Annotated in this window: 95 protein-coding genes and 1 other RNA gene (1 of these 96 running past the window's edge); 45 read left to right on the top strand and 51 right to left on the bottom strand. The window is 68.0% G+C overall.

Annotated elements, in window-relative coordinates; genetic code table 11:
- Nucleotides 1-154: 154 nt before the first annotated feature.
- The 3 genes from AC3WOH_RS15955 to AC3WOH_RS15945 form a co-directional block, all read right to left on the bottom strand.
- Nucleotides 155-1024: a YbgC/FadM family acyl-CoA thioesterase gene (locus tag AC3WOH_RS15955; RefSeq protein WP_492230255.1), complete on the bottom strand. Its 870-nt coding sequence runs from the start codon at nt 1022-1024 to the stop codon at nt 155-157.
- A 14-nt stretch (nt 1025-1038) separates the two neighbouring features.
- Nucleotides 1039-1959: an alpha/beta hydrolase gene (locus AC3WOH_RS15950; RefSeq protein ID WP_492230263.1), complete on the bottom strand. Its 921-nt coding sequence runs from the start codon at nt 1957-1959 to the stop codon at nt 1039-1041.
- 76 nt (nt 1960-2035) lie between these two features.
- Nucleotides 2036-2905, bottom strand: a complete 870-nt coding sequence (locus tag AC3WOH_RS15945; protein ID WP_492230254.1) for a 2-keto-4-pentenoate hydratase — start codon at nt 2903-2905, stop codon at nt 2036-2038.
- 65 nt (nt 2906-2970) lie between these two features.
- Between AC3WOH_RS15945 and gbd the strand changes: the two genes are divergently transcribed.
- Both gbd and AC3WOH_RS15935 read left to right on the top strand, forming a co-directional pair.
- The gene (gene gbd, locus AC3WOH_RS15940; protein WP_492230253.1) at nt 2971-4107 is read left to right on the top strand and encodes a 4-hydroxybutyrate dehydrogenase; all 1137 of its coding nucleotides are present in this window, start codon (nt 2971-2973) and stop codon (nt 4105-4107) included.
- A gap of 328 nt (nt 4108-4435) precedes the next feature.
- Entirely contained in the window at nt 4436-7264 is a 2829-nt protein-coding gene (locus AC3WOH_RS15935; protein ID WP_492230252.1) for a bifunctional diguanylate cyclase/phosphodiesterase, read from the top strand.
- Nucleotides 7265-7271: 7 nt separating this feature from the next.
- Here the strand turns inward: AC3WOH_RS15935 and AC3WOH_RS15930 are convergent, their stop codons facing one another.
- From AC3WOH_RS15930 to AC3WOH_RS15920, 3 genes are all read right to left on the bottom strand, one after another.
- Complete coding sequence (locus AC3WOH_RS15930) at nt 7272-8399, bottom strand: patatin-like phospholipase family protein (RefSeq protein ID WP_492230251.1); 1128 nt, start codon at nt 8397-8399, stop codon at nt 7272-7274.
- A gap of 32 nt (nt 8400-8431) precedes the next feature.
- Nucleotides 8432-9262: an HDOD domain-containing protein gene (locus AC3WOH_RS15925; RefSeq protein ID WP_492230250.1), complete on the bottom strand. Its 831-nt coding sequence runs from the start codon at nt 9260-9262 to the stop codon at nt 8432-8434.
- Nucleotides 9263-9400: 138 nt separating this feature from the next.
- On the bottom strand, nt 9401-11773 hold the full coding sequence (locus tag AC3WOH_RS15920; protein ID WP_492230249.1) for a Tex family protein: 2373 nt from the start codon (nt 11771-11773) through the stop codon (nt 9401-9403).
- A 125-nt stretch (nt 11774-11898) separates the two neighbouring features.
- On the opposite strand from AC3WOH_RS15920, the gene AC3WOH_RS15915 reads away from it, so the two are divergent.
- From AC3WOH_RS15915 to AC3WOH_RS15900, 4 genes are all read left to right on the top strand, one after another.
- Entirely contained in the window at nt 11899-12222 is a 324-nt protein-coding gene (locus AC3WOH_RS15915) for a hypothetical protein (RefSeq protein WP_492230248.1), read from the top strand.
- A 69-nt stretch (nt 12223-12291) separates the two neighbouring features.
- Nucleotides 12292-12696, top strand: a complete 405-nt coding sequence (locus AC3WOH_RS15910) for a hypothetical protein (protein ID WP_492230247.1) — start codon at nt 12292-12294, stop codon at nt 12694-12696.
- An 89-nt stretch (nt 12697-12785) separates the two neighbouring features.
- A complete protein-coding gene (locus AC3WOH_RS15905; RefSeq protein ID WP_492230246.1) occupies nt 12786-14633 on the top strand; it encodes a monovalent cation:proton antiporter-2 (CPA2) family protein in 1848 nt (615 codons plus the stop codon).
- Nucleotides 14634-14641: 8 nt separating this feature from the next.
- On the top strand, nt 14642-15724 hold the full coding sequence (locus AC3WOH_RS15900) for a DUF72 domain-containing protein (protein WP_492230262.1): 1083 nt from the start codon (nt 14642-14644) through the stop codon (nt 15722-15724).
- Here the strand turns inward: AC3WOH_RS15900 and AC3WOH_RS15895 are convergent, their stop codons facing one another.
- On the bottom strand, nt 15725-16936 hold the full coding sequence (locus AC3WOH_RS15895) for a multidrug effflux MFS transporter (RefSeq protein WP_492230245.1): 1212 nt from the start codon (nt 16934-16936) through the stop codon (nt 15725-15727).
- A 77-nt stretch (nt 16937-17013) separates the two neighbouring features.
- Nucleotides 17014-18045: a diguanylate cyclase domain-containing protein gene (locus AC3WOH_RS15890; protein ID WP_492230244.1), complete on the bottom strand. Its 1032-nt coding sequence runs from the start codon at nt 18043-18045 to the stop codon at nt 17014-17016.
- Nucleotides 18046-18189: 144 nt separating this feature from the next.
- Between AC3WOH_RS15890 and AC3WOH_RS15885 the strand changes: the two genes are divergently transcribed.
- From AC3WOH_RS15885 to kdpE, 8 genes are all read left to right on the top strand, one after another.
- On the top strand, nt 18190-18795 hold the full coding sequence (locus AC3WOH_RS15885; protein ID WP_492230243.1) for an Lcl C-terminal domain-containing protein: 606 nt from the start codon (nt 18190-18192) through the stop codon (nt 18793-18795).
- 215 nt (nt 18796-19010) lie between these two features.
- A complete protein-coding gene (gene kdpF, locus AC3WOH_RS15880; RefSeq protein ID WP_492230242.1) occupies nt 19011-19109 on the top strand; it encodes a K(+)-transporting ATPase subunit F in 99 nt (32 codons plus the stop codon).
- A gap of 5 nt (nt 19110-19114) precedes the next feature.
- Nucleotides 19115-20914: a potassium-transporting ATPase subunit KdpA gene (kdpA, locus tag AC3WOH_RS15875; protein WP_492230261.1), complete on the top strand. Its 1800-nt coding sequence runs from the start codon at nt 19115-19117 to the stop codon at nt 20912-20914.
- 77 nt (nt 20915-20991) lie between these two features.
- Nucleotides 20992-23031 (top strand): potassium-transporting ATPase subunit KdpB, encoded by a 2040-nt coding sequence (gene kdpB, locus AC3WOH_RS15870; protein WP_492230260.1) that lies wholly within the window; start codon nt 20992-20994, stop codon nt 23029-23031.
- Nucleotides 23032-23043: 12 nt separating this feature from the next.
- Nucleotides 23044-23619 (top strand): potassium-transporting ATPase subunit KdpC, encoded by a 576-nt coding sequence (kdpC, locus tag AC3WOH_RS15865; protein WP_492230241.1) that lies wholly within the window; start codon nt 23044-23046, stop codon nt 23617-23619.
- A 3-nt stretch (nt 23620-23622) separates the two neighbouring features.
- Nucleotides 23623-23751: a hypothetical protein gene (locus tag AC3WOH_RS15860; protein ID WP_492230240.1), complete on the top strand. Its 129-nt coding sequence runs from the start codon at nt 23623-23625 to the stop codon at nt 23749-23751.
- Nucleotides 23751-26462 carry a DUF4118 domain-containing protein gene (locus AC3WOH_RS15855; RefSeq protein ID WP_492230239.1) on the top strand — a complete coding sequence of 904 codons (2712 nt, stop codon included), beginning with the start codon at nt 23751-23753 and terminating at the stop codon, nt 26460-26462. The genes AC3WOH_RS15860 and AC3WOH_RS15855 overlap by 1 nt, the downstream gene beginning before the upstream one ends.
- The gene (gene kdpE / locus AC3WOH_RS15850) at nt 26450-27148 is read left to right on the top strand and encodes a two-component system response regulator KdpE (protein ID WP_492230238.1); all 699 of its coding nucleotides are present in this window, start codon (nt 26450-26452) and stop codon (nt 27146-27148) included. Before AC3WOH_RS15855 ends, kdpE begins: the two co-directional genes overlap by 13 nt.
- A gap of 160 nt (nt 27149-27308) precedes the next feature.
- Here the strand turns inward: kdpE and AC3WOH_RS15845 are convergent, their stop codons facing one another.
- Genes AC3WOH_RS15845 through AC3WOH_RS15830 form a run of 4 tightly spaced genes read right to left on the bottom strand, consistent with a single transcriptional unit; the run spans nt 27309 to nt 30659 of the window.
- A complete protein-coding gene (locus AC3WOH_RS15845; protein WP_492230237.1) occupies nt 27309-28589 on the bottom strand; it encodes a TRAP transporter large permease in 1281 nt (426 codons plus the stop codon).
- Nucleotides 28586-29164 (bottom strand): TRAP transporter small permease, encoded by a 579-nt coding sequence (locus AC3WOH_RS15840; protein ID WP_492230236.1) that lies wholly within the window; start codon nt 29162-29164, stop codon nt 28586-28588. The genes AC3WOH_RS15845 and AC3WOH_RS15840 overlap by 4 nt, the downstream gene beginning before the upstream one ends.
- 30 nt (nt 29165-29194) lie before the next feature.
- The gene (locus tag AC3WOH_RS15835) at nt 29195-29635 is read right to left on the bottom strand and encodes a type II 3-dehydroquinate dehydratase (RefSeq protein ID WP_492230235.1); all 441 of its coding nucleotides are present in this window, start codon (nt 29633-29635) and stop codon (nt 29195-29197) included.
- Nucleotides 29636-29654: 19 nt separating this feature from the next.
- Nucleotides 29655-30659 (bottom strand): TRAP transporter substrate-binding protein, encoded by a 1005-nt coding sequence (locus AC3WOH_RS15830; RefSeq protein ID WP_492230234.1) that lies wholly within the window; start codon nt 30657-30659, stop codon nt 29655-29657.
- A 157-nt stretch (nt 30660-30816) separates the two neighbouring features.
- On the opposite strand from AC3WOH_RS15830, the gene AC3WOH_RS15825 reads away from it, so the two are divergent.
- Nucleotides 30817-31599 carry an IclR family transcriptional regulator gene (locus AC3WOH_RS15825; RefSeq protein WP_492230233.1) on the top strand — a complete coding sequence of 261 codons (783 nt, stop codon included), beginning with the start codon at nt 30817-30819 and terminating at the stop codon, nt 31597-31599.
- On the opposite strand, the gene AC3WOH_RS15820 is transcribed toward AC3WOH_RS15825, so the two are convergent.
- From AC3WOH_RS15820 to AC3WOH_RS15730, 19 genes are all read right to left on the bottom strand, one after another.
- A complete protein-coding gene (locus AC3WOH_RS15820; RefSeq protein WP_492230232.1) occupies nt 31596-32174 on the bottom strand; it encodes a methylated-DNA--[protein]-cysteine S-methyltransferase in 579 nt (192 codons plus the stop codon). The genes AC3WOH_RS15825 and AC3WOH_RS15820 overlap by 4 nt on opposite strands.
- A complete protein-coding gene (locus AC3WOH_RS15815; RefSeq protein WP_492230231.1) occupies nt 32164-33069 on the bottom strand; it encodes an SDR family oxidoreductase in 906 nt (301 codons plus the stop codon). Before AC3WOH_RS15815 ends, AC3WOH_RS15820 begins: the two co-directional genes overlap by 11 nt.
- The gene (locus AC3WOH_RS15810) at nt 33066-34010 is read right to left on the bottom strand and encodes a glutathione S-transferase family protein (protein ID WP_492230230.1); all 945 of its coding nucleotides are present in this window, start codon (nt 34008-34010) and stop codon (nt 33066-33068) included. Before AC3WOH_RS15810 ends, AC3WOH_RS15815 begins: the two co-directional genes overlap by 4 nt.
- 34 nt (nt 34011-34044) lie before the next feature.
- Nucleotides 34045-35730 carry an isovaleryl-CoA dehydrogenase gene (locus AC3WOH_RS15805; RefSeq protein ID WP_492230229.1) on the bottom strand — a complete coding sequence of 562 codons (1686 nt, stop codon included), beginning with the start codon at nt 35728-35730 and terminating at the stop codon, nt 34045-34047.
- Nucleotides 35727-36191 (bottom strand): GNAT family N-acetyltransferase, encoded by a 465-nt coding sequence (locus AC3WOH_RS15800; RefSeq protein ID WP_492230228.1) that lies wholly within the window; start codon nt 36189-36191, stop codon nt 35727-35729. Before AC3WOH_RS15800 ends, AC3WOH_RS15805 begins: the two co-directional genes overlap by 4 nt.
- Nucleotides 36192-36207: 16 nt before the next feature.
- Entirely contained in the window at nt 36208-37224 is a 1017-nt protein-coding gene (locus tag AC3WOH_RS15795; protein WP_492230227.1) for an NADP-dependent oxidoreductase, read from the bottom strand.
- 61 nt (nt 37225-37285) lie between these two features.
- The gene (locus AC3WOH_RS15790; RefSeq protein ID WP_492230226.1) at nt 37286-37714 is read right to left on the bottom strand and encodes a PaaI family thioesterase; all 429 of its coding nucleotides are present in this window, start codon (nt 37712-37714) and stop codon (nt 37286-37288) included.
- Between the two features lie 102 nt (nt 37715-37816).
- Nucleotides 37817-38611 (bottom strand): SDR family oxidoreductase, encoded by a 795-nt coding sequence (locus AC3WOH_RS15785; RefSeq protein WP_492230225.1) that lies wholly within the window; start codon nt 38609-38611, stop codon nt 37817-37819.
- A 124-nt stretch (nt 38612-38735) separates the two neighbouring features.
- Complete coding sequence (locus tag AC3WOH_RS15780; RefSeq protein WP_492230224.1) at nt 38736-38939, bottom strand: hypothetical protein; 204 nt, start codon at nt 38937-38939, stop codon at nt 38736-38738.
- Nucleotides 38939-40801: an acyl-CoA dehydrogenase family protein gene (locus AC3WOH_RS15775; protein WP_492230223.1), complete on the bottom strand. Its 1863-nt coding sequence runs from the start codon at nt 40799-40801 to the stop codon at nt 38939-38941. The genes AC3WOH_RS15780 and AC3WOH_RS15775 overlap by 1 nt, the downstream gene beginning before the upstream one ends.
- A 100-nt stretch (nt 40802-40901) precedes the next feature.
- Nucleotides 40902-41381, bottom strand: coding sequence for a hypothetical protein (locus AC3WOH_RS15770; protein WP_492230222.1), 480 nt, complete (start codon nt 41379-41381; stop codon nt 40902-40904).
- Nucleotides 41382-41556: 175 nt separating this feature from the next.
- Nucleotides 41557-42732 (bottom strand): acetyl-CoA C-acyltransferase, encoded by a 1176-nt coding sequence (locus AC3WOH_RS15765; RefSeq protein WP_184862791.1) that lies wholly within the window; start codon nt 42730-42732, stop codon nt 41557-41559.
- A 96-nt stretch (nt 42733-42828) separates the two neighbouring features.
- Nucleotides 42829-44928, bottom strand: coding sequence for a 3-hydroxyacyl-CoA dehydrogenase NAD-binding domain-containing protein (locus AC3WOH_RS15760; protein ID WP_492230221.1), 2100 nt, complete (start codon nt 44926-44928; stop codon nt 42829-42831).
- A 189-nt stretch (nt 44929-45117) separates the two neighbouring features.
- Nucleotides 45118-45813 carry an ABC transporter ATP-binding protein gene (locus tag AC3WOH_RS15755; protein ID WP_492230220.1) on the bottom strand — a complete coding sequence of 232 codons (696 nt, stop codon included), beginning with the start codon at nt 45811-45813 and terminating at the stop codon, nt 45118-45120.
- Nucleotides 45814-45816: 3 nt separating this feature from the next.
- Nucleotides 45817-46602: an ABC transporter ATP-binding protein gene (locus tag AC3WOH_RS15750; protein ID WP_184862884.1), complete on the bottom strand. Its 786-nt coding sequence runs from the start codon at nt 46600-46602 to the stop codon at nt 45817-45819.
- Between the two features lie 11 nt (nt 46603-46613).
- A complete protein-coding gene (locus AC3WOH_RS15745) occupies nt 46614-47972 on the bottom strand; it encodes a branched-chain amino acid ABC transporter permease (protein WP_492230219.1) in 1359 nt (452 codons plus the stop codon).
- Between the two features lie 4 nt (nt 47973-47976).
- Nucleotides 47977-48930 (bottom strand): branched-chain amino acid ABC transporter permease, encoded by a 954-nt coding sequence (locus AC3WOH_RS15740; RefSeq protein ID WP_492230218.1) that lies wholly within the window; start codon nt 48928-48930, stop codon nt 47977-47979.
- A gap of 74 nt (nt 48931-49004) precedes the next feature.
- On the bottom strand, nt 49005-50237 hold the full coding sequence (locus AC3WOH_RS15735) for a branched-chain amino acid ABC transporter substrate-binding protein (RefSeq protein ID WP_492230217.1): 1233 nt from the start codon (nt 50235-50237) through the stop codon (nt 49005-49007).
- A 131-nt stretch (nt 50238-50368) separates the two neighbouring features.
- Nucleotides 50369-52012, bottom strand: a complete 1644-nt coding sequence (locus AC3WOH_RS15730) for a 3-(methylthio)propionyl-CoA ligase (RefSeq protein WP_492230216.1) — start codon at nt 52010-52012, stop codon at nt 50369-50371.
- Nucleotides 52013-52251: 239 nt separating this feature from the next.
- Here AC3WOH_RS15730 and AC3WOH_RS15725 point away from each other — a divergent pair, with 239 nt between their 5' ends.
- On the top strand, nt 52252-52938 hold the full coding sequence (locus AC3WOH_RS15725) for a Crp/Fnr family transcriptional regulator (protein ID WP_492230215.1): 687 nt from the start codon (nt 52252-52254) through the stop codon (nt 52936-52938).
- A gap of 34 nt (nt 52939-52972) precedes the next feature.
- On the opposite strand, the gene AC3WOH_RS15720 is transcribed toward AC3WOH_RS15725, so the two are convergent.
- On the bottom strand, nt 52973-54682 hold the full coding sequence (locus AC3WOH_RS15720) for a carboxylesterase/lipase family protein (protein ID WP_492230214.1): 1710 nt from the start codon (nt 54680-54682) through the stop codon (nt 52973-52975).
- A 176-nt stretch (nt 54683-54858) separates the two neighbouring features.
- Between AC3WOH_RS15720 and AC3WOH_RS15715 the strand changes: the two genes are divergently transcribed.
- Nucleotides 54859-55899 carry an AraC family transcriptional regulator gene (locus AC3WOH_RS15715; protein ID WP_492230213.1) on the top strand — a complete coding sequence of 347 codons (1041 nt, stop codon included), beginning with the start codon at nt 54859-54861 and terminating at the stop codon, nt 55897-55899.
- Between the two features lie 8 nt (nt 55900-55907).
- On the opposite strand, the gene AC3WOH_RS15710 is transcribed toward AC3WOH_RS15715, so the two are convergent.
- From AC3WOH_RS15710 to AC3WOH_RS15685, 6 genes are all read right to left on the bottom strand, one after another.
- Nucleotides 55908-56201, bottom strand: a complete 294-nt coding sequence (locus AC3WOH_RS15710; protein ID WP_492230212.1) for a hypothetical protein — start codon at nt 56199-56201, stop codon at nt 55908-55910.
- 11 nt (nt 56202-56212) lie between these two features.
- Complete coding sequence (locus AC3WOH_RS15705; protein ID WP_492230211.1) at nt 56213-56521, bottom strand: hypothetical protein; 309 nt, start codon at nt 56519-56521, stop codon at nt 56213-56215.
- Between the two features lie 99 nt (nt 56522-56620).
- Nucleotides 56621-57343, bottom strand: coding sequence for a GGDEF domain-containing protein (locus AC3WOH_RS15700; protein ID WP_492230210.1), 723 nt, complete (start codon nt 57341-57343; stop codon nt 56621-56623).
- A 9-nt stretch (nt 57344-57352) separates the two neighbouring features.
- Nucleotides 57353-57742, bottom strand: a complete 390-nt coding sequence (locus tag AC3WOH_RS15695; protein ID WP_184862766.1) for a DUF1987 domain-containing protein — start codon at nt 57740-57742, stop codon at nt 57353-57355.
- A gap of 38 nt (nt 57743-57780) precedes the next feature.
- Nucleotides 57781-59013 carry a SpoIIE family protein phosphatase gene (locus AC3WOH_RS15690; protein WP_492230209.1) on the bottom strand — a complete coding sequence of 411 codons (1233 nt, stop codon included), beginning with the start codon at nt 59011-59013 and terminating at the stop codon, nt 57781-57783.
- 92 nt (nt 59014-59105) lie between these two features.
- On the bottom strand, nt 59106-61427 hold the full coding sequence (locus AC3WOH_RS15685) for an EAL domain-containing protein (protein WP_492230208.1): 2322 nt from the start codon (nt 61425-61427) through the stop codon (nt 59106-59108).
- Between the two features lie 152 nt (nt 61428-61579).
- Between AC3WOH_RS15685 and AC3WOH_RS15680 the strand changes: the two genes are divergently transcribed.
- The 6 genes from AC3WOH_RS15680 to AC3WOH_RS15655 all read left to right on the top strand — a co-directional run bounded on the left by AC3WOH_RS15680 (nt 61580) and on the right by AC3WOH_RS15655 (nt 69644).
- A complete protein-coding gene (locus AC3WOH_RS15680) occupies nt 61580-63697 on the top strand; it encodes a TonB-dependent receptor family protein (RefSeq protein WP_492230207.1) in 2118 nt (705 codons plus the stop codon).
- 238 nt (nt 63698-63935) lie between these two features.
- The gene (locus AC3WOH_RS15675; RefSeq protein WP_492230206.1) at nt 63936-64712 is read left to right on the top strand and encodes a DUF3348 family protein; all 777 of its coding nucleotides are present in this window, start codon (nt 63936-63938) and stop codon (nt 64710-64712) included.
- On the top strand, nt 64709-67882 hold the full coding sequence (locus AC3WOH_RS15670) for a DUF802 domain-containing protein (RefSeq protein WP_492230205.1): 3174 nt from the start codon (nt 64709-64711) through the stop codon (nt 67880-67882). Before AC3WOH_RS15675 ends, AC3WOH_RS15670 begins: the two co-directional genes overlap by 4 nt.
- On the top strand, nt 67879-68538 hold the full coding sequence (locus AC3WOH_RS15665; RefSeq protein ID WP_492230204.1) for an OmpA family protein: 660 nt from the start codon (nt 67879-67881) through the stop codon (nt 68536-68538). The genes AC3WOH_RS15670 and AC3WOH_RS15665 overlap by 4 nt, the downstream gene beginning before the upstream one ends.
- A complete protein-coding gene (locus AC3WOH_RS15660) occupies nt 68535-69143 on the top strand; it encodes a DUF2894 domain-containing protein (protein WP_492230203.1) in 609 nt (202 codons plus the stop codon). The genes AC3WOH_RS15665 and AC3WOH_RS15660 overlap by 4 nt, the downstream gene beginning before the upstream one ends.
- Before the next feature lie 30 nt (nt 69144-69173).
- The gene (locus AC3WOH_RS15655) at nt 69174-69644 is read left to right on the top strand and encodes a DUF2127 domain-containing protein (protein ID WP_492230202.1); all 471 of its coding nucleotides are present in this window, start codon (nt 69174-69176) and stop codon (nt 69642-69644) included.
- 15 nt (nt 69645-69659) lie between these two features.
- On the opposite strand, the gene AC3WOH_RS15650 is transcribed toward AC3WOH_RS15655, so the two are convergent.
- From AC3WOH_RS15650 to ompA, 5 genes are all read right to left on the bottom strand, one after another.
- Nucleotides 69660-70082 (bottom strand): hypothetical protein, encoded by a 423-nt coding sequence (locus AC3WOH_RS15650; RefSeq protein WP_492230201.1) that lies wholly within the window; start codon nt 70080-70082, stop codon nt 69660-69662.
- 150 nt (nt 70083-70232) lie between these two features.
- Nucleotides 70233-70619: a transfer-messenger RNA gene (gene ssrA, locus AC3WOH_RS15645) on the bottom strand.
- 13 nt (nt 70620-70632) lie between these two features.
- The gene (gph, locus tag AC3WOH_RS15640; RefSeq protein ID WP_492230259.1) at nt 70633-71298 is read right to left on the bottom strand and encodes a phosphoglycolate phosphatase; all 666 of its coding nucleotides are present in this window, start codon (nt 71296-71298) and stop codon (nt 70633-70635) included.
- A 38-nt stretch (nt 71299-71336) separates the two neighbouring features.
- Complete coding sequence (gene ubiG, locus AC3WOH_RS15635) at nt 71337-72062, bottom strand: bifunctional 2-polyprenyl-6-hydroxyphenol methylase/3-demethylubiquinol 3-O-methyltransferase UbiG (protein WP_492230200.1); 726 nt, start codon at nt 72060-72062, stop codon at nt 71337-71339.
- 206 nt (nt 72063-72268) lie between these two features.
- Nucleotides 72269-72916, bottom strand: coding sequence for an outer membrane protein OmpA (gene ompA, locus AC3WOH_RS15630; protein ID WP_471639192.1), 648 nt, complete (start codon nt 72914-72916; stop codon nt 72269-72271).
- Between the two features lie 221 nt (nt 72917-73137).
- On the opposite strand from ompA, the gene gyrA reads away from it, so the two are divergent.
- The 16 genes from gyrA to mnhG all read left to right on the top strand — a co-directional run bounded on the left by gyrA (nt 73138) and on the right by mnhG (nt 91864).
- On the top strand, nt 73138-75798 hold the full coding sequence (gene gyrA / locus AC3WOH_RS15625) for a DNA gyrase subunit A (protein WP_492230199.1): 2661 nt from the start codon (nt 73138-73140) through the stop codon (nt 75796-75798).
- Between the two features lie 137 nt (nt 75799-75935).
- Nucleotides 75936-77045 (top strand): 3-phosphoserine/phosphohydroxythreonine transaminase, encoded by a 1110-nt coding sequence (gene serC / locus AC3WOH_RS15620; protein ID WP_492230198.1) that lies wholly within the window; start codon nt 75936-75938, stop codon nt 77043-77045.
- Nucleotides 77046-77099: 54 nt separating this feature from the next.
- The gene (gene pheA, locus AC3WOH_RS15615) at nt 77100-78197 is read left to right on the top strand and encodes a prephenate dehydratase (RefSeq protein WP_492230197.1); all 1098 of its coding nucleotides are present in this window, start codon (nt 77100-77102) and stop codon (nt 78195-78197) included.
- 72 nt (nt 78198-78269) lie between these two features.
- Nucleotides 78270-79154 carry a prephenate dehydrogenase gene (locus AC3WOH_RS15610; protein WP_492230196.1) on the top strand — a complete coding sequence of 295 codons (885 nt, stop codon included), beginning with the start codon at nt 78270-78272 and terminating at the stop codon, nt 79152-79154.
- Nucleotides 79154-81208: a bifunctional 3-phosphoshikimate 1-carboxyvinyltransferase/cytidylate kinase gene (locus AC3WOH_RS15605; protein WP_492230195.1), complete on the top strand. Its 2055-nt coding sequence runs from the start codon at nt 79154-79156 to the stop codon at nt 81206-81208. The genes AC3WOH_RS15610 and AC3WOH_RS15605 overlap by 1 nt, the downstream gene beginning before the upstream one ends.
- A gap of 171 nt (nt 81209-81379) precedes the next feature.
- Nucleotides 81380-83065: a 30S ribosomal protein S1 gene (gene rpsA, locus AC3WOH_RS15600; protein WP_007852596.1), complete on the top strand. Its 1686-nt coding sequence runs from the start codon at nt 81380-81382 to the stop codon at nt 83063-83065.
- Nucleotides 83066-83142: 77 nt separating this feature from the next.
- Nucleotides 83143-83496, top strand: a complete 354-nt coding sequence (locus AC3WOH_RS15595) for an integration host factor subunit beta (protein WP_184862728.1) — start codon at nt 83143-83145, stop codon at nt 83494-83496.
- 46 nt (nt 83497-83542) lie between these two features.
- Nucleotides 83543-83866, top strand: coding sequence for a LapA family protein (locus AC3WOH_RS15590; RefSeq protein WP_492230194.1), 324 nt, complete (start codon nt 83543-83545; stop codon nt 83864-83866).
- Nucleotides 83856-85010 carry a lipopolysaccharide assembly protein LapB gene (lapB, locus tag AC3WOH_RS15585; RefSeq protein ID WP_492230193.1) on the top strand — a complete coding sequence of 385 codons (1155 nt, stop codon included), beginning with the start codon at nt 83856-83858 and terminating at the stop codon, nt 85008-85010. Before AC3WOH_RS15590 ends, lapB begins: the two co-directional genes overlap by 11 nt.
- Before the next feature lie 68 nt (nt 85011-85078).
- Nucleotides 85079-85513 carry a ComEA family DNA-binding protein gene (locus tag AC3WOH_RS15580; protein ID WP_492230192.1) on the top strand — a complete coding sequence of 145 codons (435 nt, stop codon included), beginning with the start codon at nt 85079-85081 and terminating at the stop codon, nt 85511-85513.
- 143 nt (nt 85514-85656) lie between these two features.
- Nucleotides 85657-88635 (top strand): monovalent cation/H+ antiporter subunit A, encoded by a 2979-nt coding sequence (locus AC3WOH_RS15575; RefSeq protein ID WP_492230191.1) that lies wholly within the window; start codon nt 85657-85659, stop codon nt 88633-88635.
- Nucleotides 88635-89000, top strand: coding sequence for a Na+/H+ antiporter subunit C (locus tag AC3WOH_RS15570; RefSeq protein ID WP_492230190.1), 366 nt, complete (start codon nt 88635-88637; stop codon nt 88998-89000). Before AC3WOH_RS15575 ends, AC3WOH_RS15570 begins: the two co-directional genes overlap by 1 nt.
- The gene (locus tag AC3WOH_RS15565; protein WP_492230189.1) at nt 88997-90718 is read left to right on the top strand and encodes a monovalent cation/H+ antiporter subunit D; all 1722 of its coding nucleotides are present in this window, start codon (nt 88997-88999) and stop codon (nt 90716-90718) included. Before AC3WOH_RS15570 ends, AC3WOH_RS15565 begins: the two co-directional genes overlap by 4 nt.
- Entirely contained in the window at nt 90718-91212 is a 495-nt protein-coding gene (locus AC3WOH_RS15560) for a Na+/H+ antiporter subunit E (RefSeq protein ID WP_492230188.1), read from the top strand. The genes AC3WOH_RS15565 and AC3WOH_RS15560 overlap by 1 nt, the downstream gene beginning before the upstream one ends.
- Nucleotides 91209-91487 carry a K+/H+ antiporter subunit F gene (locus AC3WOH_RS15555; RefSeq protein WP_184862713.1) on the top strand — a complete coding sequence of 93 codons (279 nt, stop codon included), beginning with the start codon at nt 91209-91211 and terminating at the stop codon, nt 91485-91487. The genes AC3WOH_RS15560 and AC3WOH_RS15555 overlap by 4 nt, the downstream gene beginning before the upstream one ends.
- Complete coding sequence (gene mnhG / locus AC3WOH_RS15550; protein ID WP_492230187.1) at nt 91484-91864, top strand: monovalent cation/H(+) antiporter subunit G; 381 nt, start codon at nt 91484-91486, stop codon at nt 91862-91864. The genes AC3WOH_RS15555 and mnhG overlap by 4 nt, the downstream gene beginning before the upstream one ends.
- A 36-nt stretch (nt 91865-91900) precedes the next feature.
- On the opposite strand, the gene AC3WOH_RS15545 is transcribed toward mnhG, so the two are convergent.
- Both AC3WOH_RS15545 and AC3WOH_RS15540 read right to left on the bottom strand, forming a co-directional pair.
- Nucleotides 91901-95545 (bottom strand): hydantoinase B/oxoprolinase family protein, encoded by a 3645-nt coding sequence (locus AC3WOH_RS15545; RefSeq protein WP_492230258.1) that lies wholly within the window; start codon nt 95543-95545, stop codon nt 91901-91903.
- A 55-nt stretch (nt 95546-95600) separates the two neighbouring features.
- On the bottom strand, nt 95601-96131 hold the full coding sequence (locus AC3WOH_RS15540) for a winged helix DNA-binding protein (protein WP_492230186.1): 531 nt from the start codon (nt 96129-96131) through the stop codon (nt 95601-95603).
- Between the two features lie 184 nt (nt 96132-96315).
- Between AC3WOH_RS15540 and AC3WOH_RS15535 the strand changes: the two genes are divergently transcribed.
- From AC3WOH_RS15535 to AC3WOH_RS15510, 6 genes are all read left to right on the top strand, one after another.
- Entirely contained in the window at nt 96316-97326 is a 1011-nt protein-coding gene (locus tag AC3WOH_RS15535) for a TRAP transporter substrate-binding protein (RefSeq protein WP_184862707.1), read from the top strand.
- A gap of 2 nt (nt 97327-97328) precedes the next feature.
- Nucleotides 97329-97865: a TRAP transporter small permease gene (locus tag AC3WOH_RS15530; protein ID WP_184862706.1), complete on the top strand. Its 537-nt coding sequence runs from the start codon at nt 97329-97331 to the stop codon at nt 97863-97865.
- A gap of 61 nt (nt 97866-97926) precedes the next feature.
- A complete protein-coding gene (locus AC3WOH_RS15525) occupies nt 97927-99237 on the top strand; it encodes a TRAP transporter large permease (RefSeq protein ID WP_492230185.1) in 1311 nt (436 codons plus the stop codon).
- Between the two features lie 256 nt (nt 99238-99493).
- Nucleotides 99494-99883 (top strand): fluoride efflux transporter CrcB, encoded by a 390-nt coding sequence (gene crcB / locus AC3WOH_RS15520; RefSeq protein ID WP_492230184.1) that lies wholly within the window; start codon nt 99494-99496, stop codon nt 99881-99883.
- Between the two features lie 163 nt (nt 99884-100046).
- The gene (locus AC3WOH_RS15515; RefSeq protein WP_184862699.1) at nt 100047-100874 is read left to right on the top strand and encodes a flagellin N-terminal helical domain-containing protein; all 828 of its coding nucleotides are present in this window, start codon (nt 100047-100049) and stop codon (nt 100872-100874) included.
- Between the two features lie 105 nt (nt 100875-100979).
- Nucleotides 100980-102017 carry a hypothetical protein gene (locus AC3WOH_RS15510; RefSeq protein ID WP_492230183.1) on the top strand — a complete coding sequence of 346 codons (1038 nt, stop codon included), beginning with the start codon at nt 100980-100982 and terminating at the stop codon, nt 102015-102017.
- On the opposite strand, the gene AC3WOH_RS15505 is transcribed toward AC3WOH_RS15510, so the two are convergent.
- From AC3WOH_RS15505 to AC3WOH_RS15480, 6 genes are all read right to left on the bottom strand, one after another.
- On the bottom strand, nt 101998-104097 hold the full coding sequence (locus AC3WOH_RS15505) for a flagellar biosynthesis protein FlhA (protein ID WP_492230182.1): 2100 nt from the start codon (nt 104095-104097) through the stop codon (nt 101998-102000). The two genes, AC3WOH_RS15510 and AC3WOH_RS15505, sit on opposite strands and share 20 nt — an antisense overlap.
- A complete protein-coding gene (gene flhB / locus AC3WOH_RS15500) occupies nt 104094-105233 on the bottom strand; it encodes a flagellar type III secretion system protein FlhB (RefSeq protein WP_492230181.1) in 1140 nt (379 codons plus the stop codon). Before flhB ends, AC3WOH_RS15505 begins: the two co-directional genes overlap by 4 nt.
- Complete coding sequence (fliR, locus tag AC3WOH_RS15495) at nt 105233-106009, bottom strand: flagellar biosynthetic protein FliR (RefSeq protein WP_184862691.1); 777 nt, start codon at nt 106007-106009, stop codon at nt 105233-105235. The genes flhB and fliR overlap by 1 nt, the downstream gene beginning before the upstream one ends.
- Before the next feature lie 15 nt (nt 106010-106024).
- Nucleotides 106025-106297 (bottom strand): flagellar biosynthesis protein FliQ, encoded by a 273-nt coding sequence (fliQ, locus tag AC3WOH_RS15490; protein WP_311773861.1) that lies wholly within the window; start codon nt 106295-106297, stop codon nt 106025-106027.
- A 151-nt stretch (nt 106298-106448) separates the two neighbouring features.
- Nucleotides 106449-107210 (bottom strand): flagellar type III secretion system pore protein FliP, encoded by a 762-nt coding sequence (gene fliP, locus AC3WOH_RS15485; protein ID WP_492230180.1) that lies wholly within the window; start codon nt 107208-107210, stop codon nt 106449-106451.
- A 16-nt stretch (nt 107211-107226) separates the two neighbouring features.
- Nucleotides 107227-107279 carry the end of a FliM/FliN family flagellar motor switch protein gene (locus AC3WOH_RS15480; protein WP_492230179.1) on the bottom strand. The gene runs 325 nt beyond the window's last position, so only the last 53 of its 378 coding nucleotides appear in the window; its start codon lies off the right edge, out of view; it ends in the stop codon at nt 107227-107229.

The following is a 107279-nucleotide window of genomic DNA, read 5'->3' as shown; positions in this document are numbered from 1 at the left end:
CAGCGAAGCGAAGGGTCGCAGACAGCGGGGCGCTGTTTCTTTGCCTACTTTCTTTTTGCGCAAAAAGAAAGTAGGTGTGCCGCCGGGCGCACATCCCGGCCTCCGCCCTGAAAACAAGCACACCCCATCAGAGCGAAGCGGCAACTCAAAAAAGTCAAAACCGACGCGTCATAACGATATGCGCAATCCCCGCCTCCTCATAAGGCTCCCCGACCACAGCAAACCCAGCCCGCCGATAAAACCCCTCCGCGCTGCTCTGCGCATGCAACTGCACCTCCCGATCCCCCCGCACCCGTGCGGCCTCGACCAGCGCATCGAGCACCATGCGCCCCCAACGCGTGCCCCGCACCGACCGGTCCACCGCCAGCCGCCCAATGCGCCCCACACCCGGTGCCTCCTGCAGCAACCGGCCCGTGGCAATCGCCTGGCCCAGGCGGTTGTAGACCACCGCGTGGCGTGCCGTGGCATCAAGCGCATCGGCCTCGATCTCGGCCGGGATGCCCTGCTCGGTCACAAACACCGCCGTGCGCAAGCGGCCCGCGTCGCGGCCCAGCGCGTTCCAATCGCCGGTCTTGACCTCGACCAAGTCCTCGCCGGCCTCGAAGCCCGTGATGATCTGGCGCAGCACCTCGGGCACGGGGCGCGATTTCTGCGCCACCGGGTCGGCGAACACGTAGACCAGCTCGCCCGAGACCAGGAGGCGCTCGCCGCTGAAGATGCCAGCTTCGAACAGGCACGAGGAGTTGCCCACGCGCGCGCAGCGCATGCCCACATCCAGCGTGTCGTCCATGCGCGCCGAGGCGTGGTATTCGAGGCCCGCCTTCTTCACAAACATCTCGCCCTGCAGCGCATGCATGCTGGCGTCGTAGGGCAGGCCCAGGGCGCGCCAGTACTCCGACATGGCGTTGTCGATGTACATCAGGTAATGGCCGTTGAAAACGATCTTCTGCATGTCCACCTCGGCCCAACGCACGCGCAGGCGGTGGAAGCAGCGGAAATCACGGCGTTTGGGTTGTTGGGCCATAAGTAAAAAACGTCTCACTCCATGTGGAAAGCGGTACGCAGCGCGCGCGCCGCGTCGGCGTGGGCCTGGCGCGCCTCGGGGATCGCGCGGCCCATCTTGATGAATTCGTGCGTCACGCCACGGTAGATCTCCAGGTCCACCGCCACGCCCGCCGCACGCAGCTTGTCGGCATAGTCGACCCCCTCGTCCACCAGCGGATCGCACTCGGCCAGGCCGATCCAGGCGGGCGCGATGCCCTCCACATCGTCGGCATGCAAGGGCGCAAAGCGCCAGTCGTTGCGTTCTTCGCGGGTGGTCACATACTGGCCGAAGAACCAGGTGATGGCCGGCTCATCGAGCACCAGGCCGCTGGCAAACCGGCTGTGCGAAGGCGTGTCCTGGTGCGCCGCGCAGCCCGGGTAGATGAGCAGCTGCAGCGCCAGCGCCAGGCCCGCATCGCGCGCCAGGATGGCGCTCACCGTGGCCAGCGTGCCGCCTGCGCTGTCGCCGCCCACCGCCATGCGCGCAGGGTCAGCGCCCAGGCGGGCGGCATTGGCGTGCAGCCAGGCCAGCGCATCCCAGGCGTCGTTGCTGGCCGTGGGAAAGCGGTGCTCGGGCGCCAGCCGGTAGTCGAGCGAGACCACCATGCAGCCCGCCAGCCGCGCGAGCTCGCGACACAGGATGTCGTGCGTGGCGATGCTGCCGATGGTGAAGCCGCCTCCATGCGTGTACAGCAGCACGGGCAAGGGTGTGCCGACCGAGGGCGCGTACAGGCGCACGGGCAGTGCATGGCCATCGCGCGCGGGGATAGTGAAGTCTTCCACCCGAGGCAGCACGGCTTTAGGAATCTCGAGCACGTCGGCACCGGCCGCATAGGCCTTGCGCGCATCCTGAGGGGTGCGGGTGTACAGCGGCGGGTGGCCCGCGCACGCCATGCGCTCGAGCACGCTGCGCATCTGGGGGGTCAGGCGGTTGGCGTGGATATGCAGATCGGTCAACGCGAGAACTTTCTCAAGGACAAAAAGGAAGGGCCTACTTGAAGGTCACGCGCACCGGCGCGGCACCCGGCAGGCCGTCGTAGGTGGCCGTGACCTCCAGGCCGGCCTTGGGCGGCAGCAGCGGCGAGAACGAGCCCAGGCTCACCAGGTCGCCTGGCTGCAGGCTGATGCCCTCTTTCTGCAGGGCGGCGGTCAGCCAGGTGACGGCGTTGAGCGGGTGCTCCAGGATATCGCTGCCCTTGCCACCACCCAGGCGGGCCCCGCTGCCATCCGTGAGCGATACATTCATGTCGGCCAGTGCCTTGAACAGGGCATGGCGTTCGGCCCGGTAGGGCGGCACCGGCAGCGGCGTGCCCGCAACACCCAGGCGTGCACCCACGTTGATGGCCGTGACACCCGCGCCATTGAGCTGGGGCGGCGCCTGCACCATCAGGTCGGGCAGCTCGATGAAGGGAATGACCTGGTCGATCGCATCGAGCACGTCCTCGGGCGTCTTGGCATGGTTGATGGCGGCGCTTTTCACGCGCACCAGCATGTCGGCCTCGTACAGCGCGCGGGCGCCAAACGCCGCTTCCACGCTGGCACCGCTTGGCAGCACCATGCCCTCGTAGAGCTTGCCCCACACGGGCTTGTCGGTGTTGAAGCGCTTTTGCACCGCCGGGTTGGTGAGCCCTGCCTTGTAGCCCACGACCTTGCCCATGCGCTGCGCCAGCAACTGGTTGAACTTGCCGCGTGTGCAAGCGCCATCGGCGTCCGAGAGGTTCACCGGGTTGGGCGCCGGCGTGCGCGCCACGTAGTGCGCAAGCAGCTCGGCGGCCTGCGCGTCGGTCAGGCAATCGGCCTGCACCGCTGTCACGCACGTGACGAACAAAGTGGCGGCCATGAGGGTTTGCTTCAGGGTCATCGGTGTCTCCCAGTTGTACATTGTTCAGAACCTGCCAGATATCGTAAACGCATCCTTACAAAGCCATGGCCTTCATCTACTACGTCACCCAGATCCAGTTCGAGTTCGGCGCCGTGAAGCTGCTGCAGCAGGAATGCGCGCGCGTGGGCATCACCCGCCCGCTGGTGGTGACGGACCCCGGGGTCAAGGCCGCGGGCGTGCTGCAGAAGGCACTCGATGCGCTCACGGGCCTGCCCGTGGCGGTGTTCGACCAGACCCCGGCCAACCCGACCGAGGCGGCCGTGCGCGCCGCCGTCGAGGTGTACCAGCGCGAGGGCTGCGACGGCCTGATCGCCGTGGGCGGCGGCTCGGCCATCGACTGCGCCAAGGGCATTGCGATTGCGGCCACGCACGAGGGCCCGCTCACGCACTACGCCACCATCGAAGGCGGCTCGCCGCGCATCACCGAGCGCGCCGCGCCGCTGATCGCCGTGCCCACCACCAGCGGCACCGGCAGCGAGGTGGCGCGCGGCGCCATCATCATCGTGGACGACCACCGCAAGCTGGGCTTTCACTCCTGGAACCTGGTGCCCAAGACGGCCATCTGTGACCCCGAACTCACGCTGGGCCTGCCGCCATCCCTCACGGCCGCCACAGGCATGGACGCCATCGCGCACTGCATGGAGACCTTCATGTCGGCCGCCTTCAACCCGCCGGCCGACGGCATTGCACTGGACGGCCTCACGCGCGGCTGGGCCCACATCGAGCCCGCCACGCGCAACGGCGGCGACCGCGATGCGCGCCTGCAGATGATGAGTGCCAGCATGCAGGGCGCCATGGCCTTCCAGAAGGGCCTGGGCGCCGTGCACTCGCTCAGCCACAGCCTGGGCGGCGTGAACCCGCGCCTGCACCACGGCACGCTCAACGCCATGTTCCTGCCCGCCGTGGTGCGTTTCAACGCCCAGGCCGAATCGGTGCAGAAGGACCGGCGCCTGGAGCGCATAGCCCATGCGATGGGCCTGGCCGGCGCGGACGACATCCCCGAGGCCATCCGCGACATGAACGCCCGCCTGGGCCTGCCCACGGGCCTGGCGGCCATGGGTGTGAACGAAGGCATGTTCGACGACATCATCAAGGGCGCCATGGCCGACCACTGCCACAAGACCAACCCACGCATCGCCACGCCCGAGGAATACCGGGACATGCTCGCACAATCGCTGTAGTGCCGGGCGGCCCGGCACGGGCCGCTGCGCCCTGCGCAAACGCGCCTCTCGCGCCCTCCCCCATCCGGGCGGGGTGCGGGCTGCGCCCGTGCGGCTAAACTGCTGCACTGTCAAACAATAATTAACAAAGTAATTAACGAGCCGGCGCGGCAAGGCGCCAGGCTCCGTTGCCACTGCTGAGCGAGGCGGCATGCATGGTGGGAGTGCATGGCTGGCGCGCAGGCCGGGCCTTTGGCGCGCCACCCGAAACGGGCTGGCGCCGGCCGATGGCGATGCTGCGCGCGCTCTTTCCTTCATCCATTCCATGAAATGACGGGCTGATCCATCCATGCGCGCAGAAAAATTCAGGGCCTGGCTGACGCAGGGAAGCACCCCCCGGCTGTACCTCGCGATCCTGGCGATCATCGTGGTCGTCGTGGCCGTGCGCTACCAGCAGCTGGTGTCCCTCGAAGAACAGGAAGCCCACGACCGTGCCGCTGCAGAGCTTGCGCGCGTGGGCGACGCCCTGCTACCCGCACTGGTGGCGCTGGACTCCATCCATGCGGAGGCCGCCGCCCGCGTGCTGCGCAGCGCGCCCGAGCGCTTCGGCCGCACCACCCTTCGGTCCCTGCAATGGCAGGTGCCGGGCCAGCCCCCCATCCAGTGGACCGCGCCTGCGATGGCCATGGAGGCCCCCGCCTGGTTCGCCCGCCTGCTGGACATCGCGCCCCCCGAACAACGCTTCGGCCAAGTGTTCACCGACGGGCGCACCGGCGTGCTCACCGTCACCGCCGACCCGGGCGTCCTGGTGGACCGGGTGTGGAAGACCGTGGTGGTGCAGGCGCGCATCTCGGCGCTGAACATCTTCACCATCCTGTTCCTGCTGACCCTGATCCTGCGCGCCAATGCCCGCATGCTGCGCCGCCTGACCGAGGCCACGGACCGCTTCCGCCAGGGCCACCTGGACACGCGCATGGAGGCCAAGGGCACCCTGGAATCGCGCGCCGTGGCGGGCACCTTCAACGACATGGCGGGCAAGGTGCAGTCGCTGGTGCACTCGCTGCGCGAGACACAGCAATTGCAAAGCGAGCAGCTGCACTTCACGCGCCAGCTCATCGACGCCCTGCCCCTGCCGGTGTTCGTGCGCGAGGCGGACGGCACCTTCGTCGACGCCAACCGCGCCTGGCAGCGCCTGTTCCAGACCGGCGACCCCGGCCTGCCGGGCCAGGGCCTGTTCCCCGGCCTCACGGCGCCGCACCTGCTCTCGCCCGCCCAGTCGCGCCAGCTGGCCATGTCGCAGGACAACGAGGTCCTGGTGCAGCCCCCGGGACACATGGCACGCACCATGGCCTACTATGAAGCGCCCTTCACCAGCACGAACGGCACCGTGGCCGGTACCGTGGGCACGCTGGTCGACATCACCGAGCGCAAGCGCGCCGAGCAGGCGCTGCGCAACGAGAAGGACCGCGCCCAGGTCACCCTCGCCTCCATTGGCGATGGCGTCATCACCACCGACCTGGCCGGCTGCATCGAGACCATCAACGAAGCCGCCCAGCTCATGACCGGCTATAGCGCCGAGCAGGCCATCGGGGCCCTGCTCGACGACGTCTTTCGGCTGTACGAGGAGCCGGCGAGCCAGGCGGCCACCCGGGCCACCGGCGATGCCTCCATGGCGGCATCCACCCGCCCGGCCATGCAGGAAGTGCTGCTGCACCGCTCGGGCGAGCGCTATGCCATCGAGTACACGGCCTCGGCCATTCGCCAGGGCAGCGGGCGTGCCTCGGGCTGCGTGCTGGTGTTCCGCGACGTGACCGAAGCCAGCCACCTGCGCCACCAGATCTCCTGGCATGCGCGGCACGACGGCCTGACGGGCCTGCTCAACCGCACCTCGCTGGCCGAGCGGCTCACGCATGCCCTGTTCGTGACGGGCCGCAGCCCCACGCTGCTGGCCGTGTGCATGCTCGATCTGGACCATTTCCAGGCCATCAACGACACCCACGGCCACCGCATGGGCGACCGCCTGCTCAAAGAGGTGGCCCAGCGCCTGAACAGCTTTGCCACCGGCAGCAGCGCTGCAGCGCGCCTGGGTGGCGACGAGTTCGTTCTGCTGCTCAACCACCAGACCGACGTGCCCGCGATCGAAGAGCAGGTGCGCCAGCTCATGCAGCAGCTGGCCGCACCCTATGCCATCGACGACCGCGTGCTGCACACCACGGCCAGCGTGGGCGTGGCCGTGTTCCCGCAGGACGACGTGAACCCCGACACCTTGCTGCGCCAGGCCGACCAGGCCATGTGCCAGGCCAAGCGCTCGGGCCGCAACCGCATGCACCTGTTCGACGTGCAGCTCGACCATGCGGTACAGACCCAGCACTCGCGCCAGACCCGCCTGGCCCAGGGCTTGCAGGCCGGCGAGATGCGCCTGTACTACCAGCCCAAGGTCAACCTGCGCACCGGCGAGGTGTTCGGCATGGAGGCCCTGCTGCGCTGGCAGCACCCCGAGCAGGGGCTGCTGGGCCCCCAGCATGTGCTGCCTCTGCTGGAGGACCCCGAGGTCGTGGCCGAACTGGGCGAGTGGGTGCTGCGCGAGGCCCTGTCCCAGATGCGGCAATGGAGCCTGGCCGGCCTGCAGTGGGAGGTCAGCGTGAACATCGCAGCCCAGCATTTCCAGCGCGCAGGTTTCGTGGACCGGCTCAAGGAGCTGCTGCTGACCTGCCCCGAGGTACCGCCCGCCCGGCTGGAGCTGGAGATCCTGGAGTCCGCCGCGCTGCAGGACATGCAGTACATGCGCAGCATGATGCACAGCTGCCAGGCGCTCGGCGTGCGCTTCGCGCTCGACGACTTCGGTACCGGCTTCTCATCGCTGTCCTACCTCAAGCGCCTGCCGGCCGAAACCATCAAGATCGACCAGTCCTTCGTGCATGGCATCCTGCACGACGAGGACGACCTGACCCTGGTCAACGCCATCGTCACGCTGGCCCGGGCCTTCAAGCGCCATGTGATTGCCGAGGGCGTGGAAACCCCGGCCCATGGCGCGAAGCTGCTCGCGCTGGGCTGCGAACGCGCCCAGGGCTTCGGCATCGCGCCCCCCATGCCTGCACACGAAGTGCCGGCTTGGACCCGGGCCTACGAGCAGGCTGCAGGCCTGCAGCGGACCGCGGCGCCAGCGCCCACGCGCTGAAAAGTCTTCAGAGGGGGCGCAATACGGCCATGTCGGGCCGGTGCAGCCATTCGGCGAACTCATCGGCCAGTTGGCGGCTGGCGGCCGTGGCCGCCAGCCAGGCCTTGGCCCGGGCGGCACTGTCAGTGCCGTAGTGCGTGAAGTCGTTGCGGTCGGGCAGCTTGCTGTTGGGCAGCGCACGCACCCAGTCGGGGTTGGGCGAGAGCACCACCATGGAGTCGAGCGCACCCGTGGAATGGTGGCGCCACTTGAGCCCCTTGTCCAGCCAGCCAGGCACCACCTGCTGCTGGAAATGCGGGTACAGCACCAGGCCGCCGCTGGCCCGGGCCGCGCCCTCCACCACCTGCGCCACGGGCGTCTGGTGGTAGCCCAGGTGCAGGTGGTAGTCGGTGATGCCGCCATCCCAGTAGGCACCGCGCGGCGCGCCCGGAATGTCGTGCACGGCCTGCAGCACGAAGGGGATGGAACAGCTGGCCTGCAGTGCTGGCATGAAATTGTGCGGGGTGAGCCCCACCTGGCGCGTGCGGAAGTCTGCCGTGCTGAAGGGCAAGGCCGCCCCGGTGGCGGCGCCGTCCTCGGGCGAGGAGAACACCACCCGCTCCAGCCAGGCACCCAGCGCCTTGCGGTGCAGCGTGTTGCTCACGAAGGCCCCCAGGTAGCCGAGCGGCGTGCCCACCCGGTGTTCGCGCGCCAGCACATGCCGCCCGCGCGAGGTGACGATGTGCAGGTGAAAGCGCGGGTGGCTCAGCACTTCCTCCACCCGCCCCCCATAGAAGGCCTGCAGGTTCTGGCCGAAGCGCTCGCTCACGTGCGAGGCCGCAGGGCGCTTCTTGCCCGGGGGCACTTCATAGCTCTGGTGGATGTAGTCGTGCTCCAGCCGCTCGAAGGCGGCCACCGACGACTGCAGGCAGGCCGTCGCCATGCGCCAGGCACCAATGGAGGCGCCCACCAGGTGCACCGGCTGGCTGGAACGGGGAAGCCATTCGCCAAAGACAAACCGGTCCAGCGGGCCGAGGATCAGGCCCTTGGGGCCGCCGGCCGCCGCAGGGATCACGCGCACATCGCCCGCTTGCAGGCCGTGCTGTTCAAGGTGCTGGCGGGCGCGCGGGCCCGCATGGATGCGCAGTGCTTTCATGCCCTGCATTGTCCCAGAGCCAGAACCCGGGCTCAGACCACGTAATCGGCGGCAGTCTCGGGGCGCACGTTCCAGTCGATGGGATCCTGCTGCAGCACCATGTCGATGTCCAGGCCCAGCACCAGCCCCACCTCGCCCGGGAAGGAGACGGCCAACTCGTTCTCGTTGAGCCCGGCCTCGCGCGCCCGGGCGCGCCACGAGGCCAGGTGGATCACACCGGCCAGCGGCTCATAGGCCTTGTTCTCGAACGGCGCATCCTGGTACTGCAGGGCGTCGACCACCACCTCGGGCAGTTGCCAGCGCCGCGCAAGGCCGGCCGACACCTTGCCATAGCAGTAGCCGAAGATGCGCTGCTCCACCTTGGCACGGCGCATGTCCAAGGGCGGCACCAGGCCGTTGACCGAATGGGCCTTCTCGGGATCGGCCAGGTGGATCACGAGCTCGCCCAGGCCGTGCAGCAGGCCGGCGGTGTAGGCTGCGATCTGGTCATGGTGCACCAGACCCGCGAGCGAGCGCGAGAGCTTGGCGGTATTGAGGCTGTAGCGCCAGAACTGCTGCATGTTGACCCCGGGCACGGAGCGCGAGGTGGTGCCCAGCGGCGCCGAGGTGACCAGACCACGCAACTGCGCCGTGCCCAGCAGGGCCAGGGCCTGGGGAATGCCGGCGATCTGGCGCGGCATCTGGAAGGCGGGGGAGTTGGCCAGCTCCAGCAGGCGCGCTGCCAGGGCCGGATCGGTGCCGAAGAGCTGGTTCATGCGCCGCAGGCTGGGCTCGGGCTGGGCCAGCTCGCTCATGAGCAGGGCCACCGTGCGCGGCAGGCTGGGCAGGGCTGCCGGCTGTGCCAGCAGTGCATTCAACTCCATGGGTGATCGGGCGTCTGGTGGGACAAGCGCCGATTATGGCGCTGCCCGCAGCCCTCGCCCATCACCCATTCTTGCCATGCAGTCTTACCTGCACGGGCGGTTCCTGTGGCCGTACCAACGGTCGGCCGCCGTGTGGCGTCAGCGGCCCTTGGGCTGTTGCAGCTTGGCGAAGGCCGAGGCCATGGCCGACTGCTGCGCCGGCTCGGGCGCACGGCGCCCGCCCTGCTGCTGGTGCCCGCGCCCCGCGCTCTCGAAGCGGTTGTCGCGGTAACCGCCGCGGTCGCCGCCCTGGCGCGGGGGTGCATCGCCGAGCTTCATCGACAGGCCGATGCGCTTGCGCTCCACGTCCACCTCCATGACCTTGACCTTGACGATGTCGCCGGTCTTGACCACCTCGCGCGCGTCGTTGACGAACTTGTGCGCCAGCTGGCTCACGTGCACCAGGCCGTCCTGGTGCACGCCCAGGTCCACGAAGGCGCCGAACTGGGCCACGTTGCTCACCGTGCCCTCCAGGATCATGCCTTCCTTGAGGTCCTTGATGTCTTCCACGCCGTCGTTGAAGCGCGCCACCTTGAAGTCCGGGCGCGGGTCGCGGCCCGGCTTCTCCAGCTCGCCCAGGATGTCCTTGACCGTGATCACACCGAACTTCTCGTTGGCGAAGAGCTCGGGCTTCAGGGTCTTGAGCATGTCGCTGCGGCCCATGATCTCGGCCACGGCCTTGCCGGTCTTCTCCAGGATTTGCTCGACCACGGGGTAGGTCTCGGGGTGCACGCCCGTCATGTCCAGCGGGTTCTCGCCGCCGCGGATGCGCAGAAAGCCCGCGCTCTGCTCGAAGGTCTTGGCGCCCAGGCCGGCCACGTCCATGAGCTGCTTGCGGCTCTTGAAGGCGCCGTTGGCTTCGCGCCAGCGCACCACGGCCTTGGCCACGCTGGCCGACAGGCCCGATACGCGGCTGAGCAAGGGCACGCTGGCCGTGTTCAGGTCCACCCCCACGGAGTTCACGCAGTCCTCGACCACGGTGCCCAGGGTGCGGGCCAGTTCGCTCTGGTTCACGTCGTGCTGGTACTGGCCCACGCCGATGCTCTTGGGGTCGATCTTGACCAGCTCGGCCAGCGGGTCCTGCAGCCGGCGCGCAATGCTGGCGGCACCGCGCAGGCTCACGTCCACGTCGGGCATTTCCTGCGAGGCGTATTCGCTGGCGGAGTAGACCGAAGCGCCGGCCTCGCTCACCACCACCTTCTCGATCACGCGCTCGGCCTTGGCGGCCAGCTTGATCAGGTCGGCCGCCAGCTTGTCGGTCTCGCGGCTGGCCGTGCCATTGCCGATGGCGATCAGGTTCACGCCATGCTTGTCGGCCAGCTTGGCCAGCGTGTGCAGCGAGCCCTCCCAGTCGCGGCGCGGCTCGTGCGGGTACACCGTGGCGGTTTCCACCAGCTTGCCCGTGGCGTCCACCACGGCCACCTTCACGCCGGTGCGGATGCCCGGGTCCAGCCCCATCACCACGCGCGGGCCGGCCGGCGCGGCCAGCAGCAGGTCGCGCAGGTTGTCGGCAAACACCTTGATGGCGACCTTCTCGGCCTCGTCGCGCAGGCGGGCGAACAGGTCGCGCTCGGTCGACAGGCTCAGCTTCACGCGCCAGGTCCAGGCCACGCACTTGCGCAGCAGGTCGTCGGCCGGGCGGCCGGCATGGCTCCACCCCAGGTGCAGGGCGATCTTGCCTTCGGCGATGCTGGGCTTGCCCGGCTCGGGCTCCACCGGCAGCACCAGCTTGCCTTCGAGGATCTCCAGCGCACGGCCGCGGAACACGGCCAGCGCACGGTGAGAGGGCACGCGGCCGATGGGCTCGTCGTACTCGAAATAGTCGCGGAACTTGGAGACCTCAGGATCGTTCTCGTTCTTGCCGTCGATCTTCTTGCTGCGCAGCAGGCCCTCGGCCCAGAGCCACTCGCGCAGCGACTGCACCAGCACGGCGTCTTCGGCCCAGCGCTCGGACAGGATGTCGCGCACGCCGTCGAGCACGGCCGGCACGGTGGAGAAATCGGCGCCGGTCTTGCCGTCGTCCAGCACCTCGGGGGGCTTGGTGAAGGCCGCGGCCTCTGCCGCAGGGTCCAGCGTGGGGTCGGCAAACAGCTTGTCGGCCAGCGGTTCGATGCCGAATTCGCGCGCCATCTGGCCCTTGGTGCGGCGCTTTTGCTTGAACGGCAGGTAGATGTCTTCGAGCTCCTGCTTGGTCGGCGCGGCGGCAATGGCGGCGCGCAGCGCGTCGGTCAGCTTGCCCTGCTCGTCGATGCTCTTGAGCACGGCCACGCGGCGGTCTTCAAGCTCGCGCAGGTAGGACAGGCGCGCCTCCAGCTCACGCAGCTGGATGTCGTCGAGCCCGCCCGTCACTTCCTTGCGGTAGCGGGCGATGAAGGGCACCGTGGCGCCCCCGTCGAGCAGTTCCACCGCTGCACGCACCTGGGATTCACTGACTTTGATTTCTGCGGCCAACTGCCGGACGATCTGCTGCATGGGGGCAAACTCTCTGAAACTCGAAAAAATACGCGAAGCGCGCGAGTTTGCCACAGGCACTTCTGGTAACAGGTACAGGGCCTCGTCCCCGGAGCGGAGCACAATCGCTTTTCCCGGGAGCATGCATGGACACCGTACCGCTGACAACACTGCAGGACATGGCGGCCTTCGCCCTCTCCTCACCCACGCTGGCCGCACAGGCACGCAGCTTGGCCGTGGGCGCCAGCCTGCACTTCACGCCCGATCAGATCGCGGACCGCAGCCCGGTGCAGCAGGCGCTTGCCGCGCACCTGTCCATGCCCTTTGTGGTGCGTCGCATCGCCCTGGCCGATATCCCCGCCGAGTATGGCCTGCAGGAAGGTGACTTGGCCCCGGGCACGCAGGCCTTCCTGGTGGCCCCGCAGGCCGAGCCCGGCAACGCCCAACTGGCCACCCTCGATCCGCAATAACCCCGCAGCGCCGCAGGCCGGGCCCATGCACAATGGGCCTTGCACCGACGACACGGCCCTTTGCCCCTGATGACGCCCCTTTCCTTTCCCATCCGCACGGAATGCCCGCCCGGCGCCTGTGTCTGCGAGCGGGACGCGCTGATGCAGGCCCCGGGAGGCGACACCCGCATCCTGCAGCTCACACAGGCAGAAGAGAAAAAACTAATCACCCGCCTCGAAAACATCACCAGCCTGGCCGACCTGCGCCGCATGCAGGAGCGCATGGAGCAACAGCTCGGCATCCGCATCACCGTCACCCCGAGCCCCAACGAAGTGCGCACCCTGCGCGGCATCGCCATCCTGGTGCACGAGCAGCGCGGCCTGTGCCGCAAGACGCGCCAGTCCATACCGGCCGCGATCAAGAAGGGCATGGACCAGCGCCCCGAGATTGCCTACGAGCTGCTCGACGAGGGCGGACTGTTCGCCAGTTCCTGACGCCCGGATCGGCAGTTGCGGCCCAGGATGGCGCTACCATCCTGCCATCCCCCGCCTCTTCTGTTCCCCCCGTTTGTCCCGGAGTCCCCATGGCCGCTGCTGAATCAGGCACCGAACTCGTCAAAGTCGTCGTGCTGCTGGCCGCTGGCGTCATCGCCGTCCCGCTGTTCAAGCGGCTGGGCCTGGGCTCGGTGCTGGGCTACCTGGCCGCCGGCCTGGCCATCGGCCCGTTCGGGCTGGGCTTCTTCAGCGAAGCGCAGACCATCCTGCACGTGGCAGAGCTCGGTGTGGTGATGTTCCTCTTCGTGATCGGGCTGGAGATGCAACCCACGCGGCTGTGGAACCTCCGGCGCCAGATCTTCGGCCTGGGCCTGGCCCAGGTCGTGGTCTGCATTGCGCTGCTCACCGCCACGGGCGTGCTCGCAGGCCTCGCAGCCCCGGTGGCCTTCATCGCGGCCTCGGGCTTTGTGCTCTCCTCCACCGCCATCGTGATGCAGTTGCTCGACGAGAGCGGCGACACTTCCACCCCGCGCGGCCAACGCATCGTCTCCATCTTGCTGCTCGAAGACCTGGCCATCGTGCCGCTCTTGGCCATCGTGGCGTTCCTGTCGCCCGCGCCGGCGGGCGAGGCGGTCTCGCGCTGGGTCACCGTGGGCGTGGCCCTGGCGGCCGTGGTGGGCCTGGTGGCGGTGAGCCGCTGGCTGCTCAACCCCTTGTTCAGCGTGCTGGCGCGCGCCAAGGCGCGCGAGGTCATGACCGCTGCCGCCCTGCTGGTGGTACTGGGCGCGGCGCTGGCCATGCAGTGGGGCGGCCTGTCCATGGCCATGGGGGCCTTCGCCGCCGGGGTGATGCTGTCCGAATCCACCTTCCGCCACCAGCTCGAGGCCGACGTGGAGCCCTTCCGCGGCATTTTGCTGGGCCTGTTCTTCATGGGCGTGGGCATGGCGCTCGACATCCCCCTGGTGCTGCAGAACTGGCCCCTGCTGCTCGGCGGCGTGCTGGTGTGCATGGCTGTCAAGGGCATCGGCGTGTACGCCGTGGCGCGTTTCACCAAGGCCGCGCATGGCGAGGCCCTGCAGCGCACCATGCTCATGGCCCAGGGCGGCGAGTTCGCCTTCGTGCTGTACTCGGCCGCCGCCACGGCCGGCATCGTGGAGGCGCGCATGAACGCCGTGCTCACGGCCGCCGTCATCCTCTCCATGGCGCTCACGCCGCTGGCCGTGCTCTCGCTGCGCTGGCTCATGCCGCCCGAGCCCGCGCAGAACATGGATGGCATCGAGGCCGCCGACGACTTGAAGGGCACGGTGCTCATCATCGGCTTCGGCCGCTTCGCACAGATCGCCAGCCAGTTGCTGCTGGCGCGCGGCGTGGACATCGCCATCATCGAGAACGACACCGACATGATCCGCGCGGCCTCGCACTTCGGCTTCAAGGTCTACTACGGCGATGGCACGCGCCTGGATGTGCTGCACGCCAGCGGCGCGCACCACGCCAAGTCCATCCTGGTGTGCACCGACGATGCCAAGACCACCACCCACATCGTGGAGCTGCTCAAGCACGAATGCCCGCTGGTTCCCGTGCTGGCGCGTGCCTTCGACCGGCAGCACGCCATCGAGTTGCTGCGCCTGGGCGTGGACTACCAGATGCGCGAGACCTTCGAGTCGGCCATGGGCTTCGGCATGCAGGCGCTCGCAACCCTGGGCGTGGACCCCGAGGAAGTGGCCGAGGTGGCCGACAGCATCCGCGCGCGCGACGCCGAACGCCTGCAATTGGAACTGGCCGGCGACAAGGACGGTGCACGCCAGTTCTTCCAGGGCAACAAGTGGATCCCCACGCCCCTCACCCAGCCCCAGCGCGAGGGCCGTGCCCTCAATGAGGAAGCGGCCGATGCCATCGAGGAGCCGCTGCAGCCTGCCGCAGCCACGCCGCTGGCATGAGCAACAGCATCCAGGACGACCTGTTCGGCGGCCCTCCTGCTCCGCCACCGCCCCCTCCTCCTGCGCCAGCACCCTCCGCTGAAGAGGCTGCTCCCAAGCGCAAGAAAGGCATCGGCGTCGCCGCCCAACCGCAGGACGAGGCCCTGCACGCACTGGCGAAGCAGTTGCCCACCAAGCTGCGCCTGGGCACCTCCACCTGGACCTACCCGGGCTGGAAGGGCCTGGTCTGGGAGGGCGAGCACTCCGAGGCCCAGCTCTCCAAGAACGGCCTGCCCCTCTATGCCCAGCACCCGCTCTTGCGCACGGTGAGCATCGACCGCAGCTTCTACCGCCCGCTCACCGTCAGCCAGTACGAGCACTTTGCCAGCCAGGTGCCCGACGACTTCCGCTTCGTGGTCAAGGCCCCGAGCCTGGTCACCGATGCCCTGGTGCGCAGCGAGGACGGCCGGGGCCGCGAGCCCAACCCCGCCTTCCTGAATGCCGACCTGGCGCGCACCGAGTTCGTCGAACCCGCGCTGCAGGGCCTGGGGCACAAGGTAGGGGCGCTGGTGTTCCAGCTCAGCCCCCTGCCCATGGACCAGCTCGACCGCCTGCCCGAGGTGCTGCAGCGCCTGCGCGCCCTGCTGCTGGCCCAGCCCAAGGTGGCCCCCATCGCGCCCGATGGCATTCTGGCCGTGGAGGTGCGCGACCCCGAATGGGTGCGCGAGCACTGGATCGGCCCCGACTTCGCCGCCGTACTGCGCGAGGCCGGCGCCACCTACTGCATCGACCTGCACCCCAAGATGCCGCCGCTGGCCGAGCAACTGCCCATGCTGCGCGCCCTGTGGCCCGGCCCCCTGGTCTGCCGCTGGATGCTCAACACTGTGCACGGCCCCTACGGCTATGAAGAGGCGGAAAAGCTCTACGAGCCCTTCGACCAGGTGCACCACCCCGACCCCGAGAACCACGCGGCGCTGGCGCGCCTCATCACCGGCGTGACCGGCGCGGGCCAGAATGCCTATGTGTGCATCAGCAACCATGCCGAGGGCTCGGCGCCCCGCACCATCCGCACGCTGGCCGAACGCGTGGCTGCCCAACCTCCAAAGGCCTGATCAGGCCTTGACAGCAACCGGCACCGGATCGCTATGCCCTGCCAGCGTGATCCAGGCTAGCGCCACACCCACCAGGGCGCCTGTGGCCATGCCCACCACCATGGGCAGGGGCTTGCCATTGGCGAACAGGCCCACGATGCCCATGGCGGCGGCACCGGTGAGCATCTGCAGCGTGCCCAGCAGCGCCGACGCCGTGCCCGCGATGGCGCCGTGCTTTTCCAGCGCCAGCACCGAAGTCGTGGGAATCACCAGCCCCATGAGCGCGCTGGCCACGAAGTACAGGCCGATCAGCACCGCCAATTGGTCGCCGCCGAGCAGGTAGTAGCCGAGCATGGCCACCATCACGGCGCCCGAGCCTGTGGCCGCCACCTTGACCAGGCGCACCAGGCCAAAACGTTCGCCCAGCGCAGCCGTGAACTGCGAGGTGCCGATGAAGGCCGCCGCGTTGACCGAGAACGCCAGGCTGTACTGCGTGGGCGTGAGTCCATAGTGGTTGATCAGCACGAAGGGCGAGCCCGCCAGGTAGACGAAGAAGCCCGCCATGGCGCAGCCGCCGATGAAGACCAGGCCCAGGTAGTGCCAGTCGCGCAGCAGCAGGCCGTAGGCGCGCAAGGCCCCGCCCAGGCTGCTTTCCACGCGCTCGGCCGCAGGCCGCGTCTCGCCCAGGCTGGCATAGACCAGCGCCAGACCGGCCACGGCGGCCAGCGCCACGGCCCAGAACACACCGCGCCAGCCGGCCAGCGCGATCACGCCGCTGCCCGCCAGCGGCGCCAGGATGGGCGAGACGCTGAACACCAGCATCAACAGCGACATCAGCCGCGCCGCATCGGTGCCCGTGTGCAGGTCGCGCACCACGGCACGCGGAATGGCCATGCCTGCCGCCGCGCCCAGGCCCTGCACGAAGCGCAAGGCCACCAGGGTTTCGATGTCGGTGGCCAGGGCGCAGCCCACGCTGGCCAGCGTGAACAGGGCCAGGCCAAAGTACAGCGGCGGCCTGCGGCCCACCATGTCCGACACCGGGCCGTAGAACAACTGGCCTGCGCCCAGCGAGAGGAAGAAGGCCGTGAGGCTCCACTGCACCGCGCCCACCGAAGCGCCCAGGCTGGCGCCGATCTCGGGCAGCGCAGGCAGGTACATGTCGATCGCGAACGGCCCGATGGCCGAGAGCAGGCCCAGGATCAGGGCCATCTTGAAGAAACCGGAAGATTGCATACCCGCCATTGTCGCGGCTGTTTGTAAAGACCCTTTACAACCTGCAAAACGGGTTTCAGGGTAGGCAGGTTCCTGAATCAGTCGGGTTGGGATTCCACCCGGTTGCCACCAAGCTGCCGCGCCCGTGCCAGGGCGGCACTGGCGGCACGCACCAATTCATCGTGGCGCTGGTCACGCACCGGAACCATCTGCGCCACCCCGCCGCCGATGCTGACACGGCCCATGGCAGTCCCTTCATGGGGCAGCGCCAGCGTGCGCACGGCGACCACGGCCGCCTCGGCCAGGCCCTGCGCCTCATCCAGGCCGGCGCCCGGCAGCAGCAGCGCGAAGGCATCGCCCGCAAAGCGCGTCACCAGGCTGCCCGGGCGCTCCTGCAGGAGCTGGGTGAAGGTAAGGGCCAGGGTCTTGAGGCAGGCATCGGCCGCCAGGTGGCCGTGGCGGTCCATGAAGTGGCGCAGCGCATCCACCTCCAGCAGCACCAGGGCCACGGGCGTAGCGGCGCGCTGGGCACGCTCCCAGGCCTGCTGCAGCACATGGTCGAACTGGCGCCGGTTGCCCAGGCCGGTAAGGCTGTCGGTGCGGTCCATGGCATCGATGCGCTGCTGCGCCTCGGCCAGCGCGCGGCTGCTCTCCTGCAACTGGGCCTGCAGCATGCGGTGTTCGGTCTGCAGGCGCGCCAGGGCCGAGGAACTGGCCTGGGCAGGCACGGGGCCCGAGGGCACCGAGGTACCGCTGTGCACGATCTTCCACTCCGCGCCTTCGAGGCGGAACACCAGCACCAGGCGCGCCAGCGGCACCTGGCCGGCCGGGGTGCCGCCTGCGTCCGGGCCACGCACATGCACCAGGGCCGTGGCCGAGACCACGTCTTCGGCCAGGTCCTGCAGGCACAGGTCCAGCACTTCGATGCGCATGTGCTGCGGCACCAGCGCAAAGTCCTGCAATATGGCGGCCACCCACTCGCTGCGCGTGTGCACCAGGCGGTCGCTGCGGCTCGCATAGCCGCTGAACTGGGTGCTCAGGCGCGCGATCAGTCGCTCGTCGCGCGTGGAATACAGCGCGATGTAGTCGTCGAACAGTTGGCGGATGAGGGTCTGGCGATCCGGTCGCATCGGTACGGTTTCCTCGTCAGGGCATCCTGGATGTTGAAAAATGAGAGCACCCGCAGCACAGACCGCAAGGGCGCGACGCACTGTAGCACCCCAACACCGGCACGGGGTGCACACTGCGCCCACTTCATGCGAACATCGGCCGGTATGACGCACCTTCCCTTTGGCCGCAGCACGGCCCTGGTCCTTGCCTGCCTCCTGGTCCCGTTCGCTGCCCAGGCGCAGGCCGCCGCCGATTCGGGCGTGGCCCTGGCGCTCTCGCCCGATGGCAGCCTGGTGGTGGACACCCGCGCCAAGCTGGCCTGGCCGCGTTGCGTGGAAGGCATGCAGTGGAACGGCAAGACCTGCACCGGCACGCCGCTGGAGCTCGACTATGCCCAGGCCCAGGCCCATGCCCAGGCACGCTGGAAGGCCGAGAACCAGCCCTGGCGCCTGCCGCGTGCGGCCGAGCTGCGGCGCCTGGTCGACAAGTCTGCGCGCACACCCGGGCTCGACACAAGGCTGTTCCCTGCCGCACCGTCGGGCTGGCACTGGGCCGCCAACACCAACGTCCAGGGCGGCCTGGCTGGCAACCAGTACAACTACGGCAACGTGGAGAAGGCCCAGCGACAGGGCCAGGGTGGTGAAAGCCTGGACTCCACGCGCGTGAACCAGCGCTATGCGGTGGACCTGGAGACCGGCGACATCCGCTCCGACGCCGCCAAGTACAGCAAGCTGCACTTCCGCCTCGTGCGCACTTACACCGCCGACTAAGGCCTCCGGCCCCATTTTTACGGCTTTTTTACGGCACGGACCGCAGTCTGTGCCCTGTTTTTACGCGCGCATCCCGAGACTTCTCCTATCGCTCAACTGGAGAAGCACACCATGGATTTCGTCTACATCGCGGCAGCCGCGGGCCTGTGGGGCCTGACCGCGTTGCTCGTGGCCGGCTGCCGCCGCCTGGCCCCTTCGTCGGCAGGAGAACGCACATGATCGCTGCCGAACTGCTCTACGGCCTCGGCGGCCTGATCGCCGTGCTGCTGCTCGCGTACCTGGTGTATGCACTGATCTGCGCGGAGCAATTCTGATGATCATGAGCACCGCCGCCTGGGCCCTGCTGGGCTCGTTCCTCGTTCTGCTGATGGCACTGGCCTGGCCCCTGGGCCGCTGGCTGGCTGTGCTGGCCACAGGCACACCGCCGGCATGGATGCACAAGGCCGAAGCCGGCCTGTACCGCCTGGCGGGCGTGGACCCGCAACACGGCATGGGCTGGTCGCACTATGCCATCTGCCTGCTGGCCTTCAACGGCGTGGGCGTGGTCTTCGTCTATGCCCTGCAGCGCCTGCAGGGCCTGCTGCCGCTCAACCCGCAGGGCATGCCTGCGGTGTCGGCGGACTCCTCGTTCAACACCGCCATCAGCTTCGTCGCCAACACCAACTGGCAGGGCTACGCGGGCGAGGCCACCATGAGCTACCTCACGCAGATGGTGGCGCTGGCGGGCCAGAACTTCCTCTCGGCTGCCACCGGCATCGCCGTGGTGTTCGCGCTGATCCGCGGTTTCACGGCCCGCTCCAGCGCCGCCCTGGGCAATTTCTGGGTGGACATCACGCGCATCACCGTGTGGCTGCTGCTCCCCCTGTCGCTGGTGCTGGCGCTGTTCCTGGCCGGCAATGGCGTGGTGCAGAACTTCAATCCCTACACCGAAGTCACCACGCTGGAGTCCACCAATTACCAGCAGCCCGCCGTCGACGACCAGGGCGCGCCACGCCTGGACGACAAGGGCCAGCCCGTGATGCAGGACCTGAGCACGCCCACCCAGACCCTGGCCATGGGCCCCGTGGCCTCGCAGGAGGCCATCAAGATGCTGGGCACCAACGGCGGTGGCTTCTTCAACGCCAACTCGGCCCACCCGTTCGAGAACCCCACGGCCTCAACCAACCTGGTGCAGATGCTGGCCATCTTCCTGATCCCGGCCGCACTGTGCTTTGCCTTCGGCCGCTGCGTGGGCGACCGGCGCCAGGGCCTGGCGGTACTGGCCGCCATGGTGGTGCTGTTCGTCGCGGCCGTGCTGGCCATCCTGCCTGCCGAGCAGGCCGGCAACCCCTTGTTCACGCCGCTGGGCGTGGACCAGGTGGCCAGTGCCGCCCAGGCCGGCGGCAACATGGAGGGCAAGGAGACGCGCTTCGGCATCACCGCCTCGGGCCTGTTCACCGTGGTCACCACGGCCGCATCGTGCGGGGCCGTGGCTGCCATGCACGACTCGCTCACGCCGCTGGGCGGCATGGTGCCCCTGGTGCTCATGCAACTGGGCGAGGTGGTCTTCGGCGGCGTGGGCTCGGGCCTGTACGGCATGCTGGTCTTTGCCATCCTGGCGGTGTTCATCGCCGGGCTGATGATCGGCCGCACGCCCGAGTACCTGGGCAAGAAGATCGAGGCGCACGAGATGAAGCTCGCCTCGCTCGCCATCCTGGCCACCCCGCTGCTGGTGCTGCTGGGCACGGCCCTCGCCGTGGCCACGGGCCCCGGCACCGCAGGCATGCTGCAGGCCGGCCCGCACGGCTTCAGCGAGGTGCTGTATGCCCTCAGCTCGGCCGCCAACAACAACGGCAGCGCCTTCGCCGGCCTGTCGGCCAACACGCCCTTCTACAACGTGTTGCTGGGCGTGGCCATGTGGCTGGGCCGCTTTGCCGTGATCGTGCCGGTGCTGGCGATTGCCGGTGCCCTGGCCGCCAAGAAGCGCCTGCCCGTGACGGCCGGCACCATGCCCACCCACGGCCCACTCTTCGTGGTGCTGCTGATCGGCACCGTGCTGCTCGTAGGCCTGCTCAACTATGTGCCGGCACTGGCCCTGGGGCCTGTGGTCGAGCACCTCATGCTGGGAGCCGCATCGTGAACCGCACCCAACCCCATACCGCACCTTCCCTTTCTGCAGGTACCCCTGTGACGCAACCCCAACCCGCCCAGGGCCTGATGGACAAGGCCTTGCTGCGCCCCGCCCTGCGCGCCGCCTTCACCAAGCTCGACCCGCGTGTGCAGTGGCGCAACCCCGTGATGTTCGTGGTCTACGTCGGCAGCCTGCTGACCACGCTGCTGTGGCTCAATGCCCTCGGGCAGCCGGACGCCGGCTTCGTGCTCGCCGTGGCCGTGTGGCTGTGGTTCACGGTGCTGTTCGCCAACTTCGCCGAGGCGCTGGCCGAGGGCCGCAGCAAGGCCCAGGCGGCCTCTCTGCGCACCCTCAAGAAGAGCAACTGGGCCAAGAAGCTCAAGGAGCCCCGCCACGGCGGCGCCTGGCTGCCCGAGCAGGCCGAAAACCTGCGCAAGGGCGACGTGGTGCTGGTGGAAGCCGGCGACATGGTGCCCATGGACGGCGAGGTCATCGAAGGCGTGGCCTCGGTGGACGAATCGGCCATCACCGGTGAATCGGCTCCCGTGGTGCGCGAATCGGGCGGTGACTTCTCCTCCGTCACCGGCGGCACGCGCGTACTGTCGGACTGGCTGGTGGTGCGCGTGGCCGTGAACCCCGGCGACTCGTTCCTCGACCGCATGATCAGCATGGTCGAGGGCGCCAAGCGCCAAAAGACACCCAACGAGATCGCGCTCAACATCCTGCTGGTGGCGCTGACCATCGTCTTCCTGGTGGTCACCGTGACGCTGCTGCCCTACTCGCTCTACAGCGTGCAGGCGGCCCAGGCAGGCACGGTGGTGAGCCTCACGGCCCTGGTCTCGCTGCTGGTGTGCCTGATCCCCACCACCATCGGCGGCCTGCTGTCGGCGGTGGGCGTGGCCGGCATGAGCCGCATGATGCAGGCCAATGTGATCGCCACCTCGGGCCGCGCCGTGGAAGCGGCCGGCGACGTGGACGTGCTGCTGCTGGACAAGACCGGCACCATCACCCACGGCAACCGCCAGGCCAGTGCCCTGCTGCCTGCACCCGGCACCACGCAGGCCCAGTTGGGCCAGTGCGCGGCCCAGGCCTCGGCCGCCGATGAAACGCCCGAGGGCCGCAGCATCGTGGCACTGGTGCAGGCCAGCGCCGCTGTGGAAGCACTGGCGGGCGAAGTCACCTCAGTCGCCTTCACCGCCCAGACGCGCATGAGCGGCGTAGACGTGGCCCTGCCTGACGGCAGCGTGCGCCAGCTGCGCAAGGGCGCGGTGGACGCCGTGCGCCGCTACGTCGAAGCCATGGGCGCGCAGATGCCCGCCGAGGTGCTGCGCGCGGCCGACGAAGTCTCGCGCCGCGGCAGCACGCCGCTGGCCGTGGCCGACGGCAGCCGCGTGCTGGGTGTGGTGGAGCTCAAGGACATCGTCAAGACCGGCATCCGCGAGCGCTTCGCCCAACTGCGCCGCATGGGCATCAAGACCGTGATGGTGACCGGCGACAACAAGCTCACGGCCGCCGCCATTGCCGCCGAGGCGGGTGTGGACGACTTCCTGGCCGAAGCCACGCCCGAGGCCAAGCTCGCGCTGATCCGCCAGTACCAGGCCGAAGGCCGGCTGGTGGCCATGACCGGCGATGGCACCAACGACGCGCCCGCCCTGGCCCAGGCCGATGTGGCCGTGGCCATGGGCTCGGGCACGCAGGCCGCCAAGGAGGCCGGCAACATGGTGGACCTCGATTCCAACCCCACCAAGCTCTTGGAGGTGGTGGAAACCGGCAAGGCCCTGCTCATGACGCGCGGCTCGCTCACCACCTTCTCCATCGCCAACGACGTGGCCAAGTACTTCGCCATCATCCCGGCGATCTTCGTGAGCACCTACCCGCAGCTCGGCGCGCTCAACGTGATGCAGCTGGCCAGCCCGCAGTCGGCCATCTTGTCGGCCGTGGTCTTCAACGCCCTGGTCATCGTGTTCCTGATCCCGCTGGCGCTCAAGGGCGTGCGCTACCGCGCCGTGGGTGCGGCAGCCCTGCTGCGGCGCAACCTGGCCATCTACGGGCTGGGTGGCCTCATCGTCCCTTTCGTGGGCATCAAAGCCATAGATCTGCTGATCACCGCCATTGGCATGGCTTGAAAGACAACCGCTATGAAAAACCCCATTCTCCGCCCCACCCTGGTCCTGTTCGCCGCGCTCACGCTGGTGACCGGCGTGGCCTACCCGCTGCTCACCACCGGCATCGCGCAGGCGGCCTTTCCTCGCGAGGCCAATGGCAGCCTGGTCATGAAGGACGGCAAACCCGTGGGCTCCGAACTCATCGGCCAGAACTTCACCGCCCCCGGGCATGTCTGGGGCCGCCCCTCGGCCACCGGTCCCATGCCCTACAACGCCAGCGCCTCGGGTGGCTCCAACCAGGGGCCGCTGAACCCGGCGCTCAAGGAGGCCGCGGCGTCGCGCGTCGCGGCACTGCGCGAAGCCGATCCCGGCAACACCGCCCCCGTGCCCGTGGACCTGGTCACGGCCTCGGCCAGCGGGCTAGACCCGCACATCAGCCCCGCCGCCGCGCGCTACCAGGTGGCACGCGTGGCCAAGGCCCGGAACCTGCCCGCCGACAAGCTGGCCGCCCTCGTGGAAGCGCGGGTGGAGCTACCATGGCTGGGATTCGTGGGCGAGCCGCGTGTGAACGTGCTGCAGCTGAACCTGGCGCTCGACGCGCTGCGCTGAGCCATGGCTGGCGATGAGATGCTTGCGGCCCTGTGCGCGGTGGCCGTGCTGCTGGTGCCGCTGGTGCTGGCCTGGCTGATCGTGGCGCGCGGGCCCAAAGCCCGCCGACCGCCCACCCGACTGGAACCCTGATGGCCTTGCACAGCGACAGCCGACCCGACCCCGACGAACTGCTGGAGAACCTGCAGCGCGAAGCACAGCAGGCCGCGCGCGGGCGCCTGCGCGTCTACTTCGGCGCCAACGCGGGCGTGGGCAAGACCTACGCCATGCTCAGCGCGGCCCAGCGCGCACACCAGGTCGGCACCAACGTGCTGGCCGGCGTGGTGGAAACCCATGGCCGCAGCGAGACGGCCGCGCTGCTGCAAGGCCTGCCGCGCCTGGCCCAGCGCGAAGTGCCCTACCGCGACCGCACGCTGAGCGAGTTCGACCTGGACGCCGCCCTGGTCCGCAAGCCTGCCGTGCTGCTGGTGGACGAGCTGGCCCACTCCAACGTCGAGGGCTCGCGCCACCCCAAGCGCTGGCAGGACGTGCGCGAACTGCTGGACGCGGGCATCGACGTCTGGACCACACTCAACGTGCAGCACCTGGAGAGCCTGAACGGCGTGGTGGGCGCCATCACCGGCATCCGCGTGCACGAGACCGTGCCCGACACCGTGCTCGACAGCGCCGACGAGGTGGTGCTGGTCGACGTGACGCCCGACGAGCTGCTGCAGCGCCTGCAGGCCGGCAAGGTCTACCTGCCGCAGCAGGCCGAACGCGCGGCAGAGAATTTCTTTCGCAAGGGCAACCTGATCGCGCTGCGCGAGATGGCGCTGCGCCGAACGGCCGAGCATGTCGAGGACGACGTGCGCAGCTACCGCATCGAGCAGTCCATCACCCCAGCGTGGAACACCGATGGTGCCATCCTCGCCTGCGTGGGCCCGCAGGAGGGGGCCGAGCAGACCGTGCGCACCGCTGCACGCCTGGCCGGCCAGCTCAATGTGCGCTGGCACGCCGCCTATGTGGAGACACCGCGCCTGCAGCGCCTGGACGCCGCCGAGCGCGACCGCATCCTGGCCGTGCTGCAGCTCGCAAGCGACCTGGGCGCGCAGACCGCCGTGCTCACCGGGCCCGATGTACCGGCCGCCCTGGTCACCCATGCCCAGGCGCTCAATTGTGCGACCCTGATCGTGGGCCGCCGCTCCGGTGGGGTACGCCGCCCCTGGCAGGTGGGCATGACCCAGCAACTGGCCACCCTGGCGCCGGCCCTGGACGTGATGGAGGTGGGCCATACCCCCAGCACCCGCCGCATTGCACAGGCCTTGCGCCGCACCGGCGACGAAGAAGTGGACAGCAGCCTGCCGCCCGGCTGGCGGCGCTATGCCTGGGCCGTGGCCTGGAGCCTGCTGGCCACGGCGCTGGCCGCGCCGCTGCACGGCTACTTCGAGCTGGCCAACATCGTCATGTTGTTCCTGCTGGGCGTGGTGCTGGTCGCCATGCGCCATGGCCGCGGGCCGGCCGCCCTGTCCGCCGTGCTCAACGTGCTGACCTTCGACCTGTTCTTCGTGCCGCCGCGCTTTTCGTTCGCGGTGAGCGACGTGCAGTACTTCTTCACCTTCGCCGTCATGCTGGCCGTGGGCCTGCTCATCGGCCAGCTCACGGCGGGCCTGCGCTTCCAGGCGCGCATCGCGGCCAGCCGCGAGCAGCGCGCGCAGTCGCTGTTCGAGCTCACGCGCGACCTGTCGGCCGCGCTCATGGCCTCGCAGGTGGTGGAACTGGGCCGCACCGCCACCGAGCGCAACTTCGGCGGCCAAGCCGTGGTGCTGCCCACCGATGCGCGCGACCAGCTGGTGCTGCCCGATCCAGCGCCCGATGGCTTCGATGCCTCCGTCGCCGACTGGTGCCTGCGCAATGCCCAGCCCGCGGGCCTGGCCACCACCACGCTGGCGGCCCACAGCTGGCACTATGTGCCGCTCAAAGCCCCCATGCGCGTCCGCGGCGTGCTCGCGCTCCAGCCCGCCCAGCCGCGCTGGCTGCTGATCCCCGAGCAGGCCAAGCAGCTCGACACCCTGGCGCGGCAGATCGCCATTGCGCTGGAGCGCGTGCACTATGTGGAGGTGGCCCAGGGCGCTGTGGTGGAGATGGAGTCCGAGCGCCTGCGCAATGCCCTGCTCGCAGCCATCTCGCACGACGTGCGCACGCCGCTCACCAGCCTGATCGGCCTGGCAGAGACACTGCGCGACACCGATCCCCCCCTGCCAGCCCCCCAGGCCAGCGCAGCCGCAGCGATGGTGGCCCAGTCGCGCGAGCTCAACACCCTGGTCAACAACCTGCTGGAGATGGCGCGCCTGCAAAGCGGCGCCGTGCACCTGCGCATGGACTGGCAGTCGATGGAAGAGGTGGTGGGCAGTGCCATCCGCGCAGCCGCCTCCGCCCTCGCCGGGCGCGAGGTGCAGGCACAGATTCCTGCGGACCTGCCGCTCGCGGAATTCGACGCCGTGCTCATCGAGCGCGTGCTCGTGAACCTGCTGGAGAACGCTGCCAAATACGGCGCCCCACCCATCACCGTGCGTGCGCATGCCGAGCCCGAGACCCTGGTGCTGAGCGTGCGCGACCACGGCCCCGGCCTGCCTGCGGCCCTGGCGGGCGATGCCGCCCTGCTGTTCGAGAAGTTCACGCGCGGCCAGGCCGAGTCCGCCACGCCCGGCGTGGGCCTGGGCCTGGCCATCTGCAAGGCCATCGTGAACGCCCACCAGGGCCAGATCGACGCCCGCAACGCCGACGGCGGTGGGGCAGAATTCACGCTACGCCTGCCCCGCAGGCCCCCTCCTCCCCTGAAAGAAGCCCCTGCATGGCCAGCCTAGCCCCCATCGCCGTCGTGATCGAAGACGAGCCCCAGATCCGCCGCTTTGTGCGCGGCGCGCTGGAGGCCGAGGGCTGGCAGGTGCACGAGGCCGAGACCTTGCAGCGCGGCCTGACCGAGGCCGGCACGCGCAAGCCCGACCTGCTGGTGCTGGACCTGGGCCTGCCCGACGGCGACGGCCTCAGCCTGATCCGCGATGTGCGCCAGTGGTCCAGCGTGGCCATCATCGTGCTCTCGGCGCGCATCGACGAGGCCGACAAGATCGCTGCGCTGGACGCCGGTGCCGACGACTACCTCACCAAGCCCTTCGGCGTGGGCGAGCTCATGGCGCGCGTGCGCGCCAACCTGCGCCGCCCGCGCGCCACGGGCGCCTCGCAGGAGGAGGACACCTCCTTCAGCTTCGGCGAGGTCACCGTGGACCGCCAGGCCCGCCTGGTGCACCGCGCCGGCCAGGAAGTGCACCTCACGCCCATCGAGTATCGGCTGCTGTCGGTGCTGATCGCCAACGCCGGCCGCGTGCTCACGCACCGCCAGCTGCTGCGCGAGGTGTGGGGCCCTTCCCACAGCGAGCAGAGCCACTACCTGCGCATCTACATGGGCCATCTGCGCCAGAAGCTGGAGGCCGACCCGGCCCAGCCCAGGCACCTGCTGACCGAGACTGCTGTGGGTTATCGGTTGATGCCCTAAGGCAACGCTGAACAAGTCTCTCGCGCGCCCCGCGCCCCGCTTTGTGCGGTCTGCTTCGTTGCAAATGCTCGCCATAGCATCGGCTATGGCTGCGCTTTGCGCCTAGCAGCCCATCCCAAATCAGGGCAAGCGCCATCGCGAAGACTTATTCAGCGTCGCCTCAACCGTGGAAGAGCTTGGCCGGCCCCGTCACCAGCCACGGGAAGGCCACCATCAGGAACATGATGGCGAACTCCGCGATCATGAAGGGCACCACGCCCTTGGTCACATCGTCCATCGACATCTTGCCCACCCCCGCCACCACGTTGAGCACCGTGCCCACGGGCGGGGTGACCAGGCCGATGGAGTTGTTGATGATGAAAATCACGCCGAAGTAGACCGGATCGATGCCTGCCGCATTCACCACGGGCATCAGCACTGGGGTGAGGATCAAAATGGTGGGCGTCATGTCCATGGCAGTGCCCACGGCCATCACCAGCACCATGATAGCCGCCATCAGCAGGATCTTGTTGTCCATGAAGGGCTGCAGCAGCCCCACCACCTTGGACGGCAGGTCGGCCACGGTGATGAGCCAGGCGCTCACCATGGCGGCAGCGATCAGGAACATCACGATGGCGCTGGTCTTGGCGGCGGCGACGAAGATGCCGTACAGGTCGCGCCAGGTGATCTCGCGGTAGATGACGGCCGAGACGAAGAGCGCGTACACCGCGGCCACGACGGCCGCCTCGGTGGGCGTGAACACGCCCATGCGCAGGCCCACGAGGATGATGACCGGCAGCATCAGCGCCCACAGCGCCTTGCGCAGGGCCGTGAGGATCTCGGCAGCGGACTTGCGCGGCGGCGGCACGATCTTCTCGCGCCGCACCAGGAAGGCCCAGGTCAGCCACAGCGCCGCCCCGATCAGGATGCCAGGCACGATGGCCGCGAGGAACAGCTTGGAGATCGACACATTGGCCGCCACCCCGAAGATCACCAGGCCGATGCTCGGCGGGATCACCGGGCCGATAACGCCCGTGGCCGCGATCAGCCCGCCGGCGCGCGGCTTGTCGTGCCCGGCCTTGACCATCATGGGCAGCAGCAGCGCGGTGAGCGCCGCCGCATCGGCCACGGCCGAGCCCGACAGGGCCGACAGCAGGCAGCCGGCCATGATGGTCACATAGCCCAGTCCGCCCTTCACATGGCCCACCAGGGCCAGCGCGAAGTCCACGATGCGGCGCGACAGGCCGCCCACGTTCATGATCTCGCCGGCCAGCATGAAAAAGGGCACGGCCAGCAGCGGAAAGCTGTCGGCCCCGCCGATCAGGTTCTGCGCCAGGATCTGGGCGTCGAACAGGTCCAGGTGCCACATCAGCGCCACGCCGCTGGCCAGGAGCGAGAACGCGATCGGTATGCCCATGGCCATGGCCAGCAGCAACGAACCGACAAAGACGAAGATGGTCATCGCGCGCCCTCCTTGCCGCGGGGCGCATCGGCACCACCGGCATGGCCGAGGATCTGCTGCAGCTGCACGGCCTCTTCGGACTCCTGCACCATCACCAGGTCCTCATCGGCGATCTGGCCACTGAGCAGGCGGTACAGGTCGATGGCCAGGATCAGCGCCGCGCACACAGCGAACACCAGGCCTGCGCTGTAGACGATGGCCATGGAGGCGCCCGTGGTCGGCGCCGTCACGTCCCAGTTGATGCGCGCCTGCGCCAGGCTGCCCTGGAACAGCAGCCAGACGATGTAGAGCATGACCCCGTGCCCCAGGGCCAGGCAGGCCTTCTTGCCGGCTGCCGGCAGGCGCTGCACCACCATGTCCACCCCCAGGTGGCCATGCTCGCGCAGCGCGACGATGGCGCCAAGGAAGGTCATCCAGATGAAGAGCCAGCGCGACACTTCTTCCGACACCGTGATGCCGGAATTGAAGCCGTAGCGCAGCACCACATTGCCGAACACCAGCACCACCATCAGCGCCAGCATGGCGGCGATCACCGCCTCCAATGCTCTGCAGGCGCGTTCCATCCATCGATTCATGTTGTATTTCCTGTGATGGTGGGACGGGACTCAGGCGGCTTCGCGCAGGCTTTCCACCAGCGAGCGCAAGGCCGCCAGATAGGAATGCGGGCCAAAGCCCTGCACCGTGGCCTTGACGGCCGGCGAGATGATGGAGTGCGCACGCCAGGCCTCGCGCGCCGCGATGTTGGACATGTGCACCTCGATCACCGGGAAGGGCATGGCCTTGATCGCGTCGTGCAGCGGCACGCCATGCTGGGTGAGGCCCGCGGGGTTCACCAGCGCGCCCTGCGCAGCGTCGATATGCTCGTGCAGGAAGTCGATCAGCGCGCCTTCGTGGTTGGACTGCAGGATGTCGAGTTCCACGCCGAGCTCGGCGGCCAGCTTCTGCAGCCGCTCGTTGATTTGCGCCAGCGTGGTCGTGCCGTAGATATGGGGTTCGCGGCGTCCGAACAGGTTGAGGTTGGGACCGTGGAGGACAAGGATTTTCATGGGATTCAGGCCGGATGGCTTACTTGCGGATGCGGGCGAGTTCGCTGTCGTAGAGCTTGACGATGGCCTGGTCATAGGTGGCGGCAAACTTGTCGCTCACGGGCTTGGCGATCTGCTGCATGCGTGCCAGTTCGGCCGGCGCGATCTCGTTGTAGGCCATGCCCTTGGCCTGCAGGTCACCCACCGAGCGCTGCGCAGCGGCGCGGCTGACCTGGCGCTGGTAGCCGCGCGTCTCGTCGGCGGCCTCGTGCATCATCTTCTGCTCGGCGGGCGAGAGCTGGTCCCAGAACTTCTTGCTCACCAGCACGATGTTGGCGGCGTACACGTGGTTGGTGGCGCTCACGTACTTCTGCACCTCGAACATCTTGTTCGACAGGATCACCGCGTAGGGGTTCTCCTGGCCGTCCACGGCCTTGGCTTCCAGCGCGCCGTAGAGTTCGGCAAACGGCATGGGCACGGGGTTGGCCTTGAAGGCCTTGAAGGTGTCGAGGAACACCGGGTTCGGGATCACGCGCAGCTTGAGGCCGTCGAAGTCGTCGGCCCGGGTGATGGCGCGCTTGCTGTTGGTCACGTTGCGAAAGCCTAGGTCCCAGTAGCCCAGGGCCACCAGGCCCTTCTCGGGCAGCTTGGCGATCAGCGCCTGGCCCAAAGGGCCGTCGAGCAGCGCATCGGCCTGCGCGAAGTTGGCCACGGCGAAGGGAAAGTCCACCAGGCCGAATTCCTTGACGATGCCGGCCAGCGAGGTGGTGGCCGGGGCCGACATCTGCTGCACGCCGCCCTGCAGGGCCGACTGCTGCTGCAGCTCATTGCCCAGCTGCGAGGCCGGGAACTCCTGCACCTTGAGCTTGCCGCCGCTCTTGGCGGCCAGCAACTCGCCGAAGCGCTTGACCCCGAAGCTCACCGGGTGGTCGGCGTTGTTCAGGTGGCCGAAGCGGATCACGCGCTCCTGCTGGGCGTTGGCAGGCAGCGAAGCCATCAGCAGGGACAGGCCGGCGGCGGCCAGGAGGCAGGCAGTTTTTCTCACGGGTGTATCTCCATCAAAAGTCGGACCAGGGACATGCATCCGGAACGCCGGTTGCGCCATGGGAGGGGATCGTATTAAGAAAGTGGAAACTCTTTCCATAGTAGAAACCCTTTAACAATTTTTGGTACATTGCCGGAAAAGACAGAAAGAACCCGTCATGAGCAGCATCCTCGAACGCAGCTTCAAAGTGCTGGAGCACCTGGCCCCGCACCCCGAGGGCAAGGCCTTGTCGAGCCTGGCCAGCGAACTGGACATGCCGCTGAGCGCCACGCACCGCCTGCTGGCCGAGCTGGTGCGCTGCGGCTATGTGCGCCAGGACCACAGCCAGGGCAACTACATGCTCACCATCAAGCTGGTGTCGCTGGGCCTGTCACACCTGAGCGCCACGGGCGTGGTGGACATCGCCCAGCCCCTGCTGGACCGGCTCGCCGTCGAGTCGGGTGAACTGGTGCGGCTGGCCGTGGTGGACGGGGACGAACTGACCTTCGTGGCCAAGGCCCAGGGCGCCGTGCGCGGCCTGCGCTACGACCCGGACATGGGCCTGTCGGTGAATCTCTCGTGCAGTTCGGCCGGCCATGCCTGGCTGTCCACCATGAGCGACGAGGATGCCCTGGCCCTGGTGGCACGCCAGGGCTTCGGCAAGCCCGAGGACTACGGCCCCAACGCCCCCACCACGGTCAAGGAACTGCTGGCCTACCTGCGCACAGCACGCCAACAGGGCTTCAGCACCATCGTCGAGGTGTTCGCGCCGGCCATGACGGCCATGGCCGCACCCATCCGCCGGGGCAACGGCACGGTGCTGGGGGTGGTGACGATCGCCGGCCCGCTGGTGCGCCTGACGCCCGAGCGCATGCAGGCGCTGGGCCCGGCCCTGCTCAACACCACGCACGACCTCGCGATGGCGAGCGGTGGATCCGCCCTGCTCAAGAAGCGCGGTTAGTCTTTCGGCGCAAACAGCGCCAGCGTGTCGTGGGCGAACGCGCCCTCGATCTCCAGCATGCGCATCTTGGTGGCCGCGCCGCCGCCGGCCGAGAAGCCGCCCGTCTTGCCGCCTGCGGCCAGGATGCGGTGGCAGGGCACCACGGGTGCAAACGGGTTGTGGCCCAGCGCCTGGCCCACGGCCCGTGCGGCACCGGGCTCGCCCAGCGCGGCGGCCATCTCGCCATAGGTCATGGTCTTGCCGGGCGGTATGCGCCGGGCCAGCTCGTACACGCGGGCATTGAAGGGCGGCACGCCCTCGGTGGCCAGCGGCAGGTCGAGCAGGTCGTCGTGTGCGCCCGCCAGCAGGGCCACCACGCGGGACGCCCAGGCGGCCACTTCGGGCGGCATGGGCGACTCGGGCGCGCCCGGAAAGCGCCGCTGCATGCGCGCGCGGGTGTGCTCCTCGCCCGCATCCTCGGGCAATTGCACACCCGTCAGCACAAGGCCATCCCAAGCCAGGCCGCAGTGTCCCACCGCCGTGGCGAACAGCGCAAAGCCCTGGGCGGCCGCCGGCCCGCGCTTTTCAGTCTGCACGCAGGGCGGCCTTGAGCTGGGCGCCGATCTCGGGCTTGCCCGCGAACGGATCGGTGGGGTTGCGCATGAGCATGATGTCTTCCATGCGCGTCTGCACCGAGGCAATCGCCTTGGGGTGGCTGTAGATGTAGAACTGGCGCTCGGCGGCAGCGTCGAACACCTTCTGCGCCACCTCGGCAGCGGTCACCTTGCCGCTGCCCACGGCCTTGTCGGTCATGGCCTGGCCGATGAGCTGGCTGCGCGTGGGCTTGTCGGCGGAGAGTTCGCCGGGCCGGTTGCGGTGGCTCTGGCTGATGCCCGTGGGCACGAAGAAGGGGCACAGCACGCTGGCGCTGACCTGGTCGGTCACCAGGGCCAGGTCCTGGTACAGGGTTTCCGACAGGCTGACCACCGCATGCTTGCTCACGTTGTAGACGCCCATGTTGGGCGCATCGACCAGGCCGGCCATGCTGGCCGTGTTGACGATGTGGCCGCGCCAGGCCGGGTCCTTCTTGGCGGCAGCCAGCATCATGGGCGTGAACAGGCGCACGCCGTGGATGACGCCCCAGAGGTTCACGCCCAGCACCCACTCCCAGTCCTTGACGGTGTTCTCCCAGACCAGGCCACCCGCGCCCACGCCGGCGTTGTTGAACACCAGGTGCGGCGCGCCGAAGCGCTGCTCCACGTCCACCGCCAGCTGCTCCATCTGCGCGGCGTTCGACACGTCCACCTTGCGCGCCAGCACCGGTACGCCCGCGGCCTGCGCCTCGGCAGCGGCCGCATCCAGTGCGTTCTGCTGCACATCGACCAGCACCAGGTTCATACCCAGCCGGGCGCCGATGCGCGCGCATTCGAGGCCGAAGCCCGAGCCCGCGCCGGTGAGAACGGCCGTCTTGCCCTTGAAATCGTCGATCATTGGGTGGCCTCGGCCTTTCGCAGTATGTAGCCAATGCGGGGGAAGTGCACATGCACCGTGCCCGCACGCGGGTCGGTGCGGCGCAGGGTGTAGCGCGTGCGCGTGGCGGCGATGAGCTCGCCCTCCGTGGGTTCGGTGCCGAAGCTCTCGGCGGCAATGGTCACCTGGCTGCCCAGGGAAATGCCATGCTCGTCCTGGAACACATCGTCGGCCAGCGGCAGCGGGTCCAGCCCCGCGGCCACGGTGATCGCATCCTCTGCGCCCAGCTTTTCCATGCGGCCATGGCCGAGCGCGGCCACGCGGTCCATCCACTCCAGCACGGCCGGCGTGGCGTTGAAGATGTCGGCCATCACGGGCACGCACTGGCGCGTGAACCACAGCGGGTGGTAGGCCGCGAAGTCGGCCAGGCAGGGCTCGGCGCCGAACAGAAAGTCATGCTCCTCGGCCATGTGCGCGATGCGGCGCAGGTAGGAGCGGTAGGCTGCCGCCGCGTCGGCCGGGCGCAGGCGCTGCATGCCGGCACTCATCTCGCGGCGGTCTTCGCCAAAGGCCTGGGCCGCTGCAGGCGGCAGGTGGGCGAAGAGGGCCGATGCGCCCTTGGGCTGCAGGTTGTAGGCCATGGCGGCCCAGAACAGCGTGGTATCGGCCCACTGCGCGAACACGCGCGCCACACCCTTCAAGTGCGGCGGGTAGAGCACGGGCTCGGGCTGCACATGCTCGAGCACATCGGCGATCAGGGCCGAATCGCAGTAGATGTCCGCGCCCACCTGCAGGAACGGCGTCTTGCGGTAGCCGCCCGTGAGCGCCACTACATCGGGCTTGGGCGCGATGCTGGGGATGATCACGGACTTCCAGGCCAGTTGCTTGTAGCCCAGCGCCAGCCGGATCTTTTCCGAGAACGGGGACGAGGGGTAGTGGTGCAGGATCAGGGGGGTGGTCATCGGGGATCTCCGGTTTCTTGTGGGGTCGCGTGGCTCAGGCGGGCAGCGCGCGGTCCAGCAGCGCGTCGAAGTCCACACCGGCACCCAGCGTGCCGAAACTGTAGCCCCAGTCGCCGCTCAGGCGCGACTCGCAGAAGGCACCGAACACGCTGGCCGGCGCACTTTGGTACAGCAGCGCGGCCTGCACGGCCAGGGCCACATCCTGCGCCAGGCGCCGGGCCTCGGTCTCGGTGGTCATGGCGTCCACACGCAGTGGCAGGGCACTGGCCAGGCGGTCCAGCGCCGGGTGGGCGCCGCGTGCCGGTGCCAGTTCGTCGGCCAGCGCGGCCGCCGTGTCGGCGCGGCGCACGGCGCGCAGCAGGTCCAGCGCCATGATGTTGCCCGCGCCTTCCCAGATGGAGTTGAGCGGCATCTCGCGGTAGATGCGGGCCATAGTGCCTTCGCCGCCCTCTTCCACATAGCCGTTGCCGCCCAGGCATTCCATGGCCTCCTGCGCAAACACGCTGCCGCGCTTGCAGACCCAGAACTTGGCCACGGGCGTGAGCAGGCGGGCCATGACGGCGTCGTGGGGATTGCTGTCCTTGTGGTCGAAGGCGCTGGCCAGGCGGATGGACAGGGCCGTGGCGGCCTCGCTCTCCAGCGCCAGGTCGGCCAGCACATTGCGCATCAGCGGCTGGTCGATGAGCTTCTTGCCAAAGGCCATGCGCTGGCGCGTGTGCTGCAGCGCCAGCGACAGCGCCTGGCGCATGAGGCCGCTGGTGCCCAGGGCGCAATCGAGCCGTGTCATGGTGCCCATCTCCAGGATCTGGGCCACGCCGCGGCCCTCTTCGCCCACGCGCCAGGCCAGGGCGTCGGTGAATTCGACCTCGGAGCTGGCGTTGGCATGGTTGCCCAGCTTGTCCTTGAGGCGCTGGACGCGGATGGCGTTCAGGGTACCGCCCTCACCTTCTCCCGGCAGCACGCGCGGCAGGAAGAAGCAGGTGAGCCCGCCCGGCGCCTGGGCCAGCACCAGGAAGGCATCGCACATGGGCGCCGAGAAAAACCACTTGTGGCCCGTGAGCCGGTAGCGAGCGCCCCAGGCATCGCTGCCATCGGCGACTGCTTGCGTGGTGTTGGCGCGCACGTCGGAGCCGCCCTGCTTCTCGGTCATGCCCATGCCCATGGTGAGCGCGGACTTCTCGGAGAACAGCGCCAGGCGCGGGTCGTAGCGGGTGCTGGCCAAGCCGGCGCTCCAGTCGGTCCACAGCGCCGCATTGCCGCGCAGCGCCGGAGTCACGGCGTAGCTCATGGAAACGGGGCACAGCACCGAGGGCTCGGTCTCGGTGAACAGCATAAAGCCGGCCGCGCGCTCCAGGTGCGCATGCGCAGCACCGGCATCCGTGCGCGACCAGGGCGTGGCATGCAGGCCATGGCGCAGCGCGGCGCCGATGAGCGCGTGGTAGCTCGGGTGGAACTCCACCGCATCGGTGCGGCGGCCCACGCGGTCGTGCGTGTGCAGCACCGGTTTGTGGATGTTGGCCAGGCGCGCGTGCTCCAGCATCTGTGCCGAACCCATCTCGGCGCCCAGGGCCGTGAGGCCGCTCTTGTCCAGGCCGGGCGCATGCAGGGCCACGGCATCCTGCAGCGGCCGGTTGGGGGTGAACAGGTTCACATCCACGGGCGGCACGCTCTGGTTGAAGACGGTGTGTGTGGCGGAGACGGTCGCGGACAAAGCGGTCATGAGGGGGAACTCCACAGCATTTCGATATGGGGAATGTCGTCCTCGAGGTACTCGTCCGACACCGCCACGAAACCCAGGCTGCCATAAAAGCGCTGCAGGTGCGCCTGGGCGCTGATGCGCACGCTGCGGCCCGGCCACACCTGGCGGCAGCGTGCCAGGCCCTCCTGCATCAAGAGGCGCCCCGCGCCGCCGCCGCGCGCTTCCTTGGCAGTCACCACGCGGCCGATGGAGGGCTCGGGGTAGTTCACACCCGGGTCCACCACGCGCAGGCAGGCCTGCAGCGCACCGGCACCATCGTAGCCCAGCAGGTGCCAGGATTGCTTGTCGGCCCCGTCCGGGTCCTGGTAGGGTCCCTGCTCCAGGATGAAGACCTTGCAGCGCAGGGCCAGGGCATCGTGCAGGGAATGCACGCCAAGGTCATCGAAACGGGCCCAGGTCCAGTGCAGGTTGGTCAACGCCATGTGCGCTTGCGCTCCTTCAGATCAATTTGACGAGTTGCTTGCCGAAGTTCTTGCCCTTGAGCAGGCCCAGGAAGGCCTCGGGTGCGGCGGCGATGCCCTCTGCGATGGTCTCGCGCGGGCGCAGCTTGCCGGTGCCCACCAGGGTACCCAGTTCCTTCAGGGCATCGGGCCAGACTTCCATGTGCTCGCTGACGATGAAACCTTCGATCTTCATGCGGTTGATGAGCATCAGCGCAGGGTTGGCCATGGGCAGGGGCTGGCCATCGTAGCCGGCGATCATGCCGCACAGGGCCACGCGGCTGAAGGCGTTCATGCGCAGCATCACGGCGTCCATGATCCAGCCGCCCACGTTCTCGAAGTAGCCGTCGATACCGTTCGGGCAGGCTTCCTTCAGGGCCTTGGACATAGCCTTCACATCGCTGTGTTCCTTGTAGTCGATGCAGGCGTCGAAGCCCAGTTCCTCGACCGCATAGCGGCACTTGTCGGCCCCGCCGGCAATGCCCACGGCACGGCAGCCGCGCGCCTTGGCCAGGGCCGCGAAGGCGCTGCCCACGGCACCCGTGGCGGCGCTCACCACCACGGTGTCGCCCTCCTTGGGGGCGATGATCTTGACCAGGCCGTACCATGCCGTCACGCCGGGCATGCCGACAGCGCCCAGGTAGTGCGACAGCGGCACGTGGGCGGTGTCCACCTTGCGCAGCGCGCCCGGGGCATTGGCGTCGACCACGCTGTACTCCTGCCAGCCGCCCATGCCCACGACCTTGTCGCCGACGGCATACTTGGGGTTCTTGCTCTCGGCCACCTCGCCCACGGTGCCGCCGATCATGACCTCGCCCAGGGCCTGCGATGCCGCGTAGCTCTTGCTTTCGTTCATGCGGCCGCGCATGTAGGGGTCCAGGCTCAGGTAGTGGTGGCGCACCAGCACCTGGCCGTCCTGCAGGGCGGGCGTGTCGCTGGCCACCAGCTTGAAGTTGCCGGCCACGGCCTCGCCCTGTGGGCGGTTGTCGAGCACGATCTGTTGGTTGCGGGCCATGGGGAACTCCTTGGAAAACAATGGGTGGTGGTGGGGAGGCGCATGGCCTCCCATAAAAAACTCAGTCGCTGGAGATCGACTTCAGCGGCTGGCCGGTGGCCGGATCGACCGCACGGCGCACGTATTTGAAGGTGCCCGTGGCATGGCTGCACAGGCGGCCCTGGGCGTCATACACCGAGGCCTCGGTAAAGGCCATCGAGGCCGTGCGGTGCAGCAGCCGGCCCTTGGCCACCAGCGGGCCGCGCGCGGCCTGCATGAAGCTGGTCTTCATCTCGATGGTGACCACGCCGTGGTCCGGCGTCTCGCTGCGCGCCGCCGTGGCCATGGTCACGTCCAGCAAGGTCATGGTGGCGCCGCCGTGCGTGACCTCGAAGGAATTGAGGTGCTCGGCCGCTGCCTCGTAATGCAGCTCCGACTCGCCCTGCTCCATGCGGTGCAGCGTGAAGCCCAGGTGGCTGACGAAAGGAATGGGAACACCGAAATTCAGCACAGGCAACTCCAGAACTCAAAGGGAAAGACTGCAAGCATAGACCCTGCCGCCGCCCCTGAATGGCAGGCCCGCGCGCCATGGGCGCGCAGGCCTTGAACGGTCTCAGCCGCCCGTGACGATGCTGACGCCGCCGTCCACCGCCAGCCACTGGCCGGTGATGTGCTTGCCGGCGTCCGACGCATACAGCGCGCACAGGCCCTTGAGGTCTTCGTCGTCGCCCAGGCGGCCCAGCGGGGCGTGGGCGGCCAGGGCTTCTTCGCCCATGGCCTTCAAGGTGCCCACCGTCATCTTGCTCGGGAAGAAGCCCGGGCAGATGGCGTTCACGCGGATGCCATATTGGCCCCATTCGGCGGCCAGCGCACGCGTGAAGTTGATCACCGCACCCTTGGAGGTGTTGTAGGCAATGGTGTTCATGCCCTTGGGGTTGCCGCCCAGGCCGGCGATGGAGGCCACGTTGATGATGCTGCCGCTGCGCCGGCCGATCATGCTGTGCTTGGCGATGTGCTGCGACAGGATGAAGTAGCCGCGCACATTGAGGTTCATGACCTTGTCCCAGGCTTCCACGGGGTGGTCTTCGGCCGGGGCGCCCCAGGCGGCGCCGGCGTTGTTGAGCAGGATGTCCACGTGGCCCAGGCGCGCCAGGGTCTCGTCGGCCAGGCGGCGGATATCGGTTTCATTGGAGCAGTCGGCTGCGATCCACTGGGCGTCGATGCCGGCGGCCTTGAGTTCGGCGGCGGCCTCTTCCAGGTCGGACGCCTTGCGCGAGCTCAGCAGCACCTTGGCGCCGGCTTCGCCCAGGGCCTGTGCCAGCTGCAGGCCCAGGCCGCGCGAGCCTCCGGTCACGAGGGCCGTCTTGCCGGTCAGATCGAACAGTTGTTGGATGGTGCGGGTGGTCATGTCGTCGTCTCCTTGGTTTGTCGTCGTTGGTGGTGCAGGACCTGCGGGCCCTGCACGCAGAAATGGAAGGATGGCACAGGTATTGTGCGGCGCAACCAAGGTGCGCCATGTCGCCTGTGCGATTTCAGGGGGTCGTCTTCAGGCGCGAGCGCACGCCAATCAGCACCACGCCCACGGCCACCAGCACGCCCCCGGCGGCGCACATCGCCCAGCCCAGTTCCTCGTCGGCACCTGCCGTGGCCAGGCCCAGCACCAGCGTGAGCAGGCCCCCGTAGATCAGCGCCCAGATGAGCTGGTGCATGCGCTCCAGGGTCTGCGCTGCGGGCATCAGAACGCCTCTTCGGGGAAGGTGGCGCAGGTCGGATCGCGGCTGCTCACGACCTGCAGCCAGGCGCCGATCTTGGGCAGTTCGTAGTGGAAGAAGAAGCGCATGGCCCCCATTCTGCCCACGCTGGCCGTCTGGGCCTGCGCGGGGTCGGCCTGCAGCGTGGCCAGGGCCACGTCCAGCCAGACCCAGGCCAGCACCGTGTGGCCGAAGGCCTGCATGTAGGGCACGGCATTGGCGAGTGCGTCGGTGGGCTGCCCGGTGGCCCAGGCGGCCTTGGTGGCGGCCCCCACCTGCTGCAGCGCACTGCCCAGGGCGTTGGCGTGCGCTGCGAGTGCCGGCACCTGGATGGCGCGCTCGATGGTGCCGTTGATGCGCGCCGCCAGCAACTGCAGGCCGCGACCGTTTTCCATCAGCACCTTGCGGCCCAGCAGGTCCATGGCCTGGATGCCGTGCGTGCCCTCGTGGATCATGTTCAGGCGGTTGTCGCGCCAGTACTGCTCCACCGGGAAGTCGCGCGTGTAGCCGTAGCCGCCGTGGATCTGGATGGCCAGGCTGTTGGCCTCCAGGCACCATTCGCTGGGCCAGCTCTTGGCAATGGGAGTGAGCACTTCCAGCAGCAGGCGCGCCTCGTCGGCCGCGGCGGAATCGCCCGTGGCCTGCTCGTCCACCAGGCGCGCGCAGAACAGGTTAAGTGCCAGCGCACCCTCGCCGTAAGACTTCTGCGCCAGCAGCATGCGCTTGACGTCGGCATGCTCGATGATGCGCACCTGGGGCTGGGCCACGTCCTTGACCACGGCGGCGGCCGCGGCGTCCTTGTCCTTGGGGTTTTGCACCGGGCGGCCCTGGGGGCGGTTCTTCGCGTAGTCCAGGCTCGCGTAGTAGCCCGCAAGGCCCAGCATGGTGGCGGCCATGCCGATGCCGATGCGCGCCTCGTTCATCATGTGGAACATGCAGTGCAGGCCCTTGCCGGCCTGCCCCACCAGGTAACCCACGGCACCGGCCTCACCATCGACCGGGTACTTGCCCTCGCCAAAGTTGAGCAGCGTGTTGGTCGTGCCGCGCCAGCCGAGCTTGTGGTTCAGGCCCGCCAGCGCCACATCGTTGCGCACGCCAGTCAGTTGGCCTTCGGTGTCCACCAGCTTCTTGGGCACGATGAACAGCGAGATGCCGCGGGTGCCGGGCACCAGCTTGCCATCGGGCCCGGGGATCTTGGCCAGCACCAGGTGGACGATGTTCTCGGTGAGCTCATGCTCGCCAGCCGAGATCCACATCTTGTTGCCCTTGAGCCGGTAGCGCGGGCCCAGCGGGTCGCTTTCAAAACCTGCGCCATCGGGCACGGCCCGCGTGGCCACGTCGCTCAGGCTGGAGCCGGCCTGCGGCTCCGACAGGCACATGGTGCCCGAGAAGCGGCCCGAGAATTCATTGAGCGCAAACACCTTCTGCTGCATCTCGGTACCGTGCACCATGAGCAGGTTGGCATTGCCCACCGTGAGCAGGCCCGAGCCCATGCTGATCGACGCCAGGCCGAAGAAGCTGTTGGCCGCGGCTTCCACCGTGTAGGGCAGTTGCATGCCGCCGATGTCGTAGTCCTGCGCGGCGCTGAGCATGCCCGAGGCCGCATAGGCCTTCTGCGCATCGTAGGTGCACTGGGGCAGGATGACCTTCTCGCCGTCGAACTGCGGCTCCTGCGTATCGACTGTGCGGTTGAAGGGGGCGTACTTCTCGCGCGCGATGCGCTCGCAGGTGTCGAGCACGGCGTCGAAGGTGTTGCGCGAATGGTCGGCAAAGCGCTCGCGCCCGGGCAGGTTCTGGGCGTCGAGCCACTGGTAGAGGAGGAATTCGACGGTGGGACGGTAGCTCATGTGTGAAAACCCTGGAGAAAACGCGCTCGCAGCGCGGGGTGCACCACCGGCCCACAGCACCGCCGCACGGGGCGGCGCTTGCTTGCCTGCCTGGCGGCGGCTACTTTTTGTTGGTCAGCACGATCTCGGCAAAGCACCAGTAGTCCATGTCGTCCTCGGGCTTGGGCTGGCAGTTGTTCTCGCCCAGCTGCAGGCGCCGTGCCGTGGCGGGCAGGCCAGGGAACTGGACCTTCAAGGTCTTGCGGTTGCCGGGCCGGATGGTGTCCATGCCCTCGTCGCAGGCCTTGAGGCCGGTGGAGCCCAGTTGCTTCCAGACCTTGCCGGTGTCGAGGTCCTTGACCGAGAACGACTCGGGACGGGCCGTGGCATGCGCACAGGCCTCGATGGTGTCCTTGCTGGTGTTGCGCAGCACGATGGTTGCCGTCGTGCGCTCGGGCGTGACGACGATCTCCTGCAGGATGGTGTCAGGGTCATCGGCCAGAGGCTGGTTGAGCCGGTAGCTCTGCGCCTGGGCGCTGCCCGCAGCGCCCAGGGTGGATGCGACCAAAACGGCCAGGGCTGCGCAAACCTTTGTGAACATGGAGGAATCTCTCTTGATGGAATGGTGATTGTTGTAGGCGTCTGGAACGCGCGCAGCAAAGGCTGCGTGCGGCCTGCAGGCTGGCCGCTGGAACGGCCGGCCTGCATTGTCCCAAAGCCCCGCGTGAGCAAACGTAAGCGTCGTAACGCCCGTCACCCACATCACCGGGCATCCATCAGAGCACTTCGAAGATGCCCGCTGCGCCCATGCCGCCGCCGATGCACATGGTCACCGCCACGCGCTTGGCGCCGCGGCGCTTGCCTTCGATCAGGGCGTGGCCCGTCAGGCGCTGGCCCGACACACCGTAAGGGTGACCCACGGCGATGGCGCCGCCGTTGACGTTCAGGCGGTCAGCGGGGATGCCCAGCTTGTCGCGGCAGTAGATCACCTGCACGGCAAAGGCTTCGTTCAGCTCCCACAGGTCGATGTCGTTGACCGTGAGGCCCAGCTTCTTGAGCACCTTGGGCACGGCGAACACCGGGCCGATGCCCATCTCGTCGGGCTCGCAGCCGGCCACGGCGAAGCCGAGGAAGCGGCCCAGGGGCTTCAAGCCCTTCTTGCTGGCGTACTCTTCGCTCACCACCACGCAGGCGCCGGCACCATCGGAGAACTGGCTGGCATTGCCGGCCGAGATCAGGCCGCCGGGCAGTGCCGAGCGCAGGCCGCTGATGGACTCGACCGTCGTGCCTTCGCGCGTGCCTTCGTCCTTGGACAGGGTGACCTGCTTGGTGATCAGGCCCAGGGTCTTGTCGGCCACGCCGGCCGTCACGGTGATGGGGGCGATCTCGGCGTCGAACAGGCCGGCGGCCTGGGCGGCGCAGGCCTTCTGCTGGCTGGCGGCGCCGTACTCGTCCATGGCTTCACGGCCGATGTTGTAGCGCTTGGCCACCTGCTCGGCGGTCTGCAGCATGCTCCAGTAGATCTCGGGCTTGACCTTGTCCAGCGCCAAGTCGCGCAGCATATGGATGTTCATTTCCTGCTGCACGCAGGAGATGCTTTCCACGCCGCCCGCCACGTACACATCGGCTTCGCCAGCGATGATGCGCTGGGCGGCCATGGCGATGGTCTGCAGGCCCGAGGAGCAGAAACGGTTGACCGTGACGCCCGAGGCCGTGATGGGCAGGCCGGCGGCCAGCGCGATCTGGCGCGCGATGTTGGCGCCCGTGGCGCCTTCGGGGTTGGCACAGCCCATGATGACGTCTTCGACGTCGGCGCCGTCGATGCCGGCGCGCTCGATGGCGTGCTTGACGGCATGGCCCCCCAGCGTGGCGCCATGGGTCATGTTGAGGGCACCCTTCCAGCTCTTGGCGAGCGGGGTACGGGCGGTGGATACGATCACTGCGGAGGTCATGGGAAAAATCCTTTCAGGGGTGGAACGCACCGGTGGTGGCCGCCAGGGGCGTGCGCATCATCCGGTGCGGCTTCACTGCATCAATCTGTGGTTCGCTCAGGCGAATGCCTTGCCTTCGGCGGCCAGCTTGGCCAGCAGCGGCGCGGGCTTCCAGAACTCCGCATCGTCGTTGGGGTTCTTGGCAAAGCGGTCCATGGCCTGCACCACGTTGAACAGGCCCACTTCGCTGGCGTAGTGCATGGGGCCGCCACGGTAGATGGGGAAGCCATAGCCCGTGAGGTAGACCATGTCGATGTCGCCGGACTTGCTGGCGATGCCGTCTTCCAGGATGTGCGCGCCTTCGTTGACCAGGGCGAACACCAGGCGCTGCACGATTTCCTCGTCGGAGATCTTGCGCGGCGTGATGCCCAGTTCCTTGCGGTGCTCTTCGATCATCTTGTTGACCAGCTCGCTCGGGATCGCGTCGCGCTTGCCGGCCTGGTAGTCGTACCAGCCTGCGCCGGTCTTCTGGCCAAAGCGGCCCAGCTCGCACAGCTTGTCGGCCGTGCGGCTGTACTTCATGTCGGCGCGCTCGACGGCGCGGCGCTTGCGGATCGCCCAGCCGATGTCGTTGCCGGCCAGGTCGCCCATGCGGAATGGGCCCATGGCAAAGCCGAACTTCTCGACGGCCTTGTCCACCTGCTGGGGCGTTGCGCCTTCGTCCAGCAGGAAGCCGGCCTGGCGGCTGTACTGCTCGATCATGCGGTTGCCGATGAAGCCGTCGCACACGCCGGACACGACGGAGGTCTTCTTGATCTTCTTGCCAATGGCCATCACAGTGGCCAGCACGTCCTTGCTGGTCTTGGCACCGCGCACCACTTCCAAGAGCTTCATCACGTTGGCGGGGCTGAAGAAGTGCATGCCCACCACGTCTTCGGGGCGCTTGGTGAACGCGGCGATCTTGTCCACGTCCAGCGTGGAGGTGTTGGAGGCCAGGATGGCGCCGGGCTTCATCACGGCGTCGAGCTGCTTGAACACGGACTCCTTGACGCCCAGTTCCTCGAACACGGCCTCGATCACGAGGTCGGCGTCCTTGAGGTCGGCGTAGTCGAGCGTCGTGGACAGCAGGGCCATGCGCTGCGCGTACTTGTCTTCCTTGAGCTTGCCCTTCTTGACCTGGGCTTCGTAGTTCTTCTTGATCGTGGCGATGCCGCGGTCCAGGGCTTCCTGCTTGGTCTCCAGGATCTTCACGGGGATGCCCGCGTTCAGGAAGTTCATGGAGATGCCGCCGCCCATGGTGCCGGCGCCGATCACGGCCACCGACTTGATTTCGCGCTTGGGCGTGTCGGACGGCACGTCAGGGATCTTGGAGGCTGCACGCTCGGCCATGAACAGGTGGCGCAGGGCGCGCGACTCGGGCGTCCACATCAGGTTGATGAAGATCTCACGCTCGAACAGCATGCCGTCGGCGAACTTGCGCTTGGTGGCGGCTTCGACCGCGTCCACGCACTTGGCAGGTGCGGGGTAGTTCTTGGCCATGCCCTTGACCATGTTGCGCGCGAACTGGAAGTAGGCGTCGCCTTCGGGGTGCTTGCAGGGCAGGTTGCGCACCAGCGGCAGGGGGCGCACGTCGGCCACGCTCTGGGCAAAGGCCAGGGCGTCGGCGGCCAGGGCTTCGGCCGAGGCGGCCATCTTGTCGAACAGCTTCTGGCCGGGCACGGCGCCGATCATCTCGCTCTTGACGGGCTCGCCGCTCACGATGAGGTTCAAAGCCGCTTCCACGCCGATCACGCGCGGCAGGCGCTGCGTGCCGCCAGCGCCGGGGATCAGGCCCAGCTTGACTTCGGGCAGCGCAATGGAGCAGCCGGGCGCCGCAATGCGGTAGTGGCAGCCCAGGGCCAGCTCCAGCCCGCCGCCCATGGCGACGGTGTGCATGGCGGCGACGACGGGCTTGGCCGAGTTCTCGATGGCGGCGATCACCGACAGCAGATTGGGTTCCTGCAGCGACTTGTCGGTGCCGAATTCCTTGATGTCGGCACCGCCGGAGAAGGCACCACCGGCGCCAGTGATGACGATGGAGCTGACCGCTGCATCGGCATTGGCACGGCCGAGGCCGTCCACGATGCCCTGGCGGGTGGCCAGGCCCAGTCCGTTGACGGGAGGATTGGCCAGGGTGATCACGGCAACCGAGCCGTGGACTTTGTATTCAGCGGTCATGCTGTTGTTCCTTGGAGAGTGAAAAAGAACGATCGTGCGTTTTTATTGTAGAGACTTCGCGCGGCGCTGGCGTGTCAATTTGTCCCGGTGGGGACATCGCCTTGGACCGCCCTACCGCCTCGGCGGGCAAAAAAAGAGGCGCCATGAGCATTTGTCAGGCGCCTCTCTGTCATGCGTTGGCCGGAGTCGTCAGACCTCCAGCCACTCCTTGCGGATGTAGTTGTCGGCGCGCAGGCTGTCGGGCGTGCCCTGGAAGACGATGGAGCCGTGGCCCATCACCAGCGCGCGGTCCGAGATCTTCATGGCGATGGTCAGCTTCTGCTCGATCAGCAGCACCGAGATGCCGCGCGCCTTGATGGTCTGCAGGTACTGGCCCACCAGCTCGACGATCTTGGGCGCCAGGCCCTCGGTGGGCTCGTCGATGATGATCAGGTCCGGGTCGCCCATGAGCGTGCGGCACAGCGTGAGCATCTGCTGCTCGCCGCCCGACATCACGCCCGCCTCGGTGTGCTGGCGCTCCTTGAGGCGCGGGAACATCTCGTACATGTCGTCGAACGACCAGCGGCTGCCCTTGCCGCTGCCCTTCTGGCCCAGCATCAGGTTCTGGTGCACGGTGAGGTTGGGGAACACGTCGCGGCTCTCGGGCACATAGCCCAGGCCCAGGTGGGCGATCTCGTAGGCCTTCTTGCCGCTGAGGTCCTGGCCCTTGAAGTTCACCGTGCCTTCCCAGTCCACCAGGCCCATGATGGCCTTGGCGGTGGTGGACCGGCCCGAGCCGTTGCGCCCCAGCAGCGCCACAATCTCGCCGGGCTGCACATCGAAGCTCACGCCATGCAGCACATGGCTCTTGCCGTAGTAGGCGTGGAGGTTGTCAATTTTCAGCATAAATCAGTGTCCCGCGCCCTGCTCTTCGGCCACCACGGAGCCCAGGTAGGCCTCCTGCACGCGCGCATTGGCGCGCACCTTGTCAGGCGTGTCGAAAGCGATCACCTCGCCATAGACCACCACGGCGATCTTGTCGGCCAGGCCGAACACCACGCCCATGTCGTGCTCCACGGTCAGCAGCGTGCGGCCTTCGGTCACCTCCTTGATGAGGTGGATGAAGCGCGTGGTCTCGCTCTTGCTCATGCCGGCCGTGGGTTCGTCGAGCAGGATCACGTTGGCGCCGCCGGCAATGGTGATGCCGATCTCCAGCGCGCGCTGCTCGGCGTAGGTCAGGTTCATGGCCAGCGTGTCGCGCTTCTTGTCGAGCTTGATCATCTCCATGAGCTCCTTGGCACGCTGGTTGGCATCGTGCAGGTTCGACAGGAAGCGCAGGAAGGTGTACTTGTAGCCCATGCTCCAGAGCACACCGCAGCGCAGGTTTTCGAACACGCTCAGCTTGGGGAAGATGTTCGTGATCTGGAAGCTGCGCGACAGCCCCATGCGGTTGATCTCGAAGGGGGCCAGGCCATTGATGCGCTGGCCATTGAGAATCACGTCGCCACTGGTGGGCGCAAAGCGCCCGCTGATGAGGTTGAAGAGCGTGGACTTGCCGGCGCCGTTGGGGCCGATGATGGCCACGCGCTCGCCGGGCGCCACTGCGAGATTGGCCCCGCGGATGATCTCGGTCTTGCCGAAGCTCTTGCGCAGGTCGCGCAGCTCGAGCGCGAAGGAGGATGGATTAGCTGCCATGGTATTGCCGCTCACAGCGCCTCTCCCCGCTTGATTTCATGTTCGATCTCTTCCTGGATGCGCCCCCATTGGCGCAGGAACTGGCGGCGGCACAGCTCGAACAGCGCCAGCCCGGTGGCGAACACGAAGCCCGCCCCGAACCAGGCCGACAGGCCCTTGGCATTGATCATGGCCCCCATGAACTTGAGCTCCGACCCCAGGGCCGCGTTGAGCTGCAGGTGGTAGGTCATCTCGACCATGCAGGCCGCACCCAGCACCGCCACCAGGCCCGTGCCCGCCAGGCCCAGGTAGGACACCCAGAGCTGGCGCAGCTTGCCGTACTTGGCGACGCGCAGGTTCATCATGATCAGGCTGGCGATGCCGCCGGGCGCATACATCACCATGAACAGGAACACCAGGCCCAGGTAGAGCAGCCAGGCCTTGGAGATCTCGGACAGCAGCACCGAGGCCAGCACCAGCAGCACCGCACCAATGATGGGCCCGAAGAAGAAGGTGGCCCCACCCAGGAAGGTGAACAGCAGGTAGCTGCCCGAGCGCAGCACGTTCACGCTGTCGGCGCCGGTCACGATCTCGAAGTTGATCGTGGCCAGGCCGCCGCCGATGCCGGCAAAGAAGCCCGCGATGATGAAGGCGAAGTAGCGCACGCGCTGCGTGTTGTAGCCAATGAACTCCACGCGCTCGGGGTTGTCGCGCACCGCATTCAGGATGCGCCCGAGCGGTGTGCCGGTGAAGGCGAACATGGCGGCCGTGCAGACGAAGCAGTAGGCTGCGATCAGGTAGTAAACCTGCATGCCCGAGCCGAAGTTCAGCCCGAAGAAGGGCTTGCCGTAGACGCGATCGGTGGTGATGCCGCCCTCGCCGCCGAAGAACTCGGGGAACATCAGCGCCATCGAGGCCACGAGCTCGCCGATACCGAGCGTGATCATGGCGAAGGTGGTGCCCGATTTCTTGGTCGTCACAAAGCCCAGCAGGATTGCGAAGAACATGCCGGCCAGCCCGCCCACCAGGGGAATGAGCACCAGCGGGATGGGCAGACTGCCCTTGCCCGCCAGGTTCATGGCATGGATGGCGATGAACGAGCCCAGGCCCGTGTACACCGCATGCCCAAAGCTGAGCATGCCGCCCTGCCCCAGGAGGATGTTGTAGGACAGGCAGATGATGATCAGGTAGCCGATCTGCGAGAGCATGGTCAGCGCCAGGCTGCTGCGGAACACGTGCGGCGCCACGATCAGCAGCGCGGCGAACAGCGCCCAGACGACGAAGCGGCCGACGTTCCAGGGCTTGAAGCGGTAGTGCGCAGTGCCCTGCGAGGCAGCGTGCGGGTTGGCGTGCAGTGCGGCGCCGGAGACGGTGGTGGTGGATGAGGTCATGGCATCAGTCCTCCCGCGTGCCCAGCAGGCCCTTGGGACGGAAGATCAGGATGAGCACCAGGAACAGGTACGGAAGGATGGGCGCCACCTGCGAGATGGTGAGCTTGAGCAGGGGGTAGCCGAAGGTCTGGTCGGTCACGGCCACGCCGAATGGGCGCAGCACATGGATCATCGAGTAGTCGAGCGCCACCGCGAAGGTCTGCACCACCCCGATCAACAGCGAGGCCAGGAAGGCGCCCGCCAGCGAGCCCATGCCGCCGACCACCACCACCACGAAGATGATGGAGCCGACGGAAGCCGCCATGGCCGGTTCGGTCACATAGGTGTTGCCGCCGATCACCCCGGCCAGACCGGCGAGCGCAGCACCGCCGCCAAACACCAGCATGAACACGCGCGGCACGTTGTGGCCCAGGGCCTCGACCATTTCGGGGTACTTGAGCGCCGCCTGGATCACCAGGCCGATGCGAGTGCGCGTGAGCAGCAGCCACACCGACAGCAGCATCAACAGGGCGATCAGCATCACGAAGGAACGCGACTTGGGGAACTGCGTGCCGTACAGGCTGAACAGAGGGCCTTGCAGCTGCTCGGGCAGGCCGTAGGGCACCGTGGCGCGGCCCCAGACCAGTTGCACGACTTCGAGGATCAGGTAGGACAGGCCGAAGGTCACGAGCAGCTCGGGCACGTGGCCGAACTTGTGCACGCGGCGCAGGCAGTAGCGCTCGAACGCGGCGCCCAGCGCGAACACGATGAGCGGTGCGATCACCAGCGCCGGCCAGAAGCCGATGACGCCGGAGATGCTGTAGGCGAAATAGGCCCCCAGCATGTAGAAGCTGGTGTGCGCGAAATTGAGCACACCCATCATGCTGAAGATCAGCGTGAGTCCCGAGCTCAGCATGAACAGCAGCAGCCCGTAGCTCACGCCGTTGAGCAGGGAGATCACGAAAAACTCAAGATTCATCGCAATTTTTCACAACAAGGGTAAAAAAAAGGCCCGAGCCAGGTCGGGCCTAGAGAAGAGAGACTGATGAAGCCTCAGGGGCGCTTCATCTGGCAGGAGGTGGGCGTGCTGGCCACGAAGGGCTCGTAGTACTTCACCGGCACGAAGGTGTAGCCCGTGCTTTCCGAATCGAGCGGGTACTTGCCGCCGGCCTTCTCCCACTTGGAGATGAACAGGCCCTGCTGCAGCTGGTGGTCGGCCTTGCGCATCTCGACCTCGCCGTTGAAGCTCTTGAACTTCATGCCTTCCAGGGCCGCAGCCACCTTCACAGGGTCGGTGGACTTGGTCTTCACGAAGGCGTCGGTGAGCATCGAGAAGGCGTGGTAGACCGAGCCGGTGTACATGTCGTCGTTGAACTTCTTCTTGTAGTCCACCACGATCTTGTTGAGCTCGCCCGGCAGGTTGATGTGCGCGTAGGCCACCATGTACACGCGGCCTGCGGCAGCAGCGCCCATGGCCGTGGGGCTGCCCGTGACCGAGCCGTAGTAGGTGTAGAAGTTGACGTTGTTCAAGCCGGCATCGTTGGCGGCCTTGATGAGCAGCGCCAGGTCGGAGCCCCAGTTGCCGGTGATCACGCTGTCGGCGCCCGACTGCTTGATCTTGGCGATGTAGGGTGCGAAGTCGCGCACCTGGGCCAGGGGGTGCAGGTCGTCGCCGACGAACTGCACATCAGGGCGCTTGCGGGCCATGATTTCCTTGGCGAACTTGGAGACCTGGTGGCCGTGCGAGTAGTTCTGGTTGATCAGGTACACCTTCTTGACCTCGGGCAGGTCCTTCATGAAGGTGGTCAGCGCTTCCATCTTCATGGAGGTGTCAGCGTCCAGGCGGAAGTGCCAGTAGCTGCACTTGCTGTTGGTCAGGTCCGGGTCCACCGCAGCGTAGTTCAGGAACACGACTTCCTTGCCGGGGTTGCGGGCGTTGTGCTTTTCCAGCGCATCCATGATGGCCAGTGCCGGGCCCGAACCGTTGCCCTGCACCACGTAGCGTGCGCCCTGGTCCATGGCCGAACGCAGGGCGCTGGTGGTTTCCTGCGGGCTGAGCTTGTTGTCGATGCCGATGATCTCGAACTTCACGCCGGCAGCGTTCTTCTTGTTGAACTCTTCGGAGATGAACTGGAAACTCTTGAGCTGGTTGGTTCCCACCGCCGCCATCAGGCCCGAAAGCGGGTCGAGCCAGGCGATCTTGACGGTCTCACCTTTTTGAGCGAACGCCGCGCCAGCGCTCGCCAACAGGACGGTGGCTGCTACAGCCTTCATAGCGAATTTCATGGTTTTGTCTCCTTGTAAATCGGTAAAACGCAGCGTACCGCGTTGCAACACGACGCCCCTCAGGGATTGCCCCTACCGGCGTCGCACACGTGACTGGCGCAGCGCTCCCCCGAGCGCCGCACCAATCTGGATCACAGGCCCGGGAGCTTGTAATCCTTGAGCTGCTCACGCAACTTCGTCTTGAGCATCTTGCCGGTGGCACCGAGCGGAATCGCCTCCACGAAGACCACGTCATCTGGGATCTGCCACTTGGCGGTCTTGCCTTCGAAGAAGGCCAGCAATTCCTCGCGCGTGACCTCGGCGCCAGGGCGCTTGACCACGGCCACGATGGGGCGTTCGTCCCACTTGGGGTGTGGCATGCCCACACAGGCCGCCATGGCGATGGCCGGGTGGGCCATGGCGATGTTCTCGATGTCGATGGAGCTGATCCACTCGCCACCGGACTTGATCACGTCCTTGCTGCGGTCGGTGATCTGCATGAAGCCATCGGCATCGATGGTCGCCACATCGCCCGTGGGGAACCAGCCGCGGCCCTGCGCGTCCTTGACCAGCGGGTGGCCGCCCTCGCCCTTGAAGTAGCTGTCCACGATCCAGGGGCCCTTGACCAGCAGGTCGCCGTAGGTCTTGCCATCCCAGGGCAGCTCCTCGCCATCGGCGCCGACGATCTTCATGTCCACGCCGTAGATCGCGCGGCCCTGCTTGAGCAGCACCTTCATCTGCTCTTCCTTGGACAGCGCGAGGTGCTTGTTCTTCAGGGTGCACAGGGTGCCCAGCGGGCTCATCTCGGTCATGCCCCAGGCGTGCAGCACTTCCACGCCATAGTCTTCCTTGAAGGCATGGATCATGGCGGGCGGGCAGGCCGAGCCACCGATCACGGTGCGCTTGAGCGTCGAAAACTTCAGGCCCGCGGGCTTCATGTGGCCCAGCATCATCTGCCACACGGTGGGCACGCCGGCGGCGTAGCTGACCTTCTCGGCCTCGATCAGTTCGTAGATCGACTTGCCGTCCATGGCCGGGCCCGGGAAGACCAGCTTGCAGCCCGTGAGCGCGGCCGAGTACGGGATGCCCCAGGCGTTGACGTGGAACATGGGCACCACGGGCAGCACAGAGTCGCGTGCCGACAGGCACATCACGTCGGGCAGCGCCGCGGCATAGGCATGCAGGGTGGTCGAGCGGTGGCTGTACAGCGCAGCCTTGGGGTTGCCCGTGGTGCCGCTGGTGTAGCACATGCTCGACGCCGAGTTCTCGTCGAACTCGGGCCAGGCATAGTCGGGCGAGTGCGCGCCGATCCAGGTCTCGTAGCTCGTGAGGCCGGAGATGCCGGAGTCCGCAGGCAGCCGGTCCGCGTCGCACAGGGCCACCCATTTCTTCACCGTGGGGCACTTGGCGTGCACGGCCTGCACCAGCGGCAGGAAGGTCAGGTCAAAGCACAGCACCTGGTCTTCGGCGTGGTTGGCGATCCAGGCGATCTGGTCGGGGTGCAGGCGCGGGTTGATGGTGTGCAGCACGCGACCCGAGCCCGAGACGCCGAAATACATCTCCATGTGGCGGTAACCGTTCCAGGCCAGCGTGGCCACGCGGTCGCTGAACTGCAGGCCCATCCCGTCGAGTGCGTTGGCCAGGCGGCGCGCTCGCGCGGCCAGGTCCTTGTAGGTATAGCGGTGGATGTCGCCCTCGACGCGCCGCGAAACGATCTCGGCGTCGCCATGGTGGCGGTCGGCGAACTCGATCAGCGACGAGATCAACAGGGGTTGGCTCTGCATCAGGCCCAGCATGTGTGCTCCTTGGATATTGTGGTGAATTGGGCAATCATCGTAACGCGCACCAGGCTGTCTCGGGGCCTTCGAAATGTCCATTGCGGATGGGGTCGAAGGCACCGCAATGGGGCATCTGGCGTGGCTGCTTGCGCTGCGCAGTGTGCAACGCCGGGCCTGCCGCGCCAACACCTGTCGCCCACCCGACAAAGGCCAAGGGATTACCCTGAACGGCGCGGGCTGCAGCGACAATCCGCGGCATGCTCTGCACCGCCCCGCATGCCCAGCGCTTCATCACCGCCCAGCCCTGGTTCGCCGGGTTGCCGGCGGCCATGCAGGAGCGCGTGCGCGCCGAAGTGTTCGAGGAGAGCGGCGACAAGGGCGAGGTCATGAAGCCCGCGGGCAGCGCCGTGCAGGGCTGGCACGCCGTGCTCTCGGGCCTGGTGATGTTGCAAAGCCCGGCCAGCCGCGGCCGCTCCTCGGCCTTCATCGGCGTGCCCGATGGCGAATGGTTCGGCGAAGGCTCGGCCATGAAGCCCGAGCCGCGCAGGTACCACGTGGTCGCGCTGCGCCCCACCCGGCTGCTGTGCCTGCCACTGCCGCTGTTCGAGGAGCTGCGCGAGACCAGCCTGGCCTTCAACCAGTTCCTGGTGCTGCACCTGAACATGCGGCTCGGCCAGGCCATGACCATCATCGAGGCCGGGCGCACGCAGTCCACCGAGCACCGCGTGGCGCTGTACCTGAGCCGGCTGTTCTGGCGCAGCACGCGCCGGCTCAACCTCACGCAGGACGAGCTGGGCCAGCTCGTGGGCCTGTCGCGCCAGACGGTGAACCGCGTGCTGCGCGCGCTCGAAGGCATGGGCATCGTGTCGCTGGATTTCGGCAAGGTGGCCATCGTGGACGACGATGCGCTCAACGCATACCTCGCCGCGACAGCGGTTGCATGAAAGAACATGGGAAACGGCATCAGGCCCCGGGTCCTCACTGAACGCTCAGGCGCGTGGCCTTCTGGTCGGCATCGAAGATGAACTTGCGCGGCCAGGGCTGCCATTCCTGGCCCAGGCCCGCGTGGTTGGGGTTGCCGGTGTGCACGAAGGCACGCACGCTGTCCATCATCACGGCCGACAGCGCCAGGCGCCCCGGCTGGTTGGCCGTGCTGTTGGCCGCCTTGGCCAGCAGCGAAGGGCCGAAGTTGCCGAACACGAAGGGCAGGTCGAAGCCATGGGCGGCGCCGTACACGTCGTTCCAGGGCGCGGGCTGCTGGGACCAGTTGAACTGGTAGCTCCAGACATTGGCCTGCTGCGTGCGCAGCGTGTTGAGCAGGTTGTCGCGGCTGGGCTCGATGAACACGCTGCCCAGGAGCTTCATGCGCGCGTTGTAGCCCGTGCCCGGCGCCGTGACCGGCAGGTAGGACGGATCGATGATGTCCGCCACCGTGAGCGTGGTGGCTGCATCGGGGTTGAAGGCCTGTGTCATCGCGAAGCGCTCGGCGTCGCTGATCTTCATGCCGGGCTTGCCGCCCAGCAGCGCCAGGAAGGGCGCGAACAGCTTGGCCTCGTCGGCCGTGTAGCCCGAAAGCACGGGCACCTTGTGGTAGCGCCCCGCGGCCATTTCGGCGATCGGATCGGCGGGCAGCACCACGTTGTCGGGGATGGGGCCGGAGCCCGTGAGGCCGGCACGCAGCACCGTTTGCAGCACCACGCGGCCGTCCTTGCCGCGCAGGTAGCTGGCGGTCTGCGCAGGCGTCCAGCCGGCGATGATGGCCGCCGCGCCCATGGTGTCGGCGGCCAGCCCATCGGCCTGCACCAGCGCGGCGAGCAGCGCCGCCGACTGGGCAGCGTACTTGGAGGCGGGGTTGAGCGTGGGAATGGAATTGGCGGGCAGCTGCGTGGCCAGCGAAGTACCGCCGCTGATCGGCAGTGCCTTGTGGAACAGGCCCGACGCCCGCGGCGAGGTGAGCAGCGCCAGCACATTGCCGGCACCGGCCGACTGGCCCATGAGCGTGACGTTGCCCGCATTGCCGCCGAAGTTGGCGATGTTGCGCTGGATGAAGGACAGCGCCTGCACATTGTCGAGCAGCGCGTAGTTGCCGGTATAGGCCTGCGTGCCGGTGTGCAGCTGCGGCATCTGGAAGAAGCCCAGCACGTCGAGCCGGTAGCTGGCCGTGACCACCACCGCGTTGGCGGCCCGCGCCAGCGCCGCGCCGTCGTAGACCGGATCGGCCGTGTAGCCCGAGATCGCGCTGCCGCCGTGCAGGAACAGCAGCACCGGCAGATTCTCCTGCGTCGTCGCGGGGCGCCAGATGTTCAGCGTCAGGCAGTCTTCGCTGCCCACGGGCGTGCCCAGTGTCTGGCCGATGGTGTCGTCGAAGCGGTTGTTGGCCCCGGGGCCGTACAGCCGGCCCATCTGCAGGCAGGCATTGCCAAAGCGCGTGGCATCGCGTTCGCCGCTCCATGCCACAGGCGCCACGGGCGGCTGCCAGCGCAGCTCACCCACGGGAGGCCTTGCGAAGGGGATGCCTTTCCAGGAATAGGTGCCCGTGCTGGCGCTGGCATCCACACCGCGCACGGTGCCGTACGCGGTCTCGCGCACCTCGGGCGGGGTGCTGGAACCACCACCGCAGCCGGCCAGCGCCAGCATGGAAAGAACGGCACCCAGGCATTGGGCACGCCAGCGCACATCGACGACCATGTCTTGTCTCCTTTTGGGTTATAGGGTCGGGCCTCTGTGTACAGTAGCGCTGCACCAGGGAACGACCTCGACGCCGATTGTGGAAAGGGGCAGGCCTTTCGCTACTATCGCAACCTTGCCAAAACACTGACTTCAGACACCACCCCGCGTAAACCCTGAGCCCCAGATCCCGCGCTATGACTCCCCGCACAAGCTCCGCCGCCTGGGTGCGCGGCACCACCGACATGATGGCCGCAGAGGGCCTGCCCGTGGCCGAGCTGTGCCGCGAAGCCGGCATCGACCTGGCGGCGCTGCAGCAGCCCCATGCGCGCGTGGAGGTGGACCGGATCAGCCAGCTGTGGGAGCTGGCCGTGGCACGCTCGGGCAAGACCGACCTGGGCCTGTGCCCGCAGCTCACCGCGCGCTATGGCAATGTGGACGTGGTGGGCTATGCGCTGGCCTCGGGGCCGAACCTGCTGGTGGGCTTTCAGCACCTCACGCGCCACATGGCCGTGATCTCCGACTGCACTGCCTTCGAACTCACGCGCGAGGCGCGCGGCTACTGGTTCTCCATCGAGCACATTGGCGGCACGCGCCCGGTGCCACGCCAGCGCGTGGAATACGCACTGCTCACCCTGTTCACGCTGTGCGGCTGGCTCACGCGCCGCGAGCTCAAGCCCCTGGCCGTGGAGCTGAGCACGCCACCCCCCTCCCCCGGCACCGAAGCACGCTACGAAAAGGCCTTCGGTGCGCTGCCCCGCTTCGCCCAACCGGCCAGCCGCATCCTGCTGGCCGATGCCGACATGCTGGTCGACATCCCCACGCACAACCCCAGCCTGTGGGCCATGCACGAGCAACTGGTGGAGACCGAGCTCGACCACCTGGGTCAGTCGCTCGCCAGCACGCGCGTGCGCGCCGAGGTGGCACGCATCCTGCACAAGGGCGAGCCGCGCCGCGACGACATCGCCGCACGCCTGAACATGACCGACCGCACCCTGCAGCGCCGGCTGCAGGCCGAATCGGCCACCTACCAGCAACTGCTGGACGACACGCGCTGCGAGCTGGCGCGCAAGTACCTGGCCGACCCGCGCCGCAACCTCACCGAGGTGGCCGACCTGCTGGGCTTTGCCGACCAGAGCAACATGTTCCGCGCCTGCAAGCGCTGGTTCGGCATGCCGCCAGGGCAGTACCGGGCGCAACTGCAGCAACCAGGCGGCGCATCCCCGCAAGGCACCTGAAGCCGCCCCTAGCCCTTGTGCCCCGGCACCATCTGGATGGTGGCCACCCCGTCCTGGCGGCGCGGCGCCAGCCAGTGCAGCCACAGCCCGCGCATCCAGGCGACGGAGAACACCAGGGCCAGAGCCAGCACACCCCAGTGCCGGGTCTGCCAGGCCCCATAGAACCAGAACGGCTGCGCCATCAGCCCGGCGATGCAGGCCCAGCGGCGCACGGGCTCGTGCGCCGACTGCGAAAGCCAGGCCGCCACCGCATACAGCACCGCGATGGCGAGCTGGTCCAAAGAGCCCAGGGCGTTGCCCATGACCGGCCCCATCAGGTCAGGCGCACTTCGAAGTACGCGCCATCGACCTCGCCCAGGCCCTGGTAGCCGGCCTCGCGCGCGGCCTGTGCGGCCCGGGTCCACTGCCGGGCCATCGCCAGGTCTTCGGCGCTGGCATCGCTGCCATCGGACTCCTCGAACTGCATCACGGCACGCAGCGCCTCGGCCACCACCTCGGGGCCGCCCAGCTTGCGCTCCAGCGTACGGGTGTAGCGGGTTTCGGCCGCGCAGCGCTCCCGCGGGGGCAGTTCGGGATAATCGCGCAGGGCGACGGTGTAGGTCGTCGTTTCGATGGCTTCCATGCAGGGCTCCTGGTTGAAATACTGTAAAAATATACAGTATTTCAACCAGGTATGCAGCACTGCCCTGGCGCGCTGTTGCGGCGGCGCCGCAAACCCCGCCTATGCCTCGACCAGGGCCGCACGGGCCACCTGGTTGCGGCCCCTGCGCTTGGCCTGGTAGAGGGCTTCGTCCGCACTGCCGTAGGCGGCGTCGAAGCTGCTTCCCTGCGCCTGCCAGCTGACACCGAAGCTGGCGGTCACGCGGCTGCGGTCGGGCAAGGCGAAATCGTGGGCCGCGATGGCCTTGCGCATCTGCTCGGCGGCATGGGCCGCCACCTCCTGCGACACCCCGGGCAGCAGGGCCGTGAATTCCTCGCCACCGACGCGCCCGATCTGGGCCACGGCCGGCGCCACGCCCTTCAGGCAATCCACCACACCGCAGATCACCGTATCGCCGACCGGGTGGCCGAACGAATCGTTGACGCGCTTGAAGTGGTCGATGTCGAGCACGATCAGCGCCAGGCTGCCGTTGGCCAGGTGGCGGTTGGAGCGCTCGATGATGGCCGCCCGGTTGAGCACGCCCGTGAGCGGATCGTGGGTGGCTCGGTATTCCAGCTGGCCAGTGAGGTCCTGCAGGCGCTGGTTGAGCTGGTTCATCTCGAACTCGGCCCGGTCGCTGCGCCGCACCATGCGGCGCGTTTCGCGCAGCAGGCGTTCGTAGGCGGTCAGCAGCTCGCCCAGCGCGTTGCGATGGGCGCCGCCGTCGCCCTCCTCGCCAAAGGCCGTTCGGGCCGCCAGCAGGGCACGGCTCTCGGCATCGAACAGGTCAGGTGCTTCGGACATCGAGACCCATCATGCCGATTTCACCGCATGGCTGACGAACTGGAGGGCCGTGAAGTCGTCCTTGAGCTCCTGGCCGAATTCGAAGATGGTGTCGTCTTCCTCGTCGTGGTACCAGTTGAGCACCACCTCGTTGCCGGCTTCGGCCGCATCGCTGAGCAGGCCCACCAGGTTGAACAGCATCTTGGTGCTGGAGCTGTTGAAGTAGGCCAGCGCAATGCTGACGCTGATCTTCTTGTCGCTGCAGGCACCCAGGTAGGCCTCCAGCTGGCGCAGGATGTCGCCGTAGAACGCGGCTGCGTTCTCGGGGTAGGACTCGCCACGCAAGCTCAGCAGGTTCTCGTCGAACTTGAAGTCCACTTCCGGCGAGCTGGGTGTGGGGGGAATGTAGAGATGGTCCATCCGGGGTTTCACAGTGTGTAGCGGGTTCTGCCAGGCGCTCAGACGCGAAAGCAGAAGAAAGTCAGGTCATCGCGGCGCTGGTGCGTGCCCTGCCAGGCCTGCAGCGCCTGCTGCATGGCGGCATTCAATTGCGCAGGGGTCTGCTCGCGCTGGGCAACGATCACCTCCTGGATGCGGCGCTTGCCGAAGGTGATGGCCTTGGGGCCGCCCACTTGGTCGATCAGGCCATCGGTGGTCACGAACACCAGGCAGCCAGGTTCCAGAACCACCGTGCGCGTGGTCCAGCAGTGGTCGATGGGACTGTCCACATAGCCCACGCCCTTGCGCTCGCCGGCGACCACCTGCACGGCCTCGGCGCCCGGGGGCAGCACGAAGAGCGAGAGGTTCGCACCGGCAAAGCGCAGCTCGCGCGTGGCGGGCGCATACCAGAAGCAGGCGGCATCCAGGCCGTCGTCGGAGCCCGGCGTATCGTCCTGGCCGTCCATCTGGCCCAGCATCTGCTTGATGCTGCGGTTCACGCTGCCCAGCAGTTGTGCCGGATCGCGTGGCCCATACTGCTCGATGGCCTTGCCCAGGGTGCTCGATGCGATCAGGGTCATGAAGGCACCCGGCACGCCATGGCCCGTGCAGTCGGCCACGGTGGCGAACCAGCCGTCGGGCATGGCGGTGAACTGGTAGAAGTCGCCGCCCACCACGTCGCGCGGTTCCCAGACCAGGTCGGCATCGGCCTGCGCCTGCACCAGGGCATCGCGCGAGGCGCGCAGCATGGAGCGCTGGATCACGCTCGCGTACTCGATGCTGTGCATCACCTGGCGGTTGCGCGCGGCCTGCAGTTCGGCCACCACGCGCATCAGCTGCAGGCCATGGCCCACGCCGACAAAGCTGCCTTCGCGCGCAACGATGAAGCCGTCCGACAGTGCCTTCTCGCCGTACTCCACGGTCTTGAAGGTCAGCTCCTCGATGCCCATCTCGGCATCGACGATCAGCGGCGCCTTGTCCATGAAGGCGATGCAGTTCTTGCGGCCGTAGATCTCCCAGCGGTAGGGCTTGCTCATCTCGGACATGAAGATGTCACGGTTGATCAGCCCGATGGGGCGCCCCTTCTCGACCACCGGCAGGCTCACCAGGTCCTTGTGCTCGGAGAAGATCTCCATGACCTTTTCATTGGTCTCCTCGACCGCCATCCAGGGCACTTCGACACACATGTCCCCGGCGCTGGGCTGGCGAAATCGCGGACGGCAGTCTTGCAGGTAGGCGGGGAGTTCGGGCATGGAGAAGGGCCGGCGCGGCAGGGAATGTCACCAGAGCTTACAAGTCGCATATTGCGGTTGCGTGACAGAAGGCACTGTCCGGGATGACCCTGTCATTCACCGGGCGCCACGCCGGCCACCAGGCGCCCATGCCCGGCCTGCCATCGACCGGCCAGAGAGGGCGCCGCCTGCGCTGAGGGGCGGGGATCGCGGCACGCCAGCTGTTGCAGGTAATGCGGCAAGGGCAAGGGCTTGGCGATGCCAAAGCCCTGCACATAGTCCACGCCGTAGGCGGCCAGCAGCGAGCGCTGGGCCGGCGTCTCGACAAACTCTGCGATGGTCGCAAGCCCCATGGTCCGCGCCACGTCGCAGATGGCCAGCACCACGCGCTGGTCGACGCGCGAGGACAGCACGTCGCGCACAAAGCTGCCATCGATCTTCACGAAATCGAGGGGCAGCGACTTGAGGTAGTCGAAGGTCGCAAGACCCGTGCCGAAGTCATCGAGCGAGGTGCGCGCGCCCATGGCGCGCAGGCTGGCCAGCAGGTCCACAGCGCGGCTGCGCTGCACGATGCCGGCAGTTTCCGTGACCTCGAAGCAGAACATCGCGGGATCGAGCCCGCTCGTGGCGAGGCACTGGTCGATGTGGGTGAGCAGCCGCGGGTCCGACACCGACGAGCCCGACAGGTTGATCGCCACCTTGCCCAGGTCCCGCCGGGTGATGCCATGGGCCACCAGGGCCGCAAACACCTGGGTGATGACCCAGCGGTCCACCTGGGGCATGAGCCCGTAGCGCTCGGCCAGCGGCAGGAACTCCCCGGGCAGATGGGGCGAGCCGCTGCCCGAGGCCCAGCGCAGCAGCACCTCCACCCCCAGGTCGCCATCGTGGTCACCATGGGCCGAGCGGATGGGCTGGCAGGCCAGCCACAGGCCGCTGGCCTCGGGACTGCCGGCCGGCAGGCGCAAGGCGTCCTTGAGCGCCTCGATCCGGGACAGCTGCGCCCGGCGGATGCGCATCAGGTGGCCAGGCGCCTGCTCCATGCCCTGCGCATGCCGGTCCCCCTGGGCCGGGTCGCCATCCGCCTCGCACAACAGCATCAGCGCCGCCAGCACGTCGTCGCCCAGGGCCTGCCCCTCATCCAGCGACAGCAGCCCGAACGCCGCCTGGATGCGCACGCTGTGCTCGGAAAAGACATAGCGGCGCCCGTCCAGCGCGGTGCGCAGCTGCAGCAGCCGCGCTTGCACGTCGCCCGCCGCCACCGGCACGGCCACCACGAAGAATCCGTCACGCGGCCGGGCGTAGAGGCAGCCACGGCCCAGCTGGTTGCGCAGGTAGATGGAGACGTCCTGCTCGATCTCGCGCGTGGAGCCCAGGCCGATCAGGTCCACCACATGCTCCAGGTTGTGCAGGCTCATGCCGATCAGGTGCATGGGCCCCGTCCCTGTCGCCTGGAGCGCCTTGAGCAGGCCGCGCTCATTGAGAAAACCCGTCAGGCCATCGTTGCTGGCGGCCTCGTGCAGGCTGCGTTCCATCTGCCGGCGGTGCTCCATCGTGGCCGAGGCAAAGAAGCTCAGCGCCGCCAGGCAGACCATGAGCACCGCCTGGTCCAGCACCATCAGGTAGGGGCTGTGGCCTGTGGGCAAGGGGGGCGTGAAAGCCAGCAGCGTCAGCGCCGAGATGGCCGTGGCCAGGTGCACGAACAGCGGGCTGCCCCGGTAGGCCGCCCATGCCACCAACAGGAACACGACATAGCGCACCGACGGACCGATGCCCGCCCCCACCACCGAAGAGCCCCACTGCGCCATGGCCATGACGAGCACCAGGCCGGCCAGGCAGAAGGTCTGCCAGCGCGCCCACAGCAGGGGGCCGGCGCGCCAGCCACCATCGAGGGCATGGGCCGCCATCTCGGTGAGCCGCGTGAACAGGAGAATGCCGAACACCTCGGACATGCCCATGACACCCGCCACACGCAAAATGCCGCCAGGCTGCTCGCCCGCCGCCAGCAGAAACTGCCAGCTGCCCAGCGCCGTGAGCACCGCCGCCCCTGGCAGCACGGTCAGGGCATGGAAACGAACGGCCGTGGCGACCGGATTGCGCCCCACCTCGTTGCGCCGGTCGCGCTGCATCAGCCACCACACCAGTGCCACCGCCGCCGCCAGCGCCACCACGCCGATCAGCGACTGCAGCACGGGAATGCCGTGCAGGGCATGCCACACGGCCACAGCCGCCCCCAGAAACCCCAGCATGCGCAGCCCGTAGGCCAGCACCAGCCCCATGGCAATGCCATCGGCCGGCCAGATGAGGCTCATGTCCAGGCTGCCAAAGGCATAGGCCTGCGACGCCTGGGCCACCACCATCCACAGCAAGGCACCCACCAGACCGCGCCGGTAGTCAAAGGGCAGCTGGCTGCTGGCGGGAACGGGTGTCGAGGGCATAGGGCTTGCAGGATAAGGCAACCCGCAAGTTGCCCGGCGGCGCGCGAAACGGGGAGGCCGCAGCGTCCCGAACCCCACCTTCGCATGTGAATGTGACAGGAATGCGGCATGCTGTGGTTTCCACACACGCCCTTGCCGCCCCCACTGCGACCATGCACCCTGCCCCACACCGTCATCCTCACGGCCGCCGAGCCCGGGCCCTGCCCATCGCATTCGCAGGGCTAGCCGCACTCGCAGCGGCTGCGCCCACCCTGGCGCAGCCACGCGAGGGTGGCAGCCTGGCCCCGGTCGAAGTGCCAGGCAACGCCCAGGCCCAGCGCCGCTTCGACAGCGCGGCCAGCCACACCAGCGTGCCGGTCGATGGCTTCACGGCCCCCACGCCGCTGGTGCACCTCTCCGAGCTGCTCGCCGGCCAGGCCGGCGTGGTGGCGCTGGACCGGCAGAACTATGCGCAGGACCTGCAGATCGCCGTGCGCGGCTTCGGCGCGCGCTCCACCTTTGGCGTGCGCGGGGTGCGCATCCTGGTGGACGGCATTCCCGCCACCATGCCCGACGGCCAGGGCCAGGCAGCCACGGCGCAGCTGCACTCGGCGGCCCAGGTGGAGGTGCTGCGCGGCCCGCTGGCCCAGCTCTACGGCAATGCCGCGGGCGGCGTGCTGCAGGTGAACACGCGGGAGCCGCGCGCGGGCGGCGGCGCCCAGGCCTCGGTGGCGGCGGGCTCGTTCGGCCAGCGGCTGGCCGATGCTTCGTTCGATTTCGGCAACCACACGCTCTCGGGCCTGGTGGACGTGTCGCGCTTCGAGACCGACGGCTGGCGCGAGCACAGCGCGGCCCGGCGCACCCACCTCAATGGCAAGCTCGTGGCGCGACCGGATGCGGACACGAAGATCACCGCCCTGCTCAACCTCTATGACCAGCCCGACGCACAGGACCCGCTGGGCCTGACGCGTGCGCAGTTCCATGCCAACCCACGGCAGGCGCCCGATGTGGCCACGGCCTTCGGCACGCGCAAATCGGTGGCGCAGAACCAGTGGGGCCTGGTGCTGGAGCGGCAACTGGGCGCCGCCGACAGCGTGCGCGCCCGCGCCTATGGCGGCAAGCGCGCGCTCACCCAGTACCTGTCGTTCAGCGGCGCGGCGGAGAACAGCGCGGGCGGCGTGGTGGACCTGGACCGCGACTACCACGGCCTGGGCCTGGCCTGGACGCACAGCGCGAAGATGCCCTCGGGCCTGCCACTCACCTGGACCCTGGGCCTGGATGCCGACCGCCTCTCGGAACAGCGCCAGGGCTTCGTCAACCAGAACGGCGAGACCGGCGCCCTGCGCCGCAACGAGCGCGACCGCGCCGGCAACACCGACGTCTTAGCCCAGGTGGATGCATGGATTGCACCCACCTGGCGTGCCGTGGCCGGCCTGCGCGCCAGCCGCGTGGACATGCGCGTGAGCGACCACTTCATCACCCCCAGCAACCCCGACGACAGCGGCGCGCGTCGCTGGCGCCAGACCAGCCCGGTGCTGGGCGTGGTCTGGGCTGCCAACGACCAGCTCAACCTGTACGCCAATGCGGGCCGCGGCTTCGAGACCCCGACCCTGGCCGAGATGGCCTACAGCCAGGTCAACACCGGCCCCAACTTCGGCCTGGCCGCCGCGCGCAGCCGGCAGATGGAGATCGGCGCCAAGTGGCAAGGCGCAGTGCACCGTGTGAAAGCGGCCTGGTTCGATGCGCGCAGCCAGGGTGAGATCGTGCCCGCCGCCACGGTCAACGGCCGCACCGTGTTCCAGAACGCCGACAACGTGCGCCGCCGCGGGCTGGAACTGGCCTGGAGCGCACAGGCCGGCGCCTGGACGCCCCGCGCGGCCTACACCTACCTGGATGCCTTCTTCGGCGATGCCTACACGGGCGCCGGGGGCTCCCGGGTGGCCGCCGGCAACCGCCTGCCCGGCACGGCACGCCATGTGGCGCAGCTGGCATTGGACTATGCGCCCACGGCCGCATGGCAACTGGGCGCCACGCTCGATGTGTCCGGCAAGGTGTTCGCCAACGACGTGAACACCGAGGCCGCCGCCGGCTTTGCCGTGGTGGGCCTGCGCGCCGGCTACCGCTTCGGCCAGGCCGCCGCAGGCCCGCGCTGGCAGGCCTGGGCCCGGCTCGACAACCTGCTGGACCGGCGCCATGCGGGTTCGCTGATCGTGAACGACGGCAACGGCCGCTTTTTCGAGCCGGCGGCCGGCCGGCGCATCATGGTCGGGCTGCGGGCGCAATTCTTGTAGCGAAAATGCACGCCTTCTGACTGCTTTTGCAGTCTTCTCCCATATTTACAGCCCTTTTTCGTCCTTTTTCAGCGGCCACGCATCCATAAACCGGGTGTAACACCTGCAACGCCCGGCCGCCGGAGCCCGGGGAGCTGGCCGACATGGGCGAAAATACGCGGTTTTGCCCTCGGGGACCCGTTTCCCGGATGCCGGCCTCCCACCAGGGTTGCAGGCGAAGTGAATGGCTACCCCCGGGATGTATCTGCACCAACGACTCGATAGTTCACGCCTCGTCGTTCTGCTTGCGCAATGGACGCGGGCGGAGCGCGCCGCGGCGCGCCAGGATGTGGCGGAACAGCTGGGCCAGTGGCTGAGCGTGGTGGATGCGGTCGAGCTCAACGGCTCGCTGCGCTCGATCGAGACCCATGTGCCCCAGCCCGCCACGGGGGAAGGTGCGGCCATCGACACGCAAGCCCTGGAAGAGCTGCTGCACAAGACCAAGGCCGACCTGACTCGCCTGGCGACCGCACCCGCCCGCCCGGCCAGGCCGCTGCGCGAACGTGCCGACAACACCCCCGTCGAGCAGCCCGATCCACAGACCCAGGCCGATTTTGCGGCCCATGGCCCGCGCTATGCAGAGCAGCAAAAGCAGCTCGACGCCCGCCTGGGTGCCCTGCGCAGCCAGGTGCGCGCTGCCTTGCTCAAGGGGTCTGCGCCCCTGCAGCAGCTGGCAGCGCTGGACGGGGTGATGGAGCAGATGCTGGGCGCGCGCGAGCAACGCCTGTGGGCGTCGCTGCCCGGCCACCTGGAGCGGCGCTTCGTGCAATTGCGCAAGGCCCACCAGGCACGGGTGCAGGCCTCGGGCCTGGCCGACGACCCGCTGCGCTGGCGCCAGCCCGGCGGCTGGCTGGCCGGCTTCGAGCAGGACCTGCGGGCCCTGCTGCTGGCCGAGATGCAGGTGCGCCTGCAACCGATCATGGGGCTGCTGGAGGCAGCCCGCAACGAGAACAGTAGAACAGGTAATCAGGAATGAACAAGAGTGTGATGGCCGGCGTGTTTGCAGCCGGCCTGGCAGTGGCGGGATGGGTCGCCTGGGGTTTCGTGGGCACCAGCCCGCTGGCGCTGGCGATGACGGCGGTGATCGCCGCGGTCTACCTGCTCGGCGCCTATGAGCTGATGCAGTTCCGCTCGGCCACCAGTTCGCTGGCGGCCGCGCTGGCCGATACGCCGGCCGAGCCCCTGGCCGACCTCGGCCCCTGGCTGGAACGCCTGCCCGCCGCGCTGCGCCACCCTGTGCGCCAGCGCATCGAGAGCGAGCGCGTGGCCCTGCCCGGCCCGGCCCTGGCCCCTTACCTAGTGGGCCTGCTGGTCATGCTGGGCATGCTGGGTACCTTCCTGGGCATGGTGGTCACCTTCCAGGGGGCCGTGTTCGCACTGGAAGGCTCCACCAACCTCGAAGCCATCCGCTCGGCGCTCGCGGCCCCCATCAAGGGCCTGGGCCTGTCGTTCGGCACCTCGGTGGCCGGCGTGGCAACCTCGGCCGCACTGGGCCTGATGTCCGCCATGGGCCGGCGCGAACGCCTGCAGGTGGTGCGCCAGCTCGATGCCCGCGTGGCCTCGGCCTTCCGCAGCTTCTCGCCGGCCCACAAGCGCGACGCCATGTTCGACGCCCTGCAGGCCCAGGCCCAGGCCATGCCGCTGATCGCCGAACGCCTGCAGACACTGATGGAAGGCCTGGAGCGCCGCCACGGCGAGCTCAACGAGCGCTTGGCCAACCAGCAGCAAGGTTTTCACCGCGAAGCCGCCACGGCCTACACCGCCCTGGCCAGCACCGTGGGCGCCTCGCTGCAGGACAGCCTGGCCAGCAGCGCCCGCCAGGCGGGCGAGAGCATCCGCCCCGTGGTCGAGCAGGCCATGGCCACGCTCGCCCAGGAGGCCGAACGCTCGCACCAACGCCTGCGTGACGCCACCGATGCGCAGATGCAGGCCCTGTCCGCCCAATGGGAGGGCACGGCCCGCCAGGTGGCCGCCACCTGGACGGATGCCCTGCAAGGCCACACCCAGGCCCAGGACCGCCTGGTGGCGCGGCTCGATGGGGCCCTGCAGACGGTGACCCAGGGCTTCGAGCAACGCACCGGCACCCTGCTGGGCGCGCTCAAGCAGACGGTGGAGCAGTCGCACGCAGCCCAGGCCGCCGCCGACCAGCAGCGCCTGGCGGGCTGGAACCGCTCCATGGAACACACCGCCAGCGCACTCGCCGCCGAATGGCAGCGCGCAGGCACCCAGGCCGCAGCGCAGCAGCACGAGACCGGCCAGACCCTGGCCGGCGCGGCCCGGCAGCTCGAACAGTCCCTGCAGACCGCCAGCCAGGCCTTCGATCAGCGCGCGAGCGGCCTGCTCACTGCGCTGCAGGACACGCTCACCCAATCGCACGCAGCCCAGGCGGCGGCCGACCAGCAACGCGTGGAAGGCTGGAACCGCTCCATGGAGGGCATGGCCGGCACCCTCTCGGCCGAGTGGCAGCGCGCAGGCGCCCAGACTGCCGAGCAGCAGCGCACCGCAGGCCAGGCCCTGGAGGGTGCCGCGGCGCAACTCGACCGCGCACTGCAGGCCGCAACCCAGTCCTTCGAGCAGCGTGCCAGCGCCTTGCTGGCCTCGCTGCAGGACACCGTGGCGCAGTCGCATGCGGCCCAGGCAGCCGCCGACCAGCAGCGCGTGGAAGGCTGGAACCGCTCCATGGAGGGCATGGCCGGCACGCTCTCGGCCGAGTGGCAACGCGCAAGCACCCAGACCGCCGAGCAGCAGCGCGCCGTGGGCCAGGCCCTGGAGGGTGCCGCAGCGCAGCTCGACCGCGCACTGCAGGTCGCCACCGACGCCTTTGAACAACGCGCCAGGGCCCTGATCGCCACGCTGCAGGACACGGCCACCCAATCGCAGGCAGCCCAAGCGGCGGCGGACCAGCAGCGCGTGGAAGGCTGGAGCCGCTCCATGGAGGGCCTGGCCGGCACGCTCTCGGCCGAATGGCAACGCGCAGGTGCCCAGACAGCCGAGCAGCAACGCGCGGTAGGCCAGGCCCTGGAAGGCGCGGCCACCCAGCTCGACCACGTGCTGCAGACCGCCACGCAGGCCTTCGAGCAGCGTGCCAACGCCCTGCTGGCCTCGCTGCAGGACACCGTGGCCCAGTCGCACACCGCCCAGGTGCAGGCCGACCAGCAACGCCTGGAGACCTGGAGCCGCTCCATGGAAGGCATGGCCAGCGCGGTCACGACCGAGCTGCAGCGCGCAGGGTCGCAGGCCGCCGAACAGCAGCAGGGCCTGTACCGCACGCTGGAAGGCACGGCGGCCCAGCTCACCGAACGCATGTCTGGCCAGGTGGAGCAGACCCTGGGCAGCACGGCACGCCTGATGGAGCAGTCCGATGCGCTGCTGCGCACGCGCGTGGAAGCCGAGGCCCGCTGGGAGCAATCGCAGGGCGAGCGCATGGACACACTCACCGGCGTCTGGCGCAGCGAACTCGCGGCCCTGCGCGACGCCGAGGCTGCCCGCGGCCAGGCCGCGGTGGACCGGCTCGACACCCTGCAGGCCGCCGTGGCGCAACACCTGGCCACGCTGGGATCGGCGCTCGAAGCCCCGCTCACGCGCCTGCTGCAGACCGCATCCGACGTACCCCAGGCCGCGGCCGAGGTCATCACCCAGCTGCGCCAGGAGATGACGCGCCTGGGCGAGCGCGACAACCTCGCACTGGAAGAGCGCACCGCCATGATGGAGCAGCTCTCCACGCTGCTGCACTCCGTCAACGACGCCGCCGCACAGCAGCGTGCCGCCATCGAATCGCTGGTGGGCTCGGCCGCCCAGGTGCTGGAGCAGGCCGGACAGCAATTCGCCGATGCGCTGGGCACCCAGGCCGGCAAGGTGGACGAGGTCGCCACGCACGTGGCCGCCAGCGCCGTGGAACTGGCCAGCCTGGGCGAGTCGTTCAGCCACGGCGTGGGCCTGTTCACCGCCAGCAACGACAAGCTGGTGCAGGGCCTGCAGGGCATCGAGAGCGCCATCGGCCAGTCCCTGGGCCGCAGCGATGAACAGCTGGCCTACTACGTGGCCCAGGCACGCGAGGTGATCGACCTGAGCATCTCTTCGCAGCAAGGTATCGTCGAAGACCTGCGCCGCCTGCATGGCCAGGCTGCGCAAGGGGCGCCCGCGTGACCGGCTACGACGACACGCTGGACGACGCCACCGAGCAGACCGCCCCGGTCTGGGCCGTGTTCGGCGACCTGATGGCCGGCCTGCTGGGCGCCTTCGTGCTCATCCTCGTGGGGGTGCTGGTGCTGCAGATCGACCTGGCCAACAGCCTGCGCCAGGAAGTGGAAAAGCGCCAGGAGGCCGAGCAGCGCCGCATGTCGCTGGAGAAGGCGCTGGCCGGCCCGCTGGCCAGTGGCCGCGTGACCTTGAGCAATGGCCGCATCGGCATCAGCGGCAGCGTGCTGTTCGCCACGGGATCGGCCGAACTGCGCCCCGAAGGCCGCCAGCTGCTGACCAGCCTGGTGCAGCCCCTGCGCGTGTACCTGCGCGAGCGCGACGAGATGCTCATGGTGAGCGGCTTCACCGACAACATCCCGCTGCGCAGCGGCGGCGGCCAGCGCTTTGCCGACAACCTGGAGCTGTCGGCCCAGCGCGCGCTCACCGTCACACGCGCCCTGGCCGAGGAAGGCATGCCCTCGTCCCAGGTGTTTGCCGCGGCCTTCGGTGCCGAGCAGCCCGTGGCCGACAACGCCGACGAAAAAGGCCGCGCGCAGAACCGCCGCGTGGAAATGGCCCCGGTGCCTCGGGCCACCCAGCCCAGCCCCGCAACACCCCAATGAACGACGCGAGCGCCTGGTTGGAACCGCTGCGGGCGCAGGGCGCCGAGCGCCATGACCCTGCGCGCTTTCGCTACCTGGAGGCACTGGCCCGGCGCCTGCCAGCGCAGCGGCCGGCCGTGCAGCAACTGCTGCAGCAGCGGCTGGCGGCCGCCGTGGCCGACTACGCCGCCCGGGCCACTGCTGCAGCGGCAGCCGCGCCCGCCGTTGCAGTGCCCCGGCCGGCCGACCCGCCAGGCTCGCCCCTGGCCCTGCTGAACCGCGAACTCGCCGCGCGCGCCCAGGCCGACGCCGACCAGGTGCGCGCCAGCGAAAGCGCCAGCCTGTCGGAGATGAAGAGCGTGCGCCAGTTCAGCGAGGTCTGGTCCAGGATCTCGGCCGAGCAGCAGGTCGTGCAGGCCCTGAGCAAGGCGCCCGAGCACGCCGGCCCGCTCAACTCGCACAAGCTCATGCTGCGCTCGCTGGCGCTCATGCGCGGGCTCTCGCCCGACTACCTGCGGCGCTTTCTGTCGCAGATGGACTCGCTGCTCTGGCTGGAGCAGATGAACGCGCACCTGGCACGCCCGGCCCCCCGGGCGCCACGCCCCCAGCGCACCGCCCGCCGGTAACGGCAGGCCATTGCGGCTACGATGCCCGGCATGGCTTCACGACCCATGCCGGACCACAGCAAGGCACTGCGCGCCATCGCCGCTTTCGAAGCCCTCAAGGGCCTTGCCGCGCTGATGGCCAGCCTGGGCTTTCTCAGCCTGCTGCACCACGACCTGCACCACATCGTGGCTTCGCTGATCGGGCACATCGGCCTGGCACCCGGCGACCGCTACCCGGCCATGGTGCTCACCGACATCGACCAATTGGCGCGCGCCGACCTCACCCCCCTGCTGCTGGCTGCGGCCGCCTATGTGCTGGTGCGCTTTGCCGAGGCCTACGGTCTGTGGAAGGGCCGCTGGTGGGGCGAGTGGCTGGGCGCTCTCTCGGGCGGGTTGTACATCCCGTTTGAGTGGTGGCACTTCTTGCACCACCCCAGCATTGCATCGGCCACCGTAACGCTAGCCAACATGGCCATCATGGGCTTTCTGGGGCATCAGTTGTGGCGACGACCGAAGAGATAGACGACCGTCCGCCAGTCAATTCCTCTTGCGAGCCGGCAATCCCTCAAGAATGAGAGTCCGGGGGACATAGCCGTCTTCCACTTGGTAGAGGAGCAGATGAACGTCGTAAGCGACACCCGTCACGAGATCGCGCACCCCCCTGTTCACCAACGAGGGGATTGGCCCGTCCTCCGTCATGCACATCTCGGGAATCGAAACCGCTTCCATGGCCTGCCCGATGAACTCCACCATCTCTTCTGGCTTAAATCCGCTGCGATGCATCCAGTCGATCATGTGATCGGTGAATTCGGCGTTCATGAAGACGTACCGAGCCGAGGCTGGCTGGCCAAAGAGGTCATCCAGGCCTTGGCCCTGCTCTTCTGTCACATCTCCCAGCTCGTAGGCGCGATCACCCTTGGCCGGCACTGGACGGGCTTCCGGCTCACCAAAATCCTCCATGACCCACTCCTGCTGGTAAATGAAAGCAGCGACAGCGCCTCCCATCTGCGGGGCATTGAATCAACCACACGCCGATGATGCCAGCCGGAACCAAAGAAGCAAGAAAAAGGGCGCTCACTGCACTTCAGTGAACGCCCTTGGACGTTGTATTGGTGGAGCTGGCGGGAATTGAACCCGCGTCCGCAAGCCTTCACCAGGCAGATCTACATGTTTAGCGGTCTGTTTTGGATCTCGCCGCCTGTGTCGCGCAGTCGCACGCTACACCGGCCGCCAGTACCCTTGAATCTCGCCCCGACCCAAGGTACCCGGATCGGAGCCAGCCCATGTAATTATCCTTGCAGCCGGGAGGCACTGATTGCTCAGAACCCCCTTGCCCAGCCCATCGGCCAACTGTTGCAAGGCTCACTGGCAATTAAGCAGCGAGTGCGAAACGTTCGTCGTTTGCAGTTAGTTTGTTAAATCGAGATTTACGAGCGTGACTCAAGCTCGACATGCACCACACTAGCTCCGAACCCACGTCGAAACCAGGACAGCCCCAATGCTGCCTATTTTAGGCCAGTGCCAGCAATTGCAAGAGCTCGGAGGGAGATTTAATTGCAGCGTGCGCACCCCAGGCCTGCGGCGCCTGGGCAGCACCCAGGTAGCCGTAAGTGGCGGCCACGGTACCCATGCCGGCGGCCAGGCCCGCCACGATGTCGCGCTCGTCATCGCCCACGTAGATGCATTGGCTGGCATCGATTTTCAGGCGCGCGGCCGCCTCCAGCAGCGGTGCCGGGTGCGGCTTGGCATGCGGCGTGGTGTCTCCACTCACCACGGCTCCGGCGCTGGCGAACAGCGGCATGGCGCGCGTGAGCGGGTCGGTGAAGCGCATGGCCTTGTTGGTCACCACGCCCCAGGCCAGGCCGCGGGCGTGCAAGGCCTCGACCAGGGCGGGCACGCCGTCGAACACTTCGGTCAAGACCGTCATGCGGGCCTCGTAGTTGGCAAAGAACTCTTCGCGCAGGGCGGCGAACTCCGCGTCCTCGGGCTTGAGGCCGAAGGCCTCGCCCAGCATGCCGCGCGCGCCGGCGCCGGCCATGGGGCGGTAGCGTTCGAGGGGCAGCGATGGCATGCCGCGGTCGGTGCGCATCTTGTCGGCCGCGGCGGCCAGGTCGGGAGCGCTGTCGATCAGGGTGCCGTCCAGGTCGAACAGCACGGCGCGGATGTTGTGGAACACAGGGGTCTTCGTCACGGACTGGGTCTCTCGGGGTCGTATCAGGCGGGGCGCTGCGTGGCGAACATGTAGTTCACGCTGGTGTCGGCACTGAGCCAATAGCGCTTGGTCAGCGGGTTGTATTCCAGCCCACGGGTCTGCTGCACATCGAGGCCAGCACTGCGGCAGTGCGATGCCAGCTCGCTTGGGCGGATCATCTTGGCGTATTCGTGCGTGCCGCGCGGCAGCATGTTGAGCACGTACTCCGCGCCCACGATGGCCAGCATGAAGGCCTTGGCGTTGCGATGGATGGTGGAGAAGAATACCCAGCCGCCGGGCTTGACCAATGCAGAACAAGCCTTGACGACGGAGGCCGGGTCGGGTACATGCTCGAGCATCTCCATGCAGGTCACCACATCGAAGCTGGCGGGCTGCTCGGCAGCCAGTGCCTCGACGCTGATCTCGCGGTATTGCACCCCTTTGGTGCCGGCTTCCAGCGCGTGCAGTTGCGCCACACGCAAGGCCTTGGTGGCCAGGTCGATACCGGTCACGTCGGCCCCCTTGCGCGCCATGGAGTCGGCCAGGATGCCTCCGCCACAGCCCACATCGAGCACGCGCTTGCCGCCCAGGCCCGCCTGGGCGTGGATCCAGTCCAGGCGCAGCGGGTTGATCTGGTGCAGGGGACGGAACTCGCTGTCCGGGTCCCACCAGCGGTGCGCCAGTGCGGAAAACTTGGCCAGCTCGGCCGGATCGGCATTGAGGGTGGGGGTGGTCGTGTCGTCGCTCATGGCCTGCATTGTCAACGATGGTGAGCGCGCCTGAAGGGACAAGCCCCCGGGAAGGGATGGCTCACACTATATATAAAGTGCAGCGGGCTGGAGCGCAGCAACAGGCACTTCGTACCAGTACAACAAAACACAGCCCGCCCGGATGGAAAGCACAGACGAAAAAAAGCCCCGTTGCCGGGGCTTTCTGGTGCGAACCAATCCGAAGATCAGTTGGCGCGGGTGCCAACCACTTCGATTTCCACGCGGCGGTTCTTGGCGCGGCCTTCAGCGGTCTTGTTGTCAGCCACTGGTTGCTTCTCGCCCTTGCCTTCGGTGTACACGCGGTTCTTTTCGATGCCCTTGGACACCAGGTAAGCCTTGACGGCTTCGGAACGGCGGACCGACAGCTTCTGGTTGTAAGCATCGGAACCCACGGAGTCGGTGTGACCCACGGCGATGATGACTTCCAGGTTGATGCCCTTGACCTTGGAGACCAGGTCGTCCAGCTTGGCCTTGCCTTCTGCCTTCAGCACCGACTTGTCGAAGTCGAAGAATGCGTCAGCAGCGTAGGTGACCTTGCTGGCCATCACGGGAGGCTGAGCAGCTGGGGCTGGAGCTGGTGCTGGTGCGGGAGCAGCGCCAGGGGCAGCAGCTGGAGCAGCAGCGGCGGGAGCTGGAGCAGCGATGGCGCCGTCGCAGCCTGGGGCAGCGGTAGCAGGCGTCCAGTTGGCATTGCGCCAGCAGTATTCGTTCGTGCCGTTCTTCCAGACCAGTTGGCCAGAAGCATCTCTCCAGTTGTCAACGGTTTGTGCGCCAGCGGCGGTTGCGAGCGCTGCAGAGGCAAACAACATCGCCACTTTGTTCAGTTTCTTCATGGTTCTCCTCTTGGGGAAAAAGCCGCAGCCGCGCTGCGAATCAGGACGCCTGGGGTGACCATCACCCGAAACGTTCAATTGATTGTGCCATACGTAACAGGGCAAAAGCGGCCGCACCGCCTTGGGGCCCGTAGGACAAAACCGTAATTGCGGCGATATGTTGCGGGAGCGCTACACGCTTTCCCCTCTAAAATGATTCTCCTTCGCCGCATTGCCGCCCTATGACCCAGTTTGCCAAAGAAACCCTGCCCATCAGCCTCGAAGAGGAGATGCGGCGCAGTTACCTCGACTACGCGATGAGCGTGATCGTGGGCCGGGCCCTGCCCGACGCGCGCGATGGCTTGAAGCCCGTGCACCGGCGCGTGCTGTACGCCATGCACGAGCTGAACAACGACTGGAACCGGCCGTACAAGAAGTCCGCCCGTATCGTCGGCGACGTGATCGGTAAGTACCACCCGCACGGCGATTCGGCGGTGTACGACACCATCGTGCGCATGGCGCAGGACTTCTCGCTGCGCCACATGCTGGTCGACGGCCAGGGCAACTTCGGCTCGGTGGATGGTGACAACGCGGCCGCAATGCGGTACACGGAAATCCGCCTGGCAAAAATCGCGCACGAAATGCTGGGCGACATCGACAAGGAAACCGTCGACTTCGGCCCCAACTACGACGGCAGCGAGAAGGAACCGCTGGTCCTGCCGAGCAAGCTGCCCAACCTCCTGGTCAACGGCTCGGCCGGCATCGCGGTGGGCATGGCCACCAACATCCCGCCGCACAACCTCAACGAAGTGGTCGATGGCTGCCTGCACATGCTGCGCAACCCCGACGCCACGGTCGATGAGCTGATGGAGATCATCCCCGCGCCCGACTTCCCCACGGCCGGCATCATCTACGGGATCAACGGCGTGAAGGACGGCTACCGCACGGGCCGCGGCAAGGTCGTGATGCGCGCCAAGTGCCACTTCGAGGACATCGACCGCGGCCAGCGCCAGGCCATCATCGTCGACGAGCTGCCCTACCAGGTCAACAAGAAGACGCTGCAGGAGCGCATGGCCGAGCTGGTGCACGAAAAGAAGATCGAGGGCATCAGCCACATCCAGGACGAGTCCGACAAGTCGGGCATGCGCCTGGTGATCGAGCTCAAGCGCGGCGAAGTGCCCGAAGTGGTGCTCAACAACCTGTACAAGCAGACGCAGCTGCAGGACACCTTCGGCATGAACATGGTGGCGCTGATCGACGGCCAGCCCCGCCTGTGCAACCTGCGCGACCTGATCAGCGTCTTTTTGCAGCACCGCCGCGAGGTGGTCACCCGCCGCACGGTGTTCGAGCTGCGCAAGGCGCGCGACCGCGGCCATGTGCTCGAAGGCCTGGCCGTGGCCCTGGCCAACATCGACGATTTCATCGCCATCATCCGCAACGCCCCCACCCCGCCGGTGGCCAAGGCCGAGCTGATGGCCCGCCCCTGGGACAGCAAGCTGGTGCGCGAGATGCTCACCCGCACACGCGAAGACGGCGGCATCGTGAATGCCGACGACTACCGCCCCGACGGCCTGGAAAAGGAATTCGGCATGGGCCAGGACGGCCTGTACCGCCTGTCGGAAACGCAGGCCCAGGAAATCCTGCAGATGCGCCTGCAGCGCCTCACGGGCCTGGAGCAGGACAAGATCGTCGCCGAGTACAAGGAAGTCATGGCGGTCATCGAAGACCTGCTGGACATCCTGGCCAAGCCCGAGCGCGTCTCGGTCATCATCGGCGATGAGCTCACCTCCATCAAGACCGAGTTCGGCCAGAGCAAGCTGGGCGCACGCCGCAGCATCGTCGAGTACAGCGCGCAGGATCTGTCCACCGAAGACCTGATCACCCCCACCGACATGGTGGTGACGCTCAGCCACACGGGCTACATCAAGAGCCAGCCCCTGTCCGAGTACCGCTCGCAAAAGCGCGGCGGGCGCGGCAAGCAGGCCACGGCGACCAAGGAAGACGACTGGATCGACCAGCTCTTCATCGCCAACACGCACGACTACATCCTGTGCTTCTCCAACCGCGGCCGGCTCTACTGGCTCAAGGTCTGGGAAGTGCCTGCGGGCTCGCGTGGCTCGCGTGGCCGCCCCATCGTCAACATGTTCCCGCTGCAGGAAGGCGAGAAGATCAACGTGGTGCTGCCGCTCACGGGCGACATGCGCAGCTTCCCGGCCGACCGCTACGTCTTCATGGCGACCAGCATGGGCACCGTGAAGAAGACGGCGCTCGACGAGTTCAGCAACCCTCGCAAGGGCGGCATCATCGCCGTCAACCTCGATGACGGCGACTACCTGATCGGCGCGGCCCTGACCGATGGCGCGCACGACGTGATGCTGTTCAGCGACGGCGGCAAGGCCGTGCGCTTCGACGAGAACGACGTGCGCCCCCTGGGCCGCCAGGCCCGCGGCGTGCGCGGCATGACGCTGGAAGACGGCCAGAGCGTGATCGCCATGCTGGTGGCCGAAGACGAGACGCAGAGCGTGCTCACTGCCACCGAGAACGGCTACGGCAAGCGCACCAGCATCGTCGAGTACACGCGCCACGGCCGCGGCACCAAGGGCATGATCGCCATCCAGCAGAGCGAGCGCAACGGCAAGGTCGTTGCCGCCACGCTGGTGCATGCCGACGACGAGATCATGCTGATCACCGACAAGGGCGTGCTGGTGCGCACCCGCGTCTCCGAGATCCGTGAACTGGGCCGCGCCACGCAGGGCGTGACGCTGATCGCGCTGGACGAGGGCTCCCAGCTCAGCGGCCTGCAGCGCATCGTCGAAAACGATGCCAACATGGCCGAGGGCGAAGGCGGCGCAGCGGATGCCGGCGGCACGACCCCGGACACCGACGGCCCCTCCGGGTCCTGACGCGCCCTGTGGACACGGCGCCCGGCACTGCCGGGTGCCGCGCTCCAGGCGCCGCAAGGCAGCATGCAACAGCACGGGCCGTGGCGGCACCAGCCGCCAGCCCACCGAGACAGTCTTCTTTTTCCGTTTGGCCTGACATGAACCGCCCCTACAACTTCTCCGCCGGCCCCGCCGCCATCCCCGCCGAAGTGCTGCAGCAAGCAGCCTCCGAAATGCTGGACTGGCACGGCAGCGGCATGGGCGTGATGGAGATGAGCCACCGCGGCAAGGAGTTCCTGTCCATCTACCAGCAGGCCGAGGCCGACCTGCGCACGCTGCTGGCCGTGCCGGCGAACTTCAAGATCCTGTTCATGCAGGGCGGTGGCCTGGCCGAGAACGCCATCGTGCCGCTGAACCTCTCGCGCGCCGGCACCGTGGACTTCGTGGTCACCGGCAGCTGGAGCCAGAAATCGCAGAAGGAGGCGCGCAAGTACGCCAGCGAAGTGAACATCGCCGCCAGCAGCCAGAACAGCGAGTTCACCACCCTGCCCGCGCCCGCCACCTGGAACCTGAGCCGCGGCGCCAGCTACCTGCACATCTGCAGCAACGAGACCATCAACGGCACCGAATTCCACGAGCTGCCCGACCTCAAGGCCCTGGGCTCGGACGCCCCCCTGGTCATCGACTTCTCCTCGCACGTGGCCTCGCGCAGTGTGGATTGGTCGCGCGTGGGCCTGGCCTTCGGCGGCGCGCAAAAGAACCTGGGCCCCGCCGGCCTGACCCTGGTGGTGGTGCGCGAAGACCTGCTGGGCCACGCCCTGCCCGCCTGCCCGAGCGCCTTCGACTACAAGACCGTGGCGGACAACGAATCCATGTACAACACCCCGCCCACCTGGGGCATCTACGTGGCAGGCCTGACCTTCCAGTGGCTGCTGCGCCAGCGCGAGGGCGAACTCACCGGCGTGGCCGCCATGGAGCGGCGCAACATCGCCAAGGCCGAGCTGCTGTACAACGCCATCGATGCGTCGCAGCTGTACGTGAACAAGGTGGCGGCCAACGCCCGTTCGCGCATGAACATCCCCTTCTTCCTGCGCGACGAGTCGCGCAACGAAGCCTTCCTGGCCGGCGCCCGCGAGCGCGGCCTGCTGCAACTCAAGGGCCACAAGTCCGTGGGCGGCATGCGTGCCAGCATCTACAACGCCATGCCCTTGGCCGGTGTACAGGCGCTGGTGGACTACATGCGAGAATTTGAACAAAAGCGCGCCTGAGTCCCCACTTTCCAACCCCTTTCGCCGCACGCCCGCCAGAAAAGTTGCCCCTTCATGACCGAACCGCAAGCCTCCCCTGATCTCGCCAGCCTGCGCGTGCAGATCGACTCCCTCGACCGGCAACTGCTCACGCTGCTCAACCAGCGGGCCCTGGTGGCCGAGCAGGTCGGCGAGGTCAAGAAGCGCGAGGGCACACCGTTCTTCCGGCCCGACCGCGTGGCCCAGGTCATCGACAAGATCCAGACCGCCAACCCCGGCCCGCTCAAGGGCGCGCATGTGGCCGCCATCTGGCGCGAAATCATGTCGGCCTGCCTGGCCCTCGAATCGCCCCAGCGCGTGGCCGTGCTCGGCCCCGAAGGCACCTTCTGCGAGCAGGCGGCCATCGAATTCTTCGGCGGTGCAGCCGACCTGATGTACTGCGCCAACTTCGACGAGGTGTTCCACGCCACGGCCGCGGGCAGCGCCCAGTACGGCGTGGTGGGGGTGGAGAACTCCACCGAGGGCGTGGTCACGCGCTCGCTCGACCTGTTCCTGCACACCCCCACCCATGTGGTGGGCGAGGTCAGCCTGCTGGTGCGCCACAACCTGCTGCGCACCAGCAATTCGCTGGACGGCATCGAGGCCGTGCTGGCCCACCCGCAGGCCCTGGCCCAGTGCCAGGCCTGGCTGTCCAAGCACCTGCCCCATGCCGAGCGCCGCCCGGTGTCGAGCAATGCCGAAGGCGCGCGCCTGGCCACCACCAACCCGGCCTGGGCGGCCCTGTCGAGCGAACGCGCGGCCACCCAGTTCGGCCTGCACATCGTCTCGCACGCCATCCAGGACGATGCGTACAACCGCACGCGCTTTGCCATCATCTGCCTGCCGCACACGCTGCAGACGCCGCCGCCCTCGGGCAAGGACTGCACCAGCCTCGTGGTCTCGGTGCCCAACCGGCCCGGCGCCGTGCACGACCTGCTGGTGCCGCTCAAGGCGCATGGCGTGTCGATGACGCGCTTCGAGTCGCGCCCTGCGCGCACCGGCCAGTGGGAGTACTATTTCTACATCGACCTCGATGGCCACCCCGCCCAGCCGCACGTGGCGCGCGCGCTCGAAGAGCTGCGCGGCCTGTGCGCCTTCTACAAGGTGCTGGGCACCTACCCGGTGGCACCATGAGCCCGGATACGCCCATGCGCACGCCCGAACGCCCGGCGATCACCGCCCATCGCCCCCTGACGGAATCGCACCATGTTTGAACAATTGGGACTCATCGGCTGCGGCCTCATGGGCGGCTCCTTCGCCCTGGCGATGAAGAAGGCCGGCCTGGTCAAGCGCGTGGTGGGCTACAGCAAGTCGCCCTCCACCACCGACCGCGCGCGCCAGCTCGGCGTGATCGACGTCGAGGCCCCCTCGGCCCTGCTGGCCGTGGCCGGCGCCGACATCGTGCTCGTGGCCGTGCCCGTGGCCGCCACCGAGGCCACGCTCAAGGCCATCCGCCACCTGGTCACACCCAACATGCTGATCATGGACGTGGGCTCCACCAAGGCCGACGTGGTGCAGGCCGCGCGCCGCGCGCTGCGCGACCAGGTGGGCTCCTTCGTGCCCGCCCACCCCATCACGGGCCGCGAGGTCTCGGGTGTGGAACATGCCGATGCCGAGCTCTACACCGGTCGCCAGGTCATCCTGACCCCCATGGACCGCACGCTGCCCGAGCAATTCACCAAGGCGGAAACCGTGTGGAACGCCCTGGGCTGCCGCGTCAGCAACATGTCGCCCGAGTCGCACGACGCGGCCTTCGCCGCGGTGAGCCACCTGCCCCACCTGCTGGCCTTTGCCATGATGAACAGCATCACCGGACAGGCGGATGGCGACGACTTCCTCTCGCTGGCCGGCCCGGGCTTTCGCGACTTCACGCGCATTGCCGCCAGCGACCCCAAGGTCTGGCGCGACATCCTGCTGTCCAACCGCGAGGAACTGCTGGCCCAGTCGCGCCTGTTCCAGCAGACGCTGCAGAACATCGAGCAGGCCATGCAAAAGGGCGACACCCAGGCCCTGGAAGACATGATCACCCTGGCCAGCGAGACCCGCGCGCACTGGCGCATGGGCGCGCAGCGCACGAGCAAGGGGCGTTGATGTTCAGCACCCCCCACCTCGACCTGCCGGCCCTCGATGCCGCAGGCGGCGAAGTCCACCTGCCCGGCTCCAAGAGCATTTCCAACCGTGTGCTGCTGCTGGCCGCGCTGAGCGCGGGCACGACCACGGTGCACGACCTGCTCGCCTCCGACGACACGCGCGTCATGCTCGACGCCCTGCGCAAGATTGGCTGCACGGTGGACGAGGATGGCAGCACCACCGTGCGCATCACCGGCCTGGGTGGCGGTGCGCCGCGCTCGCCCGCCCAGCTCTTCATGGGCAATGCCGGCACGGCCATGCGCCCGCTCACGGCCGCGCTGTCGTTGCTGGGCGGCGAGTTCGAACTCTCGGGTGTGCCACGCATGCACGAGCGCCCCATCGGCGACCTGGTCGACGCACTGCGCCAACTCGGCTGCCAGATCGACTACCTGGGCAACGACGGCTACCCGCCGCTGCGCATCGCGCATGGCCAGGGCGTGCCGGCCCTGGCGCTGACCGCGCCCATCCGCGTGCGCGGCGACGTGTCCAGCCAGTTCCTCACCGCCCTTCTCATGGCGCTGCCACTGGCGGCGCGCACGCAGGCCATCGAGATCGAGGTGGTCGGCGAGCTGATCTCCAAGCCCTACATCGCCATCACCCTGCAGCTGCTCTCGCGTTTCGGCATCGAGGTCACGCACCAGGACTGGCAGCGCTTCACGATCCCGGCCGGCAGCCAGTACCGCTCGCCAGGCGACATCCACGTGGAGGCCGACGCCTCCTCGGCCAGCTACTTCATCGCGCTGGGCGCGATGGCGGCCGGCCACGAAGGCCTGCCCGAAGGCATCCGCATCCATGGCGTGGGGCTCGACTCCATCCAGGGCGACATCCGCTTCGTCGAGGCCGCGCGCGCCATGGGCGCCCAGGTCACGGGCGGCGCCAACTGGCTGCACATCCGCCGCGGCGAGCCCGGCCAGGGCTGGCCGCTCAAGGCCATCGCGCTCGATTGCAACCACATTCCCGACGCGGCCATGACCCTGGCCGTGATGGCGCTGTATGCCGAGGGCACGACCACCCTGACCAACATCGCGAGCTGGCGCGTGAAGGAAACCGACCGCATCGCCGCCATGGCCACCGAGCTGCGCAAGCTCGGCGCCACGGTGGAGGAAGGCGCCGACTTCGTCCGCGTGACCCCGCCCGCGCAGCTGGCCGACTGGAAGGCCGCCAGCATCCACACCTACGACGACCACCGCGTGGCCATGTGCTTTTCGCTCGCGGCCTTCAACCCCGCCGGGCTGCCGGTGCGCATCGAAGACCCCAAGTGCGTCGCCAAGACCTTCCCGGACTACTTCGAGGCGCTGTTCTCGGTGGCCCATGCTGCCACCGAGCGCATTCCGGTGATCTGCATCGACGGCCCCACGGCCTCGGGCAAGGGCACCGTGGCGGCGGCCGTGGCGCAGCGCCTGGGCTACCGCTTCCTGGACTCGGGTGCCATGTACCGCATCACGGCGCTGGCCGCGCTGCGCGCGGGCCTGGCCATCGACGCCACCCATGAATCCCGCATTGCCGACATGGCCAAGACCCTGCCCGTGCACTTCGAGGGCGGGCGCGTGCTGCTGGGCCAGGACGATGTGACCGACGCCATCCGCACCGAAGAGGCCGGCATGAACGCCTCGCGCGTCTCCGCGCTGCCCGCCGTGCGCGAGGCCCTGGTGGACCTGCAGCACAGTTTTCGGCGCCTGCCCGGCCTGGTGGCCGATGGGCGCGACATGGGCACGGTGATCTTCCCCGGGGCCCCCTTGAAGGTCTACCTGACGGCCAGCGCCGCATGCCGTGCGGAGCGCCGGTATAAGCAGTTGATTTCAAAGGGCTTTTCGGCTAACATAGCCGACCTTCGCGCAGACCTTGAGGCGCGCGATGCGCGGGACAGCTCCCGCAGCGTCGCCCCCTTGAAGCCCGCGCAGGATGCCCTGGTTCTGGACAACTCCGACTTGACGATCGATGAAGCCGTCGAGAAGGTGCTTGCCTGGTGGCAGGAGCGCCAGCCCTTTGCAGCCCCCGTGGCCGCACAAGGCTGACCGCCGGACCGCGAGGCCCGGCAAGGCCTCCCGCAGCCAATGCATGTCCATGCGCTGGCAGCGTGGAATATCGTCAACAACCTAACCGCGGCTTTGCCGCAAACCACCACCGGCAGCTATAAAAACGGGAGCAATGGTGCTCTCGGAATTCTGTCTGTGGCAAGGAAACACATGTCCGAATCTTTTGCCGCCCTTTTTGAAGAATCCCTGCAGCGTACCGAAATGCGCCCAGGCGAAGTGATCACCGCCGAAGTCGTGCGCGTGGAACACAACTTCGTCGTGGTCAACGCCGGCCTCAAGTCCGAAGCCTACGTGCCGCTGGAAGAATTCAAGAACGACAAGGGCGAAGTCGAAGTCCAAGTGGGTGACTTCGTGTCGGTGGCCATTGGCTCCATCGAAAACGGCTACGGCGACACCATCCTGTCGCGCGACACCGCCAAGCGCCTGGCTTCGTGGATGAGCCTGGAAAAGGCCCTGGAATCCGGCGAATTCGTCACCGGCACCACCAGCGGCAAGGTCAAGGGCGGCCTGACCGTGCTGGTCAACGGCATCCGCGCATTCCTGCCCGGTTCGCTGATCGACACGCGTCCAATCAAGGACCTGACGCCTTACGAAAACAAGACCCTGGAATTCAAGGTCATCAAGCTCGACCGCAAGCGCAACAACGTGGTGCTGAGCCGCCGCGCCGTGGTGGAAGCCTCCATGGGCGAAGAGCGCGCCAAGCTGATGGAAACCCTGAAGGAAGGCTCCATCGTGCAGGGCGTGGTCAAGAACATCACCGAATACGGTGCGTTCGTGGACCTGGGCGGCATCGACGGCCTGCTGCACATCACCGACATGGCATGGCGCCGCGTGCGTCACCCCTCCGAAGTGGTGACCGCTGGCCAGGAAATCACCGCCAAGATCCTGAAGTTCGACACCGAGAAGAACCGTGTCTCGCTGGGTCTGAAGCAAATGGGCGACGACCCATGGATGGGTGTGAACCGCCGCTACCCCCAAGGCACGCGCCTGTTCGGCAAGATCACGAACATTGCCGACTACGGCGCGTTCGTCGAACTCGAACCCGGCATCGAAGGCCTGGTGCACGTCTCCGAAATGGACTGGACCAACAAAAACATCGCTCCCGCCAAGCTGGTTTCGCTGGGCGACGAAGTCGAAGTCATGGTCCTGGAAATCGACGAAGACAAGCGCCGCATCAGCCTGGGCATGAAGCAGTGCAAGGCCAACCCATGGCAAGAATTCGCACAGGACACGAAGCGCGGTGACCGCGTCAAGGGTCCGATCAAGTCGATCACCGACTTCGGCGTGTTCGTGGGCCTGGCTGCCGGCATCGACGGCCTGGTGCACCTGTCCGACCTCTCGTGGAACGAACCCGGCGAAGCCGCTGTTCGCAACTACAAGAAGGGCCAGGAAGTGGAAGCCATCGTGCTGGCCGTGGACGTGGACCGCGAACGCATCTCGCTGGGCATCAAGCAGCTCGACGGCGACCCATTCACGACCTTCGTGACCGTGAACGACAAGGGCCAGACGGTGACCGGCAAGGTCAAGACCGTGGACGCCCGTGGCGCTGAAATCGACCTCGGCGAAGACATCGTGGGCTACCTGCGCGCTTCGGAAATCTCCCGCGACCGCGTGGAAGATGCCCGCAACGTGCTCAAGGAAGGCGACGAAGTCACGGCCGTGGTGGTGAACGTGGATCGCAAGACCCGCAACATCCAGCTGTCGATCAAGCAAAAGGACATGGCCGACGAGCAAGGCGCGATGGCCAGCCTGAGCCAGCAATCGAGCCGCGAAAGCGCCGGCACGACCAGCCTGGGCGCCCTGCTGCGCGCCAAGCTGGACAACTCCGACAAGTGAGTGACGATCTGACCCGCTAAAGGTCGGTCAGCGGGCGCTTCGGCGCCCGCTTCTCTTTACCCCTGACAATCGACGCCATGACCCGCTCCGACCTTGTAGAAGAACTGGCCGCCCGCTTTGGCCAGCTCACCCACCGCGATGCTGAATACGCCGTCAAGACCATTCTTGATGCGGTGGGCGACGCGCTGGTGCGTGGCCATCGCATCGAGATCCGGGGTTTCGGCAGTTTCTCGGTGAACCACCGCCCCCCCCGCATGGGCCGCAACCCGCGCAGCGGCGAGGCCGTGGCGATCCCGGAAAAGCGCGTGCCCCACTTCAAGCCGGGCAAGGCCCTGCGCGAGGCCGTGGACAAGCGCACGGCCGAGATGGAGGATGGCGACGGTACGCCCACCCCGGCAACCGCGGCCAAGGCCACGGGCACCGCGGGTTGATGCACCAGTCTGGCGCCGTAGAATCTCCCCACCACCGGGGAGCCCCATGAAATACCTCCTGTGGCTGCTCAAGGCAGCCATTTTTTTTACCCTCTTCGCGTTCGCGCTGAACAACCAGCAGGACGCCACCGTGCACTTCTTCTTCGGCACGCAGTGGCGCGCGCCGCTGGTGCTGGTCGTGCTCACGGCGTTCTCTGCCGGCCTCATCGTGGGTGTGCTGGGCATGGTGCCCCGCTGGTGGAAGCACCGCAGCGTGGCGCGCCAGGCGCTGGCGCAGCAAAAGGCGGCTGCCGCACCCGCCGCCAAACCGGCCAGCACCACCGCCGCGGCCGAAACCCCTGTCGAGATGCCTCCCATCCATGGAATTTGACCTCAGCTGGATCCTGCTGGGCCTGCCACTGGCCTTCGTGCTCGGCTGGCTGGCCTCGCGCTTCGACATTCGCCAGTTGCGCGCCGAGAACCGCCGTGCGCCCAAGGCCTATTTCAAGGGCCTGAACTTCCTGCTCAACGAACAGCAGGACCAGGCCATCGATGCCTTCATCGAGGCCGTGCAGAACGACCCCGACACCTCGGAGCTGCACTTTGCCCTTGGCAACCTGTTTCGCCGCCGCGGCGAATACGACCGGGCCGTGCGCGTGCACGAGCACCTGCTCTCGCGTGGCGACCTCAGCCGCACCGACCGCGAGCGCGCCCAGCACGCGCTGGCGCTCGACTTCCTCAAGGCCGGCCTGCTCGACCGCGCCGAGGACGCACTCAATCGCCTGGAGGGCACGCCCTTCGAGGCGCAGGCCCGGCTGGCGCTGCTGGCCATCTACGAACGCTCGCGCGACTGGCCCCATGCCACCACCATCGCGCGCAAGATGCACGAGGCCGACCAGGGCGATTTCAGCACCCGCCAGGCGCACTACCTGTGCGAACAGGCAGCGGCCCTGGCCGGCCAGGCCGACCACGCCGGCGCCCTGGCGCTGCTGGAACAGGCCGTGGCCGCAGCCCCCGGGGCCGCGCGTGCCCGCATCGACATGGCACGCCTGCAGCACCTGATGGGCCAGCCCGCAGCCGCGCTGGCTACGCTCAAAGCCCTGGGCGAACACAACCCCGCCGCCCTGCCCCTGGCCGCGCCGCTGATGGTCGAGGCCGCAGCCGCCACGGGCCGCAGCGCGGAAGCCCAGGCCCTGCTGCAGGAACACTACGACGGCGGCCCCTCGCTGGACGTGCTGGAAAGCCTGGTCGCCATCGACACGGCCCAGGGTGCCGGCGAAGGCGCCCGCCAGCGCTATGTGGACCACCTGGACAAGGAAAAGTCCCTGGTGGCCGCCGCCAAGTGGCTGGCCGGCGAGAAGCTCGAGCACGAGGACTTCCACCCCCAGGTGCAGCGTGCGCTGGAGCATGCCGTCAAGCCGCTCACGCGCTACCGCTGCGCGGCCTGCGGCTTCGAGGCGCGCCAGCACTTCTGGCAATGCCCGGGCTGCCAGACCTGGGACAGCTACCCTGCCCGCCGCGTCGAGGAACTCTGATCTCCCACGCACAGGGCAGGACCGATATGATGGCTGGCACCCAACAACACACCGAGGGAGTTGCATCCATGTCCATCTTCAAGAAGTTCCTGCTCATCACGGCCCTGCTGTTCGCCGGCACCGCGTTTGCCGCCGTCGACGTGAACAAGGCCAGCGCGGCCGAGCTCGACGGCATCAAGGGCATCGGCCCGGCCATGTCCGAGAAGATCATCAACGAACGCAAGAACAGCGAGTTCAAGGACTGGAACGACTTCATCGGCCGCGTGGGCGGCGTGGGCGAGAAGACCGCCGCCAAGTTCTCGGCCGAGGGCCTGACCGTCAATGGCAAGCGCTTCAGCGCCGCCGCCCAGGCCAAGGCCGACAAGAAGAAGAAAGAAGCCGAGGCCAAGGCGAGCAAGACGGCCGCCAAGGGCGAGGACAAACCCGCCAGCAAGAAGAAGGACAAGGCCGCAGCGCCTGCTGCCGCGGCCCCGCAGGCCGCTGCCAGCGACGCGAAGAAGTGAGGCCAGCCCGCACCGCGGGCACCGGCGCACGGCAAACGGCCCGCTTCGGCGGGCTTTTTCATGGCCGGGTCTGGTCTTTGCTGCAACCGGCTCTCCAGACGCTGCAAAGGGACTTTGGGAGCACGCCCTAAAATCGTTCGGGCATGCCCCTGATCACCCTCATCCTCCTCCCCTTCATCGGCAGCCTCCTGGCGGCGGTCCTGCCCACCAACGCACGCAACACCGAATCCACGCTGGCCGGGCTCATCGCCCTGTTCTGCACGGTGCAGGCCGCGCTGTACTTTCCCCAGATCGCAGGGGGAGAAGTGCTGCGCCAGGAAATCATCTGGCTGCCCGCACTGGGCCTGAACCTGGTGCTGCGCCTGGACGGCTTTGCCTGGATGTTCTGCATGCTGGTGCTGGGCGTGGGTTCGCTGGTGGTGCTGTATGCGCGCTACTACATGTCGGCGGCCGACCCGGTGCCGCGCTTCTTCTCGTTCTTCCTGGCCTTCATGGGCGCCATGGTGGGCGTGGTGCTCTCGGGCAACATCATCCAGATCGCGCTGTTCTGGGAGCTGACCAGCCTGTTCTCCTTTTTGCTCATCGGCTACTGGCACCACCGCAAGGACGCGCGGCGCGGCGCGCGCATGGCGCTCACCGTCACGGGCACGGGCGGGCTGTGCATGCTGGCCGGCATGCTGGTGCTGGGCCACATCGTGGGCAGCTACGACCTGGACCACGTGCTCGCCGCCAGTGCACTGATCAAGGCCCACCCGCTGTACCTCACGGCGCTGGTACTGGTGCTGCTGGGCGCCTTCACCAAGAGCGCGCAGTTCCCCTTCCAGTTCTGGCTGCCCAATGCCATGGCCGCGCCCACACCGGTGTCGGCCTACCTGCACTCGGCCACCATGGTCAAGGCCGGCGTCTTTTTGCTGGCGCGGCTGTGGCCGGCCCTCGCGGGCACGGAGCAATGGTTCTGGCTGGTGGGTGGCGCGGGCCTGTGCACGCTGCTGGTCGGCGGCTATGCAGCCATGTTCCAGCACGACCTCAAGGGGCTGCTGGCCTACTCCACCATCTCGCACCTGGGCCTCATCACCTTGCTGCTGGGCCTGAACAGCCCGCTGGCGGCCGTGGCGGCGGTGTTCCACATCATGAACCACGCGACCTTCAAGGCCTCGCTGTTCATGGCCGCCGGCATCGTGGACCATGAAAGCGGCACGCGCGACATCCGCCGCCTCTCGGGCCTGTGGCGCATGATGCCCATCACCGGCACGCTGGCCATGGTGGCCAGCGCCGCCATGGCCGGCGTGCCCTTGCTCAACGGCTTCCTGTCCAAGGAAATGTTCTTCGCCGAGACGGTGTTCGTGAACACCGTGCCCTGGCTCGAAGTGCTGCTGCCCGTGGCTGCCACGGTGGCCGGCATCTTCAGCGTGGCCTACTCGCTGCGCTTCATCGCGGACGTCTTCTTCGGCCCGCCCGCCACCGACCTGCCGCACACGCCGCACGAGCCCCCGCACTGGATGCGCGTGCCGGTGGAGTTGCTGGTGCTGGCCTGCCTGGTGGTGGGCATGCTGCCGGCCTGGTCCGTGGGCGCGGTGCTGCAGGCCGCCGCACGGCCCGTCGTCGGTGGCGAGCTGCCCACCTACAGCCTGGCGGTATGGCACGGCTTCAACACCCCCTTCGTGATGAGCCTGGTGGCCCTGGGCGGCGGCGTGGCGCTGTACCTGCTGCTGCGCTGGCTGCGCGAGCGCGGCGCGCTCGATGCCCCGCCGCTCATGCACCACATCAGCGGCCAGCGCCTGTTCGACTGGACCCTGGCACGCCTGTCGCTGGCCGGGCGCAACGGCCGGCGCCTGCTGGGCACCGGGCGGCTGCAGTGGCAGATGCTGTGGCTGGTGGTCGCGGCCTTGGTGGCCGGCACGCTGCCCCTGTGGGTGCGCGGACTGCCCAGCGGCACGCGCGAGCAGCTGCCGCTGTCGCCCGCGTTCGCGCTGCTCTGGCTGCTGGGCACGATGTGCGCCGTGGCCGCTGCCTGGCAGGCCAAGTACCACCGGCTGGCCGCGCTCACCCTGCTGGGCGGCGCGGGGCTGTGCACCTGCCTGACCTTCCTGTGGTTCTCGGCACCCGACCTTGCGCTCACACAGATCGTGGTGGAGGTGGTGACCACCATCCTCATCCTGCTGGGCCTGCGCTGGCTGCCTCGGCGCGACGAGAGCCTGCGCGTGCCCACGCTGTCGCAGGCGCGCCGCACGCAGCTGCGCCGCTACCGCGACATGACCCTGGCCCTGCTCGCGGGCACCGGCATGGCGCTGCTGTCCTTTGCCATGATGAGCCGGCCCTTCCCCGAGAGCACCTCCACCTTCTTCCTGGAGCGAGCGCTCAGCGAGGGCGGCGGCACCAACGTGGTCAATGTGATGCTGGTCGACTTCCGCGGCTTCGACACCTTCGGCGAGATCGTGGTGCTGGGCATCGTGGCGCTCACGGTGTATGCGCTGCTGCGGCGCTTCCGCCCGGCGCGCGAGGTGATGGACCTGCCGCCCCAGCAGCGCGCCGTACCGGCCGACGTGGCCACCGACCTGGCCAATCCGCGCCAGACGGCCGACACCGCTGTGGGCTACCTCATGGTGCCCGCCGTGCTGGTGCGCCTGCTGCTGCCCTTTGCGACCATGGTGGCGGTCTACCTCTTCATGCGCGGGCACAACGAGCCCGGTGGCGGCTTCGTGGCAGGCCTGGTGTTCTCGGTGGCCCTGGTGCTGCAGTACATGGTCTCGGGTACCTCGTGGGTGGAGGCCCACCTGCCGCTGTACCCGCGCCGCTGGATCGGCACCGGCCTGCTGACCGCGCTGGCCACGGGCCTGGGCGCCCTGTTCTGGGGCTACCCCTTCCTCACCAGCCATACGGCCCACCTGCACCTGCCGGTGGTGGGCGACGTGCACGTGGCCAGTGCACTGTTCTTCGACATCGGGGTGTTCACGCTGGTCGTGGGCTCCACCCTGCTGATCCTCACGGCCATCGCCCACCAATCGGTGCGCAGCCACCGTTTCAACGCCCGCGCCGCCGAGGAGGCGCAGGAGGAGCAGGCCGCCGCCCTGGCCGCGCTGGCGGCAACCCCCATCCACCCCCACACAGGAGGAGTCCGCTGATGGAACTGATACTCGCCCTGGCCATCGGCGTCCTCACCGGCTCCGGCGTGTGGCTGCTGCTGCGCCCCCGTACCTTCCAGGTCATCATGGGCCTGGCATTGCTGTCGTATGCCGTCAACCTGTTCATCTTCAGCATGGGCCGGCTGGGCCTGGCCATCGACAAGGAGCCCGTGCTGCAACACGGCCTGCCACAGGACCTGCAGCACTATGCCGACCCCATGCCGCAAGCGCTCACACTCACGGCCATCGTGATCGGCTTCGCCATGACGGCGCTGTTCCTCGTGGTGCTGCTGGCCTCGCGCGGCATGTCGGGCACCGACCATGTGGACGGCACCAAGGGCCAGGACGGCCAGGAGCTGCCATGACGGGCGATTTCACCGCGCGCGTCACGGCGCTGCTCATGCCCCACCTGATCCTGGCACCCATCGCGCTGCCCATGCTCACGGCCGGGCTCATGCTGCTGCTGCGCGAAGAACGCCAGCGCACCAAGGTGACCATGAACGTGGTCTCCACCTTCCTCGGCCTGGTGGTCGCCGTGCTGCTGCTGGTTCAGGCCAAGCAGCCCGGCGTGCAGACCAGCCTGGGCGTCTACCTGCCCGGCAACTGGCCCGCCCCTTTCGGCATCGTGCTCGCACTGGACCGCCTCTCGGCCATGATGCTGGTACTGGCCAGCACGGTGGCGCTGGCCACGGTGCTGTTCTCGGCCGCGCGCTGGCACAAGGCGGGGGTGCATTTCCATCCGCTGTTCCAGTTCCAGCTCATGGGCCTGTCGGGCGCCTTCCTCACGGCCGACCTGTTCAACCTGTTCGTGTTCTTCGAGATCATGCTGGCGGCCTCCTACGGCCTGCTGCTGCACGGCTCGGGGCGGCCCCGCGTGGCCGCAGGGCTGCACTACATCGCCATCAACCTCGCGGCCTCTTCGCTGTTCCTGATCGGCGTGTCCATGCTCTACGGCATCACCGGCACGCTGAACATGGCCGACCTGGCGCGCGGCATCGCGGGCATCGACCCGTCCGACCGCGGCGTGCTGCACGCCGGTGCGGGCATCCTCGCCGTGGCCTTCCTCATCAAGGCCGCCGTCTGGCCGCTCAACTTCTGGCTGGTGCCGGCCTACAGTGCGGCCACAGCGCCGGTGGGTGCGCTGTTCGCGCTCATGACCAAGGTGGGGGTCTACAGCATCCTCCGGCTGTGGACTTTGATGTTCAGCAGCGGTGCGGGCGACTCGGCCCAGTTCGGCAGCCAGTGGATCGTGGGTGCCGGTCTGGTGACCATGTGCTTCGGCGCCCTGGGCATGCTGGGCTCGCAGCGCCTGGGGCACCTGGCGGGCTACGCGGCCATCCTCTCCTCGGGCACGCTGCTCGCGGCCCTGGGCTTCGGGCAGAACCTGCTCACGGCCGGCCTGCTGTACTACCTGCTGGGCTCCACCCTGGCGGTGAGCGCGATGTTCCTGCTGACCGACCTGATCGAGCGCTGGCGCAACGATGGCGCCAGCCTGGCGCCGCACGAGCAGACCGACGACGCGCCCTTCCTCGCCGCCGACCTGGTGCACACCCAGGGCCTGAACCTGGACGAGAAGGAAGAGGTGCTGATCGGCCAGGTCATCCCGGCGGCCGTGGCCTTCCTCGGCCTGGCCTTCCTGGCCTGCACGCTGGTGATCGCCGGGCTGCCGCCGCTGCCGGGCTTCGTGGGCAAGTTCGCGATGATCCACGCCCTGCTCAACCCGCTGGGCCTGGGGTCCTCGGGCGGCTTCGTGCTGGGCTCGGGCGGCTGGGCACTGCTCGCGCTGATGGTGGGCACGGGCCTCCTGGCGCTGATTGCGCTCACGCGCGCCGGCATCCGCCACTTCTGGGCTTCGCACGACCGCGCCGCACCCAAGCTGCTGGTGCTCGAAGGCCTGCCCATTGCCCTGCTGCTCACGGGCTGTGCGCTGCTGGCCTGGCAGGCCGGCGCGGTGATGCGCTACACCCAGGCCACGGCCGATGCGCTGCACGCCCCCGGCACCTATGTGCAGGCCGTGATGTCGGCCAGGCCCGTGCCCAATCCGCCCGGCACCGCGCCGGGCGCCAACGGAAGGCCGCAGTGATGGTGAAACGCATCCTCCCCGCCCCCATGCTGTCGCTGGCGCTGCTCGTGCTGTGGCTGCTGCTCAACCGCTCGCTGAGCGCCGGCAACTTCGTGCTGGGTGGCGTGCTGGCGCTGGCCATACCGCTGCTCACGGCCGGCCTGCGCCCCCTGCCCGTGCGCATCCGTGCGCCGGGCGCAGTGCTGCGCCTGGCCCTCACGGTGATGGCCGACACCGTGCAGTCCAACATCGCGGTGGCGCGCCTGCTGCTGGCCCCGGGCCGCAGGCGCCACCCCTCGGGCTTCGTGCAGATTCCGCTGGAGCTGCGCGACGCCAACGCCCTGGCGGTGCTGGCCATCATCGTGAGCATCGCACCCGGCACGGCCTGGGCTGAGCTCTCGGTGGACCGCAGCATGCTGATGCTGCACGTGCTGGAGGTGGACGATGCCGAGGCCATCGTCGCGCAGATCAAGCGGCGCTACGAGCGCCCCCTGATGGAGATATTCGAATCATGACCCCCATCCTCTCCTGGGCGCTTCCCGCCGCCCTGTTCATGCTGGTGCTGGCCATGGGCTGCGCGCTGGCGCGCCTGCTCAAGGGCCCCTCGGCCCAGGACCGCGTGCTCGCATTGGACTGCATGTACCTCAACGGCATGCTGCTCATGCTGGTGCTGGGCCTGCTGTATGGCAGCAAGAACTATTTCGAGGCGGCGCTGCTGCTCGCACTGTTCAGCTTCGTGGGCTCGGTGGCCATGGCCAAGTTCCTGCTGCGCGGCGAGGTGATCGAATGAACGGCGCCACCACCGCCCTGCCCCTGTGGCTGGAGATCGTGGTCGCCCTGCTGGTGCTGCTGGGCGCGGGCATGGCACTCCTGGGCTCGCTCGGCCTGCTGCGCCTGCGCAGCTTCTTCGAGCGCCTGCACGCCCCCTCCATCGCCGCCACCATGGGCTGCTGGTGCATCATGCACGCCACGGTGGTCTACTTCTCGGTGGCCGATGGCAGCCTGGCGCTGCATGCCCTGCTGATCGCGGGCTTCGTGGCGATCACGGTGCCCGTGACCTCGATCTTCCTCATGCGCGCGGCGCTTTTCCGCGCGCGCCAGGCGGGACAGCCCGGTGTGCCGCCCAGCCTGAGCGGCCCCGCGCCCGAAGGGCGCAAGGATCTTTGATACGGCCAGGCCCGCGCGGCGCGCGGGCCTTCACCGTCAGCCGATGGAGCCGAAGCCGCCGCCCCCGGGCGTGTGGATCTCGAACACATCGCCCGGCTGCATCTGCGCCTGGCCGATGTGATCGAGTTGCTCCACGCGGCCATCCGCACGCACCACCTTGTTGATGCCCACCGCCCCTGCCGAGCCCCCGGCCATGCCGAAAGCGCCATGGTGGCGGCCATTGGAGAGGATACTGGCCGTCATGGGCTCCAAGAAGCGCACGCGGCGCACGCCGCCATCGCCCCCCGCCCAGCGCCCGGCCCCGCCCGAGCCCTTGCGGATCTCGTAGCCTTCGAGCCGCACGGGGAAGCGGAACTCCAGCACCTCAGGGTCGGTCAGGCGCGAGTTGGTCATGTGGCACTGCACCACGCTCGTGCCGGCGAAGCCATCCACCAGCGCGCCCGAGGCGTCCCACACGCCGCCCGCGCCGCTGCCGCCCGAGATGGTCTCGTAGTACTGGTAACGCTCACTGCCGAAGGTGAAATTGTTCATGGTGCACTGCCCCGCTGCCATCAGGCCCAGTGCGCCGTAGATGGCGTTGGTGATGCAGGTCGAGGTTTCCACGTTGCCCGCCACCACCGAGGCCGGCGGATTGGGGTTGAGCATGGAGCCCTGCGGGATGATGACCTTGAGCGGCTTCAGGCAGCCCGCATTGAGCGGGATGTCGTCCTGCACCAGGGTGCGGAACACGTAAAGCACCGCCGCCATGCACACCGCCGTAGGCGCGTTGAAGTTGTGCGTCTGCTGCGCGCTGGTGCCGGTGAAGTCGATCTCGGCGCTGCGGTTCTTGGCATCCACACGCACGGCCACGCTGATCTGCGAGCCATTGTCCAGCGGCAGGGTGAACTGGCCGTCCTTGAGACGCGTGATCACGCGGCGCACCGACTCTTCGGCGTTGTCCTGCACGTGGCGCATGTAGGCCTGCACCACGTCGAGGCCGAACTCGCCCACCATGCGGCGCAGTTCCTGCTGGCCCTTTTCGTTGGCAGCGATCTGCGCGCGCAGGTCGGCCATGTTCTGCTGCGGGTTGCGCGAGGGGTATTCGCCGCTCTCCAGCAACGCAATCATCTCGGCCTCGCGCAGCACACCGCGCTCGACCAGCTTCACGTTGTTGATCTGCACGCCCTCTTCCTCGATGCGCGTGGAGAACGGGGGCATGGAGCCGGGCGTGATGCCGCCCACATCCGCATGGTGGCCGCGGCTGCCCACGTAGAAGGTGGGCGTGGCCTCCTCGCCGATGTAGACCGGCGTGATCACCGTGATGTCGGGCAGGTGCGTACCGCCGTGGTAGGGGTCGTTGAGCACGAACACATCGCCGGGTTGCATGCGGCCGGCGTTGTCGCGGATCACCGTCTTGATGCTCTCACCCATGGAGCCCAGGTGCACGGGCATGTGCGGCGCGTTGGCGATCAGGTTGCCCTCGGCGTCGAACAGCGCGCAGCTGAAGTCCAGGCGTTCCTTGATGTTCACGGAATAGGCGGTGTTCTGCAGCTGCAGGCCCATCTGCTCGGCAATGTTCATGAACAGGTTGTTGAACACTTCGAGCAGCACCGGGTCCACCGTGGTGCCCACGGCGTGCTGCACGGCACGCGCCACGCGGCGCTCCAGCAGCAGGTGGTCGAGCTCGGTGAGCTGCGCCTCCCAGCCGGGCTCGACGATGGTGGTGGCATTCTTCTCGGCGATGATGGCCGGGCCGGGGATCACGTCGCCCGGGCGCAGGTCCTCGCGCACCACCAGGGCCGCGTCGTGCCAGGCGGGCACGCCATCGGTACCGCCGGTGTACATGCGCACGGTGCTGCGGCGCGGCACCTCGCGCGCGGGATGCAGCGCGTGGCGTGGCTCCAGCGCGGCATCGCCGGCGACCACGGCCTCGACCGAGACGGCCTCCACCACCAGGCCCTTGCCCTGCATCAGGAAGGCGAAGCGCTGGCGGTACGCGGACTCGAAGCCGGCGGTGATGGCCGCCACGTCGCCGAACGGCACGATCAGGGCCGAGTCGCTGCCTTCGTAGCGCACATGCACGCGCCGGTGCACCGTGGCGGTGCCATCGCCCGCCTGCTGCTCCAGTTCGGCGCGTGCTGCCGTGGCCAGGCGCTCCAGCACGGACTCGATCTCGGCCAAAGCCTCGGGCGCGAGCTTGCGTTCCACCGCCTGCTCGCGGATCACGTTCTGGTCGGCCAGGCCCATGCCGTAGGCACTGAGCACGCCCGCCAGCGGGTGCACGAAGACGCGCGTCATGCCCAAGGCATCGGCCACCAGGCAGGCATGCTGGCCACCCGCGCCGCCAAAGCACTGCAGGGTGTAGCGCGTCACGTCGTAGCCGCGCGCCACCGAGATCTTCTTGATGGCATTGGCCATCTGCTGCACGGCGATCTGGATGAAGCCGTGCGCCACGTCCTCGCCCGCACGGCCGGTCTGCTCTGACAGTGCGGCGAACTTCTGCGCCACGGCCTCGCCATCCAGCGCCTCGTTGGCCGCATGGCCGAACACGCGCGGAAAATGCGCAGGCTGGATCTTGCCCACCATCACGTTCGCATCGGTCACGGCCAGCGGGCCGCCGCGGCGGTAGCTGGCCGGGCCCGGGTTGGCCCCCGCGCTCTCGGGCCCCACGCGAAAGCGCGCACCGTCGAAGCCGAGGATGGAGCCCCCGCCTGCCGCCACGGTGTGGATGCTCATCATGGGCGCGCGCATGCGCACGCCGGCCACCTGGGTCTCGAACTCGCGCTCGAACTCGCCTGCGTAGTGGCTCACGTCGGTCGACGTGCCGCCCATGTCGAAGCCGATCACGCGCTGGTGCCCGGCCAGGCCCGCGGTGCGCGCCATGCCCACAATGCCGCCGGCCGGGCCCGACAGGATGGCGTCTTTGCCCTGGAAGGCGTGGGCATCGGTCAGCCCGCCCGAGGACTGCATGAAGTACAGCGGCACGCCGGGCATCTCGCCGGCCACCTGCTCCACATAGCGGCGCAGGATGGGCGAGAGGTAGGCATCGACCACGGTGGTGTCGCCACGGCTCACCAGCTTCATCATGGGGCTGGTGGCATGCGATGCACTGACCTGGGTGAAGCCGGCCTCGCGCGCGATGCGGGCCGCTGCCTCCTCGTGCGCGGTGTAGCGGTAGCCGTGCATGAAGACCACAGCCGCACTGCGCAGGCCCGCGTCGTAGGCGGCCCACAGGCGTTCCTTGAGGTGGGCTTCGTCCAGCGCCTCGATCACCTCGCCGTGTGCACCCACGCGCTCCTGCGCCTCGATCACGCGGCTGTACAGCAGCTCGGGCAGCACGATGTGGCGGTCGAACAGGCGCGGCCGGTTCTGGTAGGCGATGCGCAGCGCATCGCGAAAGCCCTTGGTGGTGATGAGCAGCGTGGGCTCACCCTTGCGTTCCAGCAGCGCGTTGGTCGCCACCGTGGTGCCCATCTTCACACACTCCACGGCCTCGGGCGTCACCGGCTCGCCGGGCTTGAGCCCCAGCAGGTGGCGGATGCCGGCCACAGCGGCGTCCTTGTACTGCTCGGGGTTTTCGGACAGGAGCTTGTGCGTGACCAGCGTGCCATCGGGCCGCTTGCCCACCACGTCGGTAAAGGTGCCCCCCCGGTCGATCCAGAATTGCCAGCGTGCGGGATGGGTGGAGGCAGAGGAAGCCATCGTCATGGAATCGGTAGGTAAAAGAGAGGAGGCCAATGGAAGGGGCGGCAACCCGTCACAGGGAGGCGGCCGAGCGCGCCGCCTGGTCGTACATGCCCGAAAGCACTCGCAGCAAACGGGCCAGTTCGCCGATGTCGCGGTTCAGCGCATCGTCGGCGTGCAGGGCATCGATCAGGCAGCGCTCGCGGATCTCGCGGTAGCGCTGCACGTAGGCGCGGCCCACGTCGGTGGCCGCATAGGTCACTTCCTTGCCGTTCTTCTGGGAAGCCACCACGCCCAGGTTCTGCAGCTTCTTCAGGGCGTAGTTCACGAGGTGGGTGTCTTCCACATTCATGATGAAGCAGATGTCGGCCAGGCGCTTGTCGCGCGCCCGGTGCGTCACGTGGTGCAGCACCACCACGTCCAGCGGCGTGAGGTCGCGCAGGCCCGCGGCCGCCATGCAGTGCACCACCCAGCGGTGGAAGGCATTGCCCGCGACGATGAGACCGAACTCGAACTCGCTCATCTCGGCACTCTGGGCCGACACCAGGTGCGCGGAGGACACGATGGGCCCGGAATCGCGCTTGGCACTGGCCGCAGGTTTCATGGAAGATGCCCTTGCAAGAAGTCAGAACTGGCACGGGATGTGCATGCGGCAATTGTAGGCAAGTCACCGATGATTTGTTGGCAATTTGTCAACGTTCAGGCAAAACACCTATGCGGTAACGAGTTGTTTTCGATACAGTCGTCTGACTTCTCCACCCACGCCTTTTCCACCTGCGGAGCACTCCATGAAGCGTCGAATCTTCCCCGCCACGGCCATCGGCCTGGCCCTGGCCCTCGGTTTCAGCGCCACCTCCATGGCCCAGACCAAATGGGACCTGGCAGCCGCCTACCCGGTCAGCAACTTCCACACCGAGAACCTGGTGCAGTTCGCCAAGGACGTGGACACGGCCACCGCAGGCAAGCTCAAGATCACCGTGCATGCCAATGCCTCGCTCTTCAAGGCCAACGAGATCAAGCGCGCCGTGCAGGGCGGCCAGGCCCCCGCGGGCGAGATCCTGCTGGGCAACTTCGAGAACGAGAACCCGCTGTACGGCGTGGACGGCATCCCCTTCCTGGCCACCTCGTACGCCGATTCCAAGCGCCTTTACGACGCCCAGAAGGCCTCGCTGGACAAGCTGCTGGGCACCCAGGGCATGAAGCTGCTGTATGCCGTGGCCTGGCCACCGCAGGGCATCTACGCCAAGAAGGAACTGGGCTCGGTGGCCGACCTGCGTGGCATCAAGTGGCGCGCCTACAGCCCCGCCACCGCCAAGATCGCCGAGCTGATCGGTGCCCAGCCCGTGACCATCCAGGCCGCAGAGCTGTCGCAGGCCCTGGCCACCGGCGTGGTGGAAGCCACCATGACCTCGGGCTCCACCGGCTATGACAGCAAGATCTACGAAAGCATCAAGCTGTTCCACGACACCCAGGCCTGGCTGCCCAAGAACGCCGTCATCGTGAACAAGAAGGCCTTCGACGCGCTGGACAAGCCCAGCCAGGACGCCCTGCTCAAGGCATCGGCCGAAGCCGAGACGCGCGGCTGGAAGGTCAGCGCCGAAAAGACCGAGTGGTACAAGAAGGCCCTGGCCGAGAAGGGCATGAAGATCGTCACCCCGGCGCCCAAGCTCATGGCCGACATGCGCCAGGTCGGCGAAATCATGCTGGCCGACTGGCTCAAGAAGGCCGGCCCCGATGGCGAGGCCATCATCACGGCCTACCGCAAGAGCGCGCCGGCCGCCGCGCCGGCCAAGAAGTGACGATGCTGCGCCGCTGGCTCGACCGCATCTACCTGGGCGCCGGTGCCGTGGGCGCCGGCTTCATCGTGCTGATCTGCGTGCTCATGGTGGCGCAGAGCATCATGCGCGAGCTGGGCCTGCGCACCGGGGCCATCAACGACATCGTGGCCTGGTTCTGCGCGGCCGCCGCCTTCCTGGCCATGGCCCATGCCTTCAAGCACGGCGACTTCGTGCGCGTCACGCTGCTGCTGGAAAAGCTGCCGCCCCGGCGCTGCCGCCAGCTCGAGGTCGTGTCGCTGGCCATTGGCTCGGTGGCCGTGGGCTACCTCATGTGGGCAGCCTGCAGCTACACCTACGAGAGCTGGGAGTTCAACGACATCTCCCAGGGCCTGCTGCCCATGCCGCTGTGGATTCCGCAGCTGAGCTTTGCGCTCGGCTCCATCCTGCTGTGGGTGGCCGTGGTCGACGAGTTCATCATCGTGCTGCGCGGCGGCGTACCTACTTTCGTGCGCGCCGTCGAAGAGCGCCACGCCAAGGGCGACTTCTCCTCCGACATCTGAACCCCGCCACCCATAACAACAACAGGCCGCCAGCCATGCTGCGGCCCCAAGAAAGCATGACATGGATATTCTGATGGTGGGCGGCATCCTGCTGCTGCTGATGCTGGTGCTGCTGTCCGGCGGCGTCTGGATCGCCATGACCCTGGCCATCTGCGGCTGGGTGGGCCAGGCCTTCTTCACCTCCACGCAGCCGGCCAAGAACCTGTTCTCGGCCTTCTGGGAGAGCAATGCCAGCTGGGAGCTCGCGGCCCTGCCGCTGTTCATCTGGATGGGCGAGATCCTGTTTCGCACCAAGCTGTCCGAAGAGATGTTCGAGGGCCTGCGCCCCTGGCTCAACCGTGTGCCGGGCCGGCTCATGCACACCACCATCCTGGGCTGCGGCATCTTCGGCTCGGTGTCGGGCTCGTCGGCCGCCACCTGTGCCACCATCAGCAAAGTGGCGCTGCCCGAGCTCATGAAGCGCGGCTACGACGAGAAGCTGGCCCTGGGCTCGCTGGCCACGGCCGGCACCCTGGGCATCCTGATCCCGCCGTCCATCACCATGGTGGTGTACGCGGTGGCGGCCGATGCCTCCATCATCCGCATCTTCCTGGCGGGCTTTCTGCCGGGCATTCTGCTGATGCTGCTGTTCTCGGGCTACATCGGCTGGTGGAGCCTGCGCAACCCCGACAAGGTGCCCGCGGCCGACCCGCCTTCCACGCTGCGCGAGAAGATCCGCAAGTCGGGCAACCTGATCCCCGTGGGCCTGCTCATCGTGTTCATCGTGGTGGTGCTGGTCACCGGCTATGCCACGGCCACCGAGTGCGCGGCCTTCGGCGTTCTGGGCTCGCTGGGCCTGGCGCTCTGGAGCCGATCGCTGACCTGGCAGAACTTCAAGGACGGGCTGATGGGCACCACGCGCACCAGTTGCATGATCATGTTCATCCTGGCCGGCGCCGCCTTCCTGACCAAGACCATGGCCTTCACCGGCATCCCGCGCGAGCTGGCCGAGTGGGTGAACGCCATGCACCTGTCGCCCTTCGCACTGATCAGCGTGCTGGTGGTGGTCTACCTGGTGCTGGGCACGGCCCTGGACGGCATCAGCATGATCGTGCTGACCAGCGCCGTGGTGCTGCCCATGATCCAGCAGGCCGGCTTCGACCTGATCTGGTTCGGCATCTTCATCGTGCTGCTGGTCGAGATCGCCGAGGTCACGCCGCCCGTGGGCTTCAACCTCTTCGTGCTGCAGAACATGACCGGCAAGGACAGCAACACGATTGCCCGCGCCGCCATTCCCTTCTTCCTGTGCCTGGTGGTCTGCATCGCGATCATCACGGCGTTCCCGCAGATCGTGACCATCCTGCCGGACCTGGTCATGGGGAAGGAAAAGTAGCCCCCCTGAGGCGCTGCGCGCCTCGGCGCGTCCGCCAGAGGCGGCCGCCCTTCGTTGCCGTCCAAGCCTGCGCAGGCAGGCTTGGAGCCGCGGCACTCAGCCCCCTCTCCCGCCCCGCTGCGCGCGTCGGGAGGGGGACGCTCCCAGCGCGGCGGGGCGGCCCTTGCGCGGGAGCGTTGGTAACGGCCGCGCCATTTTCGAGCGCGGTTGCTGATGCGCCAAAATGGCGGCCACATCAACACAGAGAGAACACACCATGCTCGCAGTCGCGGCCATCTGCATTGGCGCCAGCCTGGGCGCGCTGGCGCGTTGGCGGCTGGGCCTGTGGCTTTCCACGGCGGGCTCGGTGCTGCCCTGGGGCACGCTGGCGGCCAATCTGATCGGCGGCTACCTCATCGGCGTGTGCGTGGCGGTGTTCCAGGCCCTGCCGCAGCTCGATCCGGCCTGGCGGCTGGCGCTGGTCACGGGCTTCCTGGGCGGGCTCACCACGTTCTCGAGCTTTTCGGCCGAGGTCGTGGCCATGCTGGTGCAGCAGCGCTATGCCCTGGCGCTGGGCACGGCGGGGCTGCATGTGCTGGGCTCGCTGGCGCTGACCGTGCTCGGGCTGCAAAGCACCGCCTACCTGATCGGCAGGAGCGCCGGGTGAAGCAGGCGGCGCACCGGCCGTGGTGCCGGGCCTGCGCTGCCGCAACCGCCTTCGGGCGGTTTTTTTTCGCCCGCCATTTAAGTTTTCGTGCGGCCCCTCCGCCTTGTGGAGGTACGGGCGACAAAACGCTGCCTGTAACCTACCAAACCAGGAGTTAACTGACATGCTTAGCCTGCACACGAATTCGGCTTCCCTCTCCGCCCAGGCAGTTTCGGGCTCGACCAACAAGGCCCTGTCCACCTCGATGACGCGCCTGTCCACCGGCTTCCGCGTGAACTCGGCCATGGACGACGCCGCCGGCCTGCAGATCGCCACCCGCCTGAACGCCCAGACCCGCGGCATGGCCGTGGCCCAGCGCAACACGCAAAACGGCATCTCCATGCTGCAGACCGCCGAAGGCGCGCTGGACGAAGTCAACAACATGATGCTGCGCATGAAGGATCTGGCCACGGAAGCGTCCAACGCCACCTCCAGCGCCGCCGACAAGACCGCCATGGACGCCGAATTCGACGCCCTGGCCGCTGAAATCGACAGCATCATGACCAACACCAAGTTCGGTGGCCAGGCCCTGCTGACCGGCGGCACCTTCGCTGCTGCAGCGACCTTCCAGATCGGTGCTTCGGGCGCGGAAACCTATGCCTTCGATGCCAGCGCCTCGATGACCGCCCTGGCCACGGCCATCACCGCCCTCAAGGGTGGCGACATCACCGCCGCCGGCAACGGCGTCATCGCCCTGGCAGACACCGCCTCGGCCGCTGTGGGCACGCTGCGTTCGGCCATGGGTGCCGCCGCCAACCGCCTGGACCATGTGTACAACAACCTGTCCAACATGACCCAGAACACCGAAGCCGCCAAGGGCCGTATCCTGGATGTGGACTACGCCTCGGAATCGGCCAACATGACCACCAAGCAGATGCTGATGCAAGCCAGCACCAGCATGCTCAAGCAGTCCAACAGCATGTCGCAGCTGGCCCTGTCGCTGCTGCAATAAGGCGCTCTTGCAGCACCCGGGCAGGCCTTCGGGCCGGCCCGCACCAGCCAACCGCATGCGGTTGGTTTTTTTTTGGCATTCACCCCTGGGTGACGGGAGCATCGCATGGCTTTGGAGCGACTGGGCAGCAGCCCCGTACCAGCGGGTGCCCCGGGGCGGGCGCTGGCAGCGCGCCCTGGCACCGCCTTCCCGGCCACGGCCACCACCGCCCTCTCGCGGCTCGACCCGGTGGAGCCCCTGCTGCGCCTGCGCGTCACGGCCGCCTTCGATGGCGGCCTGCTGGCCCGCGGGCCCGAGGGCCAGCCCGTCCAGATCCCGGCCTCGGCCCTCGCGGGCCAGCGCTGGGAGCCTGGGCAACTGCTGCTGGTGCGTGTGGTGGCCACCACGCCGCAACTGGAGCTGGCCGTGCTCGGCCCTGCCGAGGAGGGCATGGCCCCATCCGTGGCAACGGCCCGCGGCGGCAGCGATGCTGGGGCCCGCTCACAGACCCCGACGCCCGCCCTGCTCCCCGACCAGGCTGGCATCCACCGCCTGCTGCTGGCGCCGCTGCAGGTGCCGGTGCTGGCCGCGCAGTGGCGCAACCTGGTGCTCGCGCACTGGCGGCAGGCCAGCCTTGCACAAACGTCCTCAGCGGCACTGCTGCCGCAGCGCTCCGATGCCATGGCCCTGGCCAGTGAGCTACCCACCCAGGCCCAGCAGGCCCTGCAGGGCCTGCTGGTGTTCCACACCCTGCTGTGGCCCGGGGTGTGGCTCACGTTCTGGCCCGCGCCGGCGCGCGCGCGCCCCTCTGGTCCGCGCAGGAACCCGGCCCAGCGGCTGTGCCTGGAACTCGACCTGCCCGGCCTGGGCACGGTGCGCGTGGACCTGGAACTGCTGGGCACCGCCGCGGCCGCGGTGCTGTGCGCCAGCGCGGCCGATGCCGTGCCGCTGCTGCAAAGCCGCGCCACGCTGGCAGCGGCCTCGCTGGCCCGCTCCCACCTGCGCCTGCTGCACTGGCAGGTGCTGCACCAGCAGCCGCTCGCAGCCATGGCGCCGCTGCCGGCATCGGCACCACAGTGGGGGCCGGCCGACCTGGCCCTGCCGCCCGGCCTGTTCCGGGCCGCGGCCGAGGTGCTGAATGCGCTCAGCCCACCGTTCCGATGATGCTGATGTCGCGGTTCTCGGGGATCTCGTTGTACGACAGCACGGCCAGCCCCGGCGCGAACAGCCGTGCATAGCGCGCCAGCAGCGGCCGCACCTGGGGCATGACGAGCAGCAGCGGCGGCGTGGTCTGCTGCTTCATCTGGTCGCGCGCCAGCGGCATGTGGGCCTGCAGCTGCGACAGCAGGTTCGGGTCGATGGCGTAGTTGTCCAGCGCCACCTTGGCGCCGCCCTGGCGCGCCTGGTTGAGCGCGCCCAGCAGCATGTTCTCGAGCTCGCTCGTGAGGTTGAAGACCTTGAGCTCGGGGCGCGGTCCGCTCAGGCCTTCGACAATCTGGCGGCGCAAGGTACAGCGCACCTCGGCCGCCATGAGGATGGGGTCCTTTGTGGTGTCCACGGTGTCGAGCAAGGTGGTGGCGATGGGCACGATGTCCTTGAGCGAGACGTTCTCGGTCAGCAGCACGCGCAGCACCTTGAGCAGTTGGACATGCGTCATGGCCTTGGTCAGCGCCTCGGCCAGCCGGGGCGCCAGCGCCGTGAGGCGCTCCATGAGCTCCACCACGTCCTCGTGGCCGAACAGCTCGGGCAGGTTCTCGCGCACCACCTTGCCCAGGTGGGTGGCGACAACGCTGGGAATATCCACCACCTGGTAGCCCAGGCCCAGGGCATGCGCCTTGTCGTCGGGCTTGATCCAGACCACGGGCATGCCATAGGCCGGGTCCACGCCAGGTTCGCCATCCACCTCGCCGTAGAGCTGGGGTGAGGGTATGGCCATGAGCCGGTCGGCCGGCACCTCGGCGCGGGCCACGGGCGTGCCGCGCAACTGGATCACGTACTGCGAGGGCTTGATGCTGAGGTCATCGCGCACGGCCACAGCAGGCAGCAGCAGGCCCAGGGACTCGCTCTGCGTCTGGCGCACGCCCTTGACGCGCTTGAGCAGGGGCGCCCCCTGGGCCTTGTCGATCAGGCCCACGAGGCGGTAGCCCAGGGCCACGGCCAGCGGCTCCACCACAGGCAGGCTGCGCCAGTCGATGTCGGCCGGAGGCTCGGCCGTGGCCAGGGTCGCGCTCAGGGCCTGGGCGTCGGTGGCCGGCAGGGGCCGCGGCGCGCGCCGGGACTGGCGCCAACCCACGAAGGCCAGCACCGCCGCGAACCCCAGGAAGCTGAACCAGGGCATGCCCGGGATCAGGCCCAGCGCGGCCATGATCACGGCCGCGCTGTACAGCGCCTGGGGTGAAGCCAGCAGTTGGCCGCTGACCTGGCTCTCGAAGTCGCCCGAGTCGCTCACGCGCGTGACGATGATGGCCGCCGCCGCCGACAACAGCAGCGCCGGGATCTGCGCCACCAGGCCGTCGCCGATGGTCAGCAGCGCATACTGGCGGAAGGCGTCGCCGAACGACAGGTCGTGCATCAGCGCGCCGATGGCCACGCCCCCGATCATGTTGATGAACAGGATCAGGATGCCCGCGATGGCGTCGCCGCGCACGAACTTGGAGGCACCGTCCATGGCCCCGTAGAAGTCGGCCTCCATGCCGACCTCGCGCCGGCGCGCCTGGGCTTTTTCCTGGTTGATGAGGCCGGCGTTCAGGTCGGCGTCGATGGCCATCTGCTTGCCTGGCAGTGCATCGAGCGTGAAGCGCGCCGAGACCTCGGAGATGCGCTCCGAGCCCTTGGTCACGACCACGAAGTTGATGATCATCAGGATGACGAACACCACCAGGCCGACCACGAAGTTGCCGCCGATCACCACATTGCCGAAGGCCTCGATCACCTGGCCCGCCGCGTGCGTGCCCTCATGGCCGTGCAGCAGCACCACGCGCGTGGACGCGACGTTGAGCGCCAGGCGCATCAGCGTGGTGCCCAGGATGATGGTCGGGAAGGTGGAGAACTCCAGCGGCCGGCTGACCGAGACGCTGATCAGTATCACCACGATGGCCAGCACGATGTTGAACGTGAACAGCACATCCAGCAGCGCTGGCGGCAGCGGCAGGATGATCATGGCCAGCAAGGCCAGCAGCATCAGGGGCGAGGCAAAGCTGTAGCGGCGCAGCAGGTCGCGCAGTGCAGGCGGCAGGAAGTTCATGGCGAATCGGGGGTCGACAGATGGGTGGGCACGGCCACGTCGGTGGGCGGGCGGGGCTCATGGGGGCGCTGGCCGGCCTTGAAGGCCTTGAGCTGCAGTACATAGTTCAGCACCAGGGCCACGGCCGTGTACAGCGGGATCGGGATCTGCTGGTGCACCTGGCTGGTGTGGTAGACGGCGCGCGCCAGCGGCGGCATGCTCACCACCTCCACGCGGTGCTCGCGCGCCACCTCGCGGATGAACAGCGCCATCTCGTCCACCCCCTTGGCGACCACGAAGGGCGCCTGGGCGCGGCGCTCGTCGTACTTCAAGGCCACGGCATAGTGCTCGGGGTTGACGATGACCACATCGGCCGTGGGCACGGCCGAGCGCACGCTGCGCCGCGACAGCTGGCGTTGCAACTGGCGGATGCGCTGCTTGACCTCGGGGCGGCCCTCGTTGCTCTTGTGTTCCTCCTTCTGGTCCTGCTTGCTCATGCGCTGGCCACGCAGAAAGAAGAACACCTGCACGGGCAGGTCGATCAGGCCGAACAGCACGAACACCAGGGCCATGGCGAACACGCCGGAGAGCGCCATGTCCCAGCCCTGCGCGAGGGCATCGCCCAGGGCCATGCCCTGCAGGCGCAGGTAGTCGGCGGCCGTGCGGGTGCACAGGTACCAGAGCACGGCCGACAGCAAGGCGGCCTTGAGCACCGACGCCACCACCCCCGCCAGGTGCTTGCCACCGAACAAACGCCCCAGGTTGGCCAGCGGATTGAGCCGGCTGAACTTGGGCAGCAGGTTCTCCGATGAAAACACCCAGCCCCCCGGGACCAGGGAGGCCAGCAGCAGCAACAGCGGCATGAGTGCGAACGGCGCCACGAGCTTGAGCACCAGCAGCGCTGCCGCCAGAAAGAGCATGGACCAGGCGTTGTCCAGCGCGCCGTCGCCCTCCAGGTGGGCCAGACTGTAGTGGAAGATCTGGCGGAAGTCCTGCAGGTAGCCCGGCATCAGCCAGACCAGCAGGTACAGGCTGGCCACGATGCCCACGGCGGTCACCAGGTCCTTGGAGCGGGCGGCCTGGCCCTGCTCGCGGGCCTTTCTGAGCTTCTGCGCCGAAGGCTTTTCGGTCTTGTCGCCGCTGGAGGATTCGGCCATCAGCGGCGCTCCAGCATGCTCAGGCGCAGCATCTCGAGGACCTGGGTGGTCATGCGCAGGTAGTGCTCGGGCAGGTAGCGCACCAGCAGTGCCAGCATGACCAGGCCGAACAAGGTCACCACGGAGAACCCGAGGGCGAACAGGTTCAGGGTCGGCGCCACGCGCGCGAGAAAGCCGAAACCCAGCTGCACCACGAAGGTCGCCAGCACCACCGGCAGGGCCAGCAGCAAGGCCGCCGAGAACACCCAGGCCACATTGAACGCCACCGTGCGCAGGGCCGGCACATGGATGCCCCCACCCACAGGCCACTGCTGGAAGCTCGCGCCCATCACCTGCGTGACGAGCAGGTGGCCGTCCATGGAGAAGAACACCAGCATGCCGAGCACCGACAGCAGGCTGGACACCACGTCCGAGGAAATGCCCGACAGCGGGTCGTTCATGGTGGCCATCGACAAGCCCATCTGGCTCGACACCAGGTAGCCCAGCACCATGATCACCGAGGTGGTGAAGTGCAGCGCCAGCCCCAGCAGGCCACCGATGGCCGCCTGCTCGATGGTGGCCACCACCGCGTGCAGCGACAGCGGATCGATCTCCACCACCGGCCGCGCCACGGGCATCAACACCACGGCCAGCACCAGGGACAACAGCAGCCGCAGCGTCACGGGCACGCTGCCATCGCCCAGGATGGGCGCGGCACTGAGCAGCGCCATGGCGCGGCAGAACGGCCACCACAGGGCCAGCAGCTGGGCCAGCAGGCCGGGAAAGACAGCGTCCATGGCAGACCCGCGCAGCTAACCCACCAGCGTGGCGGCGCGCTGAAAGATCTCCACGCAGAAATCCATCAACAGCCCCGCCATCCAGCGGCCGCCGACAATCACCGCCAGCAGCGTGACCAGGAGGCGCGGCAGAAAGCTCAGCGTCTGCTCATTGATCTGCGTGGCGGCCTGGAAGATCCCCACGATCAGCCCCACGATCAACCCCGGCACGACCAGCACCGCCACCAGCAGCATCACCAGGTGCAGGCTCTCACTGACCAGATCGACCGCGATTTCAGGCGTCAGCATGGGCTCCCTCCCGGAATTTCAGCGACGCATGGTCCACGCGCAATGAGACCGGCGCGGCCGACGCCAGCGCCCCCGTGCAAGGGCCGCCCCGCCGCACTGGGGGCGTCCCCCCTCTGGGGGGATGGCGCGAAGCGACTCAGGGGGGAGTCCATCAATACGCCCGCACACTGGTAATCAACGTGTTCACGGTCAGCGTCCAGCCGTCCACCAGCACGAACAGCAGCAGCTTGAGCGGCAGCGAGATCACGAGCGGCGACAGCATCATCATGCCCATGGCCATGAGCACCGAGGCCACGACAAGGTCGACCACCATGAACGGTATGAACAGCATGCAGCCCACCTGGAAGGCGGTCTTGAGCTCGCTGAGCACGAAGGCCGCGAGCTTCACGGTGAAGGCATGTTGCGCGGGCTCGGCCACCGGGGCCTCGCCGGCCAGGCCCGAGATCTGCTGCAGCGCGCTCTTGCTGGTCTGCGCGAGCATGAAGCGCGAGAGCGGCTCCTCGGCGCGTTTCAGTGCGAGCTCCAGGCCGATCTTGTCCTGGTCATAGGGCACGAAGGCATTGGTCCAGATGTTCTCGCCCACGGGCCGCATCACGAGCAGGGTCAGGATCAGCGCCACGCCCGTCACGATGCGGTTGGGCAGGCCCTGCTGCAACCCCAGGGCCTGGCGCAGCAGCGACAGGATGATCACGAAGCGCACGAAGCTGGTCATCATCAGCATCAGCACGGGCAGCAGCCCGAGCAGCGTCATGATGACCAGGACCTGCGTCTTCACGGTGAACTCGGTCTGGGCCCCCTTGGCCCCCACGCTGATCAGCGGCACCGTGTTGGCGGCCCAGGCCGTATCCGCCCCGCCCAGCGCCAGGGCGAGCAGGACCACAGCGGCCCATCCGGCCGTTCGTCGCAAGGTCATGGCAAGGTGCTCCGGCTCAGTTCGGAGCGTCGATCGACAGCAGGTCCAGATCGGCCAGCTCGATCACGC

The organism is Acidovorax sp. FW305-C-20-28, from assembly GCF_058783375.1.
The sequence above is the reverse complement of the archived record's forward strand: the minus strand, read 5'-3'. Positions and strand labels throughout refer to the sequence as shown.

Coding starts and splice junctions, on each gene's coding strand:
- AC3WOH_RS15955 (WP_492230255.1), bottom strand. CDS start 1,024: ATGGCCCAACAACCCAAACGCCGTGATTTCCGCTGCTTCCACCGCCTG.
- AC3WOH_RS15950 (WP_492230263.1), bottom strand. CDS start 1,959: ATGCGCAGCGTGCTCGAGCGCATGGCGTGCGCGGGCCACCCGCCGCTG.
- AC3WOH_RS15945 (WP_492230254.1), bottom strand. CDS start 2,905: ATGACCCTGAAGCAAACCCTCATGGCCGCCACTTTGTTCGTCACGTGC.
- gbd (WP_492230253.1), top strand. CDS start 2,971: ATGGCCTTCATCTACTACGTCACCCAGATCCAGTTCGAGTTCGGCGCC.
- AC3WOH_RS15935 (WP_492230252.1), top strand. CDS start 4,436: ATGCGCGCAGAAAAATTCAGGGCCTGGCTGACGCAGGGAAGCACCCCC.
- AC3WOH_RS15930 (WP_492230251.1), bottom strand. CDS start 8,399: ATGAAAGCACTGCGCATCCATGCGGGCCCGCGCGCCCGCCAGCACCTT.
- AC3WOH_RS15925 (WP_492230250.1), bottom strand. CDS start 9,262: ATGGAGTTGAATGCACTGCTGGCACAGCCGGCAGCCCTGCCCAGCCTG.
- AC3WOH_RS15920 (WP_492230249.1), bottom strand. CDS start 11,773: ATGCAGCAGATCGTCCGGCAGTTGGCCGCAGAAATCAAAGTCAGTGAA.
- AC3WOH_RS15915 (WP_492230248.1), top strand. CDS start 11,899: ATGGACACCGTACCGCTGACAACACTGCAGGACATGGCGGCCTTCGCC.
- AC3WOH_RS15910 (WP_492230247.1), top strand. CDS start 12,292: ATGACGCCCCTTTCCTTTCCCATCCGCACGGAATGCCCGCCCGGCGCC.
- AC3WOH_RS15905 (WP_492230246.1), top strand. CDS start 12,786: ATGGCCGCTGCTGAATCAGGCACCGAACTCGTCAAAGTCGTCGTGCTG.
- AC3WOH_RS15895 (WP_492230245.1), bottom strand. CDS start 16,936: ATGCAATCTTCCGGTTTCTTCAAGATGGCCCTGATCCTGGGCCTGCTC.
- AC3WOH_RS15890 (WP_492230244.1), bottom strand. CDS start 18,045: ATGCGACCGGATCGCCAGACCCTCATCCGCCAACTGTTCGACGACTAC.
- AC3WOH_RS15885 (WP_492230243.1), top strand. CDS start 18,190: ATGACGCACCTTCCCTTTGGCCGCAGCACGGCCCTGGTCCTTGCCTGC.
- kdpF (WP_492230242.1), top strand. CDS start 19,011: ATGATCGCTGCCGAACTGCTCTACGGCCTCGGCGGCCTGATCGCCGTG.
- kdpA (WP_492230261.1), top strand. CDS start 19,115: ATGAGCACCGCCGCCTGGGCCCTGCTGGGCTCGTTCCTCGTTCTGCTG.
- kdpB (WP_492230260.1), top strand. CDS start 20,992: ATGGACAAGGCCTTGCTGCGCCCCGCCCTGCGCGCCGCCTTCACCAAG.
- kdpC (WP_492230241.1), top strand. CDS start 23,044: ATGAAAAACCCCATTCTCCGCCCCACCCTGGTCCTGTTCGCCGCGCTC.
- AC3WOH_RS15860 (WP_492230240.1), top strand. CDS start 23,623: ATGGCTGGCGATGAGATGCTTGCGGCCCTGTGCGCGGTGGCCGTGCTG.
- AC3WOH_RS15855 (WP_492230239.1), top strand. CDS start 23,751: ATGGCCTTGCACAGCGACAGCCGACCCGACCCCGACGAACTGCTGGAG.
- kdpE (WP_492230238.1), top strand. CDS start 26,450: ATGGCCAGCCTAGCCCCCATCGCCGTCGTGATCGAAGACGAGCCCCAG.
- AC3WOH_RS15845 (WP_492230237.1), bottom strand. CDS start 28,589: ATGACCATCTTCGTCTTTGTCGGTTCGTTGCTGCTGGCCATGGCCATG.
- AC3WOH_RS15840 (WP_492230236.1), bottom strand. CDS start 29,164: ATGAATCGATGGATGGAACGCGCCTGCAGAGCATTGGAGGCGGTGATC.
- AC3WOH_RS15835 (WP_492230235.1), bottom strand. CDS start 29,635: ATGAAAATCCTTGTCCTCCACGGTCCCAACCTCAACCTGTTCGGACGC.
- AC3WOH_RS15825 (WP_492230233.1), top strand. CDS start 30,817: ATGAGCAGCATCCTCGAACGCAGCTTCAAAGTGCTGGAGCACCTGGCC.
- AC3WOH_RS15815 (WP_492230231.1), bottom strand. CDS start 33,069: ATGATCGACGATTTCAAGGGCAAGACGGCCGTTCTCACCGGCGCGGGC.
- AC3WOH_RS15810 (WP_492230230.1), bottom strand. CDS start 34,010: ATGACCACCCCCCTGATCCTGCACCACTACCCCTCGTCCCCGTTCTCG.
- AC3WOH_RS15805 (WP_492230229.1), bottom strand. CDS start 35,730: ATGACCGCTTTGTCCGCGACCGTCTCCGCCACACACACCGTCTTCAAC.
- AC3WOH_RS15800 (WP_492230228.1), bottom strand. CDS start 36,191: ATGGCGTTGACCAACCTGCACTGGACCTGGGCCCGTTTCGATGACCTT.
- AC3WOH_RS15795 (WP_492230227.1), bottom strand. CDS start 37,224: ATGGCCCGCAACCAACAGATCGTGCTCGACAACCGCCCACAGGGCGAG.
- AC3WOH_RS15785 (WP_492230225.1), bottom strand. CDS start 38,611: ATGACCACCCGCACCATCCAACAACTGTTCGATCTGACCGGCAAGACG.
- AC3WOH_RS15780 (WP_492230224.1), bottom strand. CDS start 38,939: ATGCCCGCAGCGCAGACCCTGGAGCGCATGCACCAGCTCATCTGGGCG.
- AC3WOH_RS15775 (WP_492230223.1), bottom strand. CDS start 40,801: ATGAGCTACCGTCCCACCGTCGAATTCCTCCTCTACCAGTGGCTCGAC.
- AC3WOH_RS15770 (WP_492230222.1), bottom strand. CDS start 41,381: ATGTTCACAAAGGTTTGCGCAGCCCTGGCCGTTTTGGTCGCATCCACC.
- AC3WOH_RS15765 (WP_184862791.1), bottom strand. CDS start 42,732: ATGACCTCCGCAGTGATCGTATCCACCGCCCGTACCCCGCTCGCCAAG.
- AC3WOH_RS15760 (WP_492230221.1), bottom strand. CDS start 44,928: ATGACCGCTGAATACAAAGTCCACGGCTCGGTTGCCGTGATCACCCTG.
- AC3WOH_RS15755 (WP_492230220.1), bottom strand. CDS start 45,813: ATGCTGAAAATTGACAACCTCCACGCCTACTACGGCAAGAGCCATGTG.
- AC3WOH_RS15750 (WP_184862884.1), bottom strand. CDS start 46,602: ATGGCAGCTAATCCATCCTCCTTCGCGCTCGAGCTGCGCGACCTGCGC.
- AC3WOH_RS15745 (WP_492230219.1), bottom strand. CDS start 47,972: ATGACCTCATCCACCACCACCGTCTCCGGCGCCGCACTGCACGCCAAC.
- AC3WOH_RS15740 (WP_492230218.1), bottom strand. CDS start 48,930: ATGAATCTTGAGTTTTTCGTGATCTCCCTGCTCAACGGCGTGAGCTAC.
- AC3WOH_RS15735 (WP_492230217.1), bottom strand. CDS start 50,237: ATGAAATTCGCTATGAAGGCTGTAGCAGCCACCGTCCTGTTGGCGAGC.
- AC3WOH_RS15730 (WP_492230216.1), bottom strand. CDS start 52,012: ATGCTGGGCCTGATGCAGAGCCAACCCCTGTTGATCTCGTCGCTGATC.
- AC3WOH_RS15725 (WP_492230215.1), top strand. CDS start 52,252: ATGCTCTGCACCGCCCCGCATGCCCAGCGCTTCATCACCGCCCAGCCC.
- AC3WOH_RS15720 (WP_492230214.1), bottom strand. CDS start 54,682: ATGGTCGTCGATGTGCGCTGGCGTGCCCAATGCCTGGGTGCCGTTCTT.
- AC3WOH_RS15715 (WP_492230213.1), top strand. CDS start 54,859: ATGACTCCCCGCACAAGCTCCGCCGCCTGGGTGCGCGGCACCACCGAC.
- AC3WOH_RS15710 (WP_492230212.1), bottom strand. CDS start 56,201: ATGGGCAACGCCCTGGGCTCTTTGGACCAGCTCGCCATCGCGGTGCTG.
- AC3WOH_RS15705 (WP_492230211.1), bottom strand. CDS start 56,521: ATGGAAGCCATCGAAACGACGACCTACACCGTCGCCCTGCGCGATTAT.
- AC3WOH_RS15700 (WP_492230210.1), bottom strand. CDS start 57,343: ATGTCCGAAGCACCTGACCTGTTCGATGCCGAGAGCCGTGCCCTGCTG.
- AC3WOH_RS15695 (WP_184862766.1), bottom strand. CDS start 57,742: ATGGACCATCTCTACATTCCCCCCACACCCAGCTCGCCGGAAGTGGAC.
- AC3WOH_RS15690 (WP_492230209.1), bottom strand. CDS start 59,013: ATGCCCGAACTCCCCGCCTACCTGCAAGACTGCCGTCCGCGATTTCGC.
- AC3WOH_RS15685 (WP_492230208.1), bottom strand. CDS start 61,427: ATGCCCTCGACACCCGTTCCCGCCAGCAGCCAGCTGCCCTTTGACTAC.
- AC3WOH_RS15680 (WP_492230207.1), top strand. CDS start 61,580: ATGCACCCTGCCCCACACCGTCATCCTCACGGCCGCCGAGCCCGGGCC.
- AC3WOH_RS15675 (WP_492230206.1), top strand. CDS start 63,936: ATGTATCTGCACCAACGACTCGATAGTTCACGCCTCGTCGTTCTGCTT.
- AC3WOH_RS15670 (WP_492230205.1), top strand. CDS start 64,709: ATGAACAAGAGTGTGATGGCCGGCGTGTTTGCAGCCGGCCTGGCAGTG.
- AC3WOH_RS15660 (WP_492230203.1), top strand. CDS start 68,535: ATGAACGACGCGAGCGCCTGGTTGGAACCGCTGCGGGCGCAGGGCGCC.
- AC3WOH_RS15655 (WP_492230202.1), top strand. CDS start 69,174: ATGGCTTCACGACCCATGCCGGACCACAGCAAGGCACTGCGCGCCATC.
- AC3WOH_RS15650 (WP_492230201.1), bottom strand. CDS start 70,082: ATGGAGGATTTTGGTGAGCCGGAAGCCCGTCCAGTGCCGGCCAAGGGT.
- ubiG (WP_492230200.1), bottom strand. CDS start 72,062: ATGAGCGACGACACGACCACCCCCACCCTCAATGCCGATCCGGCCGAG.
- ompA (WP_471639192.1), bottom strand. CDS start 72,916: ATGAAGAAACTGAACAAAGTGGCGATGTTGTTTGCCTCTGCAGCGCTC.
- gyrA (WP_492230199.1), top strand. CDS start 73,138: ATGACCCAGTTTGCCAAAGAAACCCTGCCCATCAGCCTCGAAGAGGAG.
- serC (WP_492230198.1), top strand. CDS start 75,936: ATGAACCGCCCCTACAACTTCTCCGCCGGCCCCGCCGCCATCCCCGCC.
- pheA (WP_492230197.1), top strand. CDS start 77,100: ATGACCGAACCGCAAGCCTCCCCTGATCTCGCCAGCCTGCGCGTGCAG.
- AC3WOH_RS15610 (WP_492230196.1), top strand. CDS start 78,270: ATGTTTGAACAATTGGGACTCATCGGCTGCGGCCTCATGGGCGGCTCC.
- AC3WOH_RS15605 (WP_492230195.1), top strand. CDS start 79,154: ATGTTCAGCACCCCCCACCTCGACCTGCCGGCCCTCGATGCCGCAGGC.
- rpsA (WP_007852596.1), top strand. CDS start 81,380: ATGTCCGAATCTTTTGCCGCCCTTTTTGAAGAATCCCTGCAGCGTACC.
- AC3WOH_RS15595 (WP_184862728.1), top strand. CDS start 83,143: ATGACCCGCTCCGACCTTGTAGAAGAACTGGCCGCCCGCTTTGGCCAG.
- AC3WOH_RS15590 (WP_492230194.1), top strand. CDS start 83,543: ATGAAATACCTCCTGTGGCTGCTCAAGGCAGCCATTTTTTTTACCCTC.
- lapB (WP_492230193.1), top strand. CDS start 83,856: ATGGAATTTGACCTCAGCTGGATCCTGCTGGGCCTGCCACTGGCCTTC.
- AC3WOH_RS15580 (WP_492230192.1), top strand. CDS start 85,079: ATGTCCATCTTCAAGAAGTTCCTGCTCATCACGGCCCTGCTGTTCGCC.
- AC3WOH_RS15575 (WP_492230191.1), top strand. CDS start 85,657: ATGCCCCTGATCACCCTCATCCTCCTCCCCTTCATCGGCAGCCTCCTG.
- AC3WOH_RS15570 (WP_492230190.1), top strand. CDS start 88,635: ATGGAACTGATACTCGCCCTGGCCATCGGCGTCCTCACCGGCTCCGGC.
- AC3WOH_RS15565 (WP_492230189.1), top strand. CDS start 88,997: ATGACGGGCGATTTCACCGCGCGCGTCACGGCGCTGCTCATGCCCCAC.
- AC3WOH_RS15560 (WP_492230188.1), top strand. CDS start 90,718: ATGGTGAAACGCATCCTCCCCGCCCCCATGCTGTCGCTGGCGCTGCTC.
- AC3WOH_RS15555 (WP_184862713.1), top strand. CDS start 91,209: ATGACCCCCATCCTCTCCTGGGCGCTTCCCGCCGCCCTGTTCATGCTG.
- mnhG (WP_492230187.1), top strand. CDS start 91,484: ATGAACGGCGCCACCACCGCCCTGCCCCTGTGGCTGGAGATCGTGGTC.
- AC3WOH_RS15545 (WP_492230258.1), bottom strand. CDS start 95,545: ATGGCTTCCTCTGCCTCCACCCATCCCGCACGCTGGCAATTCTGGATC.
- AC3WOH_RS15540 (WP_492230186.1), bottom strand. CDS start 96,131: ATGAAACCTGCGGCCAGTGCCAAGCGCGATTCCGGGCCCATCGTGTCC.
- AC3WOH_RS15535 (WP_184862707.1), top strand. CDS start 96,316: ATGAAGCGTCGAATCTTCCCCGCCACGGCCATCGGCCTGGCCCTGGCC.
- AC3WOH_RS15530 (WP_184862706.1), top strand. CDS start 97,329: ATGCTGCGCCGCTGGCTCGACCGCATCTACCTGGGCGCCGGTGCCGTG.
- AC3WOH_RS15525 (WP_492230185.1), top strand. CDS start 97,927: ATGGATATTCTGATGGTGGGCGGCATCCTGCTGCTGCTGATGCTGGTG.
- crcB (WP_492230184.1), top strand. CDS start 99,494: ATGCTCGCAGTCGCGGCCATCTGCATTGGCGCCAGCCTGGGCGCGCTG.
- AC3WOH_RS15515 (WP_184862699.1), top strand. CDS start 100,047: ATGCTTAGCCTGCACACGAATTCGGCTTCCCTCTCCGCCCAGGCAGTT.
- AC3WOH_RS15510 (WP_492230183.1), top strand. CDS start 100,980: ATGGCTTTGGAGCGACTGGGCAGCAGCCCCGTACCAGCGGGTGCCCCG.
- AC3WOH_RS15505 (WP_492230182.1), bottom strand. CDS start 104,097: ATGAACTTCCTGCCGCCTGCACTGCGCGACCTGCTGCGCCGCTACAGC.
- flhB (WP_492230181.1), bottom strand. CDS start 105,233: ATGGCCGAATCCTCCAGCGGCGACAAGACCGAAAAGCCTTCGGCGCAG.
- fliR (WP_184862691.1), bottom strand. CDS start 106,009: ATGGACGCTGTCTTTCCCGGCCTGCTGGCCCAGCTGCTGGCCCTGTGG.
- fliQ (WP_311773861.1), bottom strand. CDS start 106,297: ATGCTGACGCCTGAAATCGCGGTCGATCTGGTCAGTGAGAGCCTGCAC.
- fliP (WP_492230180.1), bottom strand. CDS start 107,210: ATGACCTTGCGACGAACGGCCGGATGGGCCGCTGTGGTCCTGCTCGCC.